A 115,343-nucleotide genomic window follows, 5' to 3' on the forward strand; every position below is an offset into this window, starting at 1 on the left:
TACCCAGAAGGATCGATGGTGGATATCCCCGACGCCGCCGACGCGGTCCCCGGGGTCGACCTTCCCGGCTTGCTGACAGCGGAGGGCAGCTTCGGCGTTGCCCACCAAGCGAGTTCCGCAGCGCAGCGAGGACTGTCTGAGCGACTGGGCAACGCCGAAGCTGCCCCGTCCCAGGTTGAAAAGGCAGGTGAGTAGCCATGCGCAAGCTCGAAGAGGTGCTGCAGGACTGGGAGGCCGTCATCGGCCTCGAGATCCACGCCGAGCTCACCACGCTCGACACCAAGATGTTCTGCGGCTGCAAGCTGGAATTCGGCGCCGAGCCGAACACGCACACGTGTCCCGTGTGCCTGGGGATGCCGGGCGCCCTGCCCGTGCCGAACCGCGCGGCCATCGAGTCCATCGTGCTGGCGGGCCTGGCCACGAACTGCGACATCGAGAAGCACTCGATGTTCTACCGCAAGACCTACATGTACCCCGACATGTCGAAGAACTACCAGACCACGCAGGGCCCGGTGGCCTTCTGCATGCGCGGCCACCTCGACCTCGACGTGGACGGCGCGGCCGCCAAGGAGCGCATCGACCTGGAGGGTCTCGAGGTGGGCGAGAGCCGCGGCAACGTGACGCGCACGGCCGACGGCTACACCGCCCACGTGGGCATCACGCGCATCCACATGGAGGAGGACGCGGGCAAGATGGTGCACATCGGCGGCGGCGAGGGCCGCATCGCCGGGGCCACGCACTCGCTCGTGGACTACAACCGCGCCGGCACGCCGCTCACCGAGCTCGTGACCGAGCCCGACCTGCGCACGCCCGAGGAGGCCCGCCTGTTCATGCAGAAGCTGCGCCAGGTCTACCTGGCGCTCGGCATTTCCGACTGCTCCATGGAGGAGGGCTCCATGCGCTGCGACGGCAACGTGTCGCTGCGCCGCCGCGGCGCCAAGGAGTTCGGCGTGAAGACCGAGCTCAAGAACATGAACAGCTTCAAGAACCTCCACGACGGTCTGGCCTACGAGATCTGCCGCCAGGCGGAAGTGCTCGAGGAAGGCGGCCAGATCTTCCAGGAGACGCGGCACTGGGACCCCTCCAAGAAGCGCACCATCGTGATGCGCGTGAAGGAGACGGCCGACGACTACCGCCTGTTCCCGGACCCGGACCTCGCGCCCTACGACCTGACCGACGAGTGGATCGACTCGGTGCGCGCCAAGCTCCCCGAGCTGCCCGACCAGAAGGCGGCCCGCTTCGAGGACGCGTTCGGGCTCTCCGCGTACGACGCGCGCCACCTGGTGGAGCATCGCGAAACAGCCGACTTCTTCGAGGTGTGCATGGAGCTGGCGGGCGACGACACTGCCAAGCTGGCCAAGCCGGTGGCGAACCTCGTCATCAACGATGTGACCGCCTACTTGAACGCCGCCGACGGCGTGGCGCTGGCCGACACGTCGCTCACCCCGGCGCGCGCGCTCGAGCTCGTGCGCTTGCAGGCCGAGGACGCGATCTCGTCCAAGCAGGCCAAAGAGGTGTTCGCGGCCGTGCTCGACGAGGACAAGGACCCGGCGGCCATCGTGGAGGAGCGCGGCATGAAGCAGGTGTCGGACACGGGCGCCATCGAGGCCGTGATCGACGCGGTGCTGGCGGCCAACCCCGACAAGGTGGCGCAGTACCAGGGCGGCAAGACCGGCCTTATCGGGTTCTTCGTGGGCCAGTGCATGAAGGAGATGCGCGGCCAGGGCAACCCCAAGCTCATCAACGAGCTTCTGGTTAAGAAGCTCGGGTAAAAGGATCGCGCAAACAGGCAGGGTTGCGGAGGCGCGCTGAGGTCAGGGTGCGCCTCCGCTTTAAGGAAGTGGGGGATTCCGATGGACTTCAACGAATGGCTTGTCGCCTGGACGGGTGAGGTGGACGGCTTTCTGTACACGTACATCTTGTTGTTTCTACTGGTGATCGTGGGCGTGTACTTCACCATCCGCACGAAGGCGGTGCAGCTGCGCTATCTCAAGGACATGTTCACGCAGCTCACCGAGAAGAAGCATGTTCCCGGCGAGCGCTCCATCTCGTCATTCCAGGCGCTCATGGTGTCCACGGCATCGCGCGTGGGCACGGGCAACATCGCGGGCGTGGCAACCGCCATCGCCACGGGCGGCCCGGGCGCCGTGTTCTGGATGGGACTCATGGCCATCGTGGGCGCGGCGTCGGCTTTCATCGAGTCCACGCTTGCGCAGATATGGAAGGTGCGTGGCAAGGAAGGCGAGTTCAGGGGCGGTCCTGCGTACTACATCCAACAGGCTCTGGGGAAGCGCTGGCTGGGCATCCTGTTCGCCGTGCTACTCATCCTGTGCTTTGCATTTGGGTTCAACGGGCTGCAGGCCTTCAACGCTGCCTCGTCGCTCGAGTACTACATCCCCGACTACGCCACGAACGGCGCGGCCGTGGCCTGCGGTATCGTGCTGGCGGTGATGACCGCGTTTGTCATCTTCGGCGGCGCGAAGCGCATCAGCGTCATCACGTCTATCATCGTGCCTATCATGGCGTTCGCCTACATCGCCATCGCCGTGTGGACTACCGTCTCCAACATCGCCATACTGCCGGAGGTGTTCGGCATGGTGTTCGCGTCGGCGTTCGATTTTCAGTCGATCTTCGGCGGCTTCGCGGGCTCGGTGGTCATGCTCGGCATCAAGCGTGGCTTGTACTCCAACGAGGCCGGCATGGGCTCGGCGCCGAACGCGGCCGCCACGGCGTCGGTGTCGCACCCTTGCAAGCAGGGCCTCGTACAGAGCCTGTCCGTGTACATCGACACGCTGCTCATCTGCACCTGCTCGGCCATGATGGTGCTCGTGTTCTACGTGCAGGATCCGCAAGCGGCCGCCGCGCTCAACGGCATGCCGCTCGTCCAGATGGCCGTGAACAACGCGGTGGGCGAGATAGGCATCCACTTCATCACGTTCGCCATCTTCGCCTTCGCGTTCTCCAGTCTCATCGGCAATTACTTCTATGCGGAGAACAACCTGCGCTTCATCAAGGGCGATAGCCGCGCGCTCCTGTTCGTATTCCGCCTCGTGTGTCTGTGCGTCATCTTCTATGGCGCGGTGAACAGCTTCGACCTGGCGTGGAACCTGGCCGATATCTTCATGGGCTTCATGGCGATCGTGAACCTTGTTGCCATCGTGTTGCTGGGCAAATGGGCGCTCAAGGTGCTCGACGACTACACGGCTCAGCGCAAGGCGGGCAAGGATCCGGTGTTCGTGGCCGATACGATAGAAGGGCTCCCGCCCACCGAGTGCTGGCATGTGGAAAAGCTGAAAGAGTATGGCAAGCCGCCGGTGCAGGAGTACCTTGACGATCAGATTGACGTGGAGTTCGTCGGGTTGAAATAAGTCTCGCACGGAGGCGCGGCGCGCTGCGGCATGTCGGCCCGGTAACACCGCGCCATGCTGTGATGAGCCGCGCTTCCGGGTCATGGTAGGATAGAAGCAACGAGCGTGCGAGAAAGGGGCATCATGACCGACGAGCGAAAACCGGGCGACTGGCAGCGGAAGGATCTGCGCCAGGACGCCAATGACCTGATGAGGGATCCGAACCCGAAGAAGTGGTACAACCAGACATTCTGGATCGTGTTCTTTGTCATAGTGTTCTGGCCCGTGGGCATCGTGCTTGTTTGGCGCAGCGATTGGCATATTGCCGTGAAGATAGCGGTCACGATCGCGCTCGCCGCCATCGTCTATCTCGTTTGGAACATGCAGCAAGCTGTTTTGCAGCTATAGGAACGCGCGCCGCACATGCGGTCGCTCCTATCGCGCCTGCGCCTGCATGCGTGATGGCGCGAGCTGACCATCGTATTTCCCGGTGTGCAGTTTCCACGATTCGCGGCCTCGGTGCGTCCATGAATGTTTCTCATGCGCTATCATTTCGTCGAACAGTGATCCGATTCATACGATTTAGCGCGAGGTGCGAGAATGATGCGACTCGAGAACGGCCGCACGGTGGTGCTGGCCGGTCACGGCTACTCGAATACCGATCCATACCTACTCTTGAACGATATTGAAGAGGGAACGCAGTATCGATTTGCGGTGCGAGGCAAGACGTTTTCCATCCGAAAAGGCACTCGGCGCCGCTGTATCGGGCGGTTCAATCTCGAAACCCGCGAGAGAACCGTCTGCCCTCTCGGCGTCGCATTGCTGGCCGACGCCAAAGACGCCATGTGTCCGGCCTGCATGGAGGCGACCGGTTTCAACCCGTCGTTCTACTATGCGGACTTCGTTTCGCCGCAGCAGCGGATGTACAATCTCACACCCCATTTCGTGTATCTGGCATATTTCTCGCCGCAGCATGTGAAGGCCGGCATATCATCGCAGACGCGTGGAATCGAGCGGCTGCTTGAGCAAGGCGCACGGGCGGCGCGTGTCGTGGGACGTTTCGAAGACGCCTATGCGGCACGTGAGTTGGAGGCTATGCTGTGCGCGCAACCTGGAGTGCTCGAAACAATGCGCGCCTCCAAGAAAGTGGAGCTACTGGCAGGGACGCGCTACGACGTTGCCGAGGCGCGCTCGGCGCTCGATGCGGTGGTTGCGCGCTTGGGCTTGGAGGGCGCCGAACCGGTACAGGATCTCTCGCCGTACTATTTCGGCGGGCCCTCGCCCGATTGCCATGCGCTGCAGGTACCCGTAGGGTTCGATGACGTATGCGGCGGCCTTTGCACGGGGATGATCGGCGGTTGCCTTGTGTTCGAGCAGGGCGGCATGAACTACATCGTGTCTGTGAAAGAGTGGGAGTCCTACGAAGTGGAGCTTTTGGAGGACGAGGTTGCGTGCGAATACGAACTCGAACCCCAGCAGATAGCGTTGTTCTAGTCGGACCCTATCGTCGTCGCGTTCTGCGGAGCCAGAGCGATGCCGACGTGCATCTGCGGACGGAACATGGCAGAAGATAAAAAACAGGTTGCTTTAGCACTCTACTGTGATAAAGTATATGATGGATCGCACGACCGTCGAAACGCAGCGTGCTTGCGCGCGCGAAACCGAAAAGGAAGAGGATATGGACTACGTGACACCGGCAGGATTCAGGGACGTGCTCGTCGACGAGGCCGTCGCACGCGAGCGCATCGCTGCTGACGTGCAGGCGTGTCTCGCCACGCGCGGCTATGCCCCCATCGAGACTCCTACACTCGAAGTCATGGATGTGCTTCGCGCTGGAGGGCGCGTGCCCGGGTCGCCGTTCAAGCTCTTCGACGCACGTGGCGACCTGCTGGCCATGCGGCCCGATGTGACGTTGCAGGTGGCCCGCATGTGCGCGACGCGTCTCGCCGGGCAGCCGGGGCCGTTCCGGTTCCGCTACATGCAGCGCGTGTTTCGCGAGGCCGAAGCGGAGATGCAAGCCGAGGCGCGCGAGATGACGCAGATCGGCATCGAGTGCATCGGCGAACAAGGTGCCGAGGCTGATGCCGAGGTGGTCGAGCTGTTGGCCGAGGCGCTTGCGCTCGCAGGCGTGGAGAATTTCAAGCTCGCGCTTGCAACCGTGAGCGTGCTCAGGGCGCTCTTGGAGGCGAGCGGAGCTTCGGCATCGTGGCGCGAGCAGGTGCTGGGGGCCTACCATGCGTCGAATTTCGTCGAGCTTGACCGGTTGACCGGGTCCTGTGCGTCGGATGCAGGCGTGCCGCCCGTGTTCGCTGCCGCCATCGGCTCTCTGCCGCGTATACGCGGCGGGCGCTCGGCTATCGACGAAGCGCGTGAGCTCGTGGCGCCGCTCGGGTGCGAGAGCGGCCTCGATTCGTTCGCACGCACGTTCGACCTGCTAGCTGAGGCAGGACTTGCCGATAGACTGCTTGTGGACTTCTCGGTTATGAGTTCGTTCGACTACTATACGGGCATCGTGTTCGCCGCCTATTCCGATGCATTGGGCACTCCTATCGGCAGCGGCGGCCGCTACGACAATATGATTGGATCCTACGGGGAACGTCGCCCCGCAGCAGGCTTTGCCTTCTTTTTGGAGCAGGCTATGGCTGCGGCTTCCCCTGTCGGCAATGCCGGCTCCGCAGGGCCCGATGCATGTCGCCCTCTGCGTATTGCGGTACCGAAGGGGTCACTCAACGCCGATACGGTTGCCGCCCTCGGGGCGGCGGGCCTTGACGTAACGGGTCTCGACAGTCCTGGTCGCCAGCTCATCATCCGCAATCCTGGCGTGGAATACGTCATCGTGCGGCCCACCGACGCGCCGACGTTCGTGGCGCTGGGTGCTGCCGATTGCGGCATATGCGGTAAGGATTCGCTGTTGGAGGCGACGGCTGACGTCGTAGAACTCGTTGATCTGGGATACGGGGCGTGCCGATTCGTGGTGGCCGAGCCCGCCGGCGCGGGCGAGACGACCGCCGAGCATTGCCGCCGTTTGGGCTCCATCCGCATCGCCACGAAGTATCCTCGCATTACGGCCTCCCACTATGCGAAGACGGGCACCCAAGTCGAGATTGTAAAACTGCATGGGAACATCGAATTAGCGCCGCTGACGGGTATGGCCGAGCGTATCGTCGACATCACGGCCACTGGCACGACGTTGCGCGAGAACGATCTGACGGTGGTTGAGGAAGTCCTTTCGTCAACCGCTCGGTTCTTCTCGAACGCCTGCGCGTTTAGAACCGATCCGCGTATCGTACAATTGGTCGAAGCGCTGCAGCGAGAGGCTGATGTCCCGAGCGGCCAGTGCGCAACCGGCGAAGAACAGGAGTGAAGGATGATGCGACGCATCGTACTCGAGCCCGGCGAGGTTTTCACGAACAAGCATTTGAAGCGCACCGGCGCGTTCAACGCCGCCGCGCTGACGGCGGCGACCTCCATCATCGAGGGCGTGCGCGAGCGCGGCGACGAGGCCCTGCGCGCCTACACCGAGCAGTTCGACGGCGTGCGCGTGGAGAATTTCCGCGTCAGCCAGGCCGCCATCGCCGAGGCCATCGTGAACGTGGACGACAAGACGGCGAAGGCCCTGCGCCAGGCCGCCGTGCAGATCCGCGACTTCCACGAGCGCCAGAAGCAGCAGAGCTGGTTCACCGTGCGCGAGGACGGCGCGCTCGTGGGCTCGAAGGTGGAGCCTCTGGAGTCCGTGGGCATTTACGTGCCGGGCGGGCGCGCGCTGTACCCGTCGTCGGTGCTGATGAACGCCATTCCCGCTGCCGTGGCCGGCGTGGGGCGCATCGTATGCGTGACGCCGCCGACGGCCGACGGCTCGCTCGATCCGGCCATCCTGGAGGCGTGCCGCATCTCCGGCGTCACCGAGATCTACGCGGTGGGCGGGGCGCAGGCCATCGCCGCGCTCGCGTACGGCACCGAGTCCATCGCGCCCGTCGCCAAGATCACCGGCCCCGGCAACGCCTACGTGGCGGCGGCGAAGAAGGTGGTGTCGGGCGACGTCGGCATCGACATGATCGCCGGCCCGTCCGAGGTGTGCGTCGTGGCCGATTCCACGGCCGATCCGGCGCTCGTGGCCATCGACCTCATGGCGCAGGCCGAGCACGACCCGCTGGCCGCCTGCTACCTGGTCACCTTCGACGCGGCCTATGCCGACGAGGTGGAGCGCATGGTGGAGCGCCACCTGAAATCGTCCACGCGCGCCGAGATCACGGCCGCCTCGCTTGTCGATCAGGGCCTCGTCGTGGTGTGCGACAGCATGCCCCAGGCGCTCGAGACGGTAAACGTCATCGCCCCCGAGCACCTCGAGCTGCACGTCGACCACGCCTTCGACCTCTTGGGCGCCATCCGCAACGCGGGCGCCATCTTCCTGGGCGCCTGGACGCCCGAGGCCGTGGGCGATTACGCGGCCGGCCCGAACCACACGCTGCCCACAGGCGGCACGGCACGCTACGCCTCGCCTCTGTCGGTGGACGAGTTCGTGAAGAAGTCGAGCGTCATCCAGTACTCTGCGCCCGCGCTCGCCCGCGACGCCGACATGGTGATGACCATCGCGCGGCACGAGGGCCTGTGGGCGCACGCCATGAGCGTGGAGATGCGCAAGAACCTGCTGGACACCGGCAACGTGTTTGGGATCGAGGGCGGCGACGGCGCGGGCCGCGCTGCCGGGGACGGGATCGCCGATGCGTAGCGTGTGCGCGGCCGCCCCGCAGCTCGCCAATCTGGAGCCCTACGACCCGAAGTACCTGCCCGCCACCGCCATTCTGTCGGCGAATGAGAACCCGCATGACGTTGAGCAGGAGATACGTCACGAGATCATGCGCGAGGTGAAGCGCGTGGCCCTGAACCGCTACCCGGATCCGCTGGCCAACGACCTGCGCGACATGATCGCCGAGGCGAACGGCCTCGACCGCGACCAGGTGCTCGTGGGCAACGGCGGCGACGAGCTCCTGTTCAACCTGGCGCTGGCCTGGGGCGGCCCGGGTCGCACGTTTCTCAACCTGCCACCCACATTCTCGGTGTACGACGGCAACGCCCGCCTCACGGGTACGACGGTGGTGAACGTGCCGCGTCGCGCCGACTTCTCCATCGACGAGGAGGCCGTGCTTGCGCGCGTCGCCGAGGGCGGCATCGACTACCTTGTCGTCACGAGTCCGAACAATCCCACGGGCGAACTGGCTGACGAGACGTTCATCTGCCGTCTGCTCGATGCCACCGATGCGCTCGTCATGGTGGATGAGGCGTACTTCGAGTTCTCGCGTCAGACAATGCGCCCCTACCTGGACAGGCACAGGAATCTCGTCATCCTGCGCACGTTCTCCAAGGCGTTCAGCCTGGCCGGCGTGCGCATCGGCTACCTGCTGGGAGATGCCGAGGTCATCCGCGAGTTCGTCAAGGTGCGCCAGCCGTATTCGGTGGACGCCGTGTCGCAGGCCATCGCGCGCGTCGTGTATGTGAACCGTGCGAAGTTCGAGCCGGGTATCCGCGCCATCATCGACGAGCGCGCCCGCGTCATCGACGGCCTCAAACGCATCCCCGGCGTGAAGCCGTACCCGTCGGACGCGAACTACGTGCTGTTCCGCCTGGAGAACGCCGGCACTGTTTGGGAGATGCTCTACGGCCGCGGTGTGCTGGTGCGCGATTTCTCTTGCGCGCCGCTCTTGGAGAACTGCCTGCGCGTGAGCATCGGTTCGCCGGACGAGAACGACGCGTTCCTGCATGCTCTCCGCGACGTTGTGATGGGAAAGTGCGATCTCGGGGTTCCGTCGACCTGACGGCTGGACCGGCGATCTTAGAGAAAGAGACGAACATGGATCAACGAACTGCCACCGTCGAGCGCACGACGAACGAGACAGACATCCGCATCGCCGTGAACCTCGACGGCACGGGCGCCGTCGAGGTCGAGACGGGCGTGCCGTTTTTCGACCATATGCTCACGGCGTTCGGGCGGCACAGCCTGATCGACCTGGCCGTGCGCGCGAAGGGCGATATCGAGGTGGATGCACACCACACGGTTGAGGATACGGGCATCGTGCTGGGCCAGGCCGTCGCCCGCGCGCTCGGCGACAAGCGCGGCATCGCGCGGTTCGGCTCGCTCGCGCTGCCGATGGACGAGGCACTCGTGTTGGCGGCCGTGGACGTGTCGGGGCGCGGCCAGCTGCACTGGGCCGTGGACGTGCCCCCCGTCATGCTGGGCACGTTCGACGCTTCGCTCGCCAAGGAGTTCTTCATCGCCTTCGCCGCGAACGCGGGGATCACCCTGCACGTGCGCAGCCTGGCGGGGGAGAACGCGCACCATCTGGTGGAGGCGTCGTTCAAGGCCGCGGCGCGCGCGTTGCGCCAAGCCGTCGAGCCCGACCAGCGCATCGGCGACGCGCTTCCCTCCACGAAGGGCGCGCTATAGGTTCCAACGGCCTGCCGGCCATCGGGACGGGCCGACGCTGCGGGCACCGCGGAAGCCCTCGCTGATCTTATTGGGTACGTGAGATTGGAACACGCGACTATGATTGCCATCGTCGACTATCATAAAGGGAACCTGAAGAGCGTCGAGCGCGGCCTGGCGGCGGCGGGCGGCGACGTGCTCGTCACCGACGACGCGGCCGCCATCGCCCATGCCGACGCCGTTGTGCTGCCCGGCGTGGGCGCGTTCGCCGACGCGGCCGCCACGATGCAGGCGCTCGGGCAGGCCGGCGTCGTCCGTGAGCGCATCGCCGCCGGCGTGCCGTTTTTGGGCATCTGCCTGGGGATGCACCTCATGTTCGAGGAGGGCGTCGAGGGCGCTCCGCAGGAGGACGACGAGGCCTCCACCCACAACGCCCGCGGCCTGGCCGTGCTGCCCGGCGTGGTGGCGAAGATGCCGAAGGTCGATCAAAAGGGCTTCTCCTACAAGGTGCCCCACGTGGGTTGGAACACGGTGCAATTTCCATGCAGGCAGCCGGAGGGCGGGACGACGCCCACCAAGCGAGTTTCGCAGCGAAGCGAGGACTGTCTGAGCGACTGGGCGCCGTCCCGCCCTCCGGCGGACCAGGTTGATGGAAGCTCGCCCCTGTTCGACGGCATACCGTCGGGCACCTACTTCTACTTCACGCACGGCTTCGTCGCGCCGTCGGGCCCGTTCGTCGTCGGGGAGACGACGCACAGCGTGACGTTCCCGAGCGCCGTCCAGTACGGCGACGTCGCGTTCGGCGTGCAGTTCCATCCCGAGAAGAGCTCGGACGCCGGCGCGCGTCTGCTGCGCAACTTCGTGTCCATCGTGAAAGGGGCGTGAGCGCCGTGTACCTGCTTCCGGCCATTGACATCCTGGGCGGCAAGGCCGTCCGCCTCGCCAAGGGCGATTACGACCGCGTGACCGTGTACCACGACGACCCCGCCGCCCAGGCGCAGCTGTTCGAGGAGCAGGGCGCGACGTGGCTGCACGTGGTGGACCTCGACGGCGCGCGGTCGGGGACCCCCGAGAATATCGCCATCATCGAGCGCATCATGCGCAAGACCCTGCTCAAGGTGGAGGTGGGCGGGGGCGTGCGCTCGCTCGACACCATCGCGCGCCTGGCCGACGCGGGCGTGTCGCGCGTGGTGCTGGGCACGTCGCTCGTGGCCGATCCCGCCTTCGCCGAGGCCGCCATCGCGCAGTACGGGAGGCTCTTGTGCGCGGGCATCGACGCGAAGGGCGGCGAGGTGGCCGTGGCCGGCTGGCGCGAGGGCGCGGGCGTGGCGGCCGAGGAGCTGGCGCGCGACGTGGCGGCGCTCGGCTTTAGGCATCTCGTGTACACCGACATCGCGCGCGACGGCATGCAAACCGGCGTCGAGGCGGCGGCGTACGCGGCGATGGCCGAGGCGTTCGGCCATCCGGTGATCGCGTCGGGCGGCGTGGCCGGCGTGGACGACCTCGTGCGCCTGGGCGAGGTGGCCGGCAGCATCGAGGGGGTCATCGCAGGGCGCGCCGTGTACGAGGGCGCGCTGTCGGTGGCCGACGGTGTGCGCGCCTGCGCCGAGGCCACGCGCCGCGCCGAGGCCGCCGCCATCGCGGGTAACCCGTGCGGATTGTAACGTGCGGGTTTCGGCACGGTCAGCGAGCGGGCTCCTCGCGAGCTCGGTTGCCGTGAAGGATTGACGAAGCGTGCCTTGGCACGTGAGGAAAGCCTGGAGCGGCAAACGGGCCGCGAGAGGCCCGCGCAGCGTCGGCACGTCCGTCGTTGCGTCAGCGACGACGGAAGGACGAAGATGCTAGCGAAACGCGTGATCCCCTGCATGGACGTGAAGGACGGGCGCGTGGTGAAGGGCGTCAACTTCGTGAACCTGCGCGACGCGGGCGACCCCATCGAGCTTGCGCAGCGCTACGACGAGGAGCGCGCCGACGAGGTGATCTTCCTCGACATCACGGCCACGAGCGACGACCGCACCACCACCATCGACCTCGCCAGCCGCGCGAGCGAGCGCCTCCACCTGCCGTACTGCGTGGGCGGGGGTTTCCGCAGCGTGGCCGACATCCGCGCGATGATCGCGGCCGGCGCCGACAAGGTGTCGGTGAACTCGGCCGCGGTGGCGGACCCATCGCTCATCACGAGCGCCGCCGCGGCGTTCGGCTCGCAGGCCATCCTCTGCGCCATCGACGCGAAGCACGTCGCGGGCGCGGGAGACAAGTGGGAGGTCTACGTGCACGGAGGGCGCAAGGCTACGGGCATCGACGCCGTGGAGTGGGCGCAAGAGGTGGCGCGGCGCGGGGCTGGGGAGATCCTGCTCACCAGCATGGACCGCGACGGCAGCCGCGATGGCTTCGACTGCGCGCTCACCCGCGCCGTGGCGCGCGCCGTGGACATCCCGGTCATCGCTTCGGGCGGGGTGGGGAAGCTCGAGCACTTCGCCCAGGGCGTCATCGAGGGCGAGGCCGACGCCGTGCTGGCCGCCAGCGTCTTCCATTTCGGCGAGCTCACCGTGCGCCAAGTGAAGGAGCACATGCGCGCCCAAGGCATCCCGGTGAGGCTGTGAGTTCCGCCGTTCCCCACAGGACCGCGCTTCGCGCACGTGCCGAACGGCGGAACGCTGACGCTGCGAGGCCTCTCGCTGAGTTACTGCGCCAACCGGTGCGACCATCGAACAACCTGCAAGAAAGGGAATCGCTCATGGACATCCTCGACCTCGCCTACAACGCCGACGGCCTCATCCCGTGCATCGTGCAGGATGCGGACACGCTCGAGGTGCTCATGATGGCGTGGATGAGCGAGGAGTCGCTCGCGCTCACGCTCGAGTGCGGCGAGACGGTGTTCTGGAGCCGCAGCCGCCAGGAATTGTGGCACAAGGGTGCAACCAGCGGCAACGTGCAGAAGCTTAGAGAGCTGCGCTACGACTGCGACGCCGACACGCTGCTCGCGCTCGTGCACCCGGCGGGGCCGGCCTGCCACACTGGCGCGCGCAGCTGTTTCTTCCGTACGCTTCGCTGAGCTTCCTTGCTCCGACCATACCGTTTCGTAGTCTGGTCTCCATCGCAAATACACGTTACGAATGGCATTTTGCTTGAACGGAGCAGAAACATACGCTACTATGATCTGCAGTTCTTTATCTTTCAAGGAAGAAAAACCCACCACATTTGCATTCCGCCACACGGAACTTATGCGCGCATTCGCGCGTGTCTAACCATAAAGCCGAACATACAAGGAGGACTGGGTGAAGTTTTTTCTCGACACCGCCGATCTCGCCGAGATCGAGGAGGCGGCCAGCTGGGGCGTGCTCGCGGGCGTGACCACGAACCCGACGCTCTACGCCCGCACGGGCGGCAAGCTCGCCGACTTCCACAACCACATCAGGCGCATCTGCGAGATCGTGGACGGTCCCGTGTCCGCCGAGAGCGTGGCCATGACGCGCGATGAGATGATTCGCGACGGTCGCGAGCTGGCCGCGCTCGCCGACAACGTGGTGGTGAAGCTTCCCACGATGATCGAGGGCCTAGCCGCCACGAAGCAGCTGGCCAGTGAGGGAATCCCGGTGAATATGACGCTGTGCTTCACCGTGCCGCAGGCCATTATGGCCGCCCGCGCTGGGGCGCGCTACATCAGTCCGTTCGTGGGCCGTTTCGACGATATCTCCGAGAACGGTCTCGCTCAGCTCGAGGACGTAGTGGCCGCCGTGAACAACTACGATTTCGGCCACGACGTGGAGATCATCGCCGCGTCGGTGCGCAGTGCGAACCACGTGGCGCAGGCAGCCCTCATGGGTGCCGACATCGCCACGGTGCCGTTCGCGGCGCTGAAGAAATGCGTCCAGCACCCGCTGACCGACCGCGGCCTTGAGGCGTTCCTCAAGGATTGGGAGAAAGTGCAGGGCGCATGAGCGAGAACGAAGCAACTGCAACCGCGGCTCCGCGCCGCCGCCGTTCTACGAACGTGAACGCCAAGGCTCCCTCGGGAAAGCAAGAGGGTTCTGCACCAGCGTCACGCGGTTCCGCAGCGCGTACGCCGCGCAAATCCGTGAAGGCGAACACGGGAGGAGACGCTCAAGGCGCCTCCAAACGGTCAGGCGGCTCCAACGGAGGCGCCAAACAGGGTTCGTCCAATAGGCAGAAGCAGAACGGCAAGCAGAACGGGCAGGGCGGCCAGAACCAGCGTCGACAGCGACGCCAGCACGACAGCAACCGCGGCCCCCGCGAAGTGCAGCCGAGCGTTTCACGCGAGGAGTTGACGAAGCTCAAGGTGGCAGAGTTGCGCGAGAAGGCGACGGAGCTCGGCGTAAACGTGGCGGGCCTCAAGAAGGCCGAGCTTGTAGAGGCCGTGTTTGACGCCAGCGTGAAAGCAGAGGGCTTCATCGAGGCGACGGGCATTTTAGACATCCTCGCTGACGGGTACGGTTTCCTCCGAACGCAGGGGTACCTGCCGGGCGAAACTGACTGCTACGTGGGGCTTTCCACCATTCGGCGCAACGGGCTGCGCAAAGGCGATCTCGTTACGGGGCAGACGCGCCCGGCCCGTGAGAACGAGAAGTACGCGGCTATCCAGAAGGTCACCGCTATCAACGGTACCCCTGTCGAGGAGTGCGGCAACCGCGTGCGTTTCGGCGATCTCACACCGGTGTATCCGGACGAATGCCTGACTATGGAGCATGGCAAGAGCACCATCACGGCACGCGTCATTGATCTCGTGAGCCCTATTGGCAAAGGCCAACGCGGCCTGATCGTAAGCCCTCCGAAAGCCGGCAAGACCACTATCCTCAAAGATATTGCGGCCGCTATCAGCGCGAATAACCCCGAGGTGCACCTCATGTGCCTCTTGGTTGACGAGCGTCCCGAAGAGGTTACGGACATGGAGCGCTCTATAAAAGGCGAGGTCATATCCTCCACGTTCGACATGCCCACCGAGAACCATATCGCCGTATCGGAACTCGTGATCGAGCGTGCGAAACGCCTTGTGGAGTGCGGTAAAGATGTCGTGGTGCTGCTCGACTCCCTCACACGCCTCGCGCGCGCTTATAACTTGGCGCAGCCTGCATCGGGCCGCATCCTTTCCGGCGGCGTGGACTCCACGGCGCTTTACCCGCCCAAACGCTTTCTGGGTGCCGCCCGCAATATCGAAGGCGGCGGGAGCCTCACCATTCTGGCTTCCGCGCTCGTCGATACGGGGTCGAAGATGGACGAGGTCATCTTCGAGGAATTCAAGGGAACGGGGAATATGGAGCTCAAGCTTGATCGCAATCTGGCCGACAGGCGCATCTTTCCGGCCATCGACCCGGTTGCAAGCGGCACCCGCAAGGAGGAGCTGCTGCTCGAGCCTCAGGAGGCGCCGCTCATATGGGCTGTTCGGCGTATCCTGTCGAATACAAACTCAACCGAGCGCGCCATGGACATGCTCATCAAGTCGCTCAAGCAGACGGACACGAACCAGGAGTTCTTGCTGCGTACGGCAAAGAAGGCGCAGCACACCAAGGGCGACGCCATCGAGATCTAGCGATTGGACTCCTTGTGGCCGATGGGGTTCTTTGGTATCCGTCAAGGTGCCGTCATGCAGGATTCGTCGGCGGGAACGTATAATGGAGCCATCGTGGAACCGCGCCCGACGGGCGCGGTTCCCTGTCGCATAAGGTAGTATGATCCCAGCCTAAACGAGGAGGGAACATGTCCCAAAATGATACGTGGCAGCAGCAGGTGTGGCAGCAGCCCCCAGCGCCTCAACCGGGCGCGCCGATCCCAGGAGGCGAAGGAGCGTACTACGCGCAACCCTATGCCCCTCAGCCTGCACCCAAGAAGAGCCGAGGCTGGATCGTTGCGCTCGTGGCCGTCGTGTTGGTCTTCGTGCTGCTTGCCGTAGGCATGGTGTCGTGCGCCGGCGTCATGACGTCGTTTGGCTCCCTGGGCACCTCGTCATCGACATCCGGCGTTGACTATCTCATGAGCGATGCGGTAGGCGTCATCGAGCTCGATGGCACTATCCAATACGACGGTTCCACGTGCAGTCCCGAGGGTTTGAAGGAACAGCTCGATATCGCGGCAGAGAATGGACACGTCAAGGCCATCGTGCTGCGCGTCAACTCGGGCGGCGGCACGGCGACGGCGGGCGAAGAGATGTCCGAGTACGTGCGCGAGTTCTCCGAAAGCACTGGCAAACCCGTCGTGGTTTCAAGTGCGGCGACGAACGCTTCGGCAGCATACGAGATTTCGTCGCAGGCCGACTACATCTTCACCGCGAAGTCCACGGCCATAGGCTCCATCGGCACTGCCATGCAGGTTACCGATTTGTCGGGGCTATACGAACTGCTGGGCATCAGCATCGACAACATCACGTCGTCCGACAGCAAGGATTCGAGCTACGGTACCCGCGCGCTTACCGAGGAGGAGCGCGCCTACTACCAGGCCATGGTCGATCAGATAAACGAGACCTTCGTGCAGACTGTTGCAGAGGGGCGCGGTATGGCCGTCGAGGAGGTTCGCGCTCTGGCAACGGGACTCACGTTCACCGGCATCGACGCTGTGGAGAACGGGCTGGCCGACGAGGTGGGCACGCAGCAGGACGCCGTTGCCAAGGCCGCCGAGCTTGCGAACATGTCGGCGTATACGACCGTGGCGCTCGAGCCCGCAGGGTCCGATCTGTCGACGCTCCTCGACCTAATGTCATCAAGCGATGTGTCCGTCGAGAACCTTGTCGCCGCGATGAAGGAGATGGAAAACGATGGCCGCCTCGCCCACTAAGCAGGAGCGCGCGTCCTGGCCCAAACGGGCCGTAATCACGGCGGGCATGCCCTATGGCAACAAACCGCTGCATTTTGGTCATATCGCCGGCGTGTTTGTGCCGGCCGATGCCTTCGCGCGTTTTCTGCGCGACCGCATCGGCGCGGCCAACGTGCGCTTCATTAGTGGCACCGACTGCTTCGGCTCGCCCATCAACGAAGGCTATCGCAAGCTCGTGGAGGCCGGCGAGTTTGATGGCACCATCGAGGAGTACGTGCTGAGGAACCACGAGGCGCAAAAGGCGACGCTCGGCGCCTACGACATCAGCCTGGATATCTATGAGGGTTCCAACATCGGCCACTCGGGAGACGTGCACCAGCTCATCAGCGAGAAGTTTATCGAGAAGCTGCACGAGAACGGACATTTGCAGCGCCGATCCACGCTGCAGTTTTACGATCCAGAGGCGCAAACGTTTCTTAACGGACGCCAGGTAATCGGACGCTGCCCCGTCCAGGGCTGCAAGTCAGAGCACGGCTATGCCGATGAGTGCGATCTTGGCCACAGTTATGCGCCCGAGGATCTCATCGCGCCGCGATCGTCGCTTACGGGCGTCGAGCCCGAGATGCGCCCGGTCGAGAATTGGTACTTCGATTTGCCCGCATTCGCGGACTTTCTGCGCGCGCATGCGGCGGCGCTTGACGCCGACGCCGATGTGCGTGCCGTCGTGCCGCAAACCGTGAAGGAGTTCTTGGCCCCGCCCGTCGTCTACATCAAGAATGACGCGCGCGAGGCCTACGAGGCTGTGGCTGCCGGCTTGCCCTCTCATGAACTGCACGAGGCCGAGAAAGGCAAGCAGAGCTTCGAGATCGAGTTCGCCGACATCGATGCGCGCGATACGGCGCGCGAGGTGCTCGCCGGTGCGGGCATCCGCTTCCGCACCAGCAAGGCGCTGGTGCCGTTCCGCATCACGGGCAACATCGAATGGGGCGTGAAGGCGCCCGTTATCGACGGTCTTGAGGGGCTCACGGTGTGGTGCTGGCCTGAGAGCTTGTGGGCGCCTATGTCGTTCACTATGGCCGTCAACGACAAGATGGGCCTGCCTCGCGGCAGCTGGCGCGATTGGTGGTGTTCGGAAGACGCCGAAGTGTACCAGTTTATCGGCCAGGACAACCTGTACTTCTACGGCGTGGCGCAGCCCGCGCTCATCGAAGCGGTGAGGCCCGGCGATATACTCGTGCCGGGCGAGACGGATACGCCTTTGCGTCAGACCAAGCTCGTGGCCAATCATCACATCCTGTACGGCGATAAGAAGGCCTCGTCGTCCGGGTCGGTCAAGCCGCCTTCGGCTGACGAGCTTCTGGAGCACTACACCGTGGAGCAGCTACGCGCCCATTTCTTGGCGCTCGGACTCGATCAGAAGTCGGTCGGCTTCAAGCCAAAGCCTTTTCTCGCCACCGAGAAGGAGTTGGCCGACCCGCGCGTGGCCGATCCGGTGCTCAAAGAAGGAGCGTTGCTCACGAACGTGTTCAACCGTCTTGCGCGCAGCTGCTTCTACGAGGCTCAGAAGAATTTCGAAGGATATATGCCGCTAGGCGAGCCCTCGTCCGAGGCTGTCACGCAGGCCTTCAGAGCCCTCTCCAAGTACGACAGGCTGATGCACAGGGCCGAGTTCCATTCCGTCATGTCGCTTATGGACGAGTTTATCCGCTGGGCGAACAAGCATTGGTCGGACGGCATACGCGCGGCCGAACTGGCCGACGACGACGAGGCTCGTCGCCAGGTGCTCGTCGATTCGTTCCATCTGCTCCGCATCGCAACGCTGCTCATGCATCCCATCGTTCCGACAGGCACCGAGAAGATCTGCGATTACCTGAGCTTCGACTTCGACGACTTCTTCAGCTGGAACTACGATTTCGACAGCTTCGAGGAGCTATGCAGCGCCGGCGAAATTACCGAAGGGCGCCATCGGATTCGCGAACTGCCTCCCCGATTCGATTTCTTCGAGAAGCATGCTTCCCAGTATCGTTAAACCAGGTCTTTGGTCGACGGTCGGGCGCCCGGTTCGCTTATGCGATCCGGGCGCTTTTCGTCGTAGGCGAATCGGCGTGCCGGCGTCGTTTTTCGCACTTGTGCAGGTTCCTTGAAGGGTTTGCCACGGGAAACTTTTTTATGATAAACATGTGGTTTCGCGGTACCATGGAGGCAACGAAAAAAGCGAGGCATGCGAGCCGTCGCGTGGCGGCTCGGGCCCGAGGAGATGTGCATTGACGACGCTTGACAACCTGCCCATCGACAAGACCGCCACGGTGACGGCCGTCGGCGGCGAAGGGTCGCTGCGGCAGCACTTCCTTGACATGGGCATCATCCCTTCTGCGGCGGTGACCATGGTAAAGCATGCGCCCATGGGAGATCCGGTCGAGGTGCGCGTTCATGGTTATGAGCTGACGCTGCGCGTGGGCGACGCGCGCAAGATCGCAGTGGACGATGTGCGCGACGCCTCGGAGGAGCGCGACGACCCGCAGGCGCGCAAGCCGGTGCCGCATCCTGGTCTTGGCGAGGGTGGCAGGTTTCACGACAAAGACGAGGAGAATCCGCTTCCGGAAGGGGAGACCGTTCTCTTCGCTCTCGTAGGCAATCAGAACTGCGGCAAGACGACGCTGTTCAACCAGTTGACCGGTTCGAACCAGCATGTGGGAAACTTTCCCGGGGTTACGGTGGATCGCAAGGATGGAGTCGTGCGCGGGCATTCCGAGGCGTTGGTCACCGATCTGCCGGGCATTTACTCCATGTCGCCGTACTCGAGTGAGGAGCTGGTGACACGTCGGTTCCTCCTGGACGAGCGGCCGCGCGGCATCATCAACATCGTGGACGCCACCAATGTGGAGCGCAACCTCTACCTTACGATGCAGCTCATGGAACTGGGCATGCCGATGGTGCTCGCCCTCAACATGATGGACGAGGTGGAGGGCAACGGCGGAACCATCGACGTGAACGAGATGGAGAAGCTGCTGGGCATCCCAGTGGTGCCCATCTCGGCTGTCAAGAACGAAGGTATAGCCGAGCTGGTGGACCACGCGCTGCACGTTGCGCGCTTCCAGGAGCCACCGGTGCGTCAGGATTTCTGCGCGCCCGACGAGCACGACGGCGCGGTGCACCGCTGCCTGCACAGCATCATGGCGCTCATCGAGGACCATGCCGAGCGCGCGGGCATCCCGGCGCGGTTCGCCGCGAGCAAGCTGGCGGAAGGCGATGCGCTCGTGTCCGAGCGGCTCGACCTCGATCAGAACGAGAAGGACGCGCTCGAGCACATCGTGTGCCAGATGGAGGCCGAACGCGGGCTCGACCGTGCCGCCGCCATCGCCGACATGCGCTTCAGCTTCATCGGAAAAGTGTGCTCGCGCACGGTGGTGAAGCCCAAGGAGAGCCGCGAGCACGCGCGCAGCATGGCGCTCGACCGCGTGCTCACTGGGCCACTCACGGCCATCCCTGCATTCGTGGGCATCATGGCGCTCGTGTTCTGGCTCACGTTCAACGTGGTGGGCGCCTGGCTCTCCGAGGCACTGGACGCGGGGATCGGCGCGCTCACCGATGCGGTGGCCGGGGCGCTCGCGGCTGCGCAGGTGAACGAGGTGCTGCAATCGCTCGTGATCGACGGCGTGTTCAACGGCGTGGGCAGCGTGGTGGGCTTCCTGCCCATCATCGTGACGCTGTTCTTCTTCCTGTCGCTTCTGGAGGACTCGGGCTACATGGCGCGCGTGGCGTTCGTGATGGACAAGCTGCTGCGACGCATCGGGCTGTCGGGGCGCTCCATCGTGCCCATGCTCGTGGGATTCGGCTGTACGGTGCCGGCGGTCATGGCGTCGCGCACGCTCCCCTCGGAGCGCGACCGCAAGATGACTATCATGCTTACGCCGTTTATGAGCTGTTCGGCGAAGCTGCCCATCTACGCGTTCTTCACGGCGGCGTTCTTCCCGAGTGACGGGGCTGTCGTGATGGTGGGGCTGTATTTCGGCGGCATCGCGGCCGGGGTGATCGTGGCGCTGCTCATGCGCCGGACGATGTTCTCCGGCGAGGCCGTGCCGTTCGTGATGGAGCTGCCGAACTATCGCATGCCCAGCCCGCGCAGCGTGGGGCAGCTTCTGTGGGAGAAGGCGAAGGACTTCCTCGAGCGCGCATTCACGGTGATCTTCCTGGCGACGATCGTCATATGGTTCATGCAGACGTTCGATTTCGGTCTGAACGTGGTGGCCGACTCCGCCGACAGCATGCTGGCCGTGGTGGCGGGTTGGATCGCGCCCTTGTTCGCGCCGCTCGGGTTCGGCGACTGGCGCGTTTCCACCGCGCTCGTCACCGGCGTGATGGCGAAGGAGAGCGTGGTGTCGACGCTGTCCATCCTGTTCGGGTCGACCGAGAGCCTTGTGGCCGCGCTCACGCCGCTCGCCGCTCTCAGCCTGCTCGTGTTCTGCCTGCTGTACACGCCCTGCATAGCCGCCATTGCGTCGGTGCGGCGCGAGCTGGGCGGAACGTGGGCGCTCGGCATGGCGTTCGGGCAGCTGGGTGTGGCGTGGATCGCGGCGTTCGGCGTGCGCGGCGTCGGGCTTGCGCTGGGCATGGGGACGGCGAGCGCGGCGAGCGCGGCGGTTGCCGCCGCGGTGGTCGTGTTGGTGGCATTCGCCGTGCGGCGCGTAAGGAGGCGCGGAGGTGCGGCGGCGGCATGCGACGGCGCGTGCGCGGGATGCGCGAGCGCGGGGTCGTGCGGGCGCATCGAGGTGGTCGACGCGCAGGCGGACGAGGCGGCGGGGGACACGACCCGGTTGTAGCCAGCCGGAAAGAGGTGTATGGGCATGAGTGAGATCCTCGTCGTGGAGGACGATCCCGACATCAACAACTTGCTGCGCGCTATCATGGAGCGCGCGGGCCATCGCGCGATGCAGGCGTTTTCCGGATCGGAGGCGCTGCTCAGGCTCGGGGCTTCGACGCCCGATCTGGTGCTGCTCGATCTCATGCTGCCGGGGTTGGCCGGCTCGGAGCTGCTCGAGCGCATGCGCGGCGAGCAGGGGCTGGACGTGCCGGTGATCGTGGTGTCGGCGAAGGCGGGCTTGGCCGACAAGGTGGCCTTGCTGGTGACGGGGGCCGACGACTACATCGTGAAGCCCTTCGAGCCGGACGAGGTGGCCGCGCGGGTGGAGGCCGTTTTGCGGCGTAGCGGCTCGGGAGGTTGCGCCCGCGTGGGAGAGGTGCTGCGGCACCGGGGGCTCGTGTTGGACGCCGGTACCCGCAGCGTGTCCCTCGACGGCGTCGAGGTGGCGCTCACGGCGCACGAGTTTGATATCCTGTGCACGCTCATGGAGGAGCCGGGGAGGGTATTCTCGCGCGAGCGGCTCTACGAGCTGGTGTGGAAGGGCGGCTACTACGGCGAGGACAACGCCGTCAACGTGCACGTGAGCAATATCCGCAAGAAGCTGGCGGCGGTCGATGCGGAAGGCGAGTACATCAAGACCATCTGGGGCGTCGGATTCAAGCTGGCGTGAGGAATCCGATGCGCGGGCTCGGAATGCTTTATGCTTTCCTTAACCTTTCTTGAGGACTAATTTCGAGCCTGGGGGCTAAAGTTCTTTCTCGAAGGATCGGGCGAGAGGGAGGTGGAACCCTTCTATGGACAACGTGATAGAGACGAGCGGGCTGACGAAGCGTTTCGGCATCGTGACTGCTTTGGACGATGTGGACGTGACTGTGCGGTGCGGCGACGTTTACGGGCTGGTGGGCGACAACGGCGCGGGCAAGACCACCCTGTTCAAGCTTTTGTGCGGGCTTGCGTTCCCTACCGCGGGCGAGATGCGCCTTTTCGGGGCGCATGCGCCGAGCGACCTGGGGCGGCAGCGCGCACGCGTGGGGTCCATCATCGAGAGCCCCGGCTTCTATCCGAATCTGAGCGTCGAGCGCAACTTGGAATGCTGCCGCATCCAGAAGGGCGTGCCGGGCGGGGAGGCGGTGGGCCGCCTGCTCGAGGAGGTGGGCCTGGCCTACGCGAAGGACCGCGCCTGCAAGGATCTGTCGATGGGCATGAAGCAGCGTCTCGGCCTGGCGATGGCGCTCATCGGCGAGCCGGAGCTGCTCGTGTTGGACGAGCCGACGAGCGGCCTCGACCCGAGCGGCATCGTCGAGATGCGCGCGCTCCTGCTGCGCCTCAACCGCGAGAAGGGCATCACCGTGGTGGTGTCGAGCCATCACTTGGCCGAGCTCGAGCAGATGGCCACGGTGTATGGCTTCCTGAACCGGGGGAGGCTTTTGGAGCAGGTGGGCGCCGAGCAGCTGCGCGCGCGGTGCGCGGACTTCATCGACATCGCCGTGTCCGACCCGGCCGGCTATACGGTGCTGCTGGAAAGGGAGCGGCCCGGCGAGCGCTATCAGGTGCTTCCCGACCAAGCGGTGCGCATCCTCGACCCTCGAGCGGGCGCGGAGGCCTACAGCGGGCTCGCCGGCGCGGCGGGCATGGACGTCTTCCGGCTCGAACGCCGCACGATGTCGCTCGAGCAGTACTATCTGGGCTTGAAGGAGAAGGGGGCCGCATGATGCTGAACTACATGAAGGGCGAGGCGTTCCGCATCGTGCGCGGCAAGGAGGTGTACCTGCTCGCGGGCATCTTGTCGCTGCTTGCGATAGCGGCGAACGCGATCGAGTTCGCGATGACCTTCGTCGATCCCGGCTTCCCCTACGCCACGGTGCGCTTCAACCTGGGGATCGTAACTTCGTCGCTCGGCTCGCTGTTCTTCGTGGCCGGGATGCTGGTATGGTTCCTTTACTCCGAGGACAAGAAGAATGGCACGATGAAGAACGCGCTCTCGCACGGCTGCTCGCGCACCTCGGTTTTCGCGGCTCAGTGCGTCGTCTCATCGCTTGCCGGGCTTGCTTGCATGGTCGTGGTGCTGGCGGCGTACGTGAGCAGTGCTGTCCTGCTGTTGGAGGGACCGGCGTTGCCGCCGGTCGTGGACCTGCTGTCGGGCGTCGCGGTCGCCCTGCCGTCCGTGTTTGCCTCGGTCGTCCTCATGTCCGCGGTGCTCGCCCACTGCAAGACCACCTCCTCGGCGCTGGTCGCGTGGGTGGTCGTCCTGTTCGTCATTCCCTACACGCTGCGGATGGCCGGACTTCTCTTCGAGCCCGTCGCCATCGTGGCCAGCTGGCTTCCGCCGAACTTCTTCGCCACCGAGGCGCTGGTGAGCATGTCCGGTTCGTCCTTGCTGTGGAACGACCCGGCCGGTCTTGCGAAGTGCCTGATCGCAGGATTTGTCGGTTTGGGAGCGTTCACGGCTGCGGGCGTGTGGCGCGTCCGCAAGATCGAGCTGTAGGGAGGGGCGGGGGTGGCGCACGTGCTGTTAATCGTCGCTTTGGCTTGCGCGCTTGCCGTGGCAGCGTGGTTCGCCGTGCGCTGCCTTCTGCTCAAGCGGTCGCTTCGACGGGCTGACGCCGAGCTCCGCGAGATCGTGGAGCGCCTGGAGGAGAACCGTATCGTGAAGCTGCCGAGTCCCGACGCCGACTTGGAAGCGCTCCTAGGCACGGTGAACGCGTCGCTTGCGGGAATCCGCCGGCAGGCCGCGCTGTACGCACGACGCGAAGCGGACTTGAAGGCCCAGGTTGAGCGTATCAGTCACGACCTGCGCACGCCGCTCACCTCCATCCAGGGGTACCTCGCTCTCGTCGACGAGAGCGCGTTGGACGCTGAGGCTCGCGCCTCGCTCGCCACGGTCAGGCGCAAGGCGGACGCCTTGCAGCGGCTCATCGCGCAGTTCTACGACCTGTCGCGGTTCGAAGCCGAGGACTTCCACCTGGAGCTGGGGCAGGTGGACGTGGGCCGGCTCGTGCGCGAGTCGGTGGCGGAACAGTATCGGCTGCTCGAGGAGCGGGGGCTGGACGTGCGCGTGGAAGTGCCCCGCCACGCCGTGAAGGCGCGTGCGAACGCGGAGGCCCTTGAGCGCGTGTTCGAGAATCTGCTGCACAATGTGTCGAAGTACGCGCGGTCGAGCTTCGAGGCGGTGGTCGAGGAGAAGAATGCCGAGGTGGCTGTTGTCTTCGCGAACGACGTCGACGACGTGGGACGGCTCGATGCCGAGCGTCTGTTCGAGCCGCATTACGCGGCGGACGCTTCGCGTTCGCAGGAGAGCTCGGGGCTCGGCCTGACAATCGCGCGCCATCTAACCGAGCGCATGGGCGGCACGTTGGAGGCGCGCGCGGAGGAGCGCGACGGGGTGGCGTGGCTCTCGTTTGCCTTGCGGCTGCCGCAGGTTGAGCCAGGCATCTTGCATCCCGGATGAGAGGCTCACGGAGGGCAGCTGGTTTATCTGCGGAAAGAGGGAAGAGCGGCTCGAGTGCCGGCGGTTTCTTCGAAATTCTTGGGAAACGTTCAAAGATCGGCAAAAAATCCGCCACTGTCGCTCGCCTGCGGGCGTGATAAGAAAAACGCAGGGGCAGTCGACGTTGGATTGCGGGGCGCGCTATGCTTGCATCCCGCGCCGGCGCCTCTTCTGCTATCCTTTCTCTCAGCGCGCGAATGCGGTTGTTCAATCGCAATGCGCATCGCCATGGGAGGAGCATCGTGGAAAATCAGGCTGAATTTAAACTGCCCCTGCTGGGCAAAAGCATGAAGTTACATCCCCTTCCCGGGCAGGATCCGCAGAGGGAATACGGCGTGATCTGGGATGCGTGTCCTCAGCCGAGCGATGGATTCGGCTACGTGTTCGAGTTCACCGGCAAACGTCGGGGTCGCTTCCTCGCATGGCTGACTGCGAATGGCGCGGCGTACGCGTGCGACGGCCCGCTCGCGTATATCCCCGAAGGGGAGCCGAACCTGCTTTTGTCGCGTCTTCCGAACAACGAGGACTTCGGACAGGTGCAGGCGCGCCGAGGCGCGCGAGTCCCGCTGCAAACCGTATCGCGCTTCGCGCGCTCGCGTACGGGCACCTTCGCGTTCGAACAACCTTCCTGCGATATCGGGCCTTATGCCGGGTCGAGCCTCGGTTTGCGAACCTTTGCGGCAGTGGGTTATCTTGCGTTCGTACATATTCCGAGCGCGGCGCAAACGCCGGTCTTGACTGGCCTTGCCGCTGATGTGATGGGCGATCTGCTCAGGCCGCCGCTTCCCGATGCGCTCGACATGCTCGTCCACCGCGTGCGCTCGGCGCAGCCGGGCGCCGTCTCTGGTTTTGAACGGTACGCCGCGCGCCTGCTGGAGGAAGCGGGGGCTTCGATGATCCGGCCGCTCGCTGCGCGCACCGCTCTCGAAGCGGGCCGTCTGTCATCAACGGGGCTCGCATGGCTGCGCTTCGATGATTCGGCGTTGAGCGCCGGGGAACGCCAGCTGGTGCTGGCAGTCGAAAGCGCGCTCAACCGGCTCTTGCTCGTGCAGGAGGCTGTAGAGGGCTTTCCCGGGACCGCGGCTCCTTATGCCGGTTTTGACGAGGGTTTCTGCTCTCAGCAGGATTGGCGGTGCATCATCGACATCGCCTCGGGTGCTGCGGAGGCGGTACAGAGAAGCGAGCGCGAGAATCCTCTGCGGCAGATGCACGGGGTGCATGCTGCGCGCGGCGGCGAATGGGATGTGCGCACACGGTTCGCCCAGGCGTGCGAAACCATGCGACTGCCGTTTCGCATGGAGTATCGTTTCGATGCTGATGCAGCGGGCGGCACCGTTGCAGTGGAGTGCTCCGTTCCGCAGCCCGAGGCTTTTCCCTCGACACGATGGGACGGAGTGCGCGGCGCATGGGAGGATGTGCGGATGCTGCGGGGCTGGGCCGCATCGGCTTATGCGATGCGGCTCGCGGCGCTGCTCGCTGCTGCAGCCTTCGGTGCGGGCGTCGGTATAGCGCGGGCTTACGTGACGGTGCGGCCTGGGGGCCTCGACGCGCCGGTTGGCATGTCGCTCAGGTTCGATCGCATTTCATTCATGTCGGATGTGCTACCCCTCATCGCTGAAGGCGCGCTCGGTGCCGATCGCAACGCCTGCGATCCCGCCGCCGTGCTTGCTTTGCTGAATCCTGCTGATTGCTCGGCTGCATTTTCGGACGATGGTTTCTTCGGAGTCGCGCAACCGCTCGATATCGGTTTGGAGAGCCGACGTTCGCCGCTGTGGGAGGATGATCGGGCGCTGCCCGGGCCGCTCTCGGAGCTTCTGCAGGCCGACCGCGTGTGCGAGCTCGACGTGCTCCACGATGAAGACGCTGATCTGACTGCTCGGGTATCTGTGGCGATGGAGGACGCGGAGTCTTCGCCTCTCGCAAGCATCGTGCTACTCGAGGAGATTGCAGCGCAGGCGGGCGAGCGGGAGTCGAAGCGCGCCGCGGAAGGCGGTTCCAGCGATGGGCGCGTGCCGCTGTACTGCGCAAACCCCTGTACGCGCATGCTGGTGCGGCTATCTGAAGCGGACGTGAAAACGCGGTACAGCAAAGCGTCCGACGCAGCCTTCGCGGCGCAGAGCTCGCTTTCGCGCCTCTATGCGCAGGTGGGCGATGTGACGCGCGCGCTCGAGGTGGCCGAGGCGTGCAGGTCGTTGGCGCCCACCTCGCTTCCAGGGTACCTTGATGGAGTATCTGTGCTCATGGACGAAGGCCGCTTTGCCGAGGCGGAGGAGTTGGCGCGGCGCGCCTTGCGCATAGCCTCCGACCGCCGGGACAGCAGCTATCTGCGCTATCGGCTGGCGTATTCGCTGTGGAAACAGGACCGGTTCGACCTGGCGCTTGCGTGCTATACGTCGGTGACTGCCGACGGCGGCGACATGGCTGGACACGCGGAGATCGAGATGGCCGATCTCATGGAGCAGATGGGGATGCGGGAGCATCTGTCGAACGATGCGGCGGCGGCAACGCTGCATGAAAACGGCATACCCGCAGCACCCACGTCCGAGGTGATGGGATGTCTCGCACAAGCTGCTCTGGGACTTGCCGATACCGGCATCCTGAGAGCTTCGGCCTTTCCCGCGTATGCGGTCGCTCAGCTTGCTTCCGATGATGCCCTCATAGTCGTTGCACGCTCGCTGGAAAGCGGCCTCGATGTCGCCTAGGTCTGGACGCCTCGAACGCAGTCAACGACGCGTATCCTAAGTCGAACAACCAGACGGACGGCGCTACGGACGCATGGTCGATCTGCTGCTGGTGGTGCAGCGCGCGACTTGGGGAGTTTGCACGGATCGGCACAAGCGAATCCGGCTGCATCGTGCTCGTTCTTCGTTATCCGTGAATCAGAGGAAGCGGTCCGGCTGAAACCAGGTTCGAACGTGCAGAAAAGCGAATACCGGCGGCCAGACGGTCGCCGGTATTCGCAGTGAGAGCCGCGTCCGCTCGTATGCGGGCTTTCATCTTCTGTTGGTGATCAGATTGATTACCCAGATGAGTACGATCGAGCCGATTAGCGCCACCACGAACGACCACAGGTTGAAGCCGGTGAAGCCTGCGGCGCCGAAGAAGCTCATGATGAATCCGCCGATGAGCGCGCCCACGATGCCGACGACGATGTTCTTGACCAGGCCGCCGTCGGTCTTCATGATCGCGTTCGCCGCCCATCCGGCGAGCCCTCCGATGATGATCCAAACAATGATGCTCATAGCCGTTCCTTTCCTTGGGGTGGGGAACAGCATACGCAACAAACGCGCTCGGGCGCATCGCCGCGTGAAACGGTGTCGAGGTCGTGAACAGGACGTTGCCGACGCCCGGTTCACGACCTCGGTCCAGAAGCCGTCAGTTCAGGAAGTCCTCGAGGATCTCCTGCTCGGCCTCTTCTTCGGTGAGCCCCAGCGTCATGAGCTTCATAATCTGGTCGCCGGCGATCTTGCCGATGGCGGCCTCGTGCACCAGCAGCGCGTCCTCGCTGGCGGCCTCGATGCCGGGGATGGCGGTCACCTTCGCCGTGCCCATGATGATGGCGTCGCACTGCACATGTCCGCGGCAGGCGGCCTCGCCGATGACCAGCGGGTTGAACACCTGCTTGGAGTTGTCCTGCGCCACTGAGCGCGAGATCACCTGCACGCTGGAGTCGTCGCCCTTCAGCTCCACCTTCATGTTCGAGGTAGCAACCTGGTCGTCGTGCGTCAGCAGCTTCTCGGTCAGCACGAGCTTCGCACCTGCGCCCAGCTCGGCGTTCGTGTCGCGCACGGTGGACGACACGCCGCGCAGCTGCGTGAGCTCCATCTCGCAGCTCGCGTTCTCCTCCATGATGACGTTCGTCACGGGGTTGAGGATGCGCTCGCCGGTGCCCGCGCCCTCGCCGTAGTGCTTCTCCACGTACTTCACGTGGCTGTTCTTGCCGCAGTAAAACGTGTGGATGCCGTCGTGCTCCGACGCCTGGTGGCTCTCGTTGTGGATGCCGCAGCCGGCGATGATGGTCACGTCACAGTCATCCTCGATGTAGAACGTGTTGTACACGACGTCCTTGAGGCCCGCTTGCGTCACGATGACGGGGATGTACACCGTCTCGCCCTTCGTGCCGGCCTTGATGCGGATGTCGATGCCGGGATGGTCCGTTTTTGTGGCGATCTCGATGTTCGCCGACGAATGGCGCTCGACGAGCTGCCCGTCCTTGCGGATGTTGAACGCGCCTTTCGGCATGCCGTGTATGTTCGCGATCTCGGCGAGCAGGCTCTCGTCGATAGGGGAAAGGTCTACAGCCATGGCGGCCTCCTTCGTACTGGCGGATTTCTGGTGCGAGCCGAACCGTCCAACCGCTTGCCTCTTCACATAGAGTCTGGAAGACGAGCTTGAACGGCTCGGAGCTTTTGCGACTTTGCCGCGGAAACCCCGTCGTTTATCTAGCAGGTGGTGGGAATCTCGGTGAGATGGAGTTCTGTCGGCTCCGTCAGCTGGCAGCCGGGTATGCCCTTGGAGACAAAGCCGAGCTTCGGCATGATGTCGTCAGGTGCTCCCGTCTCGACCACTCGTCCGTCGCGCAGCACCACGATCTCATCGGCAAGTTGAATGATGCGTTCCTGGTGCGAAATAATCACGATCGAACGGCCGTCGCGGGCTTCATGGATGCTGCGGAACGTCTCGGTGAGACGGTCGAAGCTCCAGAGGTCGATGCCGGCTTCCGGCTCGTCGTAGATGGCGAGTTGCGGGTCGCGCGCGAGGATCGTGGCGATTTCGATTCGCTTCACCTCGCCGCCGGACAGGTTCTTGTCCACCTCGCGGGTAAGGTAGCTCGCTGAGCAGAGTCCCACCTTGGCCAGGTACTCGTTGCAGGACAGCATCGGCAGCTTTTTGCCGGCTGCAATATCGAGAAGCTTTTTCACCTTCATGCCCTTGAAGCGGGCCGGTTGCTGGAACCCGTAGCCGATGCCGCGCCGAGCGCGCTCGGTGATACCGAGATCGGTGATGTCTTCCCCCTCGAACAGGATTCGTCCCGCGGTCGGTTGCTCCACGCCCATGATGAGCTTTGCGAGGGTGGATTTCCCGCCGCCGTTTGGGCCGGTGATAACCGTGAAGCGGTCGCTGGGGATCGTCAGCGACAGGTCGTCGATGATGCGCTTCTTCTCCGAGGATCCCTCGGAGAGCGGCACCTCGAACGTGAGGTTCTTCAATTCAAGCATGGCCGTGCTCTCCATCTCTGCTTCGCTCGTCTAATTGATACTATAGAAGTATCATTAATATCGCATCCCGTCAAGCCCGACGGCGCGCGAACCCGGAACCGTGCAAGGTTCCGTCCTCAACGGCCCATTCTAGCTCGAAACGCATCGCGTGCCGACGTGAATGTCGACTTTCGCTTGCGCCTCTCCGACGCTATTCCGCCAGCAAGGTTATAACGTCGAATCCGGCACCCGATTCCTCGATGATATCCTGGCCGCCGAAGGCGCACACTGCATTTCGCTCGATGGCCAGCGCGAGGGGCTTAGCCAGGGACCGAACTTCTTCGGGCGTGGCGGAAAGCATCTCGCTGCGGGTAGCGTGGCGTGTCTCGGGCGTGCGCCCGGCAAACCAGTCGCCGTCTTGGCGCCTCACGAGCGCTCGGGCCTTCAGGGGCGCATCGAATCCTGCAACGGTGGCCACCACGTAACCCTCCATCTCCTCGGTGCGCGGCTCGAAGGAAGCGAGCCACGCCGCCGATTCGGCGAAGCGCGCAAGGGTTTCGTCCAGGTGCGGATCGCGGTAGGAGTAGAAGCGCATATTGCCTGTGCGTGCAGCTCCGAAACCGGCGCCGTACGCGCCGCCCTTCACGCGTACCTCGTTCCATAAGTAGTCGTAGGAGAGCGCACGCGCCGCCACCTGCCAGGCGCCCGTATACGGTGCGCCGATGGCGCGCCGATCGAAACCCTGAGCTGCATAGCACACATCCGAGGGCACCACGAACGCCTCGTTGCGTATGACGGGCTCGGGCACGGATAGCGGGAGCTCGGGGGAGCCTGGGCGTCCCGTCCCGGCTCCAGCGCTCCAGAATCGCTCGAAGTCTTCATCCGAGCCTGCGAAGCTCACCGTGCAGCCTTCGTCCACGAACAGCCTTCGTGCGAGGGCGGTCAGGTGCTCGGCCACCTCATCGGCGCGTTCATCGTAGTGCGCGAGCAAATCCTTCAAGAACCGGTAGAAGTCGATACCGCCCAGCTGCTCGCGTATCACGCCTGCTGGCAGGTAGTAGGACGCCACGCGCGCCATGGCGGCTGCGTGTCCTGCCGCTGCGAAACTCTGCTCCATTCCGATGCGCCGCTGCTGGAGCACGTCCTTGATCTTGCCCGTGTCTGAAAAATCGGTCTCCAGCATGATCTCGAGCGGCAGCTCGCACGCGGCTTCCACGTTTTCGGAGAGAGCGCTCGCGCCCACCACGAATTTCGGCGCCAGGTCGCGAGCTTCGCCATCGCCCTCGTAGAGGTCGGCGAAAAACGACAGGTTCCCCAGCTTGCCGTTTACAAGCGTGTCGATTTCAGCAGCCGTGTGGCGCGCCGTTCCCAGCTTGCCCAGCACGAGCGCGAGCACTGCCACATAAGGCAGCTCCTCGAACTGCGCGCGGTTGAGGTCGAAGTAGCGGTAGGTATAGGCGATGCCGCGCGAAGGCACGTGATGGCGAATGCATGGCACAGGCGTGCCGTCGACCGTGCCGTAGGCGGGTTCGTCGGGCGCGTCTCCGATGTCGCCGACGGACAAGCGCGGCAACGTGGCGAGTGCGGCGGGGGCGTCGGGTTCCGTTTGCATGCGTCGCAATGCCGCCTCTTCATCGGCGATACGCGCGAAGTCCGCAGGATCCATGGCCGCCTCGGCGGTGCGCAGGCGCTCGATCTCGAAGGCTTCCTCGTCGCCGTCTGCGGGCACGATCTCTGCGAGCGCCCAATGGTCGCTCTCCAAAAACACGTCCACGAGTATCCGCTCGAAGTAGCCCGTGCCGAGCTCGCGGCGCAGCAGGGCGAAGTCGTCTTCGTAGCGCAGGTACGTTGTGGCCAGCGCATCATCGTAAAGCCAGCCCGACAGCGCCGTCATGGACAGCGCCACGCCGTCGGCCATGCCGAAGTCGTGCTCGCGCATGACGAATTCGGCACGCGAGAGCGATGCCTCCACGAGCGTACGGTCGACCCCCTGCTCGACAACGGCGCGTACGGCATCCTCGAAGATGGCGCGGAAGCGCTTGGCCGCTTCCGGCTTCGCACCGCGCAGCTGCACGACGATGAACGGCTGCAGCATGCCGTCGGCCAAAAAAGCCAGCACGTCGTCGGCGAGGCCCGCATCGAGAAGCGCGCGCTTCACGGGCGCTTCGTTGCTGCCCATGAGCGCGTCGAGCAAGATGTCCACCGCCGTCACACGTGTTCGTTCGGCTGCGTCCCCGATGACGTAGCCCAGTCCGGCGCATGCGTTCTCGGGCGCTGTGTCCATAGTGCGCTTCACGTGTTCGGCCACGACGGGCGCTTGAGCTTCGAGTGCGTGCGGCACGAGCGGCAGCTCGCCCCCTTCGGAGCGCTCTTTGTCGCGTGCGGCCTCTTCATCGGCGACGGGGGAGAGGTACTCCCGATCAAGGAAGGCAAGCATGCGGTTCAGGTCGAGGTCGCCGTACAGCGTGAGGTAGCTGTTGCTCAGCCGGTAGTGACGGCGGTGTTCGTCAAGAAACTGTTCGTAGGTCAAGTCGGGGATGGCGCGCGGCGTGCCGCCCGACTCGAAGCGGTAGGCTGTGTCGGGGAACAGCGCCGCCTGCAGCTCGTCGTAGAGCACAGAGTTCGGATCGGACAGGGCGCCCTTCATCTCGTTGTACACCACGCCGTTGAGCACGAGTTCCGCCGTGGCGTCCTCGGCTTCGGTGCGCGCCACGACGTCGCCTGCTATGGAGTCGCCTAGGTCGGATTCGACGTCGCCGGCCAGCTCGTAATGCCAGCCTTCCTGCTCAAAGATGGCTCGCTTGCGGTAGATGGCCGGATGGAGCACTGCATCGAGGTACACGTCCATGAGATTGAGCAGGTCCTGCTCGTTGGTGCTGGCCACCGGGTACATGGTCTTGTCGGGAAACGTCATGGCGTTCAGGAACGTCTGCATGGAGCTCTTCAGCAGGTCCACGAACGGCTCTTTGACGGGGAACTTGTCGGAGCCGCACAGCACCGAGTGCTCCAGGATATGGAATACGCCGGTGTCGTCGGCGGGAGGTGTCTTGAACGCGATGGAAAACGCCTTGTTGCTGTCGTCGTTTGCCAGGTAAAGCAGCCGCGCGCCGCTCTTCTTATGAACGAGCACAAAGGCGGTGCCGTCGATCTCGGGCAGCTCTTCGCGAGCGAGCACGGTGAATCCGTGCAGGGTCTGATTGACGGAGAGGTTCATGGGGGTCGCCTTTCATCGGTGTTCCGACTGCGGCGACGCGTGCGGGTCGGGCGCGGAGTGCGTCGGCGACCTGCGCGGACGCGTGCCGTAGCGGCGGTTTCGTCGAGGTGTAAGGATAGCACAACGTCTCCACGGCGCGCGCGGTTCGCAGTATCAGTAGAAAACGGTTACCCTACCGAGGTTCTAAGAGCCCTAACAAGCAGGCAACCGTTCGGTGCGCACCGGCGAAGGCGAGGCGGGCCAGGTGCGGCATGCGCTAGTATCGATCACGAAAGCACCTGTTCAGAGGACTGTTCAATGACTGCATCGCGTATGTTTGCATCTATCGTCCGGCGTCGAGCGGCAGCATGCGCCGCCGTGCTTGCCGCGGTCTGCCTGGCGGCCCTGTGCGCGGCTTGCCCGTCTGCGACGGCGATCGCCGCTCCGAACGGCAGCTCGTCGACGCCCGATGAAGATTCCTCGCCATCCGCGGCGGGTCCCTTCGAGGTGGAAGGTCCCGCTGCTTCGTACTCATGGGATGGATTGCGGCTGTCGATCACCGGGGAGGGCGTGTCGATCGTCGGCATGGCGGGATCGGAGCTGGGGAACGTTTACGTCGCATCCGCGGTCGAACGCGTCGGCATCGGCGCCGGCGTGCACATCGGCACGCTCGAGGTGGCGCGCTCCGTGCGCCTGGAAACGAGCGGCGGAGGCAACTCTGTGGACGTTTGGATGTCCGATCGCGACGACGCCGTAGGGGGGTCGGGCTCCATCGCGCTTGGAAGCGTCGAGCGCTCGGTCGATATCTACGGGTCCGTCTCCGTGCGCCTCGAGGGAGCTATCGGGGGTGTGCACGTTTGGGAGCATGCGACGCTTGCCGTCCTGCCCAGCGCGCGCATCGAGGGCTCCCTCACCGTGTTCGGCGGCGTTCTGGATCTTTCGCAGGTGCCTCTCGGCGAGCCCGTGCCCGTCCTTGGCGTATCGGTGGGCAATCCCGGTCAAACGTTCGCCATCGCCGCGCCATTCGGCGCGACGCGCTTGGATCAGTTGCTTGGGTACGAATATCTTTCTGTCAACGATTCGACGTCGGTCTACGAGGACGGAGAGGAGATCGGCGCGCTTCGCGAGGACGGCTCGTTTCTCATAACGGCGACGCGCACGGTGACATTCGAGGGCTTCGACGATGCGGTTCTGGCTGTCGAGCAGGTTCCGCTGTTCGGTGCGGCTGCACCGCCGGAAGCTGTAGCGCCGGATGGATACCGTTTTATCGGATGGGACGTGCCGTTCGATTATGTCGACGAGGATCTGACCGTGAGGGCAGAGTTCGAGAAGCTTCCCGCTTCCGCTTCTCGGCCCGAAGCAGGATCGGGCGTCGCATCGTCTCCGTCGGAAGGCGGGTCGTCCTCGTCGATGCGCGCGGTGCCTCCGAGCCGCTACACTTCTGCCAAGCACGTGCTCGCAGCCACCGACGACGGCGATCAGGTGCCCGTCCTGGCAACCGTTGCGGCGTGCGCTGCATCGCTTGCGGCTGCAGCTGCGGGCATGCGTCATTCAGGCAGGAGGTAGCGGCCGATCGCAGCGAGGGCGCCGCATCATACATAGCCGCCGGGGGGCTCGGATGCGGTCGTCGGCAGCGCTCCCTGCACGCCGGTATCGAAATAGGAATCATCGCGACGACTTCAAGCGCCATCTTCATGCAGCGCTCACTCTGCGCCGGTAACGAAACGGAAACATCGCAGGGTATAATGGACTTGAGAGAAAGGATGTGCGATGACCTCAAGCCCTCAACAGGATTTCGTACTCAAAACCATCAAGAGCCGCGATGTTCACTTCGTTCGCTTCTGGTTCACTGATGTGCTCGGCCTCATGAAATCCTTCGCGGTCATTCCAAGCGAACTGGAGGGCGCGTTCGCCGACGGCATGGGCTTCGACGGAAGCTGCATCGAGGGCTTCTGTTGCACCCAAGAGTCCGATATGCTGGCTTTTCCTGATGCCTCGACGTTCCAGGTGCTGCCGTGGCGTCCCGAATCCAACGCGGTTGCGCGCATGTTCTGCGACATTCGCACCCCGGACGGCCGTCCCTTCGAGGGCGACCCGCGCCAGGTGCTGGCGCGTGCGGTGGACAAGGCGCGGGACAGGGGCTACGTATTCAACGTGGGGCCGGAGCTGGAGTTCTACTACTTCAAGGACGCCGGCGGCACCGAGGTGCTCGACCGAGGCGGGTACTTCGACCTCACGAGCCTCGACTACGCGAGTGATCTGCGCCGCGATACGGTGCTCACGCTGGAGAAGATGGGCATTCCCGTGGAGTATTCCCATCACGAGAACGGGCCGTCGCAGCACGAGATAGACCTGCGCTTCGCCGATGCGCTCTCGATGGCCGATGCGGTGATGACTTACAAGCTAGCGGTGAAGGAGATAGCGCTCAAGCACGGTGTGTATGCCTCGTTCATGCCGAAGCCCTTAGCGGGCGCGCCGGGCAGCGGGATGCACGTGCATCAGAGTCTTTTCGATCTTGACGGGCGCAATGCGTTCTTCGATCCCGATGATCCGCAGGGCTACCGCCTCTCGAAGGTCGCCAAGCATTACATAGCGGGCCTCTTGAAGTACGCCCCCGAGTTCTGCGCGGTTACGAATCAGTATGTGAACTCCTACAAGCGGCTCGTCTCGGGAGGGGAGGCGCCCACGTACCTGTCGTGGGCAAGCCGAAACCGCTCGACGCTCGTGCGTATTCCAGGCTATCGACCAAGTCGCGAGGATGCCTGCCGGATCGAGCTGCGCAGCCCCGATCCGGCCGCGAACCCCTACCTCGCCTTTGCCGTCATGCTCGCGGCGGGCTTACAAGGTATCGAGGACGAGCTGGAACTCCAGGAACCGACCGAGGATCAAGACCTGTTCGCGCTTTCGCGCCAGCAGCTTCGGGAGCAGGGGATCGAGACGCTCCCAGAAAGCCTGGGCGAAGCGGTGGAGCTGTTCGCCGAATCGGAGCTCATGCGCGAAACGCTGGGCGATCACATTCACTCCTATCTCGTGGCGGCCAAGCGCGCCGAGTGGAATGAGTACCAAGGTAACGTGAGCGCGTGGGAGCGCGAACGTTATTTGGCGGTGCTCTGATATGCGCCGGGAAGAGGGGGTGGAGGCGCCGACATGAGGAAATCGGTCATGTTCGTTGCGGACAGCCTGGACAACGCGCACAAATTCCAACATGTCCTCGCAAGCTTGGACGTGGATGTATCGGCCGGATCGTCTTCTCAGCTCAAGAAGCTGCTGGCACAGCACCCCGGCTATGATCTCGTCATTTACGAGGCGTGCGGTGGGGCGCCGGGCTGCGTCGCGCAAGCGGAGTCGCTTCTTCCCGAGGATGGTTCCGCAGCGCTGCTCATAATCGTGAACGAGGAGCAGTTGGCCGAGTTCCGGTTGCCCGTACAGGCGAGGAGCGATTTCGTGGTGCGCGGAGCCGGCGAGGCTGAATGCGCCGCCCGTATCCGCCAGCTTCTCTGGCCTGGCAACGAAGGCTCCGCTTCCGATCTCGTGGCCGTCGACTCCATGACCATCAACCTGGCCACGTACCAGGTGGCTGTGGCCGGCGAGCCTTTGGACCTCACGTATTTGGAGTACGCGCTTCTCACGTTTCTCGTGACCCATCCTGGCCGTACGTACTCGCGCGACGCGCTGCTGCGTCGCGTGTGGGGTTTCGATTACTACGGCGGCAGCCGTACGGTCGACGTCCACGTCCGTCGTGTCCGCGCCAAGCTGGGCCCCGATCTTTCCCAGCACCTGGAGACGGTCCGCGGTGTCGGCTACCTCTGGAGCGCCTAGGACCCGCCGGTTGAAGCGATGCGAGCCTATGCCCTGCACGCGAGCCGACCCTTCGGCAGGGTCTTCTCGCAACGTTCCCCGCAGCAACGTGGCCCCGCAGGTTGAATCCCCTCCACCAAGGCGCCGAGCGAGTTGTCGTCGCCGACGGTCGGTTTTCGCATGCAGCGGGATTACCGCGGCTCGGTGTGAATCTTTCACGGAGATGCAAGCAGCTTCGGGGGCGCGCCCGCGCGCCCGAAGCGCGTTCCGCACGAGCCAAAACGCCCGGTGGGCGTTTTACGCGAGCAGGACTGCCCGAGCGGCTGGGCGCGGCCGCACTTCTGAAGCGGGCGGCTTGCTTGCGCTATACTGATCGGTTGAAACCCAAGCCGACGGAGGACCTCGCCCCATGCCGAAGAAGATCGCCGTCATCGACGGCAACTCGCTCATGCACCGCGCCTACCATGCCGTTCCTTCAACGATGAATGCGCCCGACGGTCGTCCGACCAACGCCGTGTTCGGGTTTCTTGCCATGTTGCTGAAGTTCATCGATTCTGAAAACCCCGATGCTCTCATCTGCGCGTTCGACGCGGGCCGGCCGGAGTTTCGCATGAAGGCGCTCGAGCAGTACAAGGCGCAGCGCCCGCCTATGGACGATGATCTCAAGGTTCAGTTCCCCATTATCGAGGAGCTGCTCGAGGCCATGAACGTGCCCGTTGTTCGCGTGAAGGGCTGGGAGGGCGACGACGTACTGGGCACGGTCGCAAAGCGCAACGAGGCGTTAGGCTACGAAACGCTCCTCGTCACGGGCGACAAGGACGCCTATCAATTGGCCAGCGGCCAAACCCGCATCGTCACCACGAAGAAGGGCATCACCGACGTGGCCGTGTACGGGCCCGCGGAGGTGGAGGAGCGCTACGGCGTGCGCCCCGACCAGTTCATCGATTTCCTCGGCCTCAAAGGCGACTCGTCCGACAACATTCCCGGCGTGCCGGGTATCGGCGACAAGACGGCTGCAAAGCTGCTGCAGACATACGGGAACCTTGAAGGCATCTACGAGCATGTGGACGAGCTCAAAGGCAAGCAGAAAGAGAAGATGGTCGACAACAAGGATATGGCGTTCCTGAGCCGTGACGTGGCCACCATCGTCTGCGACCTCGACTTTCCGCTCGACCTTGAAGGGTGCAGCTTCCCGTCGTTCGATTCTGATGTCGTGACGGAGGCGTTCAAGAAGGTCCAATTCAACTCCCATCTCAATCGCGTACTGAAGCTCGTCGGCAAGGAGCTGGAAAAGAAGGTGGCGTCGCTTTCGGTCGAGCCGGTCGTGACGGGACAGGCTGCCGACGAGCTTGTGGACGCCGCTCTCGCACGGGGCGAGCGACTCGGCGTCTCCATCGTCGAGCCTAAGCAGGTCTCACTGTTCAGCGCGGGGCTGCACTGCGCGGTCGGCACGAGCGAGGGCACGGCTCTGTTCGAGGACGAATCCGGACGCGAGGCCGTTGCTCGCATCGTCCGCGGCGGTCGGTTCGCCGCACTCGACGTCAAGCAGACGGTGCACTGCGTCTACCCGGCAGACACGGCCGAGACCGCGCTCGTGGACGATGCGGACCTCATGGGCATGGACGCGTTCGATCTCAGCCTTGCGGCGTACGTTCTCGATTCGTCTGTGGCCGAGTACACCTTCGACGCGCTGCTCGGCGTCTACTGCGACGGCGTCCTTCCCGAGTCGAAGGGAGATGCCGACATGGCCGCGATCCAGGCCGCGGCTGCGCGTATGCTCGCGCAGCCGCTGGCAGAGGCGCTCGACGCCGACGGCACGAAGGACGCCTACTTCGACATCGACCTGCCCCTCATCGGCGTGCTCGCCATCATGGAGCGCACCGGAGCATCCATCGATTGCGACCACCTGGCCCGCCTCGGTGCGAGTACGCAAGTCGAGCTCGACGATCTGAGCGGCCGCATCTACGATCTGGCCGGTGAAGAGTTCAACATCGACTCGCCCAAGCAGCTCTCGCGCGTTTTGTTCGAGGAGCTGGGGCTCAAGCCCCTCAAGAAGAACCAGCGCGGCTACTCCACCGACGCCGCCGTCCTCAAGGAGCTGGCAAAGGAGCATGAGCTGCCCTCGCTCGTGCTGCGCTACCGCGAACTTGCCAAGATCAAGTCCACCTACATCGATGCGCTGCCGCGCATGCGCGGGGCCGACGGTCGCGTCCACACCTGCTTCAACGAGACGGTGACTACCACCGGGCGGCTGTCCTCCTCGGATCCCAACCTGCAGAACATCCCCGTGCGCACGGACTTCGGCCGTCAGATCAGGGCCTGCTTCGTTCCGCTCGCGCCGGGCCAGAAATTCCTGTCAGCTGACTACTCGCAGATCGAGCTGCGCCTGCTCGCTCACCTCTCCGGCGACGAGCATCTCGTCGCCGCATTCTGCTCGGGCGCGGACTTTCACGCAAGCACTGCCGCCCGCGTCTTCGATGTTCCCGTCGAAGAGGTGTCGCCTCAGCTGCGCAGCCGGGCGAAGGCCGTGAACTTCGGCATCGTGTACGGCCAGCAGGCATTCGGATTGTCCCAGAGCCTCGGCATTTCCTTCGCCGAGGCAAAGGAAATGATAGAGCGCTACTTCGAGGCCTATCCGGGCGTTCGAGCATACTTGGACGATACGATCGTTCAGGCGAAGGAGCACGGCTATGCCGAGACGATGTTCGGCAGGCGCCGTCATATTCCCGAGCTGCGCTCGGGCAACGCGGTGCAGCGCGGCTTCGGCGAGCGCACGGCTATGAACCATCCCATGCAGGGAAGCGCGGCCGACATCATCAAACTCGCGATGACCGAGGTCCAGCGTCGCCTGATGGCGGGCGGCTTCGAGGCCAAGCTGCTGCTGCAGGTTCACGACGAGCTGGACTTCAGCGTGCCCGAGGCGGAGATTGAGCCGGTCTCGGCGCTCGTGAAGGATGTCATGGAGCATGCTGCCGTCCTGCGCGTGCCGCTCGATGTGGACATATCGTTCGGCGACACCTGGGCCGAATCCCACTAGGGGATTCATCTGCCATCCAAGACGGTTTCGTCCCGATGTTGATCGCGGACGGGGCAGCCGGATAGGCCGGCGCTGGTCGAGAACGCGGGCGGTGGGACGCGTTTGCGATGAAACGGTGAGAAACGGGGCTTTGCGCTCGTATATGCATGCAGGTCTGGTACCATGATTCGGCCCGAAGCAGAGGAATTGCACAGGCTAGGGAAAATCACGGAGCATGCTTATTGACAAGCATGTCCCTTCGCTGATAAGATATCGCCTTGCGTTTTCCACTCCCCTCGGGAGTTCGGATAGATAAAAATGAGGAGACATTCATGTACGCAATCGTGAAGACGGGTGGCAAGCAGTACAAGGTTGCCCCCGGGGACAAGCTGAACATCGAGAAGCTCGACGCCGAGGTCGGGGCGAAGGTCGAGCTCGACGCCATCTGCGTCGTCGACGGCTCTAAAGTCGAGGCCGACCCTGCGAAAGCAGCGGCCACGAAGGTGGTTGCCGTCATCCTTGAGCAGTTCAAGGGCGAGAAGCAGCTCGTGTTCAAGTTCAAGAAGCGCAAGAACTACAAGAAGCTGCGCGGACATCGCCAGCAGCTGACGCGCATCGAGATCGAATCCGTCGGTTCCGCCAAGGCCTCCAAGCCCGCTGCGAAGAAGGCCGCCGCAAAGAAGGCGGACGAGGTCAAGCCCGCTGCTGATCAGGCGGAGAAGGCGGATGCGAAAAAGGCTCCGGCCGAGAAGAAGCCGGCCGCCAAGAAGCCTGTCGAGAAGAAGCCGGCTGCCAAGAAAGCCGACGAGAAGCCTGCGTCGGACGACGCCGAGTAAGCAAGGGAGGGAACCACCATGGCTCATAAGAAAGGTCTCGGGTCTACCCGCAACGGCCGCGACTCCCACGCACAGCGTCTCGGCGTGAAGATGTTCGCCGGCCAGACGGTCAAGACGGGCAACGTCATCGTCCGCCAGCGCGGCACGCATTTCCATCCGGGCGAGAACGTCGGCCGCGGCAAGGACGATACGTTGTTCGCGTTGTGCGACGGTACGCTCGAGTTCACGCGCGGCGTCAAGCGCAAGATTCACGTGCGCCCCGAGGCGTAGGATACATCCCGTCTCACGACTGCTACACCTTGTCTGTTTTTGCATGCCCCCTGCTCGCCAGGGGGCATGTTTCGTATACAATCCAAGGTGCCCTGTTCAACCTGAAAGCTGGCGCCAACGAAAAGGCGCTACGAAATACGAGGTTCGATCACGTGTTCATCGATAAAGTACGCATTCATGTTCGAGGCGGCGACGGCGGCGCAGGTTGCATGTCGTTCCGTCGAGAGGCGCACGTCCCGAAGGGCGGTCCCGACGGCGGCGACGGCGGCCATGGCGGCAACGTGGTCGTCGAGGCCGATGCCAGCCTTTCGTCGCTGATAGAATACCGATTCAAGCACCACTTCAAGGCGGATCGCGGCACGCACGGCAAAGGATCGCGCATGCACGGCGCGACGGGCGAGGACCTTGTCCTGAAGGTGCCGGTGGGCACGGTCGTGCGCGAGTACTTCGAGGAGGAGAGGGAAACAGGGCAGCTCATCGCCGACCTCACGCATGACGGCGAGCGCATCGTCGTCGCCGAAGGAGGCATGGGCGGGCGCGGAAACATCCACTTCGTCACGCCCACGCGCCGCGCGCCGGCCTTCGCCGAGCTGGGGGAGCCGGCGCAGGAGCGCTGGATCGAGCTCGAAATGAAGCTCATGGCCGACGCCGCGCTCGTGGGCATGCCATCGGCCGGCAAATCTTCGCTCATCGCGCGTATGAGCGCCGCCCGTCCGAAGATTGCAGACTATCCGTTCACGACGCTCGTGCCTAATCTCGGCGTGGCGCGCTCGGGCGATTACAGCTTCGTCATTGCCGACATCCCCGGGCTTATCGAAGGCGCGCATGAGGGGCGCGGCCTCGGGCACGAGTTTCTGCGCCATATCGAGCGAACGGCGCTTATTGTGCAGGTGGTGGACTTGACGGGAGACTATGAAGGGCGCGATCCGCTCGAGGACTACGAAGTTATCAACCGCGAGCTCGCGCTGTACGCCGATGAGCTGGCGGCGCGACCGCGCATCGTCGTGGCGAACAAAATCGACGCGCCCGGCTCCGACGAAGCGGCTGATCGGCTTGCGAAGCGCGTGCATGAGGATTCCGTGGCGGCGGCTGGAGGCGACGAGTTCGGGCCGAGTCCCATCGATCCGAAGCTCTACCGCGTGAGCGCGCTCACAGGCGAGGGTGCGGATGGATTGAAGGCCGCAATCGCCACAAAAGTGCACGAGCTTCGAGAGGCTGCGCGCGCCGATGCCGAGAACGACGTGCAGTACGACCATGTGTGGGAGCACCGGCGCCGGGAGCGCGATCGCCGGTTCGATGTGGCGAACCTGGGCGGAGGCGTGTTCCGCGTATCCGGCCCGCAGGTGGAACGCATGGTGGTGCAGACGGACTGGGAGAACGAAGAGGCTGTCGCCTTCCTCCAGCATCGTCTCAAGCGGCTCGGTGTGGAGACGGCCCTTGAGAAAGCGGGAGCGGTGGACGGCGATGAGATACGCATCGTTGGGCGTGCGTTCGAGTTCGAATCGGCCCGCACGGCCGACGACATGTTCAAGGAGCTCGACCTGTGACGAAAGACAAGACGATGGCTGCAGGCGCTGCAGGCTGCGGGTGCGGCAGGCGCCTCGTCGTGAAGATCGGCTCGTCCACGCTCACGACTTCGGAGAGTTCGATTGACTACGCGTATTTGCAGACGGTTGCCGACCAGATAGCTTGCGTGAAGGCGGCCGGCTGGAAGCCGATCGTCGTGACGTCGGCCGCCATCGCCTGCGGCCTGGAGGCTCTTGGGATCGATCGGCGCCCGAAGGACATGCCGAGCCTCCAAGCGGCGGCGTCGGTCGGGCAGAGCGCGCTCTCCGCAGCGTATGCGCGGGTGTTCGCAACGCACGGCATCGTCACCTCGACCGTGCTGCTCACGCGCCGGGACACGGCCGATCGGCGCGCGTATCTGCACGCGCGGGACACGTTCGACCGCCTGCTCGATCTGGGAGTGGTCCCCATCGTCAACGAGAACGACACCATTTCGGTGGAGCAGATCCGCTTCGGCGACAACGACACGCTGGCCGCGCTCGTCGCCTGCCTCGTGGAGGCTGATCTTATGGTGATCCTCTCCGATATCGAGGGTCTCTACGACGCGAACCCGCATTTCCATTCCGACGCGAAGCTCATCGCGCGGGTGAACGCCATCGGGCCGGACATCATGGCGGTGGCCGGCGAAGCGGGCACCACGGTGGGCTCGGGGGGCATGATCACCAAGATCAAGGCCGCCCGCGTGCTCATGGTGGCGGGCATTCCTCTGGTCGTGTGCAACGGGCGCCGTGCGGGCGCCATCGTGGATGCAGCGGCGGGAGAGGATGTGGGCACACGGTTCACGGCGGTGCGCAAGCCACATGAGATCACGCCGAAGAAGCTGTGGATCGCGCTCGGCGACGCGGCGCGCGGCGCGCTTGTGGTGGATGACGGGGCGAAGACGGCGCTCACGTGCAAGGGCAGCTCGCTCTTGTCGGTGGGCGTGCGCGCCGTCGAGGGACGATTCGACGCGGGGGACATCGTGGACATCAAGGACGGGTCGGGTCATCTCTTCGCACGCGGCAAGGTATCGTTCGCGAGCGACGAGGCGGCGCTTGCTATCGGCCGCACGCGGGCCGAGCTGCAGGCGAACCGTCTGCTCGCAAGCTTGGCCGACAAGGCGCTCGTCCACCGCGACGAGCTGGTTGTGTTCGAATAGTAGGCTGCAATCGTAATAGACGAAAACATAGATACTGGTTGCAGCTAAAGTTTGAATCGACGATGAGGCTGTGCTGTCTAATGCTGCGCATTCTAATCTAATGACGGTAGGATTGTTGGCGCCATGCCTCTCGCGCCCGCTCGCAAGCTCATCCGGGCGACTGGATATCCCTATCAGTAAAGCTATGTTTAAGAGGGTTCTACATCGGCGTCGGAGCCTCTCTTGTCGTTCGGCCTTGGTTGATTGTGCCCACTTTCAGGTTGAGTCTCTCATAAGGCGCATCCTCGATGCCGAACGCGCGCATGAGGACATACATGGTTTTCTGATCAGCAGTCTTGAGCATCGCTGTGGGCGACATCCTGAGCGAAGACCTGAACTCAGCCATGTCGCGAGCTTTAGGGTTGTCGAAGCAGATCTCGCATCCTTCGACAAAAGCTTTCTCAATTTCACGTGGTTTCGCTCGCATCCTCTCTTTTGTTGGGACTGGCGTATGTCACAGTAGTACACTTTGGTTCAGGACGTCTTATGGAAGGCCGAGCGTTCAAAGGGCCTTCGTCAATCAGGATCAGATCGAGCAAACGCTGGAACAGGGGCTTCCTGATTTTTTTCTCCAGCATGTTAAGCGCCGCGGCAACGGCACTCGACATCTTATCGGGTAGAAGAAGACATACTTGAAGCCTGCAGGGGCGTAAGTACAGCTTAAGGACGCACCGCGTGGTCTTTAATAGCCCGATCACGGTGTCCATCTCGCACACCCGGGTGCATTCTTCATCAGATGAAAATTATCATTGTTAATTAGATATTAGAAAGAGGTAGCTATGAAACGCAAATTCTTCCGAATACTACTATTGAGTTTTACATTAGCTCTATTATTAGCATGTCCTGCTTATGCTGATGATTATGGAAGTGATTCGATTAGAGTAGATGAAGCCCTTGCATTGCAAATGGGTGATCGCTTTTTTTCTGCAGTCATGCCCGATATTGATGTTACGGCAGATAATGCTGTCAAAATGTACAATTCAAATAGCCATGCAATAGGATATGTAGTTCACGCATATTACGAAGGCTGTCCATGGCTACGTGGTGTTTGACTCTGAAGAAGATTTCGGGATATCTGAATTCTCTTATGGCGAAGATGCAATAAGTCCCTATGAAAGCACTTTAAAACAAAATCCCCTTTCATCATATTCAATCGACAGTGATAAATTGTATAAAATTGATCAGCTTACCTATTGTCTTATTGACGAAACCACAGGGGATGGGTTCGATAATTATGGGGAAGCTGTAAGCGCATTGAGTGAAGGCCTGAACTTCATTTCAAGCAGATCATCTTCTCCTGATAGCTGGGAACAAGTACTAATGGATCCGTCTGTAGTATATCGAGACTATAAGATAGCGGCAGTCAATTCGGTTTCAGGTTATTCTTCTTACACAGAACAGTACGTAAAGTTGGTTACGGGTCGCTATGCATGTACCGTATCTGCAATGCTGACAGTATGCTCCTTCTATACAACTACTAGTGGAGCAAACGGGCTTGATCTGGACTATACTGAACTTTGGAGAAGGTCAAGAACCGAAGTGGACCATACGCAAAACGGTATAATATATGGCAGTACGCAGGCAGGGTCGATCCCGGAAGCTATCCGAGGTTTCTGCTTAGATCGCGGAACAAGTGTAAATGTGTCTCAAGTTGCGTTTGCCAATTGGACAGCCTATAAAAACAATATCGATAGTGGAAATATGTCGATATTCTCTGGAACGTTGAAAGTTAATGCTAACTCGGGTCACGCGATGGCTGTTGCGGGATACATATCTCTAACGAATAAAGATGATGTTTTAGACTTTATGAATACTCTTATGGTGTGTGATGGATGGAATGGTGGACTTCGAATTCTAAATCACAATCTTCTTCACTACTCCTCAAATATGGGCACTTTTGTTTCTTAGGAATGACAAATGATTATGAAGAGCGATCGAGGATCACGAGCGCTTCGGATATCTATTCTTGTAGCTACGGTGATAGCTTTATTGATAATCGCTATAACTGTTTGGCAAGCAAATTCGAAATTTGTAATTGGTGGTTCAGGGAGCCATCTCCACTATGTCGGTGGCACTATTGTGGATATTGACAGCCAATCGAAGACGTTCACGTTAAAAGTTGAGATGGGTGGATCCTACATAGATGAAGACTATGTCCAAGTAGATTATTCTGGTCAAGGGGATTTTTACGGTGACAGAGAATTATTTGCGGAAGGGCATACTATTGAAGTGGGGTTTCTTGTATCGAGCAAAGAAAAGCATGATCGGGTAACAGCTCAGACGCTTGATACCGGATGGACCCCTGATCCGGACAAGCACAGGCTCGAATCTTCGTCAACGGACTAGAAGGGATTTGCTATGAATGATAAGATTATTTCGCGGCGAGATTTCTTGCTCTTTGGTTCAATGGGGCTGTAGGAATCACGTTCGGGGATAGTCTTCAAAATAAAGCGTATGCTAATGATCATCAAGAGGCATATTTGCCTATTCCAGAAGTAAAAGCTTTAATCACAGATAAGGCTTCAGGGAAAACTTTAGCTAGTGCTGAAGGTGGGCCTCTAAACTTAAAGCGATCAAAATCCTCTTCCGGTTATCCTATTTCGGAAATAACAAGCTTCACTCAGGAGATTCAAGATGATGGAATCAAATATATTTCAACAGCGCGGTTCCTTACACCTATTTCTGAAGAAAAACTTAAAGAACTGGTACAAGAGGGATACGAAGAAAGTGTTAAAGAATCCGACGGGCTTGAGGTCTATGCTCGGGTGGCAATAGGAGTCAACTGGGGCCCCGATAAAAGTACCATTCAAATACAGCGAGGTACGTTCGAGGTGTCGCAGAGCAACCCCTTGGTAAGTTACTCAAATGCTTTTTATGGCATGATGCAGAAAGCGAATTATACGTCTAATACGTTTAATGGCAAATCTCTCACGATAGAAACAGGATGGCCTGTGGATAATTTCGATGCACAAGTTGATGCATATACCTGCGGTGGAGCCGTTGGTGGCGAGGCTATGAATTTCCTAACAGGAGAAGTATTTAATTTCACTTTCGAAATATACTTCTAGCAAGGCTTGCGCAGATGTGATGGTCATACAAATGCGTGCTTTGTGTTGGGACTGGCTTTGTTGTAGCGACTGTGTTTGACATCCGAACTGCATTTCCCGAAACTGGTTTTGAGTATAAGGGGAATTAGATTTGGTGGGCAGTGAGGATGAAATGGGTAATGTGAATGAACGCGAGCACGTGCAGCGTATCGCTGAGGAAGCGCGCGCGGCAAGCGGGGCGCTCGCGCAGACGAGTGCTGAGGAGCGCAACGGAGCGCTTGCTGCCATGGCGGCCGCGCTCCGGGCGCATGCGGAAGAGATTATTGCAGCGAACGCGCTCGATATGGAGGCGGCGCGGAAGGCCGGTACGAAGGAGAGCCTGCTCGACCGTCTCATGCTCGACAAGGGGCGCGTCGAGGCCATGGCGGCCGCGCTCGAGGATCTTGTTGCGCTGCCCGATCCGCTCGGGCGGGTGCAGGATGCGCGCACGCTGTCGAACGGCATCGAGCTCGAGCGCGTGAGCGTTCCGTTGGGCGTGGTGGCCGTCGTGTACGAGGCGCGCCCGAACGTGACGGCCGATGCGGCCGGTATCTGCCTGAAGTCCGGCAATGCGGCGGTGTTGCGCGGCGGAAGCATGGCGGCGCACTCGAACGAGGCCGTCGCTCGCGTACTCGCCGACGCTGCTGCGAGTGCAGGCATGCCGCACGGCTGTGTCGGTCTTGTTGCATCCACTGAGCGCGCTGCGGCTGACGAGCTCATGCAGCTGCACGGCGTGATCGACGTGCTCATCCCGCGCGGAGGAGCCGGCCTCATCCGTCACTGTGTGGAGACGTCGAAGGTGCCGGTCATCGAGACGGGCACGGGCAACTGTCATGTGTACGTGCATGCTTCGGCCGACTTTGACAAGGCGCGCGCCATCATCGTGAACGCGAAATGCCGCCGCCTGGGCGTGTGCAACGCGGCCGAGACGCTGCTTGTGGACGCGACGGCGGCCGAGGGCTTCCTGCCCGCTGCGCTTGCCGAGCTGGCGGCCCGCGGCGTGACGCTGCATGCCGACGAGCGCGCATCCGCCGTCGCTGCGGCCCGCGGTATCGAGACGCAGCCTGCGACCGAGGACGATTGGGCGACCGAGTACCTCGCGGCCGACTTGGCCGTGCGCGTGGTCGACGGCGTGGACGAGGCTATCGATCATGTGAACCGTTATGGCACGAAGCACTCCGAGGCCATCGTGGCCGAGGACGAGGCCGCGTGCGAGGCCTTCCTCGCGCGCGTCGATGCGGCGGCGGTGTACGCGAACGCGTCGACTGCCTTCACCGACGGCGGGCAGTTTGGCCTCGGCGCCGAGATAGGCATCTCCACGCAGAAGCTGCATGCGCGGGGGCCGTTCGCGCTTGACGCGCTCACGTCGTACAAGTACGTCCTGCGCGGCTCGGGGCAGGTGCGCGCGTAGTGCCGGTCATCAGCGAGAGATTCGACGATTTGGGCAGTGACGGGAAGCCTGCGCGCCTCGGCATCATGGGCGGGACCTTCGATCCCATCCACACGGGCCACCTTGCCTGCGCCGAGCAGGCGCGCGAGGCCTACGACCTCGACGCGGTGGTGTTCGTGCCCGCCGGCAACCCGGTGTTCAAGAAGGACCGCGCGGTGTCGTCGGGCGCCGACCGGCTCGCCATGTGCCGGCTCGCCGTGCTCAGCAACCCCGCCTTCGACGTGAGCGCTGTGGAAATCGAGCGCGGTGGCGATACGTTCACAGTGGACACGCTGCGCCAGATGCGCGCCCATTACCCGGACAACGTGGAACTGCGCTTCATCACCGGGGCCGATGCCGTGTACAACATCGTGAAATGGCGCGAGAGCGCCGCCATCGCCGATCTGGCGCGGCTCATCGCGGTCACCCGTCCTGGCTACGTGCTGTCCGAGGAGCGCCGCGCGCTTATCGCCGCGCACGGCCGCTTCGTCATCGACTACCTCGAGGTGACGGCGCTCGCCATCTCGTCGAGCGATCTGCGTGCGAGGGTGCGCGAAGGGAAATCCATTCGTTATTTGACGATGCAGCGGGTGCTCGACTATATTCAGAAGCATGGGCTGTACCGCGAAAAAGGAGCGGGCGGCTGTGTGGAAGGAGCGCGATGACTGCGATGGATGGGAAGGCGAGCCAGGCTGAGCCCGTTGGGGGCGCACCTGCTGACGATGCCCTTTCGGACACGTTCTTGGACGCGCGCGAGGAAGATCTGAAGAAGCGGCTCAAGAGCCGGCGCTTCGAGCACGTGCTCGGCGTATCCGAAACAGCGGCTTCGCTCGCCAAGGCCTACGGTACCGATGTCCGCAAGGCGCGGTTGGCCGGTTTGCTGCACGACTGGGACAAAGACTTCGATGACGCTGGCATTCGCGCCCGTGCGCGCGAGCTGGGCGTTGACGCCGAAATCGAGCCCTATGTGTTCGACAGCATGCCTCGTCTGCTGCACGGACCCACGGCTGCAGCGGCGCTCCGGAAGGAGTTCCCGTGCATTCCCGATGATGTGCTCCAGGCGGTCGCGCGTCATACCGCTGCCGCGATCGGGATGAGCGATCTTGACATGATCATTTACATCGCCGATGCTATCGAGCCTTCTCGGCGGTTCGAAGGTCTTGAACGACTGCGCGCGGCGGCGGGAACGGTGCCGCTCGAAGAACTGTTCATGATGACGTTCAATCACATCCTGCTGACGCTTGTCGAGCGTCGGCGACGCCTGCACCCGGCAACCGTCGAGGTGTGGAACCACTATGTGAGCCGGTCGCGCGAAGCGGCAGGCGGGAAAGGAACAGCGTGAGCGAAACCAGTACCGAGCAGTATCCGACAGTGACGACGGGAGCCGAAGCGATCTGTTCGTCAGAGCCAACCTCAAGGGAATGCGCCCTCATTGCGGCGCGCGCGGCTGATGAGAAGAAAGCCACCGATCTCATGGTGCAGGAAGTCGGCGATCTCATCGGCGTGACGGACTACTTCATCATTGCGACGGCGGCGAACAGTCGTCAGGTGGATGCCATCGTCGACGAGATCGAGGAACAGCTGCGCGTGCAGGCACATGTCAAGCCGCTCCATCGAGAGGGGACGCAGGATGGCACCTGGTCGCTGCTCGACTACGGGAGCTTTGTCGTGCACGTGTTTCAGCCCGAGACGCGCGAGTACTACCGTCTTGAGGCCCTTTGGAACGACGCGCCGGTCGTCGACCTTGCGGCCGAGGCGGGCCTGACCGGGCTTGAGTACTCCGATCGCATCTCCAAGTTGTTGAAGCGATAAGCTCGGAATCTACCTGCGGCGGGCCGGAGAGGAGGCGGTTCTCGCGACTGTCGGTTCGCTTCCAGGATCGTGCAAAGAGCCTCCTCTCCGCTCGCCGGGTTGACCGGGCTTTCCTGGGATCCTGAAAGAGCGTGGGGCTTTGGCCGACCGTCGCTCGCTCATGGGATCGCGAGAAGTCCCTTCTGTGCGAGCCGGGTTATCGGCTTTCCGTCGGGACGTCTTCGGACTGCGGGTCCTCCTGCTCTCTCGGCTTCTTGCGGAACGCCGTCGGAAGCGGAACGATGGCACCGAGTGCCGCCGCAGCCAGCATGACGATGACGCCTTTGACGGGGAAGCAGAGGAACAGCAGCAGTACGGCCATGAGGGGCTGGCGCATGACTCCGCCGACGAGCGCGGCCGTGCAAGCGCAGAGGCAGAACACCGGGTCGGCTCCTGTGAGCGTCGCCATGCCGTAGCCTATGGATACCCCCGCGAAGATCACGGGGAAGAAATGCCCGCCGCGCCATCCGAAGCGGATGCAGAAAGGCGTGAGCAGCACCTTGACGAAACCGGTGGCCAGGAGCGCGAGCGCGCCCATCGACGTCCACATTCGGCCGAGCTCCTCGGCTTGTGTCTCGCCTGCGAACATCGCGAAGGGTAGCACGATGCCCGCTACGCCGAGTACGGTGCCGGCTATGACGGCCTTCAGGACGGGCCGATCGCCCATCTTGTCGGAAAGCCTGCCAAACAGGCCGTCGCCCATGCAGAACAACCAGCCGCCCGCTGCGCCGACGAGCGCGAGCGGGACTAGCCACAGCAGCTCGACCGTTCCCACGTGGATGTCGGTGAAGCGCGGCAGCGACATGCCCCCGCCGAACAGCGCGCCTAGTCCGGCGAACGCAGCCAGTGCGCCGGCGATGGCGCACAGATACACGACGATCTTCCAAGTCTTCGGTATGCGGATGGTTCGGTCGTCCACGTTCTCGTCCACGCTGCCGTACAGAGGCGCCACGAATCCGAATAGCGGCGCAGTGAATATGGCCGAGAGCGCTGCCATCGTGCCCACAGACGTGAGCTGCCGGAATTCGCTGCCGAAGCGCTTCATGCGATCGCCGACCCAGGTGCAGATGCCGGCGACGGCGCCCGTGAGCCCCGCCTCTGGACCGATGGGCCCTCCGAAGAAGAGCGGGAGCAAGGCGGCTGCGGACATCACGCCCAACTTGTCGTAGTCGTAGCGGCCGTCGCGCTTCACCTTGGCCATGACCTCGTCGAGATCTTCGGGATACGAGCCGAAGCGCTTAGCGAACAACCCGATAACCAGGCCACCGATCGAACAGGCTAGAAGCGGGAAGAAGGGCCCGAAGTGCTCGGGCAGGATGTTCCAGACGAATGAGATGCCCAGGTTCATGACGAACAGCAGCAGCCAGACGAACGCCCCTGCGACAGCGCCCGTCACGATGACGGACGAAGCGAACAGGATCCGGTTTGCCGGTTTCGCGAACCGCATAACTCCTCCTACTGCGCTGATGCGTGAAGATCACGCGCTGCAGGCAGGCCGAAGGCTCCTTCGGCCTGCAGGACGGCCCGCTCGATAGCCCCCTGCATGGCCTCGGTTGCCAGAACGGCCACGACGTCGACCGGGGCGTCCGTCTCGCACGAGGCGAACGTGAACACGGTATCGCCGTCGTTGGATGTGTGCACGGGCTTGATGGCCCGGGCATAGGCGTCGTGAACCGTGGAGGATACTTTCGTCGCCTGCGCCTTCGTGAGGCGGGCATTCGTGAGCACAACGCCGATGGTCGTGTTCGCGCAGGGGCCGCTCTCTTTGGAAGGAGCGCCGGCATCGTCTGCGGCGACCTGCGAGGCTGCGAGTGCCGCTAAGGGATCCATGATGCCCCCTTCTTCATCTCGGCAGCCGGCGATCCATGCGCCGTCCGCATCGCGGACGTTGCCGAGGGCATTCACGGCGACGACGGCCACGGCCACAAGCTCTCCGAGCCGTAGTCCGTACATGCCCAGCCCCGACTTCATTGCGTGCTCGCCACCGAGGATCTTGCCTACCGTTGCGCCGCATCCGGCGCCGACGTTTCCCTCTGCGAGTGACTGGCAGTCCCGATCGAGCGCCGCTTTTGCAGCGGCGCGGCCCATGGCTGCGTCCGGATGGGCGTTCTCGCCAACGAGCAAATCGAACAGGCAGGCGCTCACGACGATGGGCACAAGCGCGCTTTCCACGGGAAAGCCGATGCCGCGCTCGGCGAGTTCCTCCATGACGCCCGTCGACGACGCCAAGCCGAACGCGCTGCCGCCCGAAAGCACGACGGCGTGCACTGACTCGATCATGTTCTCGGGCTTGAGCAAGTCGGTCTCGCGTGTGGCGGGTCCTCCTCCACGTACGTCAACCCCGCAGACGGCTCCGGCGGGAGCGACGAGCACGGTGCAGCCGGTCCCCATTCGCGGGTCGTCGGCATGGGCGGTAAGGAAAGCGGGCAGATCGGCGATCGAAGCCGTTTGCAACATGGGATCCTCCTCAGGTTCGGGCGATTTCGCTATTGTACACCGTCGGTCCCCGCGAAGGGCGAACCGATGTCGGCTTGCGGGCGAATGATGACGCATGGTATCCTAAATGCCCTTTCGGATCGTTGCATTTCCCGTGCCATCGGGAGTGATACGTATGTCCGATTTCCTCACGAGGGCGGCCTGCCGCGGTCGTCGTCCTCAGCACCTCGATGTCAACCGCCATGTTACGCGTCCCGAGCTCATAGCTCGGCTCCTGCGTGAGAGGCGTGTCGCCCGGTTCGTGGTCGCACCTGACGGCTTCGGAAAGACGAACCTCGCTTTGGAATATGCCGACACCGTGTTCTCATTCGAGCATGTGTTTTGGATCGACGGGAAAAGCCCTTGCTTTCTGCGCGATCTCGATGGCGAGCGCATCGCCTGCGTTCTGATGGAGGCGGACGAGGCGCCTTTTCTGACGGTGTTGGAGGATGTGCCCCCGCTCGATTCGGAGCGCGTTGAGCTGCTCGCGCAGGAGATCGATCGTTTGCTCGATCGGGGATGCGAGGTTATCGCCACCTGCGTTCCTACATGCGACGCGTTCGACTGCCTCTGCGATCGCATCAAGCTTTCGGCATCGGACTTGCTGTTGACCGATGCGGAGGTCGACGAGTTCCGCACGCCGGCCGAGCGCGCCGAGACGCCTGCATGCGCGCTTCCCCCAGCGCAGCGCGTGGCTGGGCTTGTTTGGGGCGACGCGCAGAACGGGGCGCCCTTTCTTGCTCTGGCACTGCGAGAGGAACTGCCCGCCGACATGCTGCTACCCCTGTTCGCCATGCTCGTGCTCGAGGAAGGGCCGCTCGACGATCTTGCGGCGTTCAGCCCGCGCATCGCCGATCTGACCGAGCTCCTGGCGGATCGGTACCCCTATCTGGGCATCGATCGTCAGCTCGAGCGGTTCTGCGCGGCGCCTTTTATGGTCGCGGACATCGCCTCGGCCTTCGCGGCGCGCCTCGATCTGCTGGCCGAGCGGTCGTTGCTACCCGACCGGGATACGCTCGTGACGCGGCTGGCCGATGCGCTTATGGCGCGTGTGCGTCACGAGCGCGCGTGCGATACGGTGCGCCTGCTGGCATCCAGGTCGTCGCGTGCGAAATGGTTAGCCTGCCGCGGATCCGAGCTGTTCGATGCGGCCTGCCTCGTTCCGGCGTGCGAGGTGTACCGTTCGCTTGCGGGCGAGACGGGCGGCGCGGGCGTGCGCCTCGATGCCGACGAAGCTGTCAGAAGGGCGATGTTGGACGATCGCGCGAGCGCCTGCACCGCCGCGCGGCGCGTGGCGGGCGATGCTTCCGCGCCCCCGCGCGAGCGGGCAGTCGGCGCGCTCGTGCTCGCGCGATGCGCGCAGCAGGATGAGCGCCTCAGAGCAGAATCGATTGTTGCCGCGTGCGTTGCTGCGGCCTCCTCGGGCGGTCCGCGTCGGGCCGGGGTCGATGGCGCCCTTGTCGAGGACTGGGCCATGGCGGCCTCGATTCACGTCGCACTGTCCCGTTCCTGCACGGAGGGGGCCGAAGCATGGGTGGCGTGGTACGACCGCGGCGCGCGAGGTAGTGCGCTTGGCCATGCCTCCTCCTGGGTGCTGCGCAGGGCGGCGCTCGACGGCCTGCGAGGCGATTCCGCCGCGTGTCCCGCCACGGTGCTCGATCGTCTCGCCGCCATCGTCCGATCGCGTGTGTCGTCCGTCCGGGGGCCAATGCGGCTGTACGAGGCGGTCGCAGGTATATCGTTCGAGCGGGCATGCGAGCGGGGCGCGGTTGCGCTGCCCGCTTTGGACGCGCGCGCGGCGTTGGCGGTGCGCAGCATCGAGATGACGCTATATGCCCAGCGCGCCGCATGCGAGCGCATCGAGAGCGAGCGGGCCGAACGCCGCCGTTCGCTCGCGGCTCTTCCCGGCGCTTTCGGCGCCGAGGCCGAGCTTCCCTTGAGGGTCGGCCTCGCATCGAAAGCGCCGACGCTGACGGTCAACCTGTTCGGGTGTTTCGAAGTGCGCATCGGCGATGCTCCCGTCGATCCGGCGCGCTTCCGACGACAGAAGGTCAAGACCCTACTCGCGCTGCTCGTACTCAATCGCGGGCGCGAGTTCTCCCGCGATCGGCTCGTCAGCCTGATCTGGCCAGAAAGCGACCTGGAATCGGCGCGGAAGAACTTCTACGGGATATGGTCGATGCTGCGTCGCGCGCTGACGACGCCCTCGGGAGACTGCCCCTACCTCATCCGCCAGCAGCAGGGCCTGCGCCTCGATGCGCGCCTGCTTTCGAGCGATGTCATGCGCATCGACGAGGTGTGTCGCGAACTTTTGTTCGAGCGGCCGGGGCACGGTGGCTGGGTGCATCTGTTTTCGGAGGTGAGCGACCGCTTCTCCAATGATCTGATGCCGAGCGATTCCGATAACGCGGCTATTGCGAGCATGCGCGTCGACTATCGCAACCGCCTGGTCGATGCGTTGGTGGCAGCTTCATCGCGACTCGTCGAAGCGGGGGACGTGCAGGAGGGGCTGTGGTTCGCGCGCGCCGCACACCAGCGTGATCGGACCCGCGAGGACGCCTATACTGCGCTTATGCGGGCTCAGGTGGCTGCAGGGCAGCGTACCGCCGCGCTTGAGACGTACTTTTCGTGCCGCCGATTTTTAGCCGATGAGCTGGGAATAGATCCCTCCCTTGAGACGATGAGCCTGTATCGTGAGGTCATCGAGGCAGAAGAAGTGCTCCGCTAGGCGCGCGGCAGCGCGGCGGAAGAATCTGGGGCTGCGAAGAGGGAATCCGGGCCCGCGGGGAGCGAAGACCGTCCTCGTGGGCCTACAACTCGGGCGGGTGCTTCGCTCCGCCCGCACGCAGCCGAAGGGTAGCGCCGGACGGCTCGCCCGCGTCTTCGGCATCGGCGGACATTCTGGCACACGTGCGCGAGGGGTCTCGCGCCGCCTTGCGCGCCCTATGGATTTCCTCTGAGGCCAGGTGCGATATGCTAGAGTAACACGTGCTGTATTCAACTGTTTCAACGACGCGGGTACGCTGCGGGCGAACGTCGCGAACGTGCAGCGACCCGCGAAAAAGGATGGCGCATACATGGCAGGATTCCTATCCAAGTTGCTCACGCTCGGCGAGGGCAAGCAACTGAAAAACTACGAGGCCACGGCGCAGAAGATCAACGGACTCGAACCGGACATGCAGGCGAAGTCGGATGCCGAGCTGCGTGCGCTCACTTCGGCGCTGCGGGAGCGGGCAGAGGCGGGGGAGGACCTGAATACCCTGCTGCCCGAGGCGTTCGCGGCCGTGCGCGAGGCGTCGGTGCGCACGCTGGGCTTGCGGCACTTCGACGTGCAGCTCATCGGCGGCATGGCCTTGAATGACGGGCAAATTGCCGAGATGAAGACCGGCGAGGGCAAGACGCTCGTGTCGACGCTGGCAGGTTACTTGAACGCGCTTCCCGGCAGCAACGTGCACATCGTGACTGTGAACGACTATCTCGCCAAGCGCGACAGCGAATGGATGGGCCAGATCTACCGCTTCCTTGGCATGGAGGTGGGGCTCATCCAGAACGGGATGCGGTCCGAGAAGAAAATTCCGGCCTATGCCGCCGATGTCACGTACGGCACGAATAGCGAATTCGGCTTCGACTACCTGCGCGACAACATGGTTACGCGCGCGGAGGCCCGCGTGCAGCGCGGCCACCATTTCGCCATCGTCGACGAAGTGGACTCCATCCTCATCGACGAGGCGCGCACCCCGCTTATCATCTCGGGCGCCGGCACGCAGGCGGCCGAGACGTACAACAAGTTTGCCCGCGTCATGCCCCGCCTGCGCCTCGACGAGGATTTCGAGATGGACGAGGCGAAGAAAACCATCAACGCCACCGAAAGCGGCTTGGAGAAGATCGAGGCGATGCTCGGCATCGACGACATCTACGCAGATCCGTCGGGCCAGTTGGCGAACCACCTCCAGCAGGCCCTGAAGGCGCAGTTCCTGTTCCATCGCGACGTGGACTATGTCGTGACGAACGGCGAGGTGAAGATTGTCGATGAGTTCACCGGGCGCATCATGGAAGGCCGGCGCTGGTCGGAGGGCTTGCACCAGGCTGTGGAAGCCAAAGAAAAGGTGCTGGTGCGCGAAGAAAACCAAACGCTCGCTACCATCACGCTGCAGAACTACTTCCGTCTCTACGAAAAGCTTTCAGGTATGACGGGCACCGCCATGACCGAAGACGCCGAGTTCCGCCAGATCTATAAACTGCCGGTCGTGGCCATTCCGCCGAACCGGCCTGTAGCCCGTCGGGACGAGGACGACCTCATCTACCGCACCGTGGAAGCCAAGTTCAACGCCGTGGCTGACGATGTGGCTGAACGCAATGCGAAGGGCCAACCCTGCCTCATCGGCACCGTTTCCATCGAGAGTTCCGAGAAGCTTTCGCGCCTGCTCGACAAGCGCGGTATCAAGCACGAGACCCTGAACGCGAAAAACCACGAGCGTGAAGCACACATCATCGCGCAGGCGGGACGCGTGGGGGCCGTGACCATCGCCACGAACATGGCCGGCCGCGGTACCGACATCCTTTTGGGAGGCAACCCCGACGTGCTGGCCGACGACGTGCTGCGTGCCCAGGGCTTCGATCCCGAACTCAAGGAGGACGCGGAGACCGAGGAAGGCGAAGCGTGCGCTCCGTCTGCGGACGACCGTGCCGCCGCGCTCGCCGAGGCGCAGCGCACGTGCGCCGACGAGCACGACCGGGTGATCGCCGCGGGTGGTCTCACGGTTATCGGCACCGAACGCCACGAGTCGCGCCGTATCGACAACCAGCTGCGCGGACGCGCCGGCCGCCAGGGCGATCCGGGCACCACCCAGTTCTATCTGTCTCTTGAGGACGATCTCATGCGCCTGTTCGGCGGCAATCGCATGGACTCCATCGCGCGCATGATGGAGAAGACCGATATGCCCGAAGACATGCCCATCCAGGCCGGCATGGTATCCAAGGCCATTGAAGGCGCCCAGCGCCAGGTCGAGAGTATGCACTTCGCAGCCCGTAAAAATGTGCTGGAGTACGATGACGTGATGAACCTGCAGCGCGTCGCCATCTACGACGAGCGCAACGCCATTCTCGACGGCAAGGACATGGACGAGCGCATCCCCGGGATCATCCGCGACGCGGTCGAGGCCGTCGTTGAGGAGAACTGCCCCGACAAGACGCCGAGCGACGACTGGGATCTCAAGGCGGTCGACGTCTGGGTCGCAAACATGACGGGCCGCTCGGACTTCTCTGCGGAAGCCGCCGATCATGAGGACGATCCGGTGCTCTTGGCCGATGCGGTCGTCGAGCATCTGGAGACCGTCTTTTCCGAGAAAGCCGAGCAGCTGGGCGAGCCGATCGTGAAAATGCTCGAGAGCCAGGTGATGCTGCGTATAATCGATACGCGCTGGATGGCGCACCTCTCCGAGATGGATTACCTTAAAGCCGGCATCGGTTTGCGTGCCTTCGGGCAGCGTGACCCGCTTGTCGAGTATAAGAACGAGGCGTACAACGCCTTCCAAAGCCTTACGGCCTCCATGTACGAGGACTATCTGCGCACGCTGCTTCGTCTGCAGGTAGCTGTCAAGCAGGAGCAGCCTGCGCTTGCCGAGGAGAAGAGCCCCCTCGACGGCAAGGTGAGCTATTCGTCTCCCGAGCAGGCGCTCGAGCAAACGGGAGTCGCTGCTGCGCGCGCCCAGGCACCTGCCCAGGCTTCGAATGCCGGCGCCGACCAGACGCCGCCGAAGCCGGCACCCGCGAAGCCTCAGACCTATGTCAAAGACAAGGACGATCCGTTCGCCAACGTGGGGCGCAACGATCCGTGCCCGTGTGGCTCCGGGCTGAAGTTCAAGAAGTGCCACGGAAGAGATATGTAGGTCGACGATGGCTGACAGGGACGAGAAGGATGTGGAGTCGGCGGCCCGGCGCGTGAGCGACGCCGGCGTCTTTCTGCATATCGAAGATAAAAGAGCCGCGCTTGCCGCGCTCGATAAGGAGATTGCAGCTCCCGGGTTCTGGGACGACGCTTCGCATGCGCAGAGCGTTTCGAAGCAGGCAAGCGTGCTGCGTGAGACCATCGCCGAATACGAGGACGCCGTGGCGCTCCTCGATGACGCACGCGCTGCCTTCGAGCTCGCGGACGAGGATGAGGCCTTCGCCGAAGAGGCGTCGAATGCGCTTGCACATCTCGACGGGCTGCTCGACTCCCTTGAGATCAGCTCGTGGTTCTCGGAGCGTTTCGACGGGGGCGACGCCATCCTTACGGTGAACCCCGGCTCAGGCGGCCTGGAAGCCCAGGATTGGACCGAGATGCTCTACCGCATGTACACGCGCTACGCCGAGAACAAGGGATGGAAGGTTCAGATCCTCGACGTGGTGCCCGGCGAGGGCATAGGCCTCGACAAGGCCACCATCCAGATCGAGGGCCGCAACGCCTTCGGCATGCTGAAGAGTGAGAACGGCGTGCACCGCCTCGTGCGCATCAGCCCCACCGACGACAAGAAGCGCCGCCACACCACGTTCGCGGGTGTGGAGGTGCTGCCGGTTCTGCCCGACGACATCGAAGTGGACCTCAATCCCGCCGACGTGCGCGTGGACGTGTACCGCTCGAGCGGCCCCGGCGGCCAGTGTGTGAACACCACCGACTCGGCCGTGCGCCTCACGCACATCCCCACGAACATCGTGGTGACGTGCCAGAACGAGAAGTCCCAGTTGCAGAACAAGGAAGCGGCGTTCCGCGTGCTCAAAGCCAAGCTCTATGAGCTTGAGGAGCAGAAGCGGGCGGAGGAGCTCGCGCAGCTGCGCGGCGAGCGCATGGACTCTACGTTCGGCAGCCAGATCCGCAACTACGTGCTGTATCCCTACCAGTTGGTAAAGGATGTGCGCAGCGGCGTGGAGACGGGCAATGTGGACGCCGTCCTCGACGGCGACCTGGAGGAGTTCGTGATAGGCTACCACAAATGGAGGGTGTCCCAATAATGGAAGGAACCGGTATGACCGAGCTTGAACGACGGGCGAACGAGATGCGCGTCGACATCGTGCGCATGATCGCGGAGGCGGGCAGCGGGCACCCGGGCGGGTCGCTATCGTGCGCCGACATCCTCTGCGCGCTGTACTTCGGAGGTGTGCTCGAGCACGATCCCGAGCGTCCCGACTGGGAAGAGCGCGATCGCTTCATCTTGGCCAAGGGGCATGCGGCGCCTGCGCTTTACGCCGTGCTCGCCGAGGCCGGCTACTTCCCGCGCGAAGAGCTGCTTACACTGCGCAAGCTGGGCACGCGCCTGCAGGGTCATCCGGATTCCAACCAGCTGCCTGGCGTGGAGGTGTCCACGGGTTCGCTCGGTCAAGGGCTTTCCATCGCCGCGGGCGCTGCTGTCGGTCTCGAGCTGGACGGAAAACCGCAGGCCGTGTTTGCGCTCCTTGGCGACGGCGAGTGCCAGGAGGGTCAGGTGTGGGAGGCGGCCATGTTCGCAGCCCATCGAGGCCTTGACAACCTCGTGGCCATCGTGGATCGCAACGGACTGCAGATTGACGGCTGCACTGCCGACGTGTGTGACCCCGGCGACATGCGTGCCAAGTTCGAGGCGTTCGGCTGGGATGTGCACGAGGTGGACGGCCACGATATTCCCGCTCTCGTTAAGACGCTCGCAGCGGCAAAAGCCGACCGTTCAGGTAGGCCGCATGCGGTTATCGCGCGCACGGTAAAAGGCAAGGGCGTGTCGTTTATGGAAAACCAGGCGGGCTGGCATGGCAAGGCGCCGAACGGGGAGCAAACCAAGGAGGCGCTCGCTGAGCTGGCCGGGCGCACGGGAGAGGAGGTCGGCCGTGATTAAGCTGGCAGACGAGAAGCAGGCTCAGGTTAAGCGCGCCACGCGCGCCGCCTTCGGCGCAACGCTCGCCGAGCTTGCCGCTGAGGGTGCGCCGGTGGTTGCAGTGGATGCCGACCTCACAGGGTCCACCACCACGAAGAAGCTCGCCGACGCTGGCTATCCGGATCGCCTGTTCAACTGCGGCATCGCCGAGCAGAACATGGTCGACGTGGCTGCGGGGCTGGCAGTTACCGGCCACGTGGCCTTCACCGGCTCCTTCGCCGTGTTCGGCACGGGACGCGCCTACGATCAGATACGAAACACCGTGTGCTACAGCAACCTGGACGTGAAGATAGCCCCCACGCACGCCGGCATCTCGGTGGGTCCGGACGGGGGCAGCCACCAGATGCTTGAGGACGTCTCCCTCATGCGGGGCCTTCCGAACATGCGCGTGCTCGTGCCGGCCGACTATGCGGCTGCCTGTGCCGCCATCCGCTTGGCTGCAGCAACGCCGGGCCCGTTGTATGTGCGCATGGGACGTGCGAGCGTGCCGGCGGTTTACGCCGACGATGTGGAGCTCGAGCTCGGTCGCGCCTACGTGCTGCGCGAGGGTGCCGACGTCACGATCGTCGCCTGCGGCGTAGAAGTGGAGCAGGCGCTTAAGGCCGCCGAAGCGCTGGCTGCCGAAGGCATAGAGGCCGAGGTGATCGACGCGTTCAGCGTGAAGCCGCTCGACGAGAGGACGATCGTCGCCTCTGCGCGCAAGACCGGATGCGTTGTCGCTGCCGAGGAGCACAGCGTGATGGGCGGCCTTGGATCAGCCGTTGCAGAGACGCTCGCGCGCGAACTGCCGACGCCTGTCGAGTTCGTGGGCATGCGCGATATGTTCGGCAAATCGGGCGAATTCGAGGAGCTCATGGGGTACTTTGCCCTCGATGCGAGCGCGATTGTCGAAGCTGTGAAGAACGTCATCGCCCGAAAGCAAGTCTGATAAAATTCGAACAGTCTCAGTACATCACTATTCGAACGGAGCATTCTGTGACGAACGACATCAGCCAAGGGGCTCCTGCGCGTCCTTCGCGGCGCGGCGGCGCTCATGCGGCCTCCGCGCGGCAGACGACGTCTCAGCTGTCTGCTTCGCTGCCGGTGCTGGAAGTCGAGGACATTCCCCAGCAGACGGGCACCCCTGTCATTACGTTTGACCATGTGACGAAAGTGTACCCGGCACAACCGAACAAGCCGGCTTTGAACGACATCTCTTTGCAGATCTACGCGGGCGAGTTCATCTTCCTCGTGGGCCATTCTGGCTCCGGCAAGTCCACGTTCATCCGCATGCTCATCCGCGAGGTGAAGCCTTCGCAGGGTCACATCTACGTGGCCGACGAGGATCTGACCACCATGCGCAACTGGCGCGTGCCCTATCTGCGCCGTAACATCGGCTGCGTGTTCCAGGACTTCAAACTGCTGCCGAACAAGACCGTGTTTGAGAACGTGGCGTTCGCGCTCGAGGTTATCGGCAAGAGCCGCCATGTCATCAAGACGCAAGTGCCCGAGGTTCTGCGGCTCGTCGGGCTCCAGGACAAGCTCAACAAGCGCCCTGACCAGCTGTCCGGCGGCGAGCAGCAGCGCGTATCCATCGCGCGCGCCATCGTGAACCGCCCGCCGCTGCTGGTGTGCGACGAGCCGACAGGCAACCTCGACCCGCAGACGTCGCGCGGCATCATGGACTTGCTCGAGCGCATCAACCGCACGGGAACAACGGTGCTCGTGGCCACGCACGACCGCGAGATGGTGGACAATATGCGCCGGCGCGTCATCGCGCTCGACCGCGGCAATCTGACCCGCGATCAGGACCGGGGGGTGTACGGCTTCGATGTCTAGTTTTGCGTACTTCATCAAGGAGTCTTTGACGGGCTTCACGCGCAACCTCTCGACGGCGCTCGGCTCCATCGTGACCATTTTTCTATCGCTGCTCATCATCGGAACCTTTCTTGTTGGCGGCTCCGTTGTGGAACGGGTGGTGTCGTCGGTGGAAAGCGAGGTTTCCATTACGGCATACGTCGCCGACGATGCTTCGCAAAACGATATCGACTCGGTCATGAGCTTCGTGCGGGGTCTCGAGGGCGTGCAGACGGTTTCGTTCACGACGAAGGACCAGGCGCTTGAGAAATTCTCCCAGTCGTCGGGTTCCGAGATCATCGATACGCTCGATGGGCAGAATCCGCTGCCGGCTTCTATCGACGTAGAGCTCTCTGATCCTCAGCTGGTCGAGCAGGTGGCTGATTCGCTGCGCGGCAACTCTACCTACGCGGGCATCGCCGATGACGACGATCCTTCCGAGTCGATCAAGTACGGGCAGAAATCAGTAGAGCGCTTGTTCACGCTTACAAACTACGTGCGCTATATCGGCATTGCGCTCATCGCGCTGCTCATCTTTATAGCGATGGTGTTCATCAACAACACCATCCGCCTGGCTATCCTCGCACGTCGCAAGGAGATTGCGATCATGCGCCTCGTGGGAGCGTCGAACGGCTTCATTCGCGGGCCCTTCCTTATGGAAGGCGCGCTGCATGCCGTGATCGGGGCGCTGCTGGCCGTGGGCGCGCTGGAGCTCTTGCGCAATCTTGTGTTGCCTCGGTTGCAGGAGGGTATCCCATTTCTGTCGTTCGATATCGGTGCGAGCACGTTTTTGCTCATATACGTGCTCTTGGCGGTTTCGGGCCTGTTAATCGGCCTGATCGGCTCGGCCTTTGCCATGCGCCGCTATCTCAAGGTGTAACGGCGCCGGAAGGCCATGGTCGCAAAGCATAGCGATAACAAGCAGGTTGCGGCATCCGCGCGTAAAGCGCGGACCCGCAACCTGCGTCTTCTCAAGGCATTCCTCGCCGTTATCGCGGTATGCGGCGCATTCGCGATAGGCTTCTTCGTGCGAGGGGACTCCCCGCTGCTCGAATCGCTTGGATTCTCCTCCCTCGTGGTCGATGTCGATCGCAATCCTGGCTCCACGACTTCGGGCGATACCTATAATTCGCTCGGCGCTCGCGTTGAGGAAGTCGAAGGCATTCTCGATGAGGAGAGCTTGGATTCCTACGATTTGGGCATGGCTACCTCCAGCGTGCTCGATGCGTTCTCAGACACGACCAAGGATCCATATCTGCGTTATTACGATTCGAGCCGCTATGCCGCTCTGCTCCAGGATAGTTCGGGCACCTATGCGGGAGTAGGGGTGCTGTTCTCCGAGTTCAACGGCCGCGCCTATGCCGTCGACGTGTTTGAGGGGTCTGCAGCGCAGGTTGCCGACGTGAGAACAGGCGATTTCGTCGTGGCGATCGACGGCGATCGCGAGCACGATTGGACGATGACGGAAGTGGTTTCCGCTCTCAAACGCGACGAGGGCGAGAGTGTCGTTATCACCTGGAGACGAGCCGAAACGCTCGACGACGAAGGTGGCGACGAGTTCACAACAACCCTCGAATGCTCTGACTACCAGGCTAGAAACGTAGAGTCGGAACTGATAGACGAGGTGGGCTATATCCGGCTCAAGCAGATCACTCAGAACGCGGCGGGGCTGGTAAAGTCTGCCGTTTCGGATCTTGAATCGCAGGGCGCCAGCTCGTTCGTACTCGATATTCGCGACAATCCAGGCGGCTTCCTCACGCAGTCGGTGGATATCGCGAGCCTGTTCGTGAAAAGCGGCACGCTCGTGAAGATTCAGACGAAGGAAGCGGAGGATACGACGAAAACCGCAACGGGCGCAGTCGCGACGGATAAGCCGCTCGTTGTCCTCGTGAACGGCAACACCGCTGCCGCCGCCGAGGTTCTCGCAGCTGCGCTCCAGGACAACCAGCGCGCGACCCTTGTGGGGCAGACGACGCTCGGAAAGGGATCGGTGCAGGTGACGCGCGAGCTGAGCTTTGGCGGCGCGCTTCGATACACTGCGGCCTACTACAAGAGCCCGCTCGGCCATGATATCGACGGAGTGGGCGTCGCGCCCGATGTGGCCGTCGCGCTTTCCGAAGGCGTCGACAATCAGAAGACGTTGGCGGTCGAGACCGCCCAATCCTTCGTTCGGCAGTGACGTGCCGCGCTCGCGTTCGCATACGCGGCGAAGCCCGCGCAGCAACCCGCGCGGCGTACTGGACGTGCGGCCTGGAGGATTCGCCTTCGTTCGTACAGCGGAGGGCGAGTTTTACGTGCCCGAATCGAAGATGGCCGGCGCTTTCGACGGTGACCTCGTAGAGCTTGCGCTGTTGCCCGTGCAAAGCAAGCGCGGCAGTCGCGCGAACGGGAATTCGCATCGCCCGGACGAGAAGCCGGCTGCTCGGGTACTGCGCGTCATCGATCGTGCGCACGATACCCTGATCGGCCGCTACGAGGTGGCAGAACCTTTTGGCGTGGTGGTCCCTGAGGATCCGCGCATTCCCTACGATGTGTTCACGATGCGAGCTGATAGGCCCGATATCGAGGACGGGAAGCTTGTGCGCGTGCGCATCTCGACGTTCCCCTCGCGCGCTTCCGCCGCAACCGGCGTCGTGGAGGAGGTGCTCGGACACGCCGACGACGAGCGTGCGCTCGTCGATCTCGTGATCGCGCGCCACAAGCTGGAGACGTCGTTTTCAGAAGGCGCCCTTGCTGAGGCGAGGGCCGCTGTACTCGATGTCGATGCGGCGCTCGAAGAGGGGTATTGCGATCTGCGGGGCCGTTTCACGTTCACTATCGACCCCGCTGATGCTCGTGATTTCGACGATGCCCTGTCGTTGGAGCGAGTTTCGGCTGTCGGCGGCGAGCATGGCATCTTCGGGGTCGAGGGCGAACGTTCTGCTGCTGGAGGATGTTTGACCGGTTCAAAAGCCGTGGATGTGCGCGGGATTTCGGCTGCGCGGTGGCGGCTTGGGATACATATCGCTGACGTGTCGCGGTATGTGCCGTGGAATTCCTCGATCGATCTCGACGCGCGCAGACGGGCGACGAGCGTCTACCTGGCGGATCGCGTGATCCCCATGCTGCCCGAGGAGCTATCGGGCGATCTGTGCTCGCTGCGGCCCAACGAGGATCGGCTGACGATGACGGCGGATCTGTACCTGGACAACGAGTCGCGGCTCGTGGGCTATGATTTGTATCCGGCCGTCATTCGCTCGGCCGCACGGCTTGCGTATGATGAGGCGCAGAACCTGCTCGACGAGTGCTCGGGCAATCCCGGACAGAGCGCTTCGGACGCGAGCTCGCAGGAATCCGCACAATGCCCGTACGCTGGGGATCATGCGGATTTCGGCAATCTCCACGACGGCCTTGCTTGGCGTCTCCAGCAGCTCTCGTTCCTTGCGCAAAGGCGCGCGGCGGCGCGCAAGGCGGCAGGCGGTTTGGACTTCGATACGGTTGAGGCGCGTGTGAAACTCGATGATGGCGATCATCCGATCGGCGTCGATCTGAGGCGCAAGACCGATGCGACCTCTCTTGTCGAAGAGGCGATGATTCTTGCGAACGAAACGGTGGCTGCGCACCTGTGCGGTGCCGGATTCCCGGGCATCTTCCGCGTGCACGAGCGGCCGGCGGCCGAGAGCCTCGAAGGGCTTGTGCCGGTGTTCCAGGAGTTTTCATGGTTCGATGCCGTCGATCGAAACAAGCTTATTGCTGGCGATCCGCGTGAGCTGCAGCGCATCCTCGCCGTCAGCGCGAACCGTTCCGAAGGCGAGCTTGTCTCATCGCTCGTGCTGCGCTCCATGAAACGCGCTGTGTATCGGCCTGTATGCGATTCGCATTATGGGCTTGCGAGCGCCGCATATGCGCATTTCACTTCTCCGATTCGGCGCTATCCCGACCTTGTCGTGCATCGCATGCTCAAAGCGCAGATAGGCCGCCGCCCAGAGAAGTTCGACCAAGAGGTTTCGGCGCTGTCGTGGATCGCGGAGCACTCCTCGGATATGGAGCGCGAGGCCGAGAAGGCTGCGCGCGAATCGCAGGAAGTCAAGCTTGTCGAGTATATGGAGCAGTTCATAGGCCGGTCGTTTTCCGCGACGGTTTCGGGCGTGGCGGCATACGGGTTGTACGTGCGCCTCGACAATACGGTGGAGGGGCTGATTCCCGCGAAGAACCTCGGTGCCGAGTACTTCGCCTTCGACCCGGAACGGTATCGCCTGATCGGGCAGGATACCGGAACGACCTACCGTTTGGGCCAGCGAGTTCCCGTCGTGTTGACATCGGCCGATCCGCGTTCTCGTCGCCTTGACTTTCGGTTGGCGCGTGGCTGCTGACGGCTCTGCGGGACGAACTCGAAACAGAGAAAACCTTTGATTGTCTCACCGACTGCGATATGATGCGTGCGCTGGGAGCGGCAAGCGAGGAGAAGTGAGAGGATGGAAGGCATGGGCGAAGGCTCAAGTGCATCTCGGAAGAGGCGCGAGGAGATTGATGGCTTGCTGTCCGGCACGTTCAACTCCATCCTGCGCATCGAGGAGCAGTCGCTCGACAACCGCCTGACGCATGGCCTGACCATCACCGAGGTGCATACCATCGTGGCCATCGGCCTGCATGAGCGCAATCCCATGAACGTGGTCGCCGCGCGCCTGAACGTGACGCTGGCAACGCTGACCACGGCGGTGAGCAAGCTGGCGAACAAGGGCTTCGTCGAGCGCACGCGCGCCGAGGACGACCGGCGCAAGGTGCTCGTGTCGCTCACCAAGAAGGGTAGGCAGGTGCTGCGTGCCCACAACCTGTTCCACCACCAGATGATCGACGAGGCGCTGGCCGATCTTTCCGAGGAAGAGGAGCGCGTGTTCGCCGAGGCGCTGTCGAAGGTGAAGGCGTTCTTCGACGCGCAGGCGTAGCGTGAGCGCGGCGCGCGCCGCGAGGCGCAGGGTGTTTGGGGCGCCTGGCGGGGAGTCGCGGGGTCCGGGGTGTGCAGGCGCGCAAGCTCGGTCGCACGGCGGCGTGGCGTGGGCGCGTTTCTCGCAGGACACAGGGCGGGCGCTCGTCGACCCGCGATGGGATGCCGATGTTTCACGTGAAACATAGGTACGCGCGAACGAATGTTTCACGTGAAACATTCGGGCGGGAACGCCGTGGGGCGGGGACCGTCCGCAGCTTCTGGCGCGCAGAAATCGTGGAGGGCGTACGGGAGCCCTTGCATTCGGCGTTCCGTCACCATACCATTACTTTCGTAGAAATACTTTGATTATCAAACTAAATTGCACGACGCGAAAGGAACTGGCTATGGCTACCATCGACACCGTGAAGGACGTCCTCGTGGAGAACCTCGATCTCGAGGCCGACAAGATCACCGAGGAGGCCACACTCGAGTCGCTCGGCATTGACTCCCTCGACATGGTCGAGCTCATCTGCGACCTTGAGGAGAAGTGCGACGTCGAGTTCGGCGAGCCCGAGGGCATCGAGACGGTGGGCCAGCTGGTCGCGCACATCGACTCGCTGTAAAGGCGCGTTGACCGGGCCCCGTCACGGGGCCCGCTTGCTTGACGGGCCCTGCGCAGGCTCGTTTATAATGTTCGCCCGGCGGACTCGGGCGAGGTTCGAAGAAGAGAGAGCGGGAGCATGAAGACGCGGATAACGGAACTGCTGGGCATCGAGGTGCCCGTCGTGCAGGGCGCGATGGCGCGCATCGCCGACGCGAGCCTGGCCGGCGCGGTGAGCGAGGCCGGCGGCCTCGGCATCATCGCGTGCGGCGGCGCGCCGCTTGAGTGGGTGGAGGAGCAGGTGCGCATCGCCCGCTCGATGACCGACAAGCCCATCGGCGCGAACGTCATGCTCATGGATCCGAATGCGGGCGAGACGGCCGAGCTTCTGGCGAAGCTGCGCGTCGACGTCATCACGACGGGCGCGGGCAGCCCGGCGAACTACCTGCAGCTGTGGAAGGACGCCGGCATCAAGGTGGTGCCCGTGGTTGCCTCGAGCGCGCTGGCCGCGCGCATGGAGCGCCTCGGCGCCGATGCCGTGGTGGCCGAGGGCACCGAAGCCGGCGGCCACATCGGCGAGCTCACCACAATGGCGCTCATCCCCGCGGTGTGCGACGCCGTGTCCATCCCCGTGATCGCCGCCGGCGGCATCGCCGACGGGCGCGGCATGGCCGCAGCCTTCGCGCTGGGAGCCGAGGGCGTACAGGTGGGCACCCGCTTCCTCACGGTAGACGAGTGCACCATCGCCGACGCGTACAAGGACAAGGTCATCGCCGCCAAGGACGCCGACACCATCGTCACGGGCCGCGGCAGCGGGCATCCCGTGCGCTGCCTCAAGAACAAGTTCGCCCGCACCGTCCGCAAGCTCGAGGGCGACGTGGCGGCCAACGGCGACGAGCTGGAGGCCATGTACGCGGGCTCGCTCAAGCGCGCCGTGGACGGCGACGTGGACAACGGCACGATGATGGCAGGGCAGTCGGCGGCGCTCGTGCACGAGCGCGCGACGGCGGCCGAGGCGATCGCTCGGATGATCGATGAGGCCGAGGCCCTCGGCAGACTCGACCTGGAGGCCCTGGCGGAATCGAATACTCGCCGTGGGCGCGTTCGCTAAGGGGGCAACGTGACCGAACTTCAACCTGCGGGAGGGCCGATCGGCGGCGCCCAGTCGCTCGGACAGTCCTCGCTTCGCTGCGGAACTCGCTTGGTGGACGCCGCCGATCGGCCCGGCTCCGCGTCGAATGCGCAACCGATTTCCGCTATCGCTTCCGGGGCTCCCGTGTTCATGTTCTCGGGCCAGGGCTCGCAGAAACCGGGGATGGGGGCCGATCTCTTCGCTGTGGAAGAGGTGCGCGCGACGTTCGCCTGCGCCTCCGACGTGCTGGGCTTCGACGTGGCCGACCTCGTGCTCAACGCAGAACTCGAAAAGCTCAACGACACGCGCAACGCCCAGCCGGCGCTGTGCGCGCTGTCGGTGGCCGTCGCCCGCGCGCTCATGGCGCGCGGCGTGGAGCCGGCGGCGGTGCTGGGCTTCTCGCTCGGTCAGGTGAGCGCGCTCGCCGTGTCGGGCATGCTCGCCGACGAGGCCACGTTCGCGCTCGTGAAGGCGCGCTCGGAGCTCATGGCCGAGGCCGCTGCGGCGCATCCCGGCGCGATGAGCGCGCTGCTGAAGGCCGACGAGGATGCCGTGCAGACGCTCTGCGACGAGTGCGCCGAAGGCGACGTGCTCGTGCCGGCGAACTTCAACTGCCCGGGGCAGATCGTCGTGGCGGGCACGCCGGAGGCCGTCGAGCGCGCCGAGGCGGCGTGGGCTGCGGCGGGGAAGCGCTCGTCGCGCCTGGCCACGTCGGGCGCGTTCCACAGCCCGCTCATGGCCTCGGCTGCCGAAGGGATGGCCGCCTATCTGGAGAACGTCGAGTTCTCGGAGCCGCGCGTGCCCCTCATCTGCAACGTCACCGCCGCGCCGCTGTCCGCCGCCGACGCGCGCGAGAGCCTCGTGCGCCATCTCACGAGCCCCGTGCGCTTCGACGCGAGCGTGGCCGCGCTCGCAGCCGTCGGTGCTGACACGTTCGTCGAAGTGGGCTTCGGCGGCGTGCTGGCCAACCTCGTGAAGCGCATCGACAAAACCGCGACGCGCGCCTGCGTCCAGGACCGCCCGAGCTTCGACGCGCTCCTCGCCGCCCAGGCCGCGCCCGATTCCGAATAGGAGCTTCTTCTCCCATGACCAACGAAACCGAAACCCCGCGCCGAAGCGCGGTCGTCACCGGCTCGAACCGCGGCATCGGCCGCGCCGTGGCCGAGGAGCTCGCGCGCGCGGGCTTCGACGTGTGCGTGAACTGCTCGAGCGAGCGCGGCCTCGTCGAGGCCCGCGCCTTCGCCGCCTCCCTCGAGGCCGACTGCGGCGTGCGCGCCATCGCGGTTGCCGCCAACGTGGCCGATGCCGCCGATGCCGCCGCGCTCATCGACGCCGCCCACGAGGAGTTCGGCCGCGTGGACGTGCTCGTGAACAACGCGGGCATCACGCGCGACGGCCTTCTGGCCCGCATGAAGGAAGAGGATTTCGACGCGGTGATCGACGTGAACCTCAAGGGCACGTTCAACTGCTGCAAGGCCGCGGCGCAACGCATGATGAAGCAGCGCTACGGGCGCATCGTCAACCTGTCGAGCGTCGTGGGCGTGGCGGGCAACGCGGGCCAGGCGAACTACGCCGCCTCGAAGGCCGGCGTGATCGGCCTCACGAAGTCCATCGCCCGCGAACTGGCCGCGCGCAACGTCACGGCGAACGCGGTGGCCCCCGGCTTCATCGCCACGGACATGACCGACGCGCTGTCGGAGAAGCAGCGCGAGGCCATCCTCGGCCGCATCGCCTCGAAGCGCCTCGGCGATCCCGAGGACGTGGCGAAGCTCGTGCGCTTTTTGGCGAGCGAGGAGGCCGGCTACATCACCGGACAGGTTATCTGCATCGACGGAGGTATGTCGCTATGAGCGAGAACAGCATGAGCACGGGCGATGCGCGCCGTGCGGACGGCACGCATCGCGTGGTCATCACCGGCATGGGCGCGGTATCGCCGGCCGGCGTGGGCGTGGGGGCGCTATGGGACGCGGTCATGGGCCGCGCGTGCTGCATCGGCCCGGTGACGCGCTTCGACACGGCCGACTATGACGTGCACATCGCCGCCGAGGTGCACGATTTCGACCCGTGCGAGCACGGCATCTCGAAGAAGGAGGCGCGCCGGTTCGAGCGCTTCGTGCAGTACGCCATCGTCGCGTCCGACGAGGCGCTGGCGCAGTCGGGCCTCGACCTCGAGGCCGAGGACACCTCGCGCATCGCATGCGTGTTCGGCACGGGCATCGGCGGCATCGACGAGCTGCAGAGCGGCTTCTCCACGCTGGCCGAGAAGGGGCCGAAGCGCGTGAGCCCGCTGTTCATCCCCACGATGATCGGCAACATCGCCGCCGGCAACCTCTCCATCCGCTACGGCTTGCGCGGCGAGTGCCTGAACGTCGTGACCGCGTGCGCCACCGGAGCGCACTCCATCGGCGCGGCCGTGCGCGACATCCGCCACGGCTACATTGACGCGGCGCTGGCCGGCGGCTCGGAGGAGTCCGTGTCGCCCATCTGCCTGGCCGGGTTCTCGAACCTCGGCGCGCTGTCGAAGGCCGACGACCCCTCCCAGGCCTCGCTGCCGTTCGACGCGCGCCGCGCCGGCTTCGTGGCGGGCGAGGGCGCGGGCGCCGTGGTCGTCGAGTCGCTCGAGCATGCGCTCGGCCGCGGTGCTGAGGTGCTCGCCGAGATCACGGGCTTCGGCTCAACCGGCGACGCCTACCACATGACGGCCCCCGAGCCCAGCGGCGAGGGCGTGGTGCGCGCCATGCGCCAGGCGCTCGAGGAGGGCGGCTTCTCGCCGGAGGACCTGGGACACCTGAACGCCCACGGCACCGGCACGCCCGCCAACGACGCCACCGAGTCCAAGGCGCTGCTGGCCCTCGTCGGCGAGGAGGCCGGGCGCGCCGTGCCGGTGACGTCCGTGAAGGGCACGACGGGCCACACGCTGGGCGCCGCGGGCGCCATCGAGGCCATCGTCTGCGCCCTGTCCGTGATGAACGACTGCGTGCCGCCCACGGCCGGCTTCGCCGAGGCCGACCCGGAGTGCCCGGTCAACGTCGTCACGGAGGCGAAGACGAACTACCCGCAGAAAGTGGCGCTGTCGAACTCGCTGGGCTTCGGCGGCCACAACGCCTCCTTGGCGCTATCGCCGTACTGGGGGTAGCTCCACCTGCGGGACGTGCGAGGCGGGCGGTGCCGCCCAGTCGCTCGGCAGTCCTGCTCGCACGGACAGCCCGCTGGGCTGTCCGGCTCGTGCGGAACTCGCTTGGTGGACGGCACCGCCCGCCTCGCACCCTGTTGAAATGGCGTGGGACTGAAGCGCATCTGCTCGGTAGTCGAAGAAGCCGAGCGTGCGTCGATTGAAGAAGGAGTCAACATGGGTATCGAATATCCTTGTGAGAGGGACGTCGTCGAGGCGGTGCTGCCGCATCGCGACCCGTTCTGCTGGGTGAGCCGCGTCGTCGCGTGCGAGCCGGGTGTCGAGGTGACGGCCGAGCTCGACGTCGACCCTGCGCTGCCGCTGTTCGCGGGCCACTTTCCGGGCCACCCCGTGCTGCCGGGCGTCATCATCATGGAGGCGCTCGCGCAGGCCGCCTCGTTCTGCATCCTCGTACAGCGCGGCGCCGAGGGATCCATCGGCTTCCTCACCGGCATCGACGGCGCGAAGTTCCGCCGCCAGGTGGAGCCGGGCGAGACGCTCACCCTCAAGGGGCGCATCGTGAAGTCCTCGTCGCGTTTGTGCGTGGCCGAGGTGGAGGCGAGCGTCGACGGTCAGCTGTGCGCGTCGGCCACGCAGAAGTACGTGCTGGCGAAGGCGGAAGCGTAGGCGTGGGACGCGTGTGCGTTCCGAGGCAAGAGGCAAGGACCATTCGATGAAGCAACGCAAGCAGAACTACATCACCCTAACAGTGGACGGGGAAGTGCTTTCCTGTGGAGGAGTGCAGGCCGCACCCGAACTTGAGCCCGCGCCTGCAGCGGCTGACGTCGCCTATCGACTTTCACGCGCTGCTGGAGAAGCCGCCGCTGCACTTCCCCTTGCGCCGAACGCGATCGACTCTGCGGACATGTCCGAATATACCGACGTCGCCGGTGGGCGCGGAGCGGCCGACGACGGGGCTCATCCCGTCGTTCTCGTGATGGCGCGCGCGAAGACGGCAAAAAAGATGCTGCCCGCCGCCGCTGAGGCGGGCTTCTCTACGTGCGCGGTCTACACGCAGGACCGCCGCCTTGAACCGCACCTCAAACTCGCCCAGCAGGCAGTGTGCTTAGGCGAGCGCTACTCGGCGGCGCTGTTCTGTAACAGCTGCGCCGTCCTCGAGGCTGCTGAGACCTGCGGCGCTTCGGTTGTGCTCCTCTGCGACGAGGCGCTCCCTCTGGCCGAGGTGGACAGTTTCCTTGCCCGCGCAGCGGCTCGGGGCATACGGGTCTTTCGACCCCTGAACCAGGATATGCCCGCACTCGGCTGGGTGCTGTGCACCACCGAGAAACCCCCTTTCGACGGTGGCGCTTGGCGAGCCTGCCCCCATTGCGGCCTCAAGTTCGACGAGGCGAGCCTCGCATCCGGCCATTATGTATGCCCGACGTGCAGCGGCTATCTTCGCATGTCGTCTACCGAGCGCATCAACGACCTGCTGGATGCCGACAGCTTCGTAGAGTGGAATCGGTCGGTTGCCGAGACCGACCCGCTCGACTTTCCCGGTTATTTCGAAAAGCTTGAGGCAGCGCGTGCGAAGTCGGGACTTGAAGAAGCGGTTCGCACGGGCGAGGGTCGCATCGCAGGCCTGCGCTTTGCCATTGGCATCATGGATTCGCAGTTCTTTATGGGATCGATGGGCTCGGTGGTGGGCGAGAAGGTGTGCAGGCTCTTCGACCGAGCCGTCGAGGAACACCTGCCGGTCGTGGTCTTCACAGCATCGGGCGGCGCACGCATGCAGGAAGGGCTCGTGTCGCTTATGCAGATGGCGAAGGTGTCGTGCGCGATTGAGCGGCATGCCGAGGCGGGCCTGCTTTATATCTCGGTGCTTACCGATCCAACCACTGGCGGCGTGACCGCTTCGTTCGCCATGCAGGGCGATGTGATTCTGGCTGAACCGCGGGCTCTCATCGGCTTCGCCGGGCAGCGCGTTATACGCGACACCATCAGACAGGAACTGCCCGAAGGATTCCAAACCGCCGAGTTCGCTCTCGAGCACGGGCTGATCGACGCTATCGTGGAACGCGAGGAGCTGCGCGGGATGATCGCGCACATCCTGGCCATCCACCTTGCGACCGCCTCCGGACGCTTCGAGTCGGGTGATCGCGAGATTCTCGTTGACTATCAGTCGGTGCGCGAGAACCTTGAGCACGGCACCGATACGTACAATACGGTCACATACGGCGATATGGACGTTCCGATGCTGGCTGGAGAGTCGTCAGGGCGGAGTGCGCGACGGTTGAAGGAGCGACTTTCGGGTATCGTCGACCGCTTCGAGCGGTCGGGCTCCGTATCCGGAAAGCGGCTTGAGAAAGCGTTGGCGCGAGGGGAGTTTGATGCTGAGAACGGGGCGTCGCTTGACGATGCGAACGGGCATGCAGAAGTAGCAGGCGTGACGGCCGAAAACCGTGCATGGGAGAGCGTGCAGCTCGCCCGCAACGTGCACCGCCCGACTGCACTCGCTTATATTGATGCGCTTGTGGACGGCTTTATCGAATTGCATGGCGATCGTGCCTTCGGCGACGATGGAGCTATCGTAGGCGGTGTCGGGTGGATCGGCGGCCAGGCGGTTACGGTAATCGCGCAAGAGAAGGGAGCGGACTTGAAGGAGCGCATTCGACGTAACTTCGGTTGCCCCCAGCCCGAAGGATACCGTAAGAGCCTGCGTCTTATGCGCCAGGCCGAGAAGTTCGGTAGACCCGTTGTGTGCCTCGTGGACACGCAAGGCGCGTTTTGCGGTATGGAGGCCGAGGAACGCGGTCAAGGCAACGCTATCGCCGATAACCTCCTTGCGCTTGCCGGGCTGCGCGTTCCTGTGGTGAGTGTGCTTCTGGGCGAGGGAGGTAGCGGCGGCGCGTTGGCGCTCGCGCTCGCCGACCGCGTGGCCATGCAGGAGCATGCAGTGTACTCGGTGCTGTCGCCCGAGGGCTTCGCGTCGATTCTGTGGAAAGATCGCACGCGTGCACCCGAAGCTGCGGCCGTTATGAAAATGAGCGCTGCGGAGGCGCACGGTATGGGCATCGTGGACGCGGTACTCTCCGAGGGACCCGCGCCTGCTCACGAGAATCCCGACGTTGCTGCAAACAACGTTAAAACGTACGTGATGGCATCGCTCAACGAGCTGTGCGATGCGCCGACCGAGGAGCTGCTCCGGACCCGCCACGAGCGCTTCGCCACATTCTAAGCGAGATTTGATTGCGAACGAGAAGCGCCCCGCCCTTCGGCAGGGTGCCTTCGCGCGGCGTCACGTTGTGATCGGCGCTCGATGGCTGTGCTTAGAAGGAGTTGGCGGCGCGCAGCTTGTCGAGGAGCTTGCGATAGACGCGATTGCGAATCCATGGCTCGGTTGATGCATCGAGCGCGTCGTTGAGATCGAACCAGCGCACGCCGCTGTTCTCGTCCGGCTTGATGCGCAGCGGCTCGTCCGGCGAGGCCACGGCCAGGTACGTCACATTGAGATGCAGATGCGAGCTCACGTACCGCCCGCGCTTATCGTGTCCGTCCACGGTGAGCACCTCGAGCGAAAAGATGTTCCCTGGCCCGCACGGCACGATCCGCGCGTTGATGACACCCGTTTCCTCCTCCAGCTCGCGCAGCGCAACTTGTGCCAGGTCGCGCTCGCCGTCGGCGTGCCCGCCGATCCAGCTCCACGAGCCGTACGTGGTGTGGAACACCATGAGCGTCCTGGTAGCGGTGGGGTCGACCGTCCAGATCGAGCACGTCATGTGCGCGAGCGAGTCGCGGTCGAACACGTGTGGGTCGCACTCCAGCTGCCGCAGGATGACCGCGCGGTCCGCAGCCTCCTGCTCGTTGAAGGCCCGGTAAGCGCGTATGTCGTCGATAAGGAGCATGGGGGTATTGTAGCCGATATGTGTTGGTTTCCATGGATCGAGCCATGCAGAATCAAGAAGAATTTATTTTACAACTCATTGAATTAGAATGTTCATGTCGCGTGAAACGCGTGGATTGAAACAATGAGTTGTACAAGGATGTTAGAAGGATACAGCCGGCATCAGCCGGCTGTGTCCTTCTAACAACTCATTGAATTCTATTTATTGATATGTTACGATAAGAATCAAGGTCGCATATCTTTTGTAACAGGCTATTGCGACTTGCCGTGAACCTGCCGAGAAAGGAGGCGGAATGGAAAAGCTGGTAGGATTTGCGGAAAGGCTGGTAAAGCTGGTCAGAGAGATTGTTTTCCTCATTCAAGAATTCACGAATCTTCTCCGAACCAGCTAATCAGAAGTGGTGAAGACGGAGGTGGTAGCCTTCGTCTTCACCGAAGATTTCATTATAGCAGCTTATTTCTGGCGCATTGCTGCAAGTATGAGGCATTGACATATTGCCGATTTTCAGACTTGACCCACTCGATAAGTTGAACAGGAGGCTTGAACATGTACGTCTCCCATGTTTCCGAGGACGGACGCATCGAAAGAGTGGTCGACCATTTGCGCGAGGTGGCCGAGATGGCGGCGGAGTTCGCGCGCCCGTTCGGAGCTGAGAAGTGGGCGTACCTGGCGGGTATGGCCCACGATATCGGAAAGTACTCTGCGGAGTTCCAGAACCGCATCCTCCGCGAGGGACACAAGGTCGACCACTCCACGGCAGGGGCCTACGAACTCTACGAGCAGGCTGGATTGCTCCCGCTCTCTTTTTGTGTCGCCGGTCACCACGGCGGTTTGCCCGACGGCGGCTCGCTCGCCGAACTCGAAGGCCCGACGCTGATAGGACGCTTGCGCAAAGCGGAACATCACGAGCTTCCCAACTATCGCGCTTATGCACGCGAGATCGAGCTGCCCAAAGCGGAATCAGTCGTTTTCGACAACATGACCCACTTTGATCCCTTCTCGCTCGCCTTCCTGACGCGCATGGTGTTCTCGTGTCTGGTCGATGCCGACTTTCTCAGCACGGAGTGCTTCATGGCGGGGTCGCCGCGCGAGCTTATGGCCACCGATCCGCTCGAGGTGTTAAACGAGCGTCTTGAACGCAAGGTCCAATCGTTTTACCCTCCTCGAGGCGAGCTCAACAAAACGCGTTGTGCCATTTTGGATGCATGCGCCGAAGCGGCATCGGATGCTCCGGGCGTTTTCTCACTCACGGTTCCCACCGGCGGCGGGAAGACGTACGCGTCGCTGCGTTTCGCTCTGCGCCATGCCCTCGCCGAGGGCCACGACATGCGGCGCGTCATCTACGCGGTGCCCTTCACGTCGATCATCGAGCAGAACGCCGAGGTGTTTCGTGAAGTGGTCGGCGCGAACAACGTGCTCGAGCATCATGGCAACTTCGACTTCGACAATGCGGGCGAGGACGGCGGAATGCTGCGCCTCGCGACGGAGAACTGGGACGCGCCCATCGTGGTCACGACCAACGTCCAACTCTTCGAATCGCTGTATGCCAACAAGACGTCGCGTTGCCGCAAGCTGCACAATATCGCGAATAGTGTGATCGTACTTGATGAAGCGCAGATGCTCCCGACGAAGCAGCTGCTACCCTGCGTGCGGGCATTGGCCGAGCTGGTCCACCGTTACGGATGCACGGTGGTGCTGTGCACGGCGACCCAGCCGTCACTCGGCGAGATGTTCGCCTCGTACGGATGTCCGGTGCGCGAGATCGCTCATGAGCCGCAAGCCCTGTACGAGCGTTTGCGTCGAACGGAGTACCGCTTCGTCGGAAAGATCGAAGACGAGGCGCTCGCCGACAGGTTAGCATCGCACAAGCAGGCGCTATGCGTCGTCAACAGCCGCAAGCAGGCGAAGGCCCTGTACGATTCGGCGCGCAGGGAGCTGGGCGACGACGGAGGCGTCTACCATCTGTCGACGCTCATGCATCCGGCGCATCGGGAAAGGGCGCTCGCTGCAATCCGTCGTCGGCTGGCCGCGGGGAAGGCTTGCAGGGTAATCGCCACGAGCTTGATCGAGGCCGGCGTCGACGTCGATTTTCCGGTCGTGTACCGCGCGCTCGCCGGCGTGGACAGCATGGTGCAGTGTGCTGGCCGGTGCAACCGCGAAGGGAAACGCCCTGCCTGCGAGAGCATCGTGTATCTGTTCGATCCGAAAACGTCATACGGTGTTCCGAACGACACCGCCCAGAAGCGCTCGATCGCCCGGTCCATACTGCTCGGGATAGGCGTCAGCCTTGAGAACGCTGGGGCCGAAAGCGAGGGTGTCCCGTGCGACATCGGCTCGCTTGAGGCGATCGCATCGTATTTCGATCAGCTGCACGAGCTGCGCGCCGACCGGCTCGATGCCGAAGGGGTACTCGGGGACCTTACGGAGATCGATCGAGCGGAGTTCCATAAGGACAGGCCGATCCCCCTCATCCCCTTCAAGGATGCCGCCGGCCGCTTCCGCATGATCGAGGACGGGTCCCATTCCGTCATCGTTCCCGACCCTGCGATATACCAGGAGCTTCGCGACCTCCGCGCAGGGACGGGCACGCGAGGGTCGATGCGCCGCGTGGCGCGTTATTCGGTGGGCTTGTACGACAACGACCTCAAAGTGCTGCAGCGCGCAGGCGCCGTCAGGCTGTTGGACGGGGATACCTACGAGCTGGTCGATCCGAGCCTGTATCGCGAGGACACGGGACTCGACGCATCGGATGCGGGAGGGAAGGGTCTGTTCCTCTGAAAAGTATTCCAAACCTGTACCGTAATCGTCTCTTGCAAAGCGTGATCGGCTGCTATGCTGCATATATGAGCACCTTGATAACGATATAGCGTCAAGAATCGCGTACGTCGAAAGCAAGCGAAGGACTATGAGAAAGCAGAGGAAGGAGGTGTCCTATGGCTTACGGCATTCAAGTTGAGGTGTGGGGCGATCGGGCGCTGTTCACGCGTCCGGAGCTTTCGGTGGAGCGCGTGTCGTACGACGCGATGACCCCCAGCGCCGCAAGAGGGCTGCTCGAAAGCATCTACTGGCACCCGGGCATGCGCTATAGCATCGACCGCATCCACGTGCTCAATCCCATCCAATTCACGAACGTGCGTCGCAACGAGGTGAAATCGAAGGCGCTCGCCAGCACCATGCGCACGGCGGTGACCGGGGGCGGCAAGCTTCCCTATATCAATACGAAAGACGATATCCAGCAGAGAGCGTCGCTCATCCTCATCAACGTCCGTTACGTGATAGAGGCGCACTTTGATCTCACCGACAAGGCGATGCCCGAGGACAACCCTGGTAAGTTCAAGGATATCATCAGACGAAGGCTCGAACGGGGCCAGTGCTACTCGATGCCCTATTTCGGAACGCGCGAGTTTCCGGCGCATTTCAAAGCGTGGGAGGGGCCGCAATCGCCCCAGGGCTGCTATGCGTCGGACGGCGAGAAGGATCTCGGCCTCATGTTGTACGACATGGATTACAGCGACCCGAAGAACATCACGCCGATGTTCTTCCGTGCGGTCATGCGCGGCGGCGTGATCGACGTGGCGGGAAGCGAGGTGTTCCGATGATTCTCCAAGCGTTGGTTGGTTTTTACGAGCAGCTCGCCGCGGAGCGTCCCGAAAAGATCGCCCGGGTCGGGTGGTGCTCGCGCCAGGTGGCGTTCATGCTCGAGCTGACGCCCGATGGCGAACTGGTCAACGTCATTCCGGCTGTGGAGAAGCGCGGTTGGGCGATGATGGTTCCCGAACAGGTGAAACGCACGGTTGGCGTAGCGGCGAACCTGCTGTGTGATAACGCGACCTACCTGCTCGGTATCGACTCCAAGGGCAAGCCCGAGCGTGCTCGGCAGTGCTTCGAGGCGGCGAAGGAGCGCCATCTGGCCTTCTTACGAGAGCTCGAGTCTCCTGCAGCTACGGCGATCAGGCGTTTCTTCGAGACATGGGATCCTGAAGAGGCGCTCGAGCATGCAGCCGTCGCCGATGCGGGTGAGGCCTTGCTCGCGGGCGGTAACCTCGTCTTCCGGGTTGGCGGGAAGAACGCGCTCGACGATCCCGCCATCTGCTCGGCTTGGGAGAAGGCGTGCAGGGAGCCTTCGGAAGACGCTGCCGTCATGACCTGCCTCGTGTCCGGCGACAACGCTCCCATTGCTCGGCTGCATCCTGCCATCAAGGGCGTCGTGGGCGCGCAAGCTATGGGAGCTTCGCTTGTCGGTTTCAACGCGCGAGCGTTCGAATCTTACGGGCACGACGAAGAGCAGGGCCTCAACGCGCCGGTGAGCGAGTATGCCGCGTTCGCTTATTCGACGGCGCTCAACTACCTGCTTTCCGATCGCAAGCATCATATGAGGGTAGGTGACACGACGGTGGTGTACTGGGCCGACAAGCACGACCAAGCCTGCGTCGACATCATGTCCGACTTTTTGAATCCTCAAACCGGAGACGGCGATGCTGAAGGTAGAAAAGGCGGCAAAGGCGACCCGGACCGCGCCATCGACGCGGTGATGCAGAGGCTTGCCAAGGGACTGCCGATCGCGGAGGTCGATCCTCATGCGAACTTCTACGTGCTCGGGCTTGCTCCGAACGCCGCCCGGCTGTCGGTGCGCTTTTTCCAACGCGATACGTTCGGTGCCATGCTCAACAACCTGTACCGGCACTACGAGCGGCTCGACATCGTGCGCGCTCCCTACGAGAAGAAGTACCTCGTGCCGTACCGCTTGCTGGCCGAGACCGAGAATCCGAATGCGAAGCAGCCGGCCGCCACGTCGCTGCTCGGCGGCGCCCTCCTTCGCTCCATCCTGGGAGACCAGCGCTACCCCGAAGCCCTGTTCGAGCAGACGATACTGCGCGTGCGGGCTTCGCAGGACGACGATGAGCGCCGCACGCACAAGGTGACGCGCGGGCGGGCGGCCATCATCAAGGCGTACCTGATAAGGAATTGCAAACGAAACGAGGAGGAGGTCACGGTGGGACTGAACGAAGAGCGTTCCGACGCCCCCTATGTGCTGGGGAGGCTGTTCTCGGTGCTCGAGAGCATCCAGGAAGCCGCAAGCCCTGGCTTGAATTCGACCATCAAGAACAAGTACTACGATTCGGCCAGTGCCACGCCGAGCGTGATCTTCCCGATCGTGATCGGTCTGTGCGACAAGCATCTTGCCAAGCTCGCACGGGACAGCAAGGGGCTTGCCGTCCATTACGAGAAGATGCGCGGGGAGCTGCTCGACAAGCTTGACGCGTTCCCCAAGCGGCTCTCGCTCGAGGAGCAGGGCGATTTCATCTTGGGATACTACCATCAGAACCAAAAACGCTACGAGAAGCGCGATACCGAATCCGACCGGATGCAGGAGGCATAGCCATGAGAGACCCCATTAAGAACCGTTACGATTTCGTTGTATACTTCGATGTTGAGAACGGAAACCCCAACGGAGACCCCGATGCGGGCAACATGCCGCGCATCGACCCGGAAACCGGGTACGGCATCGTGACCGACGTGTGCTTGAAGCGCAAGATCCGCAATTACGTGGAGACGGTGAAGGAAGACGAACCAGGCTTCGACATCTACATCAAGGACGGTGTCGCGCTCAACACGAGCGACAACCGCGCCTTCGAAGCACTCGGCGTCGATGCGAAGAATATCAAGAAGCTCAAGAAGGACGACCCCAGCCTCGATGAGAAAATTCGCGACTTCATGTGCGGCACATTCTACGACGTGCGCACGTTCGGCGCGGTGATGACCACGTTCGTGAAAGGCGCCCTCAACTGCGGGCAGGTGCGCGGGCCGGTGCAGCTGACCTTTGCGCGCAGCGTCGATCCCATCATCCCCCAGGAGGTCACCATTACGCGTGTGGCCATCACGACCGAGGCGGACGCCGAGAAGAAGGGCACCGAGATGGGCCGCAAGTACGTGGTGCCCTACGCGCTCTACCGCGGTGAGGGCTACGTTTCGGCGAACCTGGCGCGCAAGTCGACCGGCTTCTCGGAGGATGACCTTGCGCTTCTGTGGGAAGCTATCGTCAACATGTTCGAGCACGACCACTCGGCAGCACGCGGCAAGATGGCGGTGAGGGCGCTCGTGGTATTCAAGCACGATGGCGAGCTGGGCAACGCTCCGTCGTACAAGCTGTTCGATGCCGTGTCCACCAAGAAGAAGAAAGGCGTGGAGGCTCCGCGCTCGATCGACGACTACGAGGACATCACGGTCGACGAGAGCGTGGTTCCCGAGGGGGTCACGGTCCTGAGGATGGTGTAGACGGTGTACGACGAGGACGAGTTCCTCGCGCTGTCCGGCATCCAGCACTTCGCGTTCTGCCGTCGGCAGTAGGCGCTCATCCACATCGAGCAGGCGTGGGATGACAACGTGCTAACGGCGGAGGGCGAGTTCATGCACCGACGGGCCCATGACGAGGAGCTGCGCGAACGGCGGGGAGACACCATCGTCGTTCGCGGTTTGGCGGTGCATTCGCGGACGCTCGGCCTGTCGGGGAAGTGCGATGTCATCGAGTTTCGCAAGGATTCGGGCGGCCATCCTCTCGCGGGGGAGGATGGCCTTTGGCGCGCTGTACCCGTGGAGTACAAGCGCGGTCGCAGCAAGGTGAGCGACGCCGATAGGTTGCAGTTGTGCGCTCAGGCGCTGTGCCTGGAGGAGATGCTTGGCGCCGATGTGCCCGAGGGGTGCCTGTTCTACGGCGAGACGCGCTCGCGCGAGCGCGTGCCGATCGACGGGGCGTTGCGCGCAGCGGTGGTATCAATGGCTGAGGAGATGCACGATCTGTACAGGCGCCGGCGCACGCCGAAGGTGAAGCCGTTCGCGGCGTGCAGGTCGTGCTCGCTGTGCGATATTTGCCTGCCTCACGCGATCAACCGGGCTACGGTTGGGGAGTTCGTGGCGAAGCGGCTGGCCGAGGAGGCGCTATGAGGCATCTGCTCAATACCCTGTATGTGTTCACTGAGGATGCGTACCTGACGCTTGACGGCGAGAACGTCGTTGTTCGCAAGGATGGGTCGGAGCTCGGGCGTGTGCCGCTGCACACTCTTGAGGGCATTCTGTGCTTCTCGTATCGAGGTGCCAGCCCAGGCCTCATGGGCGCCTGTGCCGAACGCGGAGTGGCGCTCTCGTTCTTCGGTCGGAAAGGCCGCTTCCTTGCGGGCGTGCACGGCGAGCAGCGCGGCAATGTGCTGCTGAGGAAAACGCAGTACGCATGGTCGGAGGACGAGGGCAAGAGCTTGACCGTAGCGCGCAACTTCATCATCGGCAAGCTATACAACGGTCGCTGGGTCCTCGAGCGGGCCGTGCGCGATCACGCGTTGCGCATCGATGCAGAGGCGGTGAAAGCGGCTTCAACGAAGCTTGGCGCCTCCCTTCGTAGCGTGACGAGTTGCGAGACGATGGATTCCTTGCGCGGTATCGAGGGCGATGCGGCGGCGGAGTATTTTGGTGTTTTCGATCAATTGGTGCTGAGGGACAAAGAGACGTTTCGCTTCAGCGGCAGGGTGCGGCGACCGCCTACCGATGCGATGAACGCTCTGTTGTCGCTGTTCTACACGGTACTAGCCTTCGACTGTGCGTCCGCACTCGAAGGTGTGGGCCTCGATCCTTTTGTTGGCTTCATGCATGCGGATAGGCCAGGACGGCGTTCCCTTGCTCTGGACTTGATGGAGGAGCTGCGGCCGGTGTTCGTCGACCGGTTCGTTCTCTCGGCCGTAAACAACCGGATAGTGGATTCTTCGGCGTTCGAGCAGCGGGAATCGGGCGAGGTTCGCCTGACCGACGAGGGGAGAAGGATTCTGTTCGGCGCGTGGCAGGAGCGGAAGAAGGAAACCATCACGCATCCGTTCCTGAAGGAAAAAATGCCTCGCGGACTCGTGCCCCATGTTCAGGCTTTGTTGCTCGCCCGTTGCGTGCGAGGCGATTTGGACGGGTATCCTTCCTTTATGTGGAAGTGAGGTGCATGCCATGCTGACGGTGATTACGTACGACGTGAACACGGAGGATCCTGAAGGCCGGCGACGCTTGCGAAAAGTGGCTCGGCACTGCGTGAACTATGGACAGCGCGTTCAGAACTCGGTGTTCGAATGTGTGGCCGATGCGGCGACGATGGTCAAAATCAAAGGCGAGCTTGTTGATTTGATCGATCCCGATAAAGACAGCTTGCGCTTCTATTACCTAGGGAATAAATATCAAACGAAGGTGGAGCACATTGGTGCGATGCCGAGCTACGAAGCCGAAGGGTTCTTGGCTTTATAATGACTGGTGCGAACATGAGGCTCGCAGACGTCACGAGGAAGGTTCGCACCGATTTCGGAGGGGCGGGCAAGCTGTCTTGGGTCAGTTTTCGATTCTTCTGATTGTTATGTGCTAGATGTCGATGCGGACGGAGCGCTAGCACAAAATGTTGCGGTCACTCCCCACACGGGGAGTGCGGGTTGAAATTTTATCAGCAAATGAAAGCATCTAAACCTCCTAATGTCACTCCCCACACGGGGAGTGCGGGTTGAAATCAATAAAGACCCTCGCCGTTGAACCAGCTTGCAGTCACTCCCCACACGGGGAGTGCGGGTTGAAATAGATCTGCACTCTCGCACGCGCGATGAACCCATCGTCACTTCCCACACGGGGAGTGCGGGTTGAAATATGATTGCTCCTAACTGGGGATTTCACCCCGTATCGTCACTTCCCACACGGGGAGTGCGGGTTGAAATAAGGGCGGGCACGTGAAGATCGGCGAGGAAGCGAGTCACTTCCCACACGGGGAGTGCGGGTTGAAATTCGAAGGATGTCACCTTGATAGCAGTCTTCTGCGGATGTCACTCCCCACACGGGGAGTGCGGGTTGAAATTGCGCCGCCAGCGCGAGCTGGACGCCAGGACGATGTCACTCCCCACACGGGGAGTGCGGGTTGAAATCTATCTCAGAGACATCGCAGGACGCATAAGGGAGGTCACTCCCCACACGGGGAGTGCGGGTTGAAATTCGTTACGGAGCATGGCGATCATCCATACGAACATCGTCACTCCCCACACGGGGAGTGCGGGTTGAAATCTCATCGATCCCGCGTCCAATGCCGACTTTATGACGTCACTCCCCACACGGGGAGTGCGGGTTGAAATTGGTCGCACCTTCAGGGGTCATCGTGCATCCGCCGTTACTCCCCACACGGGGAGTGCGGGTTGAAATGGAGTCGGAGCGGGGTGGGAGCTATGAGCGCGAGTCACTCCCCACACGGGGAGTGCGGGTTGAAATTGCAACAGAAGGTAAAGGCGCTTAACGGTGCCTAGTCACTCCCTACACGGGGAGTGCGGGTTGAAATACGTCGGCGCGCGCCCTCATGCTGCCTCGGTGGGCCACTCCCCACACGGGGAGTGCGGGTTGAAATATCGAGCACCGCGATCTTGAGTCAGCGAAGCTCCATCACTCCCCACACGGGGAGTGCGGGTTGAAATGCGAGTACCGTGGAGCTCACGGCGCTCGATAAGCGTCACTCCCCATACGGTGAGTGCTGATTGAAAACAAGGCGAGAAAATCAACGAGAAAGGAGAAAAACAAGATAGCAAGCAGCATCTTCGTACTCATACCTGCGCTTCCCACGTCCTCACAACGACATGTCGGAGGCATGTCGTGTCGCATGAGCTTCTGAGCCATCACCGCGATGGAACGTTGCGCAGGATGTACCCGAATTTGGCGGATGGTACAATGCTCCTCATGGCAAACGATTACAAGGAAACGGACGGGTCTTAACGCGATGAAGATAGCCGTGAGCGCATGCTTATTGGGAGTGGAGTGCCGATACGATGGGGCTGCGAAGCCGTGTGAAGAGGTGCTGGCTCTTGGTGAAGAGCACGTGCTCATTCCTGTTTGCCCGGAAACCGACGGTGGCATTCGCGCACCGCATCCTCCGAATGAGATAGCCACGTTCGAGCGGGCGTTGCGGGTGATGGACGCGGAGGGGGCCGACAACACCGACGCTTTCTTGGCAGGAGCTCAAAAAACGCTCGAGCGCGTGCGTGAAGAGGACTGTACGTTGGCTATCTTCAAGGCGAAAAGCCCCTCCTGCGGCAACGGCCGCATCTATGACGGCACCTTTACGGGAAGACTCGTTCCGGGCTATGGCGTGGCGGCTCGGCTGCTGCGCAGCGAAGGTATTCGCGTGCTCGATGAGCAACAAGTGCGAGTCTGCCTTGCCGTCAGCGCTGCAAGGCATCCGGGCATGCCGGCTGCCTTGCTCGCGGAAGCGTCCTCCGAATGCCCGACGCTCTCCACCGAGCGTCTTGTGCTGCGCCCATTTGTCGAGGATGACATTCAGGATGTGTTCGCATACTGCAGCGATCCCGACGTCGGACCGGATGCGGGCTGGGCACCTCACCGAACCCTTGAGGACGCACGCTTTTTCATCGAGGAAATCGCTTCGGCGCCACATGTATTCGGGGTGTTCGAGCGTGTCGCAGACGGTGGGTGCGGTCCTTGCGTCGGCTCGATCGGTCTCATCGGAGATCCTCAGCGGCGCAACGTTGATTGCCTCATGCTGGGCTACGCCCTCGCGAAGCAAGCGTGGGGGCACGGCTACATGACGGAGGCTTCTCGGGAAGTCATACGGTACGGTTTCGAAGAGCTGGGACTTTCGCTCATCACATGTACCCACTATGCTTTCAACGACCGTTCGGCTCGCGTCATCAAGAAATGTGGTTTCGAGTACGAAGGTGTGTTGCATGCGGTCGAAGCTTCCCCTGACGGTATCCTGCAGGATGCCGCGTTGTATCGGCTTACTGCCGAGGCTTGGCGACGTGGACGCTGATGGCTTATCGCCCGACGATGGCTCCGCAGCGTCTCGACTGCTCGAGGCGTTGGTCGCGTTCGTGCGATCGGCGGGAGAGCGGTGGAGCGTGCAGCGTATAGCGGAGTTTGCGGCTATCGCGGTAGGCGATCGGGCGGAGGTGGGAGATGCTTCGCAATACGTCTTTCACCGGGCGCGTCGCGAAGGCTATGATCTTCCCCCGTTTCCCTTGGCCGGCTGCGGAGAGATCCGCCGCTTCCTTGTCGATGAAGGTGTGAGGAATCTGCCTGAGTGGTATGCGAAGATCGGCATCGAAGGCGAGGCGTATGTACGTCTGCACGAGAAAACGCTCGTGTCGGTTCGCAGTTCGACGGGCATGCGCACCGTGCTCCTCATCGACGGGCTTCTGTATGACCGTCAGGCGGGATTCGTGCCCTTAGCAGAAAGTGATCTGGTGCGACGCTTGGACGAGGAGGAACTCATGTCGCTCATGGAATTCGTGCTGTCAGGTGTCAGGTGAGCGCGATGTTTGATGAGGGGCCTTGTGGGGGAGGGTTCGCCGGCGGATTGAGCGACGACGGTCAGCGATCGATGTTTAAGAATTCGAGCATCGCCGATCCCGCTATGCCACGGTATTTTATGTATGTGCTGTCGTGCGCTGACGGCACTCTTTACACAGGCTATACGGTCGATGTCGAGAAGCGCGTCGCCGCGCACAACGCCGGCAAAGGCGCGAAGTACACACGTAGTCGTACGCCCGTCGAGCTCATCGCGTGCGCCCGGTTCGAAACCAAGCATGAAGCTATGAGCGCCGAATACCGTTTCAAGTGTCTGACGCGTCCCCAAAAGGATCGTCTCGTGCGTTGCGCTGCGGTCGATCCGTTCGAGGAAGTGCTCCGCACCCTCATGCCCGGGGAATGCCCCGGAGACGAACTCGCAGAGAACGGGTAGCACGCTCGGCCGGGTTCATCGTCCGGCTGCGCCCGATGCACGGCTCCCTGATGCGTATGCCGATCACTAAGCTCTGCTGAGTTGTCACATCTGTCAAACGAACGTATGGCGCGTCCGCATCCAGCATTGCTCGCCCTATACCTCCGCCAACGCCTCGAGAAGTCCACGCATTTCGCGGCAGTCCTTCAGGGTGTAGCGCGCATGGGTGGGGCCTCCTCCTACTTTGATTGTCCAGGCTGTTTCCGGTGCGGCTTCGAACACGTCTTCGTCGGTACGGTCGTCTCCGGCCGCCAGCAAAAAGTCGTACATCGGATTGCGAAACCAACGATGAGCTGCATGTCCTTTGTCGACTCCGCGCGGTTTTATTTCCAGTACCTTGTTTCCATCCATGAGCGCAAGCCCCTGGTCGGCCAGCCCGTCGCTCAAGGCGTTCTTGATTTCTATCACGCGCCGCTCCGCCAGCTCCTGGCTGCACGTGCGGTAATGCCACACCAGCGAGAAATCCTTCTCCTCAAGCAGCGATCCCGGCGTGCGATCGACGAAATCGCAAAGTACCGGCCGCAGGGCCTCTTTCCACCCATCGCTCAAGGGTTCTTCGAGCATCCAGGCGTCTTCCTCTTTCCTGCGGAACCACACGCCATGCTCGGCCACAAGATCGACGGACAGCGCGCCAAGCCACGTTTCGAGCGTGTTCCGATCCCTGCCCGACACGACCACGATATCGGTCTCCTCCGAGGAGAGTCGCTCGAGCAATTCCAAAAGGCGGCTGTCCGGCACGACTCGTCCCGGATCGTCCGAGAACGGCATGAGCGTTCCGTCGTAGTCGAGCATGAGCGCGCGCCGACCCGATCCGCGGAACGCATCCAACAGCCTGACCGCTGTCGTCGGGCCCAGTAACCGCGCGCTCATACCGGCCTGCCTCTGTTTCACGCCATGCGCGGCGTCCAAAAACTCGCGAGCCCACTTTTCCGATGTGTAGCGGGCGAGTCGCTGCTGCATCGGAGCGTTGCGACGCCGCTGCTCGTCGGTACCCATGGTAAGCGCCCGTTCCATAGCCCCCACCACATCTTCCAGGTCGAAGGGGTTCACGCGCAAAGCCTCATGCAGTTCGTACGATGCTCCGGCCATCTCGGAGAGCACGAGGACGCCTCCGCCTCCATCGTGGCAGGCAAGGTACTCTTTGCAGACGAGGTTCATCCCGTCGCGCAGGGGCGTCACGAGCATGACGTCACTGACGGCATAGAGGCTTGCCAGTCGATCGAACGAAAGCGATCGATAGTAGTAGTCCACCGGGGACCAGTCCATTGTGGAATGCTTGCCGTTGATGAGGCCAACCAGCTCGTCGATCTGCTTCTTGAGCGCCCGGTACGATGCAACATTTTCGCGTGAGGGCACGGTGACGAGCACGAGCACTACGCGTCCCTCCCATTCGGGATGGCGGTCCAGGAAAATGTCGAAGGCGTGCAGGCGGTTCGGGATGCCTTTCGAGTAGTCCAGGCGCTCCACCGACAGCATCACCTTGCAGCCCTCGTGACCCTTCTCTTCGGCAAAGGCTGCGGCCGCCCTTTGCACTTCGGGTTTGCGGGCCGCCTGTCGATAGCGCTCGTAGTCGATTCCGAGCGGGAACGCGTCGACCTGGGTGAGACGTCCGTCCACTGTCAGGGCTCCGCTCGTATTCTCTACGCCTGCTATGCGCCGACAGCTTGAAAGGAAGTGCCGGACATAGTCGTACGCATGGAACCCTATGAGATCGGCTCCCAACACGCCTCGCACGATATCTTCGCGCCATGGCAGCATACGGAATGTCTCGTAGTCGGGAAACGGTATATGCAGGAAAAAGCCGATGGTCGCATCGGGCAGCTTGGCGCGCAGCAGGGTTGGTAAGAGCATGAGGTGATAGTCTTGCACCCACACCACATCTCCCGGGCGGGCCACGGCTACGATCTCGTCGCAGAATCGCTCATTGACGCGGCGGTAGGCTTCCCATTCTGCTTCGTCGAAACGAACGAACTGCGGGAATCCGTGGAACAGCGGCCAAAGGGCCGAGTTCGAAAGCCCTTCGTAGTATGCTTCGGCATCCGCGGGATCCAGAAGAACGGGTAGGCAACCGCATGCGGCCAGTCTTGCGGCCACATCGGCCTGTTCCGCCTCGTCGAAGTCTGCCGTATCGCCCATCCACCCTATCCACAAGTTGCCGTCCTGCTCATGCAGGGGCCCCAGGCCCGATGCCAGACCCCCGACGCTGCGTTCGAGTGTGATATGCCCTTCGGCATCGTGCGACGCGCGATAGGGGAGGCGGTTCGATACGATAATAAGGCGCTCTTGGGCGCTGCGGTCCAGTTCCGTTTCCATGGGTTCGCTTTCGTCTGACGTTTTTGTCATTGTAGGAAACCTCGACGGCCGGTCGCAATCCGGTTGGAGCCTTGTTGCGCGTCCGTAGCGCGTCCGTGAAGCGTCGCGTTTGCGGCTTGCATTCTGAGTCGGCGGTCGAGCAGGGCGCGCGCCGATCGTCGTGGTATCATGGGCCGCATCAGCCTTGCTCGTGGAATTCGGAAGAGGATATGCAGACCTACATCGCACATTACCGATCGCCCGCAGCCTCGGACGCCCGCGCTACGGGCCTGTTCGAGTTCGAAAGCGATGCGCGCGCCGGGTCGAAAGGCAATCTCCGCGACGCGCGGCTCAAAATGCTGGAGCTTTACGGCAAAGACGCGGTGTCGTGGACGATAGATCGCGTCGAGCGCAAACGTGCGACCAAGCAGGTGCAGGACGGCCAGCTGGAGCTTGATTTCAGACCGCCGAAAGCCGAGCGCAAGCGCGCCAAGAAAAAGGAGTGGTGGTAGGGATTCATGATGCTCCGGTGACAGCTTCGGCACGGTGAAGAAAGAGGCGAACCGTCTTTCGTGCGAAGGCGCTATAATGAGGCCCGATATCAGAAACGCTCCAACGTCCGATTTTGGCCTTCGCCGGCCGCGTCGGACGAAGGGCGCACGATTGACAGGATTCAGAAGCGACATGAAGAAAAAGCAGGTTAAATTCCTCAAGCGACTGCTCGAAACCCCATCCGCGACCGGCACCGAGATTGCTGTCGCATCGGTTCTGCGCGAGCGATTGGCCGGCGCGGCCGATGAGATTCGAACCGACGTCATGGGTTCGGTGCACGCGCGCTTAGCTGGGCGCGGCGACGGCCCCTCGTTCATGCTAGCGGCTCATATGGACGAGATCGGCCTGATGGTTACGTATATCTCGGATGACGGCTTCTTGTCGGTTGCTGCCGTGGGCGGTGTGGATGCCGCCATCCTTCCCGGCCTGCGCGTTGACGTGCACGCGTCGAACTCCCTTGAGCCTCTTCGCGGCATCGTGGGCCGCAAGCCTATCCATCTCATCGCGCCCGACGAGCGCAAGAGCGTCACTCCCATAGACAAGCTGGTCATTGATCTTGGTCTTCCCGGCAAGCAGGTGAAGAAGCTCGTGAGGGTGGGCGATGTCATCACCTTCGGCGTAGGGTTCGAGCGCTTCGGGAAAGGCATGGCCGTCTCCCGTGCTTTCGATGATAAGGCGGGCGTATGGGTGGCTGTCCGCGTTTTAGAGACGCTTGCCGAGGCGGGCCGCGCTCCTGGAGACTTCATAGCAGCGGCGACCGTGCAGGAGGAGATTGGCACACGCGGGGCGATTACTTCGGCCTACGGCGTGAATCCTGATGTGGCGGTGGCCTTCGATGTAACGCATGCTACCGACTATCCCGGTATCGAAAAGTCCAAGCACGGCGACATCGTGTGCGGGGGCGGCCCCGTGATCGCGCGTGGACCGAACATCAACCCCGAGGTGTTCGAGCGTCTCGTGACGGCGGCCGAAGCCGAAGGCCTGCCGTACCAGATCGAGGCTGAACCGAGCGTGACCGGCACGGATGCGCGGTCAATTCAGATCACCCGCGCGGGCATACCCACGGGCCTTGTATCCGTGGCGCTGCGCTACATGCATACGCCTACCGAGGTGGTATGCCTTGACGACATGGAAGCTACGGTGCGCCTCCTTGCGCGTTTCGCACAGGATCTCGATAAGAGTGCGTGCTTCGTGCCCGGCATGGAGGACTCGATCGTGGACGATGGAGCTGGGATCGCTCCGATCGACGAACATGAGACGGCGGCGCAGATTCAATTCGACGAGACCGGCGTGGAGTAGGGAGTTATGAAGCGCGAAGCGAAAACTATAGCGAGGAATCGTAAGGCGTCCCATGAGTACGAGCTCATGGAGCGTTTCGAGGCCGGCATTGAACTCACGGGCACCGAGGTTCGCTCGCTGCGCGAGAACAACTGTCAGCTCACGGACTGCTTCGCGATCATCCGCGGAGGGGAAGTGTGGTTACACAACGTGCACATCCCCCCGTTTTCACAGGGAAACATCGCCAACGTTGATCCCGATCGCAAGCGTAAGCTCCTGCTGCACAAAAAGGAGATACGAATGTTGCAGGAAAAGACGCGCGAGAGGGGTATGGCGCTCGTGCCCACCAAAATGTACTTCAAGGAGAACGCGCTCGTGAAAGTGGAGTTGGCGCTTGCCCGCGGCAAGAAGACCTATGACAAGCGTGCGAGCATGGCTGAACGCGACTCGCGCCGCGAGATCGAGCGGGCTCTCAAGGAGCGCAGCCGTTAACCGCGCTTTCCAAACGACGATCTCGACGCTTCGTGCGCTTGAGATGAGGAGGCATCATGGATCTTGACGAAGAGCTGACAGACCTCGAAGACGGCCGGCAGACCGATGCCGAGCAGATAGACGAAGAGTCCGAGATCGAAGACGTTGCCGAGTTCCAAGACGATGAAGAATTCGAGCCTGAGGCCGACGAGGAAGACCTTGAGCAAGCCTACGACGATTTCTTCTTCGCAGGAGAGGGGCCAGAGGGAGAAGGCGACGTTGACGATGAGGGCAACGACGGCGGCCTCGCAGCTGCGGCTTTGGAGGCGGAGGGCATCGATCTATCCGAGGAGGGCTTTCACATTGTCGATGAAAATGAGGCGGATTCGCTTGCGGACGATCTTGGCGGGCATGTAGCTGTTTACGGTGATGGTGAGCCGTACGAAGATGAAGGATCCATTGACGCTGCCGACGCCGAGGAGCTTGAAGATGCTCCCGGCGTCGCCGAAGGCCGTATCGGCGATAGAGAAGAGGCTGACGTCATCGAAGATCTTGAGGGAGGCCAGCTGGCGGATGCGCAAGACGCTGCTGAGGAAGCCGAGAATGCAGAGGATGCCGAAGCTGATGACACGGAGGATGTGCTGCTCGTCGAGTCTTCCGAAGAAGACGACGGCTACGAACTTGTTGAGTTAGAGCTCGATGAGGATGCTATCGTGCGCTACATCGAGGATGACGATGGGGAGCGTATCGGATTCGTCCTCATGGAGGACGGCGAGGAGGCGGAGTACTTCTACGTCGCTGAAGATGATGACGATGAGGACAGCGACGATGAGTTCGATTTCGGCATAACCAAGGAGGGCGTCGCCGAAGTCACTGGCGACATGAACGCCATCTACAAGGACGGGATAGCCGTGGCCGCCGAATTGAAAGGTGCGTTCGACGACATCAAGAGCGCGCTCGACTTCGGTTCCGTTCTCAAGAAGTAACAAGGACGCCTTATCGCTCCCAAAGCGGTGGAGTTGACCTTGTCGCCTGAAAAAACGAGCGCCCCCATCGGAATCCGAAGGGGGCGCGATCACGTGTGGTGGAGCTTATGAGAAAAACGGCGAACTCCACAAGCACCGCCAACCGCGCAGCTATCCAGCTTGATACTTGCATAGTTAGAGTATCGAAAAACTGGTTTGTTGTCGTTGGCACGTGCCAAAAATAGCAATTTCCGGTGTTTGCAAAACACCAGATGGGCGGCTTGCTGTAAGCCCGTCTAACGCCAGAAAGCGGGGCACCCCTTGTCAGGGTACCCCGCTTGAACACTAATAAGAAAGCTTCTGGCCGGGGTAGATCGTATAAGGTGCCCCAATGCCGTTCTTGCTTGCGATGGTGTGCCAGTCGATACCGAGCGAAGCGCCAATCTCGCTGAGCGTGTCTCCGCTCTTGACGGTGTAGACGCGCGCAGCGCCAACGCCCGCCCTCTGGTTGACGATTGCCTGAACCTCGCTGAAGCGGTCGCCCAGAACGTCGCTGCGCGTCGGCACAACGCCGAACATTCCGCGTTCCACATCATCTGCGAGCTGAGAAGCGGAAGCGCCGTCAATGTAGTTGATGAGGTCTTGCACCTCTTGGTAACGGTCGCCGAGCTTTTCGCGGCGCTCATCGTCAACGCCATACTCGCCGCGCATGACCGCTGCTGCAAGGTCAAGCGTCGTGCCCTCCGGCGAAGGCTCGGCGACCTCTGCGGGCGGAACGTCGGGCGCTGCCGCGCCGGACGGGTTGGCAAACTTGCCCCACGCTTCGCGCGTCATATAGGCGATATCGAGATCAAGCGGCGCGTTGAAGCCATTGAGACGGCCATTCGACGTGTACTGGTGGATTGCGCAGCTACCCCAAGCGCCGAAGCCGCCATCGGGAAGCCACGGCGAAGACTGGTAGCCGGTGCGGTTGTTGTTAGCGTACTGCGCAACCCAGAGCGCGTGATTCGGCGCGATCTTCGACCAATCCTCTTCGGTGCAAACGCTACGGCTCATATAGACGATGCAGCGAACGCCGGTCTGATCGTAGACGTAATCGAGGAACTGCTTTGCCTTGTCGGTTCCGATGCGCCCATACATCTCATAATCGAGAACGGGAATGCCGTTGCCGAAGTAGTTACGGCAGCTTGCGACGAAGTGCTTAGCCTGAGCTATGGGGTCTTCTCCGTTCATGAAGTGATAGAAGCCCCAGAGCTTGCCGAGTTTGATAGCCTGCTGAATCCACGGGTCGCAGGTGTTGTGAACGATGGTGGTTCCCTCTGTCGCCTTGCAGATAACAAAATCGCAAGGCACCTGCGCGAGGTCAAGCCCGCGCTGGTAGTTAGAAATATCAATGCCGTTGAGTGCCATAGAAGCCCCCTCTGATGCAGTAGAAGTAGTGAAAATCGACCTGCTCTAGCTCTTCGAGCGTGAAGGCGCGCGCTGAGTTCCCAGCGCTCGCCGGGTCGCGTATCCAGTAGCCGTCATCGTCGGCGCGCCAGATAAGCACGACGTGCCCGCCGTAGTCCCTATCGCCGAGCGTTCCGCTCATGCCAGCGAAGGCAAGCCACCCATCGGACACGTTTTGAAGGACGGGTGCGAGATCGTAAGAAATCGGCGTGCTCTCGATGCCGTATTCCGGGTAATGCTCGGCAATCCACGCGCAGAACTTGCCGGGGTCGTTAACGCCATCGGTAAGGCACGTGTCACCCACGAACGATGCGAGCGTGAGCGGCGTAATGTCCTGAAGCGTCATGTATTTGACAGCCATAGCGGCGCATGTAAGGCCGCAGCCGTGGTCGCCGATGGTGCCGCCCGCATATGGTATGTAGTCCCATTGCGGGTCGGTCTGAAGCCATATCGGCATGCTGTTACCCTCGGCAATCGGCCTATCGGCAACGATTGCTAGGCGGTCTTCCTCAGCGGCAGCGTAGCCCTCTTCGTGCGCTTCAGCGAGCGCGCCCGCGTCGCTCTCGATATGGCCGACGATGAGCCAGCCGCAGAAGAGCATTGACGCGAGCGCGCCGGAAAGCACGAGGGCGACAGCCTTTAGCCTACTCATCGCGCTTCGGCTCGGTGTAGGTGAGCGCTTGCGCGGAATCGCCAACGCCCGCCGTGGTCGGGTCGGTCACGATGCCAAGAATCGCGAGCACGGCGAAAAGCGCGTTGATGATCGCGGCCAACTGCTCGTTCAGAACTCCAAAGTCCCACTGGTAGCCGAACGGCGCGGCGACCACCTGCACGAGCAGCAGGACGGCGGGAATGAGAGTAAGCCAGAACGTCTTGTTCTTGATTCGTGCAGTGAAGTTAATCATTTCAGTTCTCCTTTTCATAGATGAGGTCTACGCGGTCGTAGATGTGATCGACCTTGTTTGCCATGTCGTGCGAGTGCTCGCGCGATTCCCTGATTTCGTCGTGCAGCGCCGCCGTGGAAGCCCTGAGAGATTCCATAGCTGCTTGCAGCCCTTCCGAAATGTTGTTGCTACGCTCCATCTGCGCAGCGATGCGGCCTTCCATTTCCGAGCGCTCGCGGTCGCGCTGCGCGCGCTCGTTGAGTTCGTCGCGCTTGCGCTCTTCGCGCTTCAGCTCTAGTTCTGCCTGCCGCGCCGCGTTTCGCTCTTCAAGCTCTGCCTTGCGCTCGTTGTTGCGCTGGTACTCGTTAAGCAACTGCTTTGCGAGTATTCCGAAACCGATAGCAACGAGGAACGCGAAGAACCATTCGGCACCGAAGGCCGCTGCATGGTCTAAAACGCTCTCCGCCACGTCAGCCCTCCGTCACCTCTCGCCAGACGGTTTCTGTGCCGACAGCCCCCGGCTCCCAGACGTTGTTTGCAACGAGGGATTCCCAGACCTTGCCGTTGTGCTTGACGCGGGCACCGAGCGGGTAGGGATTCGTAGAATCGGGCTGCACCCATTCGGGCACTTCCTCTGTCGGCGTGTCGGGCGTGCCAGCTTCAAGCACCTGCGCCCAAAGGCTCGGCGCTGCCGTGGGTGCCCAATCGGTCTGCGACGTGTGCGCCTGAAGGCACGTGTAAAGCTCGCCCTCATAGCTCACGCGCTCGCCCTCGGCGTAGGCGCGGCCGTTGCTGTCCCACGCGGCGAAGAGCGCGGCGGCTCGGCTCGCCACGTCGGTTGAGAGAGACGGCGCTTGTGTCTTGTAAATCGCGATGATCGCGCGCACCATGCTCTCTTCGTCTTCGGTGAGTGCCATTTGTTGCCCCTTTCTCTCGGTAACGAAAAAGCCCCCGCGTCTGCGAGGGCTTTGGTACCTGATAGTGTGTGTTCGCTCTTAGCTGAAGAGCTGCTTATAGAGCGCGTCCATGCGCCTTACCGTCTCGTGAGCGTCAAGCCGCTTCATGCCTCCGCGCCACGATTGGTAAGACTGGTTGACTTGCTCGACGGTCATAACGCCGCGAGCGACCAGCGCCGCTTGCTTCTTCAGCTTGCGCCGCTGCCGCGTCACGGAAGAGCGGCAAGGGCGAACAACCACCTTTTCACCCTCGCCATATGAAAACCTCTTCTTCAGGAAAACGAAGCCGCGCGACAGCTTCACTACGCGCGTCTTCTTGCGGTTGATGATGATTCCCAGATCGTCGCAGAGCGCTTCGATGCGCGAAAGCGCGTCCCAAAGCGTCTGCTTGTCAAGCGCGATGCAATAGCTATCGTCCATGTAGCGACCGCTCGCGAGGATGCCCGGAAGCGAAAGCATCAGATGGTCTATCGGCGACGGCAAGGCCACCGCTAGAATCTGGTTCGGCTCGCTGCCAAGACCAAGCCCGCGCGCACCGTGAGCGTCTATCTGGTCGCCCATGACGCGCTTAACGCGCTCATCGTCAATGGCTCTGTCAATGATGCGCTTGCAAGCGTCGTGGTCGATGTTCGCGAAATAGTCCGAGAAATCGACCTGCAAGATGTAGCCTTCCGCCCCGTGCTTTCGCCGGTGGGCTACAAGCTGACGCTTCATGCGCTTGATTGCGTACTCGGTGCCGCGCCCCTTCACGTTTGCGGCGCATCCCTCTGTCAGGGTAGGCCAGATCGCGGGTGCGAGCGCGTGACGGCTTAAAGACTTCTGTATGACACGCTCCGAGAAGTGGACAGAGCAGATATGACGAAGCTTTCCGCGCTCGAAAAGGTCAAACTCGATGAAGCCGCGCCGGAAGTCAGCGCCCGTGAGCAGGTCGCGGCGCGCCCGCATGATGTTTGGCATGACACGCCCCATGTAGCGCTGGACGCTTGCCTTCCAGCGAACGCCCGCAGCAGCGCCGTTCGCCGCGCTGTATAGGTTATCGAGGTCTGCGACGGCTTCTAGCGTGCATCCTTCGATGCGCCTAGCCCTATTCTCCGCGCGCTTGGCATCTCGCCTTGCGCGGCGTGCTACGCGTCGCTCTTCAGAGTTCATGAGGGCACCCCGCGCGGCTTGCAGTCGGCATCCAGCAGCCGCTTGACGGTTGACCATGAAACGCGGTCGGAAGCCGAGAACCGCGCCATGCAAGCAGCGAACGGCAACCGTCGCGGGGTGCATATTTACGGGCGCATGCCCGATGGTCGCCCCTTCCTTCCTCAAATGCACGGCGCGCGGCGCTTACGGCCGCGTGGTCTGGCAAAGCTTGGGAATCACGGCAGCGGGCGTATCCAGTCGTTCGTCGGCGCGTTGTTGTTGGCATTGCCGTTGTTGTTGACATTGCACGCGTTGGACGAAGAACCACCCATGACAGACCGCAGCCACCAATTGACGCGACGATTTCCAAGGGACAACTCGCGAACATTTTACCCCTTTCCTATGAGTTTCACGCCAGCGCGAGCGCCCTTTATCAGCTTAATGTCGCTGTCGATTCGGTCTAGGATTCCTTCGAGCCGCGCGGCCTTGATGGGAAGCCCCATAGTCAGAAGGCTTTGCATGTCTTGGTAGAGCTGGTTTAGATCTGCCAGCGCAAGCGTCATGTAGCGCTTCCGCTCATCGACGTTGCGCGCCGTGTTCGGATAGAATGCGTCGGCCTTAACCAGATTGAAGACAACGCTTCGCGCCGTCTCTGCCATAGGCACCGCGAAGATGAAGCGGTAGGATTTCGGAACGTCGCGCGACGTTACAAGGCGCGTCACGTCGTTTCTGATCGCAACCGCCGTGTTGAAATACTCGAAAGAGCTTAGGTTGCGGTTGCGCATGTATACGCCGCTCACTTCGCGGCACCTCCTAATCTGCGACGGTTGGCGCATGCGCAAGGCATGCGCCAGCGCGGTACTGTGTACGGCTTATCAGCCTATGAGGAAGCACGGCAGCGGGCGTATCCAGTCGTTCGTCGGCGCGGTGTTGCTGGCAAGGCCGTAGTAGTTGACAATGCACGCGGTGGACGAAGAACCACCCAAGACAGACCGCAGCCACCAAGAGACGCGACCGCCCGCGATGCGGCTTGCCGTATCGCTGAAGATGGGGAACTGGCTATCGAAGCCGACAGAGTAGCCCTTGGTGCCCCATACCGGACAGCCGTAAACCTCCATCTCTGAGGGCGACCAGACCTTGCCCAAATCCGCCCAGCTCCAACCGCTCGATTCGGTGAGCTTTTCGCTCGAAGAATAGCGCTCTTCGAGAAGCACGCGCTGCGCCATGATCGCGTTCTGAAGCGCGGTCGGCAGCGCTGGCAGGAAGTCGTTGATTTCCCAGTCGTGCAGCTTCGAAACCAAGTAAGGGTGCTTTTCCTCGGCGGTACCGTTGTTGTCGTTCGTATCTCGCCACTGAAGGTAGCTGGTGTTTGATGCCTTGTCTCCGGTGACGCTCACGGGCGCGAGCGGCACCATGACGATATGGTGCCCCTTCGCTGTGTCGCCGCACTGGTAATAGTGGTCGATAGCGCCGATGCGGTAGCGCACCGTCTGCGACGGCACGTTAGCGCCCGCCGTGATGGGAACGTCGATGTAATCGCCGATACGAAGACCGGCGAAGTTGGCGCTTCGAGCGCGGTTCCGAAGCCATGTGTAAACGTCGGTGCTCCCGATCTCGCTTGCGAAGACCGAAGCGAGCGAGCGACCGCCGTATGCGTTGATGATGTGCTGCCGGTCGTATTCCTCGGCAGTCGTTACGGCGTTCGCCGTGTTGCGCGCAGAAGAATCCTTCAGATTGTAGGCGGTTCCGCCGATAGAGAACTTCGACAAGTCGGCCATTGCTTTTCTCCTTCCTTAGTTGAGCGTCGCCGTCTCGCCGCTCACGTTCGCCTGAGCGACGGTTACGGTCTCGCTAGAAAGTGCAGTGCGTCTGTTGGTGGGCATGTACGCAGTTTCGCCAAGAACTATGTAGCCGTCCTGTAGCTCCACAAGCGCCGTCGCAAGCGTCGCGTTCTCTTCGCGCAGCTCTTGCACCTCGTCATCTGAGGGCGGCTCGATAGAAGCGATAGAGTTTGCGATGTTAAGCGCGTTCTGCGCAGCGGCGGTGGCATCCTCCGCCGCGCCGTTTGCCGCAGCAGCGGCGGCGTTGGCACTTGAAGCGGCAGTGTTCGCCGCGCTCGCGGCGGCGTTGGCGTTGGATGTTGCCGCGTCGGCGTTCTGCTTGGCGGTGTTGGCGGCTGATGCCGCGTTGTTCGCAGCCGTGGTTGCAGCGTCGGCGTTCTGCTTGGCGGTGTTCGCCTCCGAAGCTGCGCTTGTCGCCGACGCTGCGGCATCGTTTGCAGCCTTCGCGGCGTTGGTCGCGCTCGTAGAAGCCGAGTTCGCCTTGCTCGCGGCGCTGTTCGCCGCGCTGGCCGCGCTGTTGGCTGAGCTTACGGCCTGATTGCCACGGTCGATGAGGTCTTGAACGGCATCGTCCCAGTTCTGCGCGGGCTGCTGCCCGTCAAGAGCGCTGCGCAGGATTTCGATAGCGAACCGCTCCGTTGAGTAGGTGTTTCCGCCCTTCGTTATCGTGAAGTAGGCTTCGTCGGTGTAGCCGGGGACGCTGCAAAGCTTGGATTCGTCAACCGTGATCGTGGCGGCGTTGCCGCTGACTGAGCATTGCCCGCGATAGTAGTTGCGCTTGTTCGGCAGAAGCGCCACGAGCCACACCGTAGCGCCCGAAAGCGAGAACTCGGCTCCGTTGTCGTAGATAAGCGCGTTGATGGTCGTTCCGCCATCGTCGCCCTGACCCACCTTAATACAAGTTCCCGCTCCCTCCTTCGAGATATCGAGTTCAAGCGTCCGCGTGTTGCTCATTGCGCGCCGCCTTCCTCGCCGGTTCCGTAGGCGAGTGCGCGGAGGGCTTCGAGCGCTTCGGCGAAGCTCATAGCAGACCGCGCCTTGCTAGACACGGGCTGCACGTCCGCACTCGCGGCGACGGCTGGCACGCTCGCGGCCAGAGCATCGAATACGTCAACGACAGCTCTAACCCTGTCATCGACGTATATGGGCTGAACGATGGTGAACGAGCCTTCGCGGTTCTCAGGCTCCTTTACGTCGTCAACGGGAACGATGGAACGGCTTCCATCATCGTCAACGGCGATGAATACAATTCCGCCCTCAGCGGCTTTCTTAAGAAGCTCGCTGTCGTACTCAGTAATGACTGCTTCCGAGTTGCTTAGCGGGTCGTGAGCAACGTAATAAATAGTCGCCATGAAATACCTCCCTAGTCCAGTCCGCAGTATGTGCATAACCCGTTCTTGAAGTTGATGGATCGCGTTTTCCAAGACCAAGAAATTGTTCCGTCTCCGTCATCTCTAATCTCGCTAATGTACGTGACACTCGAATCTTTCGTTGTGCAGATGGTCGCTGTCGTACTCTGATTGCTTGATACGGCAGTCGAAATCTGCGGCGAACTGATGCGCACCGTTCCTTCTGCCGTAATCTGAATGCCGCGATACTTGATTGACGGATCGTCAATGTTGTACGAGTGGGCGGAGAAGTCAATCTTTCCTATCTGCGTGCTGTTCTCATACCCGTAGATAGCACCGCTGACAATGCGAAGAAGGTTCGACACCGTACCGCATTCGAACGTTCCGCTTGCGTTTATGTTGTTCGCGGTCATGTAGTTAGTCGTGAGCTTTCCCGTGCTCAGGTTCCACGTGTTACGCCCCAGACGGTCGCTGATCGTGCCGGTCTCGATGTAGGTAGCGTTGATATAGAGCAGACCGCCGCTTAGGTAGATTCCCTGCGTAGCGCCGTTGTTCGTCAGCCGGTTGAAAACCTCACGTTGCGTGAGGGAATCGTCCAGCTCGTCCACCTTGTCTTGCGCTTGCGCCTGCTCAATAATGCTCTTCGCCTGACGGGCTGCTGAGTTGTACGTCTTGATGGTATCTGAATAGTCGCTGTATGCGATTTCGTAGAGCTGCATAGCGTCCGACAGCTCTTCAGCCGTCGTTGTCCCAAGCACGTTTTGGATGCGCAGTTCTAGCTTCGCATGCGTGCCGTTGACACTAAACACCGCTTCGTACTGAGTTCTGAGAACTTGCTTGAATTGGTAGTTGAGGTATTCGCTGTTGTATAGGCTTTCGTACTCGTTTTCGAGGTCTACGCGCTCCTTCTCGACGGTCTGCATGATCTTAGACACCGCCGCGTGCTCGGCTTCCGTTATGATGCCGTCTTCGGCTATGCCGTCCATCGTCTTATCGAGTTCGTCAAGCCCGGTGAAAAGGTCTTCAACGCTCGTGTCGCCCAGTTTCGCGCCAGCGGAAAGCGAGAACTCGCCGCTGGTCAAGTCCCAGAAGTTGTTTCCCTTCTCGTCGGTCAGCAGACCGGCGCGCACGCGGTCGGCCTTCATGGTTCCAGCGTTGATAACGTCGGCAGTAACCATGCCACCCGTGAAGAACGTTCGCCAATCCCATTGACCGTCTGACGTAAGGCCAGCAGCCAACCGCTGACCGCGACCGTTGACGTTGATAGCCCACATGTCGGCGGTTGACTTGACCGGCAAACCCGTTTCGGGGTTCAGCGGTACGTTGCTCCAAATCTCGCCCAGCTCGAACGTCTCGACATGGTAGGTGCCAACCGCGTTGAACTGAGCGTTGAGCGCCTGCTGAAGCTGAATTAGCCACGATACCGACGTGCCAGCCGCAGCGTCGTAGAGCGCGTTTTGCTGGCTGTTGCTCTTCAGGGCGTTGTTGACGCTCTGCCACATGTCGGCCATCGTGTCCGTAAGCGTGCCGAACGTCACGGTCGCGTCGCCGGTGAGCAAGTCGCGCTCAATCTGAGACACGCGGCCATGAAGGCGCACGCCTTCGGCAGAAAAGCCCTTGTCGATGATCGCAACGTCATCGCCCACGCCCACGCCCTCCCATGAGCGCCCGAATGCGTAAAGGTCGATAACCGAAGCGGTGTAGGTTACTTTCGGCTCCTTCACTTGCTCTAGGTAGTCTTTCGTTTCCTGCAAGAGCTGCGCCGCGTCCTCGCACTGCTCGTTGACGTATGACGCAACGGCGGGCAGAATGCCGCCCTCGCCGTCAGGGTGTCCCCAAACGGTAGTAGCTTCGGCATCCTCCACGTAGTCTTTGCCGTTGTTAATGTCGCCGAAAGTGAGACGGCGACCGTAGCCGCCGCCCTCAGTCTCAACGCCCTTGCCGTAACCGTAGACGCGAGTTTTCGGGTTGTCGCTCGCAACGGAGCGCTTGACGGAAACGAGGTCTTTAGTCCACGTGAACCGCTTAGCGCTACTCTGGTTGCCGCGCTTGGCGCGCACGCCCACGCGGCGGCTAACGATGCTCGCGCCGTCGTGGACGATAAGAGTTTCAAGCTCGCCGCCCCACGTCTCGATGATTCCGGCCAATCCCTCACGCACGCTCTCATGGTAGAAGGTGCGCGAAGCGCTGCCGCCCTGATCGCACGTGCCAACCTCCCAGCGCGTGTCTGCGAGGATTGACGCGAGGGCGACCGCGACGCTGCCGGAAGGCCGCTTATCGTCCAGCCAGTCATCCCACGTCTCGTTCACCGAGTTGATGCAGATGGCTTGCGTTTCAGGCGCGCCGTCATCGTCGTGTACCCTGTCGATGGTGTCAACGATGTGTTCGTGACACGTGCCCTGAAGGTCAATCCAAACTATGCGGTCGCCCTTCACGAGGTCTTCGGCGCACGTGATGCCCAGCTCGTCGGTTCCGTCCAGCGCGTCGGTGTGCGTTGCGGCGCTCACCGTGAGCCGCCCCAGATTGTCGCCCCAACGGCTGAAACGGGTGAAGCCTATGCGTCTAATTAAAGCCATCGTTCCACCCACTCTAGTACCGCCGTGCCGCTGGTGATGTTCAGGTGGCACCGCCCGTTGATTTCGAAGTAATCCGAATCAATCGTTACCGGCGCGGTCTGGTTGTTAACCGTCGCGTGCTCGGTCGCCATGTCAAGCCTGATGGTGCTTGAAGACGTGAGCGCGGTGTTGATAGCCACGAACTCGCCGGTATCGACGTTCGTAATCCGCCACGCGCTGCCAGCGGAGGGCTTCGCCGTGACCTTCAGGTAAGCGGGGCGGTTGCCGCCAGCGTTTACGTAGACGTTGCCCGCCGAAACCTCCATGCGGCGCTTCTGCCCGTAATAGTCGGGGTCGCCGACATGGAAAGTCACGGTGGTTGTCGGGCAATCGTCCGTGATCTCGTCTAGGTCGGTGCTGCCGCTCACGATTGCGAGCAGGTAGCGCGTCGGGTCATCGGGAAGGTAGAGCGGCGCGGGTTCTTCAGTCCAGAGAGCCGCCGCGAGCTTGTGCCGCATCTCCGCGACCTCGCGGCGGTCTTCAGTCCTAAGCCAAATCTCAACGGGGAGGTCGTAGCCGCCACGGTAGGCGCTCTTGAAAACCTCGCCGTGCCGCCCCGGCACGCTCTCGAACGTCGCGTTGACGGTCGCCATGATGGGGCGGCGCACCTTGCAGTAAACCAGCTTCGATAGGTCGGTGCCGTTGAAGATGATTCGGTCGTGCTGGTTCCTAGTCCGTCTAAGTTGCAACTGGCACCCCCCTTTGCTTCAGCTTGCTTGCGATGCCAGCGCCGATCTGCTGGCCTGTCTCGTATGCGTCCACTCCGTCAGCGACCGTGGCGTAAACCGTCACGGCGACGTTAACGGGCTGGCTCGGCGCGTCGGCGAACCGCGAGAAGGCGCGGTTTACCGATGTTTCGATGAAGCCTTGCAACTGCTTCTCAGGCGCGATGAACTCGCCGCCAGCTTCGCCAACGCCGACGATTGAAGGCTCATCGAAGTAGCCGCCGCGCGCGTACCAACTGATGCTCACGCTCGGTAGCGAAATCGGGCCAAACTCGTTCCAGCTGACGTTGAAGTGCGGAAGCTTTGGCTTCGGAATGCTTATCTTGATTCCGCCGAAGGCGTTCATGATCTTCTGCGGAATGCTCGAAATCGCGTTCCATGCGCTTTCGATAGGGTTCTCTATGAAGCCCCGAATGCTGTTGAACACGCCCTGCACCTTCGAGCCAAGGCCGGGGAATCCCAGCTTGTCGCCGATGTGGTCGGCGATGCTAACCGCCGTGCTCTCGGCAGCGTCAAGCTTCGAGCCGATGTTGTCTTTAATCGCGTTGAAGGCGTTTGCCGCTTGGCTCTTCGCAGTCTCCCAGTCGCCGTTCATTGCGGCTTGCAGAGCGCCAGCCGCTGAGCTGCCAACGGTCTTCGCGGTGTTCATGTCGTTCTGCACCGTGGAAGCGATTTGCCCAAAGGCCGAATCGGTGTTGCCGGTTAGGTTGTTCCACCAGTTAGACACGGTATCGACCGCGCCTTGTGCGAGGTTCCCGACGTTGGTTTTAAGATCATTCCAAGCGTTCGAAGCGCCGGTTTTGATGTTCTCCCAAGTGTCGGAAGCGCCTTGCTTCAACTGCTCCCACTTCTCGCCAACGCCGGTGCAGAAATCCGAAACGCCGGTGCTGACCTGCTCCCAGATTCCGCCCCAGAACTCAGGCACGCCAGCGAAGAAATCCTGCACGGCTTGCCACTTCTCCGAAATCCAGCCGGTGAAGTCAGACCACATCTGCTTACCGGCCTCGGTCTGCGTGAAGAACCACGTAAGGCCAGCGACGGCGGCGGACACGGCGGCAACGCCAAGGCCGATAGGATGCGCGGCGATAAGCCCGGTAAATCCCGTCCAGCCGCTAGAGAGCGTGCCGGTGAGCATGCTTCCAAGACCGCCCGCCTTGGTGACGATGTTAGAGAAGCCGGTTCCGATCTTGCTTAGAAAGCCCGTATCGCCCATGAGCTTCTTAGCGCCGCCCCAAAGCTCGCCAGCGGTCTTGAAGGCGCTTCCCACGCCCTCTGCGGCCTCCATCGTCTTACCAATGGCGGTTGTCACGCCGCCGAAGGCGACGGCTCCTAGAGCGAGGTTGTTAACAAGCGTCTGCTGCTCTGGCGACAGGTTCTTGTACCAGCCCGTGACGGCTTCGAGCGCGGGCGCGAGCGTGTTAAGAAGGCTCGTGCCGATCTCGGTAACGGCGGTCTTGACGGGCAAGGCCGCTTCGCCGAGTTCCTGCATGCTCTGGTTCATCTCGTTCTGCGCGTCGCGCGAAGCGAGAAGGTCTTTGTTCGTCTCTTGGTACTGCCGCCCCGCGTCCGCGTAAAGCCCGGTAAGCGTCTCGGTGATGAGCTGCGAACGCTCCTGCTCGCTGCCGCACGCCGCGAGCGCGGCGTTGAACGCGTCTTCCTTCGTCTGGCCTTCTGCGACCGCCTGATTGAAGGCAGCCTGCGCCGAAGAGTGCCCGGAAAGCGCGGCGCTCCATTGCTCGGCGGATGCCGTAGACCAGTTGAGCGCGTCGGCAAGACCGCCCGTGACCGTGCCGGTGTGCGCCGTCTCCTGCGCGGCTTCCGCGAGGTTTTCAAGTGGCAGAGCGTCGCCGAACGTGGCGTAAGCGCCAGCCGCATATTCGTCCACTGCTGCAATTCCTGCTCGTTGGTGGTCAGGCGCGCGAGGTTCTGCGAAGCCTCGGTTGCCGTGTCGCTCTGCCCAAGGATGCGGTAGAACATGGCGTAGGTTGACGAAGCCTGCTCGGCTGTTCCGCCAGCGCTCACCCACGCGGTTTCGAGCTGGCCGCTCTGCTGTATGGCTTCCTCTTGGCTCGCCGCAAGCCCGGTCAGCGCCGTTGCCGCGCCGACAACCCCGCCGGATATGGCGGTGCCCGCGCTCGAAACCTTGGAACCGGCGCTAGATATGCTGTCGGCGTTGTCCTCGATAGCCTGACCGAGCTTGCCAATGGCCGTCTTTGAGCCTTCGGCCTGACGCGCGGTGTCCGCAAGCTCGGTGCCGTAGCTGTCAAGCTGGCGCTCGCACCTCACTATCGCGAGCTTAAGGCTGTCGTACTGCGCTTCTTCCTGAGCCGTGAGCTTAGCGCCGCTCTGCTTCTTGCTTTCAAGTTGCTGAAGAGCCTGCTTATACATGTCAAGCTGCTTCTTTGTTTCCTCAACAGACTTGTTGAGGGCATTCATCTTAAGCTCAAGAAGATCGGCGTTGCTTGGGTCGAATTTCAGCTCTCTGTTCACGTCCCGAAGGTTGCTTTGGGCGTTGCGCGCTTGCTTCTGAACGGATTTCAGCGCATCTTGAAGACCCGTCGTGTCGCCGCCGAACTTGATAACAAGACCCTTGTAGGAAACAGCCACGTAATCACCCCTCTTCGGTTGTCAAAGTACCATGAGTGCTTGAAGCAACGCGCCCTCGCGGGTGCGCTGCCGTCAAGAACTCACTTCACGTCATGACCAGAACGCGGCTTCGGCCTTGCGCGCCTTCTCGTCCTCGTCGTAGTGCGCCGCAGCGTCGGCGTAGAACGCGTTGATCTCCAGCAGGTCTTGAACCTGCCGGTAGCTCATCATCTGAAGGTCTGAAAGCGTCAGCCCGCATTGCTGGCAGTTGTAGATGTAGCGCGCGTCGCACGCGTCTTTCAGGTTACTTGGAAGCGGCGGCGCCGGTCTTTTCGGCTTCCTCGGCTTCCACTGCATCTTGCTTCGAGCTTGGAAAAAAGTTGTCCCTCACGATCTGCATCACGTCGTGTGCCCAACCGTCCGCGCGCTCCAAGTCGAAAGCTTCTGCCGGGAACGCGGAAACCCAGTCATCGAACTTCTCATCGAACTTCGGGTTCGCGGTCTTGATGCACGCGTAGAAGATTTCGAGAAGCGGGACGATGGGCGGGAAACCGAACTTGTCCAGATTCTCCAAGATCGCGCCGGTGTCCTCGTTAATGTCCTTCGGGCGCATGGTGCCGTTGGGCTTCACGACGTTGAAGCATCGAGAGAACGCAATCGGCGTGAACGCGTTGAAGGTCGCTTCGAACTCATTTTCGCCAACCTTGATAACCATTCGCAACCTCCTACTCGGACGGGGTCTTGTGCGCAAGCTCGATATCGACCGCATCAAAGAAGGTGTCGTAATCGGCAAGGCCGGTGAAGCTGTCATAGCCGCTCGTGCGAATGTCGGTGCTCGGGATGGTGACGGGTCGCCACGTGAACGGGTAATCGAGCTGCGTAATCTCCGGCGTATCCTGAATGGTGTTAAGCTCCTGCGTCGGCTTCGAGAGCTGGCACATGAGAAGGCAGCGGCGGCGACCGAGCACGTGCCCCGGCTGCTCGCACATGAAGGCGAACTTTTTAGGCGTTCGGTCTGCGCTCAGGATGGTTCGCCCGTCCTGCGCGATCTCGTAGCCCACGAGGTCTGCGATGAGCTGGCGAAGATCAGCCGTCCCCTCGGTGTCGTAGAAGCTCATGGTGCCGCTTCCGCCGTTGTCCTGCTGCTTGTCAAGCCAAACCTCGTTGTCGGCGTAGCTAGAAGCCGTCTCAACGGTCGGCTCCATGCTGATAGCGACGGTGCCCGCGACGTGCACGGGGTCTTCGTAGGTAAGCGCGTCTTCGTCGGTGCAGATCGCGAAATGCGAGTTCTTCACGCCGAAGAATCCGTTTCGTGCCATTTGGTCTCTCCTAACTCTCGGCGACGTTCACGGTGAACGCCGCTTCGGTAAGCTCTTCTGAATCAATGTTCGTGATGCTCAGCATGAACGGGCACTCTGCGGCTTCGAGCGCATCGCGTATGCGTTTCTCGGTCGCGTAGTCGCGGTGCCGCGTGTAGAGCGCGATATCGTAGGGCATCCACGAAAGGTAGGTGCCGTTGTCCGCGTAGGCCGCTTCGTTGTAGCCCGCGACAAGGCAGATGAAGGGCGGTGCCGGTTCCTCACCGTCAGCGAAGCGCTGGTTAGCCCACGGGATGCCGAGCGAATCGAGAACGCCGCAGAGCGCCTTTAGCTCAATCATCGTCCGTCGCCCCCCATCTCCGCGAACTCTCGCGCCACTTGGTCTGCAACCTTCCTGATAACGCCGTCGCCGGGAACGGTGCCGTAATCCTCGCCAGTCTGGTTCGTGATCTGGTGGCCGTTCTCCAACAGGTGCGTTAGCTGGTATCGCCGGTTGTGCACGGTGCATTCGGTGCCCGTCTCATCGGTCTTAACGTCGGCCTTCCAGCCCTTCTTGTAAGCACCGGTGCGCACCTTGCTTTCTTGCTTCAACAGCTTTACGGCGCGCCTTCCTGCTTCGCCCGCGTTCTCAGCGAGCGCGGAAACGTTGTCTTCCACGCACTCTTTCATGCAGCTGCTTATGAACCGCTCGATGCTCTGCTCAGCCACGGTCGCCCACCACCTCAGCGAGCGTCAGGCGCACGAAGTCGGGGCTTGACCTGTCAACGCGCGCGACCGTGAGCCGCGCGCCGTCGAACTCGACTAGCCGCTCACCTTCGTATGCGCTCTTGCGAATCTGCAATACGGCTTCGGGGTGTACGCCAGCGGCAGCGGCGGCGTAATAGGCCGCGTCGCCCATAGAGAAGACGTTGCAGAACACCTTGCGCTTTGTTTCCTCCGTCTGCTGCACGCCGTATTCGTCCTTCTTGACGGTCTTAGCGATGAGCTGGCACGTGCCAGCCCACATGCTCATTTCACGCCCCCGAACTCCGAGCTGCCGCGCATCATGGTTAGCAAATCGTCGAAGCTCTGAGTAAGGCGGTCGGCATCGGGGTTGTCCATGCCGAAGGTCGCCTTGCAGTAGACCTTCACCGCGAGCCGAACCGTGCTGTTCGAATCGTCGGCGGCTACGGTATCGGCAACGCCGCCCGCGCGCATCGCGGCGCGGGCGGCTTCGATGAGGTCTTCGATCTCAGCGTCAAAGTCGGTGCAGTCGGCGGGAATCCTCAGCGCTTCGCGGCACGCGTCAAGCAGCTTCGGCTTCTCTGCCATCTGTCACCACCTCGTTACTTTGCGGCGGTGCCGATGGTGAGCTGGCCGAAAGACTTAGGCACGACAAGCCGCCGTCGAAGAGCAGGTATCCGTCAAAGCAGCGCTTCTGCGTACCCGGCTCGACGTAGGGCGTAATGTCCACTCCGTCGAAGATGTTTCCACGGAACAGGTCGGGATAGCCCGCCTTGATGATACCGTCCGCCATCGAATCGTCGCGCTTAACGAGCTTGCCGAAGATATGACCCTCAACGGCGGGGTCTTCGGTCTTCTCGTCCACGAAGTAAGAGCGCCCGTTGGCATCCTCGACCATAGCAATGTGGTTCCAAATAGTGTTGCCGTTGGCGTAGATAATGCAGCCCTTCGGCGCGGGGTTGCCGTAGGTGTAGAGCAGGCCAAGAAGCTTGGTGATATCCGCCTTGGCAAGCGTGCCAGCGGTGGCGCAGTTAATCTTGTTGCCGGAATCCATGCCGAGCGTGCCGTCAACAGTCTTGGCGTGGACACGCGCGTTGGCGGCGACGGCAAGGCGCGCGCCAGTCTCGTTGACGATGTACTGCTCAAAGCCGTTGATAGACTGAACCGCCATCTTGCGGCTCATCTTGACGGTCTTCTTGATCTCCTCGCCCGTAAGGGTGATGGTGTCGAACTCGTTCTGCTCCTCATCGGTGGGCGCTGCGCCCTCATCGGTCTTCGCCGCGTCGCCAGCCTTGATGCTCTTATGGCGGATAAGCTCGAACTGATGCGGGAAGTTGTCCTTGTGGATGTCGCCGTAGAGAACAGCCGTGTTGTCAATCAGCGTGAAAATCTGCGTCTGAAGCTCGACGGGGATAACCGCATCGGTGTTGCTGGTCAGATGCGTAAACGCCGTGCGCTGCTCGATAAGGTGGTTGTACGCGTCGCGCTCAACCTGCGTAAGCTCGGTGCCACCGATGAGCTGCACGCCGGAACGGCTGGCAATGTCCTTCACCCACGCGCGGCGGGCGGCGGCGTTGTAGTCGGTGGTGTCGCGCACCTGCGGAAGGGCACCGCGAGCGCTCGCGGAAGTCCCCAGCGGCACGGAATCGACACGGCGGGCGGTGCCGTTCTCGATAGCGGCGCGCGCAGCTGCAACGGTCGCGGTGTGGCTGTCGCGGCGCTGAGCGGCGGCGGCGTTGCGCTTCTCGATCTCGGCGGTAAGCGCGCTCATGCGCTCTGCGTCCTGCTCGGTCGGCTCGGTGTCGGTGCCGTCATCGGCCTTGTACTTATCGACAAGACCCTGAAGCTCGTTAAGCAGGTCATCCATAGTCATCTCGTCCATCGTTCTAAACCTTTCTGCTCTTGGCGATTGCCAGTGTCGCCCTCGCAACGGCAAGGGCACTCTTACGGCGCGCAAGCTCCTTGCGCGACTGCTCAATCGCTCCGTTGAGCAGGTTTCTTGCTGATATCTCGGTGTTCGGGTCAGCCGGAAGGCTGACGGCGGACACGTCGAAAACCTTTTTGACGCGCGTAATGGTCGTGGTATGCGTCTCGCGGTCGTATTCGTCTGCCGCTACCGTGAAAGCCCATGACATGCGCGTGATAAGACCGGCCTTTATCTCTTCGAAGAGATCGCGCGCGCCCTGAGAGCGCGACAGGTCGGCGGCGATGAAAAGCCCGTGCTCGTCCGGCTCCACAATGAGCGTCCCGTTGCTCATGCGGGCGTACACTCTGCCCGCATGGTCGAACTGAAGGATAACGTCGCTCATGTCCGCTTCGCGGAAGGCATCGGGGCTGATAACCTCGATGTATTTTGTGCCGTCGAAATCCTCGAACAGAACGTATGGGTCGTTGAAAGTAGAAGCGTAGCCCTCAACGTAGTATTCCGTGTCGAAACGCTTCTTGGTTGCTCCGTCAGCCGCCCGCACGTTGAGCGGCACGGCAAGGGAACGGTATTGCCGCTCACTCGGTTTCGCTGGCATCGTCTACCTCCTTCTTGTCGCCGTAGCCGCTGCTCGCGTCGATTGCGGCTATGTTCGCGTTCGTCTGCGCGGCTTGCGCCGCCTGTTCCGCCGTGTGCTCGCTGATGAGTGCAAGGTCGATGTACTCGCCGCGTATCACGTGGCGATCTCCGCCCTCGTAGTGCGGGGATTGGAACACATCGGCTACCTGATTGCCGTTCCAGATGCCACGGTCGAACAGCGCGACGGAAACGTTAAGCTTCGTTGTGTTGCTGGCGAACTCTAGGCGGTTCGCGCTGAACATGATTGAGTTTCCGTGCGCTATCTCATTCGCCGTGTACGTCATGGACGTGATAACGAAGCCGAGCTGAACAGCGAACGGCTCGATGCGTCCTTCGTAGTAGCTGTTGAAGGTGTCTTCGTCCGCGCAGTTCGTGACGATATCCTCGTTTGAGCCGAAGAAGCGGTAAGCGCTCTTCTCGATTCGTTCCATCTGCGCCGCATCGACCGTGTAGCTTGTCGGCGTGATCTGCTCAACGTCAGAAAACAGCTTGTCATAGACCGCGATTCCGCCCGCGTTGTCGGCGGAAAGCTGAGCGTTGAACGCCTTTCGCGCCCGCTCTTGGTCGCCTTCGTTTCGGTTCTGGCTCAGCTTGCCGATGAAGCGGATTGCCGCGCCCTGATTGATAGCCGACTGCTCGGCTTCGTTCTGAGCGTGCATAAGCTCTAGCGTCGGCTGAAGAACGTTCGTGCCGTCGCCGAACAAATCGCTTTGGTACTGGTGGCGCGTCATCACGCCGACGCGCGACCACTCGACAAGCACGCTGTCGCCTGTCGGGAACGTGAGCTTTAGCCAAAGCTCGCCGTCAACGTCGTATGCTTCGCACTGGCTCGGCAGCACGGGATAGTACCCGGTTATCGTAATGCCGTCGCCAGCGTCGATAGGCACGATAAGCGCCGTGTCGTTGACCTGAAGAATCGTCCAAATGCGCTTGATGAACTGCGGCGTGGTCATCCACGGGTTAGGCTGCTGCCTGAGAGCGCGCGCGGCGACAGGCTGAGCAGAGCCGGAAACCTCCGGTTTCAGCTTGCTTGCGTGGTCTGCGCCGCTCTCGATGATGCTTCGCGTAAGCTCTGCTTCGTAAAGTCCGCCCTGCCACGTCGTGAACGACGGCGCATAGGCCGTGAACGTGGAGAAATAGCCGTTTACCGCTTGCATCTGCGGACGGTGGAACACCGCATCGAAGAGCGAGCGCAGAAACGGTTGTGATCTGCTCAACTCTAACCTCCTATCATCGCGCGGTAATCGTCCGCAATGTTCTTCATCGCAATGAACGCGTCGCACTCAGCCGCCCACGCGTCTATGCGGTTGCGCGGGTCTTGGTTCTTCTTGTCCGGCTGAATGTTTCCGTTCACGTCGGTTCGAATGGCGACGTTCGAGCGGCACCATTCGGCAATCGGGTTGGCGTTGTCCACGATGCGACCTTCCTTGTAGAGCGCTCGAAGCTCCTTCATCGGCATTGACAGCGTTTGCGCGCCCTGAATGACCTTTTGCAGGTTGTCAGCGCCGAAATAGTCTTCGTATGCTTCCACGGTCGGTACGTCGCGCATGTGCCACGGGTCGTAGCCGCAAGAGACGGCATAGATGCCGTACTTGTCCTGAACCTCAGCCACCCAATCCAGAACGTCGCGCTTGTCCATGATTGGCGTTTCACATGTGCGCATAAGACCGCGAGCAATCCACGCGTCGTAGGGCACGCCGTCGCGCCCTCCGCGCCGCCCCTCCTTCTCCGCCTGCTCCAACGCTCGAAGCGGAATCCAAGCCATGTGCAGCGCGTAGAAGTTCGGATCGTTAGGCCGCTGCATGAGAAGGCAAGCGGCGGTAAGGTCGGTCGTGTCCGCCGCGTCAACGCCGAGCACGGCATACGTAAACGTTCCGTCGCCGGGGTCGAAAGTGGCTTCGTTGTGAATCTCAGACCACGTAAGCCAAGCCTGAGACTGGTTTTCAATGAGGTTGAAGTCCTTAACTAGCAGAGTGGGAAGGTATGTCGCATCGTCCTTCGCCTTAGAAACGTTCTGGCGAAGCGCCGACAGCGATTTGATGGTGCCAAGGCCGGGGTTAGCCTTGACCCAAGCGCCTTCGTCCTGCCATTCCTCGCGCTCGTCAAGCTCGAAGATGAACGCTATGAAGCGCTCTGCCTTCTCGCCTGTCGCCTTGCCGTCAAGCCATTTTGTCGCGTACTCGTATTGGGCATCGAAGATGCCGTTTCGCACGAAACCGTTAGTCGTGATCTCCAACACGAGCGGTTGGCGGCGCGCAGATGTTCCCTGCATCGTCAAATCGTAAAGGTCGCGGTTCTTCATCGCGGCCAGCTCGTCAACGATAGCGCCGGAAATGTCCAGACCGTCTAGGTGGTTCGTGTTGGCGCTCAGCGCCTTGATGGTGCCCATGTTCAGATCGCAGTAAAGGTCTGACACGCGCTTTCTTATGTGCTTCGCCAGCGCGGGGCTTGTGAGCACCATACGCCACGCGTTGTTGAATCCCTTTGCCGCCTGATCGTGGGCGGTGGCGACGTTGTATACCTCCGGCGCGCCCTCATCGTCGTTCACGAGCAAGTCAAGCTCTATCGCAGACGCAAGCGCGGTCTTTCCGTTCTTGCGCCCCATAATCCAGAGCACTTCGCGGTATTGCCGCACGCCCTCGGCATCAACGAAGCCGAAGACAACCGACAGAATGGCGCGTTGGAAAAGCTCTAGCTTGAAATCGTGCCCTAAGCGCCCGGACGGTAGGCGGCAGAAGCTTTCGATGAACCGAACGTGCTTCTGCGCGAACTCTTCGCGGTAGTGGTACGGATAGAGCGGGTCGGTGTTGTCCATGTCGCGCAGGACATGAGCGGCAACCTGCTTCATCTTCTCGCACGCTATGATCTCGCCGCTCAGTATGCCGCCGAAGTATTCGCGTATCGCGCGCTCGCACGAGCCGCCCTTAGACTTCGCCCTAGCCGTACCGCGTTTCATTGATGAAATCAATGAGCGCGTCGGCAGCGGCGGTGCCGTTCGGCATCATGTCGGTAAGCTGCTTCACGCCGCGCGAAAACGTAGTGAACAGCTTGTTGTATGCGCTGAATCCGGGGTGCTCGCGCAGCCCGGTTTGCCCGCCGCCGTTGTCATACTCGGTGAAGATATCTTCGTAGAGCAGATCGGCGCGGGCATCGTCAAGCTTGACTTTCAGAAAAGCGAGGTTCGCAAGCAGCGGCATGACGGTTTTTCGCTTCTCATCGGGGATAGCGCCCTTGGTGATCTCGCGCAGCTTTCGAAGCTCGCTCTCTACGCGCTTCTCCTTGGCAACTCTCCGCTTCGGCGGGCTATTCCCCGCGACTGCGGTCGAAACTTTCGAAGTATTGCCTACTTTTGCCGTCATCGCAAGACCACCCCCTTTCGAAAATCCGTCACGCGCAAGAAATTACCTCCCGGCGTTGGTGCCCTAGGCACCGTCTGCGTTTTTCAGACCGGGGGGATTGTCACGCGGGTCTACCTGCGGTTTTGCGTTCGATTTCCCGCGCTTGCGCCGCGTTGTGTCGTGTTTGTGTGTCAGTCTGAAAGCGATATCAAGTTCCTGTCGCTGTCGAAAGCCAACCCTTGACGCGTTGAGCCTTGCCTTATCCAACCATGCACCTTCTTATGGCATCGGTCGCAAAGGCTAACGAGGTTGTCTAGGTTGGTCGCAACGTTCGGGTCGTTGACGTTCGCTGGTGTCAGCTCCGTGATGTGAT

105 protein-coding genes and 1 CRISPR repeat array (2 of these 106 cut by a window edge) are annotated in these 115,343 nt (G+C 62.4%); of the genes, 70 read left to right on the forward strand and 35 right to left on the reverse strand.

Annotation, left to right across the window (positions count from 1 at the left end):
* The 23 genes from gatA to ABGT83_RS01290 form a co-directional block, all read left to right on the forward strand.
* Positions 1-195, forward strand: partial view of an Asp-tRNA(Asn)/Glu-tRNA(Gln) amidotransferase subunit GatA gene (gene gatA, locus ABGT83_RS01180; RefSeq protein ID WP_346685598.1) — the end only. 1,497 nt of this gene lie to the left of the window's left edge; only the last 195 of its 1,692 coding nucleotides appear in the window; its start codon lies beyond the left edge, outside the window; its stop codon occupies positions 193-195.
* Between the two features lie 2 nt (positions 196-197).
* On the forward strand, positions 198-1,772 hold the full coding sequence (gatB, locus tag ABGT83_RS01185) for an Asp-tRNA(Asn)/Glu-tRNA(Gln) amidotransferase subunit GatB (protein WP_346685599.1): 1,575 nt from the start codon (positions 198-200) through the stop codon (positions 1,770-1,772).
* Between the two features lie 81 nt (positions 1,773-1,853).
* On the forward strand, positions 1,854-3,368 hold the full coding sequence (locus ABGT83_RS01190) for an alanine/glycine:cation symporter family protein (RefSeq protein ID WP_103265309.1): 1,515 nt from the start codon (positions 1,854-1,856) through the stop codon (positions 3,366-3,368).
* Between the two features lie 123 nt (positions 3,369-3,491).
* Positions 3,492-3,755 carry a holotricin-3 gene (locus ABGT83_RS01195; RefSeq protein ID WP_187143313.1) on the forward strand — a complete coding sequence of 88 codons (264 nt, stop codon included), beginning with the start codon at positions 3,492-3,494 and terminating at the stop codon, positions 3,753-3,755.
* A gap of 192 nt (positions 3,756-3,947) precedes the next feature.
* The gene (locus tag ABGT83_RS01200; protein ID WP_346685600.1) at positions 3,948-4,841 is read left to right on the forward strand and encodes a DUF2797 domain-containing protein; all 894 of its coding nucleotides are present in this window, start codon (positions 3,948-3,950) and stop codon (positions 4,839-4,841) included.
* Positions 4,842-5,025: 184 nt separating this feature from the next.
* Positions 5,026-6,711 carry an ATP phosphoribosyltransferase gene (gene hisG / locus ABGT83_RS01205; RefSeq protein ID WP_346685601.1) on the forward strand — a complete coding sequence of 562 codons (1,686 nt, stop codon included), beginning with the start codon at positions 5,026-5,028 and terminating at the stop codon, positions 6,709-6,711.
* Between the two features lie 3 nt (positions 6,712-6,714).
* Positions 6,715-8,076 carry a histidinol dehydrogenase gene (hisD, locus tag ABGT83_RS01210; protein WP_418763006.1) on the forward strand — a complete coding sequence of 454 codons (1,362 nt, stop codon included), beginning with the start codon at positions 6,715-6,717 and terminating at the stop codon, positions 8,074-8,076.
* The gene (gene hisC / locus ABGT83_RS01215; protein ID WP_346685602.1) at positions 8,069-9,160 is read left to right on the forward strand and encodes a histidinol-phosphate transaminase; all 1,092 of its coding nucleotides are present in this window, start codon (positions 8,069-8,071) and stop codon (positions 9,158-9,160) included. Before hisD ends, hisC begins: the two co-directional genes overlap by 8 nt.
* A 35-nt stretch (positions 9,161-9,195) precedes the next feature.
* Positions 9,196-9,789, forward strand: coding sequence for an imidazoleglycerol-phosphate dehydratase HisB (gene hisB, locus ABGT83_RS01220; RefSeq protein ID WP_103265306.1), 594 nt, complete (start codon positions 9,196-9,198; stop codon positions 9,787-9,789).
* 99 nt (positions 9,790-9,888) lie between these two features.
* Positions 9,889-10,653: an imidazole glycerol phosphate synthase subunit HisH gene (locus ABGT83_RS01225; protein ID WP_346685603.1), complete on the forward strand. Its 765-nt coding sequence runs from the start codon at positions 9,889-9,891 to the stop codon at positions 10,651-10,653.
* A 5-nt stretch (positions 10,654-10,658) separates the two neighbouring features.
* Positions 10,659-11,432 carry a 1-(5-phosphoribosyl)-5-[(5-phosphoribosylamino)methylideneamino]imidazole-4-carboxamide isomerase gene (gene hisA, locus ABGT83_RS01230; RefSeq protein ID WP_346685604.1) on the forward strand — a complete coding sequence of 258 codons (774 nt, stop codon included), beginning with the start codon at positions 10,659-10,661 and terminating at the stop codon, positions 11,430-11,432.
* 174 nt (positions 11,433-11,606) lie between these two features.
* The gene (gene hisF / locus ABGT83_RS01235; protein WP_346685605.1) at positions 11,607-12,371 is read left to right on the forward strand and encodes an imidazole glycerol phosphate synthase subunit HisF; all 765 of its coding nucleotides are present in this window, start codon (positions 11,607-11,609) and stop codon (positions 12,369-12,371) included.
* A gap of 134 nt (positions 12,372-12,505) precedes the next feature.
* Positions 12,506-12,823, forward strand: a complete 318-nt coding sequence (gene hisI, locus ABGT83_RS01240) for a phosphoribosyl-AMP cyclohydrolase (RefSeq protein ID WP_103265304.1) — start codon at positions 12,506-12,508, stop codon at positions 12,821-12,823.
* 223 nt (positions 12,824-13,046) lie between these two features.
* Positions 13,047-13,709 (forward strand): fructose-6-phosphate aldolase, encoded by a 663-nt coding sequence (gene fsa / locus ABGT83_RS01245; protein ID WP_103265303.1) that lies wholly within the window; start codon positions 13,047-13,049, stop codon positions 13,707-13,709.
* Positions 13,706-15,316, forward strand: coding sequence for a transcription termination factor Rho (rho, locus tag ABGT83_RS01250; protein ID WP_103265302.1), 1,611 nt, complete (start codon positions 13,706-13,708; stop codon positions 15,314-15,316). Before fsa ends, rho begins: the two co-directional genes overlap by 4 nt.
* Before the next feature lie 167 nt (positions 15,317-15,483).
* Entirely contained in the window at positions 15,484-16,554 is a 1,071-nt protein-coding gene (gene sppA, locus ABGT83_RS01255) for a signal peptide peptidase SppA (protein ID WP_103265301.1), read from the forward strand.
* On the forward strand, positions 16,535-18,562 hold the full coding sequence (locus ABGT83_RS01260; RefSeq protein WP_346685606.1) for a methionine--tRNA ligase: 2,028 nt from the start codon (positions 16,535-16,537) through the stop codon (positions 18,560-18,562). The genes sppA and ABGT83_RS01260 overlap by 20 nt, the downstream gene beginning before the upstream one ends.
* Before the next feature lie 235 nt (positions 18,563-18,797).
* Complete coding sequence (gene feoB, locus ABGT83_RS01265) at positions 18,798-21,353, forward strand: ferrous iron transport protein B (RefSeq protein ID WP_346685607.1); 2,556 nt, start codon at positions 18,798-18,800, stop codon at positions 21,351-21,353.
* Positions 21,354-21,377: 24 nt separating this feature from the next.
* Entirely contained in the window at positions 21,378-22,064 is a 687-nt protein-coding gene (locus ABGT83_RS01270; RefSeq protein WP_346685608.1) for a response regulator transcription factor, read from the forward strand.
* Between the two features lie 124 nt (positions 22,065-22,188).
* The gene (locus ABGT83_RS01275; RefSeq protein ID WP_346685609.1) at positions 22,189-23,106 is read left to right on the forward strand and encodes an ABC transporter ATP-binding protein; all 918 of its coding nucleotides are present in this window, start codon (positions 22,189-22,191) and stop codon (positions 23,104-23,106) included.
* Positions 23,103-23,879, forward strand: a complete 777-nt coding sequence (locus ABGT83_RS01280; protein WP_346685610.1) for an ABC transporter permease subunit — start codon at positions 23,103-23,105, stop codon at positions 23,877-23,879. Before ABGT83_RS01275 ends, ABGT83_RS01280 begins: the two co-directional genes overlap by 4 nt.
* A 12-nt stretch (positions 23,880-23,891) precedes the next feature.
* On the forward strand, positions 23,892-24,842 hold the full coding sequence (locus tag ABGT83_RS01285) for a sensor histidine kinase (protein ID WP_346685611.1): 951 nt from the start codon (positions 23,892-23,894) through the stop codon (positions 24,840-24,842).
* Positions 24,843-25,123: 281 nt separating this feature from the next.
* Complete coding sequence (locus ABGT83_RS01290) at positions 25,124-27,583, forward strand: tetratricopeptide repeat protein (RefSeq protein WP_346685612.1); 2,460 nt, start codon at positions 25,124-25,126, stop codon at positions 27,581-27,583.
* 291 nt (positions 27,584-27,874) lie between these two features.
* Here the strand turns inward: ABGT83_RS01290 and ABGT83_RS01295 are convergent, their stop codons facing one another.
* The 4 genes from ABGT83_RS01295 to ABGT83_RS01310 all read right to left on the reverse strand — a co-directional run bounded on the left by ABGT83_RS01295 (position 27,875) and on the right by ABGT83_RS01310 (position 33,293).
* A complete protein-coding gene (locus tag ABGT83_RS01295; RefSeq protein ID WP_103265293.1) occupies positions 27,875-28,123 on the reverse strand; it encodes a GlsB/YeaQ/YmgE family stress response membrane protein in 249 nt (82 codons plus the stop codon).
* Between the two features lie 133 nt (positions 28,124-28,256).
* Complete coding sequence (locus ABGT83_RS01300) at positions 28,257-29,186, reverse strand: SufB/SufD family protein (protein ID WP_346685613.1); 930 nt, start codon at positions 29,184-29,186, stop codon at positions 28,257-28,259.
* Positions 29,187-29,323: 137 nt separating this feature from the next.
* A complete protein-coding gene (locus ABGT83_RS01305; RefSeq protein ID WP_103265324.1) occupies positions 29,324-30,100 on the reverse strand; it encodes an ABC transporter ATP-binding protein in 777 nt (258 codons plus the stop codon).
* 190 nt (positions 30,101-30,290) lie between these two features.
* Positions 30,291-33,293 carry an insulinase family protein gene (locus ABGT83_RS01310; protein ID WP_346685614.1) on the reverse strand — a complete coding sequence of 1,001 codons (3,003 nt, stop codon included), beginning with the start codon at positions 33,291-33,293 and terminating at the stop codon, positions 30,291-30,293.
* 297 nt (positions 33,294-33,590) lie between these two features.
* On the opposite strand from ABGT83_RS01310, the gene ABGT83_RS01315 reads away from it, so the two are divergent.
* The 8 genes from ABGT83_RS01315 to proB all read left to right on the forward strand — a co-directional run bounded on the left by ABGT83_RS01315 (position 33,591) and on the right by proB (position 43,896).
* Positions 33,591-34,838, forward strand: a complete 1,248-nt coding sequence (locus ABGT83_RS01315; RefSeq protein ID WP_346685615.1) for a hypothetical protein — start codon at positions 33,591-33,593, stop codon at positions 34,836-34,838.
* Between the two features lie 204 nt (positions 34,839-35,042).
* Entirely contained in the window at positions 35,043-36,386 is a 1,344-nt protein-coding gene (locus ABGT83_RS01320) for a glutamine synthetase family protein (protein WP_103265289.1), read from the forward strand.
* Between the two features lie 33 nt (positions 36,387-36,419).
* A complete protein-coding gene (locus ABGT83_RS01325; protein ID WP_103265288.1) occupies positions 36,420-37,091 on the forward strand; it encodes a winged helix family transcriptional regulator in 672 nt (223 codons plus the stop codon).
* A gap of 388 nt (positions 37,092-37,479) precedes the next feature.
* Positions 37,480-40,107 carry a DNA polymerase I gene (gene polA, locus ABGT83_RS01330; protein WP_346685616.1) on the forward strand — a complete coding sequence of 876 codons (2,628 nt, stop codon included), beginning with the start codon at positions 37,480-37,482 and terminating at the stop codon, positions 40,105-40,107.
* 311 nt (positions 40,108-40,418) lie between these two features.
* Complete coding sequence (rplU, locus tag ABGT83_RS01335) at positions 40,419-40,922, forward strand: 50S ribosomal protein L21 (protein WP_103265286.1); 504 nt, start codon at positions 40,419-40,421, stop codon at positions 40,920-40,922.
* 18 nt (positions 40,923-40,940) lie between these two features.
* Positions 40,941-41,192 (forward strand): 50S ribosomal protein L27, encoded by a 252-nt coding sequence (gene rpmA, locus ABGT83_RS01340; RefSeq protein WP_103265285.1) that lies wholly within the window; start codon positions 40,941-40,943, stop codon positions 41,190-41,192.
* Positions 41,193-41,344: 152 nt separating this feature from the next.
* The gene (obgE, locus tag ABGT83_RS01345) at positions 41,345-42,739 is read left to right on the forward strand and encodes a GTPase ObgE (protein ID WP_103265284.1); all 1,395 of its coding nucleotides are present in this window, start codon (positions 41,345-41,347) and stop codon (positions 42,737-42,739) included.
* A gap of 14 nt (positions 42,740-42,753) precedes the next feature.
* Complete coding sequence (gene proB / locus ABGT83_RS01350) at positions 42,754-43,896, forward strand: glutamate 5-kinase (protein WP_103265323.1); 1,143 nt, start codon at positions 42,754-42,756, stop codon at positions 43,894-43,896.
* A 199-nt stretch (positions 43,897-44,095) separates the two neighbouring features.
* On the opposite strand, the gene ABGT83_RS01355 is transcribed toward proB, so the two are convergent.
* Positions 44,096-44,362: a hypothetical protein gene (locus ABGT83_RS01355; protein WP_346685617.1), complete on the reverse strand. Its 267-nt coding sequence runs from the start codon at positions 44,360-44,362 to the stop codon at positions 44,096-44,098.
* A gap of 352 nt (positions 44,363-44,714) precedes the next feature.
* Here ABGT83_RS01355 and ABGT83_RS01360 point away from each other — a divergent pair, with 352 nt between their 5' ends.
* The 8 genes from ABGT83_RS01360 to rsfS all read left to right on the forward strand — a co-directional run bounded on the left by ABGT83_RS01360 (position 44,715) and on the right by rsfS (position 50,262).
* On the forward strand, positions 44,715-44,987 hold the full coding sequence (locus ABGT83_RS01360) for a hypothetical protein (protein WP_346685618.1): 273 nt from the start codon (positions 44,715-44,717) through the stop codon (positions 44,985-44,987).
* A complete protein-coding gene (locus ABGT83_RS01365; RefSeq protein ID WP_346685619.1) occupies positions 44,980-45,843 on the forward strand; it encodes a hypothetical protein in 864 nt (287 codons plus the stop codon). The genes ABGT83_RS01360 and ABGT83_RS01365 overlap by 8 nt, the downstream gene beginning before the upstream one ends.
* A 9-nt stretch (positions 45,844-45,852) precedes the next feature.
* Positions 45,853-46,281: a hypothetical protein gene (locus ABGT83_RS01370; RefSeq protein ID WP_346685620.1), complete on the forward strand. Its 429-nt coding sequence runs from the start codon at positions 45,853-45,855 to the stop codon at positions 46,279-46,281.
* Positions 46,282-46,415: 134 nt separating this feature from the next.
* Positions 46,416-47,003 (forward strand): hypothetical protein, encoded by a 588-nt coding sequence (locus ABGT83_RS01375; RefSeq protein WP_346685621.1) that lies wholly within the window; start codon positions 46,416-46,418, stop codon positions 47,001-47,003.
* 151 nt (positions 47,004-47,154) lie between these two features.
* A complete protein-coding gene (locus ABGT83_RS01380) occupies positions 47,155-48,432 on the forward strand; it encodes a glutamate-5-semialdehyde dehydrogenase (protein WP_346685622.1) in 1,278 nt (425 codons plus the stop codon).
* Positions 48,432-49,115, forward strand: a complete 684-nt coding sequence (gene nadD, locus ABGT83_RS01385) for a nicotinate-nucleotide adenylyltransferase (protein ID WP_103265282.1) — start codon at positions 48,432-48,434, stop codon at positions 49,113-49,115. The genes ABGT83_RS01380 and nadD overlap by 1 nt, the downstream gene beginning before the upstream one ends.
* Positions 49,112-49,792 (forward strand): bis(5'-nucleosyl)-tetraphosphatase (symmetrical) YqeK, encoded by a 681-nt coding sequence (yqeK, locus tag ABGT83_RS01390; RefSeq protein WP_346685623.1) that lies wholly within the window; start codon positions 49,112-49,114, stop codon positions 49,790-49,792. The genes nadD and yqeK overlap by 4 nt, the downstream gene beginning before the upstream one ends.
* On the forward strand, positions 49,789-50,262 hold the full coding sequence (rsfS, locus tag ABGT83_RS01395; protein WP_244946745.1) for a ribosome silencing factor: 474 nt from the start codon (positions 49,789-49,791) through the stop codon (positions 50,260-50,262). Before yqeK ends, rsfS begins: the two co-directional genes overlap by 4 nt.
* Before the next feature lie 196 nt (positions 50,263-50,458).
* Here rsfS and ABGT83_RS01400 read toward each other — a convergent pair whose 3' ends face one another.
* Positions 50,459-51,748 carry a chloride channel protein gene (locus ABGT83_RS01400; protein ID WP_346685624.1) on the reverse strand — a complete coding sequence of 430 codons (1,290 nt, stop codon included), beginning with the start codon at positions 51,746-51,748 and terminating at the stop codon, positions 50,459-50,461.
* Positions 51,749-51,756: 8 nt separating this feature from the next.
* Complete coding sequence (locus ABGT83_RS01405; RefSeq protein WP_346685625.1) at positions 51,757-52,758, reverse strand: P1 family peptidase; 1,002 nt, start codon at positions 52,756-52,758, stop codon at positions 51,757-51,759.
* A 154-nt stretch (positions 52,759-52,912) separates the two neighbouring features.
* Here ABGT83_RS01405 and ABGT83_RS01410 point away from each other — a divergent pair, with 154 nt between their 5' ends.
* From ABGT83_RS01410 to ABGT83_RS01490, 17 genes are all read left to right on the forward strand, one after another.
* The gene (locus ABGT83_RS01410) at positions 52,913-55,504 is read left to right on the forward strand and encodes a BTAD domain-containing putative transcriptional regulator (RefSeq protein WP_103265279.1); all 2,592 of its coding nucleotides are present in this window, start codon (positions 52,913-52,915) and stop codon (positions 55,502-55,504) included.
* A gap of 349 nt (positions 55,505-55,853) precedes the next feature.
* Positions 55,854-58,664 (forward strand): preprotein translocase subunit SecA, encoded by a 2,811-nt coding sequence (gene secA, locus ABGT83_RS01415; RefSeq protein ID WP_346685626.1) that lies wholly within the window; start codon positions 55,854-55,856, stop codon positions 58,662-58,664.
* A 7-nt stretch (positions 58,665-58,671) separates the two neighbouring features.
* On the forward strand, positions 58,672-59,766 hold the full coding sequence (prfB, locus tag ABGT83_RS01420; RefSeq protein ID WP_103265277.1) for a peptide chain release factor 2: 1,095 nt from the start codon (positions 58,672-58,674) through the stop codon (positions 59,764-59,766).
* A gap of 14 nt (positions 59,767-59,780) precedes the next feature.
* A complete protein-coding gene (locus ABGT83_RS01425) occupies positions 59,781-60,620 on the forward strand; it encodes a transketolase (RefSeq protein ID WP_346685627.1) in 840 nt (279 codons plus the stop codon).
* Positions 60,613-61,587 carry a transketolase family protein gene (locus ABGT83_RS01430; RefSeq protein ID WP_103265275.1) on the forward strand — a complete coding sequence of 325 codons (975 nt, stop codon included), beginning with the start codon at positions 60,613-60,615 and terminating at the stop codon, positions 61,585-61,587. The genes ABGT83_RS01425 and ABGT83_RS01430 overlap by 8 nt, the downstream gene beginning before the upstream one ends.
* A gap of 47 nt (positions 61,588-61,634) precedes the next feature.
* Complete coding sequence (ftsE, locus tag ABGT83_RS01435) at positions 61,635-62,477, forward strand: cell division ATP-binding protein FtsE (protein WP_103265274.1); 843 nt, start codon at positions 61,635-61,637, stop codon at positions 62,475-62,477.
* Positions 62,470-63,375: a permease-like cell division protein FtsX gene (ftsX, locus tag ABGT83_RS01440; protein ID WP_103265273.1), complete on the forward strand. Its 906-nt coding sequence runs from the start codon at positions 62,470-62,472 to the stop codon at positions 63,373-63,375. Before ftsE ends, ftsX begins: the two co-directional genes overlap by 8 nt.
* 15 nt (positions 63,376-63,390) lie before the next feature.
* Positions 63,391-64,674 carry a S41 family peptidase gene (locus ABGT83_RS01445; RefSeq protein ID WP_346685628.1) on the forward strand — a complete coding sequence of 428 codons (1,284 nt, stop codon included), beginning with the start codon at positions 63,391-63,393 and terminating at the stop codon, positions 64,672-64,674.
* A gap of 1 nt (position 64,675) precedes the next feature.
* Positions 64,676-66,847, forward strand: coding sequence for a ribonuclease R family protein (locus tag ABGT83_RS01450; RefSeq protein WP_346685629.1), 2,172 nt, complete (start codon positions 64,676-64,678; stop codon positions 66,845-66,847).
* A 111-nt stretch (positions 66,848-66,958) separates the two neighbouring features.
* Positions 66,959-67,420 (forward strand): MarR family winged helix-turn-helix transcriptional regulator, encoded by a 462-nt coding sequence (locus ABGT83_RS01455; protein WP_418762832.1) that lies wholly within the window; start codon positions 66,959-66,961, stop codon positions 67,418-67,420.
* Positions 67,421-67,805: 385 nt separating this feature from the next.
* A complete protein-coding gene (locus ABGT83_RS01460) occupies positions 67,806-68,024 on the forward strand; it encodes an acyl carrier protein (RefSeq protein WP_103265269.1) in 219 nt (72 codons plus the stop codon).
* Positions 68,025-68,141: 117 nt separating this feature from the next.
* Entirely contained in the window at positions 68,142-69,113 is a 972-nt protein-coding gene (locus ABGT83_RS01465) for a nitronate monooxygenase (protein ID WP_346685630.1), read from the forward strand.
* A gap of 9 nt (positions 69,114-69,122) precedes the next feature.
* Positions 69,123-70,205 carry an ACP S-malonyltransferase gene (gene fabD / locus ABGT83_RS01470; RefSeq protein WP_346685631.1) on the forward strand — a complete coding sequence of 361 codons (1,083 nt, stop codon included), beginning with the start codon at positions 69,123-69,125 and terminating at the stop codon, positions 70,203-70,205.
* A gap of 14 nt (positions 70,206-70,219) precedes the next feature.
* Complete coding sequence (gene fabG, locus ABGT83_RS01475; RefSeq protein ID WP_103265267.1) at positions 70,220-70,984, forward strand: 3-oxoacyl-[acyl-carrier-protein] reductase; 765 nt, start codon at positions 70,220-70,222, stop codon at positions 70,982-70,984.
* The gene (fabF, locus tag ABGT83_RS01480; protein ID WP_346685632.1) at positions 70,981-72,270 is read left to right on the forward strand and encodes a beta-ketoacyl-ACP synthase II; all 1,290 of its coding nucleotides are present in this window, start codon (positions 70,981-70,983) and stop codon (positions 72,268-72,270) included. The genes fabG and fabF overlap by 4 nt, the downstream gene beginning before the upstream one ends.
* A gap of 213 nt (positions 72,271-72,483) precedes the next feature.
* Positions 72,484-72,933: a 3-hydroxyacyl-ACP dehydratase FabZ gene (fabZ, locus tag ABGT83_RS01485; RefSeq protein WP_346685633.1), complete on the forward strand. Its 450-nt coding sequence runs from the start codon at positions 72,484-72,486 to the stop codon at positions 72,931-72,933.
* A 46-nt stretch (positions 72,934-72,979) separates the two neighbouring features.
* Positions 72,980-75,484 (forward strand): acetyl-CoA carboxylase carboxyltransferase subunit alpha, encoded by a 2,505-nt coding sequence (locus tag ABGT83_RS01490; protein WP_346685634.1) that lies wholly within the window; start codon positions 72,980-72,982, stop codon positions 75,482-75,484.
* A gap of 91 nt (positions 75,485-75,575) precedes the next feature.
* Here ABGT83_RS01490 and ABGT83_RS01495 read toward each other — a convergent pair whose 3' ends face one another.
* Positions 75,576-76,151, reverse strand: coding sequence for an NUDIX hydrolase (locus ABGT83_RS01495; RefSeq protein ID WP_346685635.1), 576 nt, complete (start codon positions 76,149-76,151; stop codon positions 75,576-75,578).
* A 546-nt stretch (positions 76,152-76,697) separates the two neighbouring features.
* Here ABGT83_RS01495 and cas3 point away from each other — a divergent pair.
* The 10 genes from cas3 to ABGT83_RS01545 all read left to right on the forward strand — a co-directional run bounded on the left by cas3 (position 76,698) and on the right by ABGT83_RS01545 (position 87,897).
* The gene (cas3, locus tag ABGT83_RS01500) at positions 76,698-78,929 is read left to right on the forward strand and encodes a CRISPR-associated helicase Cas3' (RefSeq protein ID WP_346685636.1); all 2,232 of its coding nucleotides are present in this window, start codon (positions 76,698-76,700) and stop codon (positions 78,927-78,929) included.
* Between the two features lie 155 nt (positions 78,930-79,084).
* A complete protein-coding gene (cas5c, locus tag ABGT83_RS01505) occupies positions 79,085-79,750 on the forward strand; it encodes a type I-C CRISPR-associated protein Cas5c (RefSeq protein ID WP_103265262.1) in 666 nt (221 codons plus the stop codon).
* The gene (gene cas8c, locus ABGT83_RS01510; protein WP_346685637.1) at positions 79,747-81,531 is read left to right on the forward strand and encodes a type I-C CRISPR-associated protein Cas8c/Csd1; all 1,785 of its coding nucleotides are present in this window, start codon (positions 79,747-79,749) and stop codon (positions 81,529-81,531) included. Before cas5c ends, cas8c begins: the two co-directional genes overlap by 4 nt.
* 2 nt (positions 81,532-81,533) lie before the next feature.
* On the forward strand, positions 81,534-82,427 hold the full coding sequence (gene cas7c / locus ABGT83_RS01515; protein WP_346685638.1) for a type I-C CRISPR-associated protein Cas7/Csd2: 894 nt from the start codon (positions 81,534-81,536) through the stop codon (positions 82,425-82,427).
* An 84-nt stretch (positions 82,428-82,511) separates the two neighbouring features.
* Positions 82,512-83,093 (forward strand): CRISPR-associated protein Cas4, encoded by a 582-nt coding sequence (cas4, locus tag ABGT83_RS01520; RefSeq protein WP_346685917.1) that lies wholly within the window; start codon positions 82,512-82,514, stop codon positions 83,091-83,093.
* Entirely contained in the window at positions 83,090-84,121 is a 1,032-nt protein-coding gene (gene cas1c / locus ABGT83_RS01525; RefSeq protein ID WP_346685639.1) for a type I-C CRISPR-associated endonuclease Cas1c, read from the forward strand. The genes cas4 and cas1c overlap by 4 nt, the downstream gene beginning before the upstream one ends.
* A gap of 10 nt (positions 84,122-84,131) precedes the next feature.
* Complete coding sequence (gene cas2 / locus ABGT83_RS01530; RefSeq protein WP_346685640.1) at positions 84,132-84,422, forward strand: CRISPR-associated endonuclease Cas2; 291 nt, start codon at positions 84,132-84,134, stop codon at positions 84,420-84,422.
* A 153-nt stretch (positions 84,423-84,575) separates the two neighbouring features.
* Positions 84,576-85,685: direct repeats of the CRISPR family, unit length 33 nt; unit sequence GTCACTCCCCACACGGGGAGTGCGGGTTGAAAT.
* 244 nt (positions 85,686-85,929) lie between these two features.
* Positions 85,930-86,967, forward strand: a complete 1,038-nt coding sequence (locus ABGT83_RS01535; RefSeq protein ID WP_346685641.1) for a GNAT family N-acetyltransferase — start codon at positions 85,930-85,932, stop codon at positions 86,965-86,967.
* Positions 86,957-87,466: a hypothetical protein gene (locus ABGT83_RS01540; RefSeq protein ID WP_103265256.1), complete on the forward strand. Its 510-nt coding sequence runs from the start codon at positions 86,957-86,959 to the stop codon at positions 87,464-87,466. Before ABGT83_RS01535 ends, ABGT83_RS01540 begins: the two co-directional genes overlap by 11 nt.
* Positions 87,467-87,537: 71 nt before the next feature.
* Positions 87,538-87,897: a GIY-YIG nuclease family protein gene (locus ABGT83_RS01545; RefSeq protein WP_239926518.1), complete on the forward strand. Its 360-nt coding sequence runs from the start codon at positions 87,538-87,540 to the stop codon at positions 87,895-87,897.
* A gap of 135 nt (positions 87,898-88,032) precedes the next feature.
* Here ABGT83_RS01545 and ABGT83_RS01550 read toward each other — a convergent pair whose 3' ends face one another.
* Positions 88,033-90,249 (reverse strand): bifunctional alpha,alpha-trehalose-phosphate synthase (UDP-forming)/trehalose-phosphatase, encoded by a 2,217-nt coding sequence (locus tag ABGT83_RS01550; RefSeq protein WP_346685642.1) that lies wholly within the window; start codon positions 90,247-90,249, stop codon positions 88,033-88,035.
* Between the two features lie 209 nt (positions 90,250-90,458).
* On the opposite strand from ABGT83_RS01550, the gene ABGT83_RS01555 reads away from it, so the two are divergent.
* The 4 genes from ABGT83_RS01555 to ABGT83_RS01570 all read left to right on the forward strand — a co-directional run bounded on the left by ABGT83_RS01555 (position 90,459) and on the right by ABGT83_RS01570 (position 93,515).
* Positions 90,459-90,740: a hypothetical protein gene (locus ABGT83_RS01555; protein WP_103265254.1), complete on the forward strand. Its 282-nt coding sequence runs from the start codon at positions 90,459-90,461 to the stop codon at positions 90,738-90,740.
* A gap of 172 nt (positions 90,741-90,912) precedes the next feature.
* Positions 90,913-92,079, forward strand: a complete 1,167-nt coding sequence (locus ABGT83_RS01560) for a M42 family metallopeptidase (protein ID WP_103265253.1) — start codon at positions 90,913-90,915, stop codon at positions 92,077-92,079.
* A 6-nt stretch (positions 92,080-92,085) separates the two neighbouring features.
* The gene (smpB, locus tag ABGT83_RS01565) at positions 92,086-92,550 is read left to right on the forward strand and encodes an SsrA-binding protein SmpB (RefSeq protein WP_346685643.1); all 465 of its coding nucleotides are present in this window, start codon (positions 92,086-92,088) and stop codon (positions 92,548-92,550) included.
* Between the two features lie 56 nt (positions 92,551-92,606).
* A complete protein-coding gene (locus tag ABGT83_RS01570; RefSeq protein WP_346685644.1) occupies positions 92,607-93,515 on the forward strand; it encodes a hypothetical protein in 909 nt (302 codons plus the stop codon).
* Between the two features lie 324 nt (positions 93,516-93,839).
* Here the strand turns inward: ABGT83_RS01570 and ABGT83_RS01575 are convergent, their stop codons facing one another.
* The 26 genes from ABGT83_RS01575 to ABGT83_RS01695 all read right to left on the reverse strand — a co-directional run.
* Positions 93,840-94,904: a LysM peptidoglycan-binding domain-containing protein gene (locus ABGT83_RS01575; protein ID WP_087193577.1), complete on the reverse strand. Its 1,065-nt coding sequence runs from the start codon at positions 94,902-94,904 to the stop codon at positions 93,840-93,842.
* A complete protein-coding gene (locus ABGT83_RS01580) occupies positions 94,885-95,595 on the reverse strand; it encodes a C39 family peptidase (RefSeq protein WP_140396443.1) in 711 nt (236 codons plus the stop codon). The genes ABGT83_RS01575 and ABGT83_RS01580 overlap by 20 nt, the downstream gene beginning before the upstream one ends.
* A complete protein-coding gene (locus ABGT83_RS01585; protein ID WP_087193579.1) occupies positions 95,588-95,848 on the reverse strand; it encodes a phage holin in 261 nt (86 codons plus the stop codon). The genes ABGT83_RS01580 and ABGT83_RS01585 overlap by 8 nt, the downstream gene beginning before the upstream one ends.
* A 1-nt stretch (position 95,849) precedes the next feature.
* Positions 95,850-96,296 carry a hypothetical protein gene (locus tag ABGT83_RS01590; protein ID WP_087193580.1) on the reverse strand — a complete coding sequence of 149 codons (447 nt, stop codon included), beginning with the start codon at positions 96,294-96,296 and terminating at the stop codon, positions 95,850-95,852.
* A 1-nt stretch (position 96,297) separates the two neighbouring features.
* On the reverse strand, positions 96,298-96,744 hold the full coding sequence (locus ABGT83_RS01595; protein WP_087193581.1) for a carbohydrate-binding protein: 447 nt from the start codon (positions 96,742-96,744) through the stop codon (positions 96,298-96,300).
* 78 nt (positions 96,745-96,822) lie between these two features.
* Complete coding sequence (locus ABGT83_RS01600) at positions 96,823-97,740, reverse strand: RNA-directed DNA polymerase (RefSeq protein WP_239442938.1); 918 nt, start codon at positions 97,738-97,740, stop codon at positions 96,823-96,825.
* A gap of 407 nt (positions 97,741-98,147) precedes the next feature.
* A complete protein-coding gene (locus tag ABGT83_RS13425; protein ID WP_413467510.1) occupies positions 98,148-98,288 on the reverse strand; it encodes a DUF6273 domain-containing protein in 141 nt (46 codons plus the stop codon).
* A gap of 12 nt (positions 98,289-98,300) precedes the next feature.
* Entirely contained in the window at positions 98,301-98,711 is a 411-nt protein-coding gene (locus tag ABGT83_RS01605) for a hypothetical protein (protein ID WP_087193582.1), read from the reverse strand.
* 75 nt (positions 98,712-98,786) lie between these two features.
* The gene (locus ABGT83_RS01610; RefSeq protein ID WP_346685645.1) at positions 98,787-99,689 is read right to left on the reverse strand and encodes a DUF6273 domain-containing protein; all 903 of its coding nucleotides are present in this window, start codon (positions 99,687-99,689) and stop codon (positions 98,787-98,789) included.
* Positions 99,690-99,704: 15 nt separating this feature from the next.
* Positions 99,705-100,706, reverse strand: a complete 1,002-nt coding sequence (locus ABGT83_RS01615; RefSeq protein WP_087193584.1) for a BppU family phage baseplate upper protein — start codon at positions 100,704-100,706, stop codon at positions 99,705-99,707.
* Positions 100,703-101,140 carry a hypothetical protein gene (locus ABGT83_RS01620; RefSeq protein WP_087193585.1) on the reverse strand — a complete coding sequence of 146 codons (438 nt, stop codon included), beginning with the start codon at positions 101,138-101,140 and terminating at the stop codon, positions 100,703-100,705. The genes ABGT83_RS01615 and ABGT83_RS01620 overlap by 4 nt, the downstream gene beginning before the upstream one ends.
* On the reverse strand, positions 101,116-103,677 hold the full coding sequence (locus ABGT83_RS01625) for a phage tail spike protein (RefSeq protein ID WP_346685646.1): 2,562 nt from the start codon (positions 103,675-103,677) through the stop codon (positions 101,116-101,118). Before ABGT83_RS01625 ends, ABGT83_RS01620 begins: the two co-directional genes overlap by 25 nt.
* On the reverse strand, positions 103,668-104,405 hold the full coding sequence (locus tag ABGT83_RS01630; RefSeq protein WP_346685647.1) for a distal tail protein Dit: 738 nt from the start codon (positions 104,403-104,405) through the stop codon (positions 103,668-103,670). Before ABGT83_RS01630 ends, ABGT83_RS01625 begins: the two co-directional genes overlap by 10 nt.
* The gene (locus tag ABGT83_RS01635) at positions 104,395-106,326 is read right to left on the reverse strand and encodes a hypothetical protein (protein WP_346685648.1); all 1,932 of its coding nucleotides are present in this window, start codon (positions 106,324-106,326) and stop codon (positions 104,395-104,397) included. Before ABGT83_RS01635 ends, ABGT83_RS01630 begins: the two co-directional genes overlap by 11 nt.
* 1,005 nt (positions 106,327-107,331) lie before the next feature.
* The gene (locus ABGT83_RS01640; protein ID WP_346685649.1) at positions 107,332-107,742 is read right to left on the reverse strand and encodes a hypothetical protein; all 411 of its coding nucleotides are present in this window, start codon (positions 107,740-107,742) and stop codon (positions 107,332-107,334) included.
* Positions 107,743-107,752: 10 nt separating this feature from the next.
* Positions 107,753-108,346: a major tail protein gene (locus tag ABGT83_RS01645; RefSeq protein WP_087193591.1), complete on the reverse strand. Its 594-nt coding sequence runs from the start codon at positions 108,344-108,346 to the stop codon at positions 107,753-107,755.
* Between the two features lie 10 nt (positions 108,347-108,356).
* Positions 108,357-108,686: a hypothetical protein gene (locus tag ABGT83_RS01650; protein ID WP_087193592.1), complete on the reverse strand. Its 330-nt coding sequence runs from the start codon at positions 108,684-108,686 to the stop codon at positions 108,357-108,359.
* Complete coding sequence (locus tag ABGT83_RS01655) at positions 108,683-109,054, reverse strand: hypothetical protein (RefSeq protein ID WP_271737659.1); 372 nt, start codon at positions 109,052-109,054, stop codon at positions 108,683-108,685. Before ABGT83_RS01655 ends, ABGT83_RS01650 begins: the two co-directional genes overlap by 4 nt.
* A complete protein-coding gene (locus ABGT83_RS01660) occupies positions 109,047-109,358 on the reverse strand; it encodes a phage head-tail adapter protein (protein ID WP_140396445.1) in 312 nt (103 codons plus the stop codon). Before ABGT83_RS01660 ends, ABGT83_RS01655 begins: the two co-directional genes overlap by 8 nt.
* Positions 109,355-109,657, reverse strand: coding sequence for a head-tail connector protein (locus tag ABGT83_RS01665; protein WP_087193595.1), 303 nt, complete (start codon positions 109,655-109,657; stop codon positions 109,355-109,357). The genes ABGT83_RS01660 and ABGT83_RS01665 overlap by 4 nt, the downstream gene beginning before the upstream one ends.
* Positions 109,632-110,951, reverse strand: coding sequence for a phage major capsid protein (locus ABGT83_RS01670; protein ID WP_346685650.1), 1,320 nt, complete (start codon positions 110,949-110,951; stop codon positions 109,632-109,634). Before ABGT83_RS01670 ends, ABGT83_RS01665 begins: the two co-directional genes overlap by 26 nt.
* 4 nt (positions 110,952-110,955) lie before the next feature.
* Positions 110,956-111,591 carry an HK97 family phage prohead protease gene (locus ABGT83_RS01675; protein WP_195535030.1) on the reverse strand — a complete coding sequence of 212 codons (636 nt, stop codon included), beginning with the start codon at positions 111,589-111,591 and terminating at the stop codon, positions 110,956-110,958.
* Positions 111,572-112,849: a phage portal protein gene (locus ABGT83_RS01680; RefSeq protein WP_346685651.1), complete on the reverse strand. Its 1,278-nt coding sequence runs from the start codon at positions 112,847-112,849 to the stop codon at positions 111,572-111,574. The genes ABGT83_RS01675 and ABGT83_RS01680 overlap by 20 nt, the downstream gene beginning before the upstream one ends.
* A gap of 2 nt (positions 112,850-112,851) precedes the next feature.
* Positions 112,852-114,588 carry a terminase large subunit gene (locus ABGT83_RS01685; RefSeq protein WP_195535032.1) on the reverse strand — a complete coding sequence of 579 codons (1,737 nt, stop codon included), beginning with the start codon at positions 114,586-114,588 and terminating at the stop codon, positions 112,852-112,854.
* Positions 114,569-114,991 carry a hypothetical protein gene (locus ABGT83_RS01690; protein ID WP_346685652.1) on the reverse strand — a complete coding sequence of 141 codons (423 nt, stop codon included), beginning with the start codon at positions 114,989-114,991 and terminating at the stop codon, positions 114,569-114,571. Before ABGT83_RS01690 ends, ABGT83_RS01685 begins: the two co-directional genes overlap by 20 nt.
* Positions 114,992-115,161: 170 nt before the next feature.
* A protein-coding gene (locus ABGT83_RS01695) for an HNH endonuclease (protein ID WP_346685653.1) crosses the window boundary here: on the reverse strand, positions 115,162-115,343 show its 3' portion. Its footprint extends 136 nt past the window's final position; only the last 182 of its 318 coding nucleotides appear in the window; its start codon lies off the right edge, out of view; it ends in the stop codon at positions 115,162-115,164.

The sequence above is a fragment of the Enteroscipio rubneri genome, from assembly GCF_963929405.1.
GTDB classification, from domain to species: Bacteria; Actinomycetota; Coriobacteriia; order Coriobacteriales; family Eggerthellaceae; genus Enteroscipio; species Enteroscipio rubneri.

Bases quoted from the DNA above. Each gene is read 5' to 3' on its own strand.
- gatB (WP_346685599.1), top strand. From the start codon at position 198: ATGCGCAAGCTCGAAGAGGTGCTGCAGGACTGGGAGGCCGTCATCGGC.
- ABGT83_RS01190 (WP_103265309.1), top strand. From the start codon at position 1,854: ATGGACTTCAACGAATGGCTTGTCGCCTGGACGGGTGAGGTGGACGGC.
- ABGT83_RS01195 (WP_187143313.1), top strand. From the start codon at position 3,492: ATGACCGACGAGCGAAAACCGGGCGACTGGCAGCGGAAGGATCTGCGC.
- ABGT83_RS01200 (WP_346685600.1), top strand. From the start codon at position 3,948: ATGATGCGACTCGAGAACGGCCGCACGGTGGTGCTGGCCGGTCACGGC.
- hisG (WP_346685601.1), top strand. From the start codon at position 5,026: ATGGACTACGTGACACCGGCAGGATTCAGGGACGTGCTCGTCGACGAG.
- hisD (WP_418763006.1), top strand. From the start codon at position 6,715: ATGATGCGACGCATCGTACTCGAGCCCGGCGAGGTTTTCACGAACAAG.
- hisC (WP_346685602.1), top strand. From the start codon at position 8,069: ATGCGTAGCGTGTGCGCGGCCGCCCCGCAGCTCGCCAATCTGGAGCCC.
- hisB (WP_103265306.1), top strand. From the start codon at position 9,196: ATGGATCAACGAACTGCCACCGTCGAGCGCACGACGAACGAGACAGAC.
- ABGT83_RS01225 (WP_346685603.1), top strand. From the start codon at position 9,889: ATGATTGCCATCGTCGACTATCATAAAGGGAACCTGAAGAGCGTCGAG.
- hisF (WP_346685605.1), top strand. From the start codon at position 11,607: ATGCTAGCGAAACGCGTGATCCCCTGCATGGACGTGAAGGACGGGCGC.
- hisI (WP_103265304.1), top strand. From the start codon at position 12,506: ATGGACATCCTCGACCTCGCCTACAACGCCGACGGCCTCATCCCGTGC.
- rho (WP_103265302.1), top strand. From the start codon at position 13,706: ATGAGCGAGAACGAAGCAACTGCAACCGCGGCTCCGCGCCGCCGCCGT.
- sppA (WP_103265301.1), top strand. From the start codon at position 15,484: ATGTCCCAAAATGATACGTGGCAGCAGCAGGTGTGGCAGCAGCCCCCA.
- ABGT83_RS01260 (WP_346685606.1), top strand. From the start codon at position 16,535: ATGGCCGCCTCGCCCACTAAGCAGGAGCGCGCGTCCTGGCCCAAACGG.
- ABGT83_RS01270 (WP_346685608.1), top strand. From the start codon at position 21,378: ATGAGTGAGATCCTCGTCGTGGAGGACGATCCCGACATCAACAACTTG.
- ABGT83_RS01275 (WP_346685609.1), top strand. From the start codon at position 22,189: ATGGACAACGTGATAGAGACGAGCGGGCTGACGAAGCGTTTCGGCATC.
- ABGT83_RS01280 (WP_346685610.1), top strand. From the start codon at position 23,103: ATGATGCTGAACTACATGAAGGGCGAGGCGTTCCGCATCGTGCGCGGC.
- ABGT83_RS01295 (WP_103265293.1), bottom strand. From the start codon at position 28,123: ATGAGCATCATTGTTTGGATCATCATCGGAGGGCTCGCCGGATGGGCG.
- ABGT83_RS01300 (WP_346685613.1), bottom strand. From the start codon at position 29,186: ATGGCTGTAGACCTTTCCCCTATCGACGAGAGCCTGCTCGCCGAGATC.
- ABGT83_RS01305 (WP_103265324.1), bottom strand. From the start codon at position 30,100: ATGCTTGAATTGAAGAACCTCACGTTCGAGGTGCCGCTCTCCGAGGGA.
- ABGT83_RS01310 (WP_346685614.1), bottom strand. From the start codon at position 33,293: ATGAACCTCTCCGTCAATCAGACCCTGCACGGATTCACCGTGCTCGCT.
- ABGT83_RS01315 (WP_346685615.1), top strand. From the start codon at position 33,591: ATGACTGCATCGCGTATGTTTGCATCTATCGTCCGGCGTCGAGCGGCA.
- ABGT83_RS01320 (WP_103265289.1), top strand. From the start codon at position 35,043: ATGACCTCAAGCCCTCAACAGGATTTCGTACTCAAAACCATCAAGAGC.
- ABGT83_RS01325 (WP_103265288.1), top strand. From the start codon at position 36,420: ATGAGGAAATCGGTCATGTTCGTTGCGGACAGCCTGGACAACGCGCAC.
- polA (WP_346685616.1), top strand. From the start codon at position 37,480: ATGCCGAAGAAGATCGCCGTCATCGACGGCAACTCGCTCATGCACCGC.
- rplU (WP_103265286.1), top strand. From the start codon at position 40,419: ATGTACGCAATCGTGAAGACGGGTGGCAAGCAGTACAAGGTTGCCCCC.
- rpmA (WP_103265285.1), top strand. From the start codon at position 40,941: ATGGCTCATAAGAAAGGTCTCGGGTCTACCCGCAACGGCCGCGACTCC.
- proB (WP_103265323.1), top strand. From the start codon at position 42,754: ATGGCTGCAGGCGCTGCAGGCTGCGGGTGCGGCAGGCGCCTCGTCGTG.
- ABGT83_RS01355 (WP_346685617.1), bottom strand. From the start codon at position 44,362: ATGCGAGCGAAACCACGTGAAATTGAGAAAGCTTTTGTCGAAGGATGC.
- ABGT83_RS01360 (WP_346685618.1), top strand. From the start codon at position 44,715: ATGAAACGCAAATTCTTCCGAATACTACTATTGAGTTTTACATTAGCT.
- ABGT83_RS01370 (WP_346685620.1), top strand. From the start codon at position 45,853: ATGATTATGAAGAGCGATCGAGGATCACGAGCGCTTCGGATATCTATT.
- ABGT83_RS01380 (WP_346685622.1), top strand. From the start codon at position 47,155: ATGGGTAATGTGAATGAACGCGAGCACGTGCAGCGTATCGCTGAGGAA.
- yqeK (WP_346685623.1), top strand. From the start codon at position 49,112: ATGACTGCGATGGATGGGAAGGCGAGCCAGGCTGAGCCCGTTGGGGGC.
- ABGT83_RS01400 (WP_346685624.1), bottom strand. From the start codon at position 51,748: ATGCGGTTCGCGAAACCGGCAAACCGGATCCTGTTCGCTTCGTCCGTC.
- ABGT83_RS01405 (WP_346685625.1), bottom strand. From the start codon at position 52,758: ATGTTGCAAACGGCTTCGATCGCCGATCTGCCCGCTTTCCTTACCGCC.
- ABGT83_RS01410 (WP_103265279.1), top strand. From the start codon at position 52,913: ATGTCCGATTTCCTCACGAGGGCGGCCTGCCGCGGTCGTCGTCCTCAG.
- secA (WP_346685626.1), top strand. From the start codon at position 55,854: ATGGCAGGATTCCTATCCAAGTTGCTCACGCTCGGCGAGGGCAAGCAA.
- prfB (WP_103265277.1), top strand. From the start codon at position 58,672: ATGGCTGACAGGGACGAGAAGGATGTGGAGTCGGCGGCCCGGCGCGTG.
- ABGT83_RS01425 (WP_346685627.1), top strand. From the start codon at position 59,781: ATGACCGAGCTTGAACGACGGGCGAACGAGATGCGCGTCGACATCGTG.
- ftsX (WP_103265273.1), top strand. From the start codon at position 62,470: ATGTCTAGTTTTGCGTACTTCATCAAGGAGTCTTTGACGGGCTTCACG.
- ABGT83_RS01445 (WP_346685628.1), top strand. From the start codon at position 63,391: ATGGTCGCAAAGCATAGCGATAACAAGCAGGTTGCGGCATCCGCGCGT.
- ABGT83_RS01455 (WP_418762832.1), top strand. From the start codon at position 66,959: ATGGGCGAAGGCTCAAGTGCATCTCGGAAGAGGCGCGAGGAGATTGAT.
- ABGT83_RS01460 (WP_103265269.1), top strand. From the start codon at position 67,806: ATGGCTACCATCGACACCGTGAAGGACGTCCTCGTGGAGAACCTCGAT.
- ABGT83_RS01465 (WP_346685630.1), top strand. From the start codon at position 68,142: ATGAAGACGCGGATAACGGAACTGCTGGGCATCGAGGTGCCCGTCGTG.
- fabG (WP_103265267.1), top strand. From the start codon at position 70,220: ATGACCAACGAAACCGAAACCCCGCGCCGAAGCGCGGTCGTCACCGGC.
- fabF (WP_346685632.1), top strand. From the start codon at position 70,981: ATGAGCGAGAACAGCATGAGCACGGGCGATGCGCGCCGTGCGGACGGC.
- fabZ (WP_346685633.1), top strand. From the start codon at position 72,484: ATGGGTATCGAATATCCTTGTGAGAGGGACGTCGTCGAGGCGGTGCTG.
- ABGT83_RS01490 (WP_346685634.1), top strand. From the start codon at position 72,980: ATGAAGCAACGCAAGCAGAACTACATCACCCTAACAGTGGACGGGGAA.
- ABGT83_RS01495 (WP_346685635.1), bottom strand. From the start codon at position 76,151: ATGCTCCTTATCGACGACATACGCGCTTACCGGGCCTTCAACGAGCAG.
- cas3 (WP_346685636.1), top strand. From the start codon at position 76,698: ATGTACGTCTCCCATGTTTCCGAGGACGGACGCATCGAAAGAGTGGTC.
- cas5c (WP_103265262.1), top strand. From the start codon at position 79,085: ATGGCTTACGGCATTCAAGTTGAGGTGTGGGGCGATCGGGCGCTGTTC.
- cas8c (WP_346685637.1), top strand. From the start codon at position 79,747: ATGATTCTCCAAGCGTTGGTTGGTTTTTACGAGCAGCTCGCCGCGGAG.
- cas7c (WP_346685638.1), top strand. From the start codon at position 81,534: ATGAGAGACCCCATTAAGAACCGTTACGATTTCGTTGTATACTTCGAT.
- cas1c (WP_346685639.1), top strand. From the start codon at position 83,090: ATGAGGCATCTGCTCAATACCCTGTATGTGTTCACTGAGGATGCGTAC.
- cas2 (WP_346685640.1), top strand. From the start codon at position 84,132: ATGCTGACGGTGATTACGTACGACGTGAACACGGAGGATCCTGAAGGC.
- ABGT83_RS01545 (WP_239926518.1), top strand. From the start codon at position 87,538: ATGTTTAAGAATTCGAGCATCGCCGATCCCGCTATGCCACGGTATTTT.
- ABGT83_RS01550 (WP_346685642.1), bottom strand. From the start codon at position 90,249: ATGGAAACGGAACTGGACCGCAGCGCCCAAGAGCGCCTTATTATCGTA.
- ABGT83_RS01555 (WP_103265254.1), top strand. From the start codon at position 90,459: ATGCAGACCTACATCGCACATTACCGATCGCCCGCAGCCTCGGACGCC.
- ABGT83_RS01560 (WP_103265253.1), top strand. From the start codon at position 90,913: ATGAAGAAAAAGCAGGTTAAATTCCTCAAGCGACTGCTCGAAACCCCA.
- smpB (WP_346685643.1), top strand. From the start codon at position 92,086: ATGAAGCGCGAAGCGAAAACTATAGCGAGGAATCGTAAGGCGTCCCAT.
- ABGT83_RS01570 (WP_346685644.1), top strand. From the start codon at position 92,607: ATGGATCTTGACGAAGAGCTGACAGACCTCGAAGACGGCCGGCAGACC.
- ABGT83_RS01575 (WP_087193577.1), bottom strand. From the start codon at position 94,904: ATGGCACTCAACGGCATTGATATTTCTAACTACCAGCGCGGGCTTGAC.
- ABGT83_RS01580 (WP_140396443.1), bottom strand. From the start codon at position 95,595: ATGAGTAGGCTAAAGGCTGTCGCCCTCGTGCTTTCCGGCGCGCTCGCG.
- ABGT83_RS01585 (WP_087193579.1), bottom strand. From the start codon at position 95,848: ATGATTAACTTCACTGCACGAATCAAGAACAAGACGTTCTGGCTTACT.
- ABGT83_RS01595 (WP_087193581.1), bottom strand. From the start codon at position 96,744: ATGGCACTCACCGAAGACGAAGAGAGCATGGTGCGCGCGATCATCGCG.
- ABGT83_RS01600 (WP_239442938.1), bottom strand. From the start codon at position 97,740: ATGCCAAACATCATGCGGGCGCGCCGCGACCTGCTCACGGGCGCTGAC.
- ABGT83_RS01610 (WP_346685645.1), bottom strand. From the start codon at position 99,689: ATGGCCGACTTGTCGAAGTTCTCTATCGGCGGAACCGCCTACAATCTG.
- ABGT83_RS01615 (WP_087193584.1), bottom strand. From the start codon at position 100,706: ATGAGCAACACGCGGACGCTTGAACTCGATATCTCGAAGGAGGGAGCG.
- ABGT83_RS01620 (WP_087193585.1), bottom strand. From the start codon at position 101,140: ATGCACATACTGCGGACTGGACTAGGGAGGTATTTCATGGCGACTATT.
- ABGT83_RS01625 (WP_346685646.1), bottom strand. From the start codon at position 103,677: ATGGCTTTAATTAGACGCATAGGCTTCACCCGTTTCAGCCGTTGGGGC.
- ABGT83_RS01640 (WP_346685649.1), bottom strand. From the start codon at position 107,742: ATGGTTATCAAGGTTGGCGAAAATGAGTTCGAAGCGACCTTCAACGCG.
- ABGT83_RS01645 (WP_087193591.1), bottom strand. From the start codon at position 108,346: ATGGCACGAAACGGATTCTTCGGCGTGAAGAACTCGCATTTCGCGATC.
- ABGT83_RS01650 (WP_087193592.1), bottom strand. From the start codon at position 108,686: ATGATTGAGCTAAAGGCGCTCTGCGGCGTTCTCGATTCGCTCGGCATC.
- ABGT83_RS01660 (WP_140396445.1), bottom strand. From the start codon at position 109,358: ATGAGCATGTGGGCTGGCACGTGCCAGCTCATCGCTAAGACCGTCAAG.
- ABGT83_RS01665 (WP_087193595.1), bottom strand. From the start codon at position 109,657: ATGGCAGAGAAGCCGAAGCTGCTTGACGCGTGCCGCGAAGCGCTGAGG.
- ABGT83_RS01670 (WP_346685650.1), bottom strand. From the start codon at position 110,951: ATGGACGAGATGACTATGGATGACCTGCTTAACGAGCTTCAGGGTCTT.
- ABGT83_RS01675 (WP_195535030.1), bottom strand. From the start codon at position 111,591: ATGCCAGCGAAACCGAGTGAGCGGCAATACCGTTCCCTTGCCGTGCCG.
- ABGT83_RS01685 (WP_195535032.1), bottom strand. From the start codon at position 114,588: ATGAAACGCGGTACGGCTAGGGCGAAGTCTAAGGGCGGCTCGTGCGAG.
- ABGT83_RS01690 (WP_346685652.1), bottom strand. From the start codon at position 114,991: ATGACGGCAAAAGTAGGCAATACTTCGAAAGTTTCGACCGCAGTCGCG.